The following is a 111,670-nucleotide window of genomic DNA, read 5'->3' on the forward strand; positions in this document are numbered from 1 at the left end:
AGATGTGTATAAGAGACAGGGATTCGTCCATCCCGGCCGCGGTCGCGGCGTCGGCGAACTCGCCGGGCGTGCTCGTGGTGGGGTCGGGCACGTCCAGTGCCGTCGTCATCTCGACCCAGGCCTCGTAGACGGCGTTCTCGGCGTCGCCCTCGTGGTCGTCGATGCGGTCGACCGCGCGGGCCGCCGCGGCGCCCACTGCCTCGCGGTCGGGCGCGTCGGGCTCGGGCGGCGGCGAAGGGTCGACGGACGCGTCGACGCTGGCGCTAGCGTAGTAGATCAGCCCCAGCGCGGCCAGCAGCGCGAACCCGACGACGCCGAACGTCACCAGGGTGGGCAGGTCGCGCTCGTTGTCCGCCGCGCTCTCGTCGACGCTGCCCCTGTCACCGCCACCGCCGAGCGGGTCACCGGTCACGTTCGGGAGGTCACCGCCGGGCGACGGGGCGTCGATCGTCCCGGACAGTAGGAAGTACACTCCCAGGAGCCCGACGAACAACACGACCGCGGCGGCGATCCCGAGCGCCCGGTCGTACCCCATCAGCAGCGCCCCCGGGATCGCCAGTACGATAGCCGCCGCGACCAGAATCGCCACCCAGTCGCCGGGGAGTCCCGGCGCGTCGGGCGCGCTCTCGTTGGTCGGCGTCTGCTGGCCCAGCGGCTCGTCGCTGACCCCGACCGACTCGCCCTCGCCCGCCCCCCGCTGGTTGCTCGACGTGGCCGAGAGCGTCGACGCCGTCAGCGCCAGCGCGACGACACATACCACCACCACCACGGCCGCGGCCGCTCGGTCTGCCATGGCCTGACCAAACAGTCAGGAGGAACTTAAGACTCCCGTCACGTCGGCCGACCGACGACAATCGACCACTCTGGTCCGGGTGCCGTCGGTCACGTCCGATCGGCGGAGCTGTCGTCCGCCGAGCTGTCGTCCGCGGAGTCGTCGTCCACGGAGTCGTCGTCCGCCGAGTGGGCCGGGTTCCCGTGACCGCCGCCGCCGGGCGTCTCGACCGTGACGGTCGTCCCGGCCGCCACCTCTCGGGTGACCTTCGCCGGGACGCGTTCGCCGTCGATCCGATTGATCCCCGGCTGGCCGTCCGCGCCGCCCGCGATCCCCCGGGGGGCGTGTCGGCGGCGTTCGGTCAGCAATGAGACGGTCGCGTCGGCCTCGACTCGTACTGTTCGAACCAGTCCGTCGCCGCCCCGATATCGGCCGTCGCCGCCGCTGCCCTCGCGGAGGGCGTAGCGCTCGACTCGCAGCGGGTAGGCCGCTTCGAGCGCCTCGACGGGCGTGTTCAGCGTGTTCGTCATGCCGACCTGGACGCCCGAGAGCCCGTCGCTCCCCGGGTTCGCGCCGGCGCCGCCGCCGACGGTCTCGTAGTAGGCGAACTCGGCGTCGCCGACGACGAGGTTGTTCATCGTCCCCTGCCCGCCCGCGGGGACCCGGTCGGGCGCCGCCTCGGCCAGCGCCGCGAAGACGACGTCGGTCACCCGCTGGCTCGTCTCCACGTTCCCCCCGACGACCGCCGCCGGCGGCTCGGGATTCAACAGCGACCGCTCGGGCGCGCTGACACTGACGGACTCGTAACACCCCTGATTCGGCGGTATCTCGGGGTCGGTAATACATCTGATCACGAAGTATACGGCACTCTTGGCGACGGTCAGCGGGGCGTTGACGTTGCCGGCGACCTGGTCGGCGGTGCCGGCGAAGTCCACGTCGACGGTCGCACCGTCGACGGTGACCGAGACCTCGATCGGGATGTCCTCGTCGGTGACGCCGTCGCCCTCCAGCGCATCGGCCGCGCGGTAGGTCCCGTCGGGCAACTCGCGGAGTTCGGCCGCGACGCGCTGGCGGGAGTAGTCGATCACGGCCTCGAACGCCGCGAGCAGGCGGTCGCCGTGTGCGTCGAGCAGGTCACCGATGCGTTCCTCGGCGCGGTCGTTGGCGGCGATCTGCGCCCGCAGGTCCGCCCGGCGCTCGTCGGGGTTGCGGACGTTCGCGAGGACAAGCGACTCGATCTCGTCGTCGATCTCCCCGCCCGCGACGAGCCTGACCGGCGGGATGCGCAACCCTTCCTGGTGGATGTCGCGGGCGCCCGCCGGCATGCTCCCCGGCGCCATCCCACCCACGTCGGCGTGGTGCGCCCGCGAGACTGCGTAGCCGAGGATATCCGGGTCGTCGGGGTCGTCCCCGTCGGCAGCGGTCGAGTCGGTGTCGGGCGCGACCGGCGAGACCAGCGTCACGTCAGGCAGGTGTGTCCCCCCTTCGAAGGGGTCGTTCAGCGCGAACACGTCGCCCGGTTCGGGGTCGCGGTCGAGCACCGCGTCGACGGCCTCGGGCATCGCGCCCAGATGGACCGGGATGTGTTCGGCCTGGGCGACCAGCCGCCCGTCGGCGTCGAAGACCGCCGTCGAGCAGTCGCGCCGCTCGGTGATGTTCGGCGAGTAGGCGCCGCGGATGAGCACCTGTCCCATCTCTTCTGCGACGCTTTCGAGTTGGTTTCGCAGGATTTCGAGTTCGACCGGGTCTAAGTCGTGTTCGTGGTCGTCATGGCTCATTTGTCGTCCCCTCCGCTGCTGTCGTTCGAGTCGCTGGCGTGTCCAGTCGTGATGGAGGTACCGCGACCGAGTCGCGCTGAAAGCCCCCGCCGCGAGTGCTCCCGCGGTCGCCGGCGCTGTACGCGCCGGCTTCCAGCGAGGTCTTCGACCTCGCCCGGCTCGCTGCGTGCTTCCCTCGCTCCCTGCGGTCGCTCTCTCATCCCTCGCACGGGTACGTCGCGCGCACGAGAGCGCGCGACAGCGCGCGCCGGTCGGTTGATCGGTAGGATTTCGATGCCGTTCATTCCTCACCGGCCTCCAGCACGAGCGTCCCCTGTGCGTCGGCGCGGGCGGTCCACTGGGGTGGGACGACGACGGTGCTCTCGCCGCCGGCGAAGACCGCGGGACCGTCCACGGACACGCCGACCGGGACGCGGGCGCGGTCGTACACCGGCGCGCGGTAGAAGCCCGACTCGAAGAAGACGTCCCGTTTGCCGAGCAGCGGGTCGCCCTCGGGGTCGTAGGACAGGTCGGGCGGGTCGCCCGGGACCGTGGCGGTCGCTCGACAGGTGACCAGGTCCACGGGTTCGTCCATGCGGTAGCCGCGGGCGCGCTCGTGTTCGTCGTGGAAGCGCTCGCGGACGGTGTCGGGATCGAACGGGGCGGGCGCGTCGACCGCGAGTTCGAAGCTCTGGCCGGCGTAGCGACACTCGACCTCGCGCTCGACGGTCGCGACCTCCGGGTCGCCGGTCTCGGCGAGCGTCTCCTCGGCCAGTTCGTCGAACACCGATTCGACCGCCCCGGCGTCCGCGTCGGCGAGGCCCGCGCGATACGTCCGAGTCGCGTCGTGGCGCTCGTCGGCGGCCAGCAGGCCCAGCGCCGAGAGGACGCCGTTGCCCGGCGGGACGAGGACGGTCTCGACCCCCAGGCGGTCGGCCAGCGTGGCGGCGTGCATCGGGCCGGCGCCGCCGAAGGCCGCGAGGGCGAACTCGCGGGGGTCGTGGCCCCGCTCGACGGTCACGCCGCGGATGGCCCGCGCCATCGTCGCGTTGGCCACCCGGTAGACCCCCTGTGCGGCGTCGATGACGGTGTCCAGTCCCGCCTCGTCGGCCAGGTCTTCCATCACCGCCTCGGCGCGGTCGGCGTCGAGTTCGAGCCCTTCCCCGAGCGTCGTGTCGGCGCCGAGATACCCCAGCACGACCGCCGCGTCGGTCACGGTGGGCACCGTGCCGCCCTTCCCGTAACAGGCCGGGCCGGGGTCGGCGCCCGCGGATTCCGGCCCCACCCGAAGCGCACCCCCCTCGTCGACCCGGGCGATCGAGCCGCCGCCCGCGCCGACGGTGTGGACGTCGACCATCGGGACGCCGACGGGGTGGCCCCCGATCTCGGCGTCGGTCGTCCGCTCGGCGCTTCCCTCGCGAACGAGGCTCACGTCCGAAGAGGTGCCGCCCATGTCGAAGGTGACGAGGCCGGCGTGGTCGGACCGCTCGAAGCGCGCCGCCCCGACGACGCCCGCCGCCGGCCCCGACAGCAGCGTCGTGACCGCGCGTTCGCGAACGGTCGCGGCGTCGGCGATGCCCCCGTTGGACTGCATGACTCGCACCGGCGGCAGGCCCATATCCGCCGCCCGCTCGGTCAGTCGCCCGAGATAGTCGTCCACGACCGGCGTGACGTAGGCGTCGGCGACCGTCGTCGCCGTCCGCTCGTACTCGCGGAACGCCGCCAGCACCTCGTGGCTGACCGACACCGGAACTCCCAGTTCCTCCCGGAGGGTCTCGGCCGCCCGGCGCTCGTTGTCTGGATGGGCGTACGCGTGCAGGAACGAGACGGCAACGCTCTCGCAATTTCCGTCGAGGATGTCTGCGATTCCGCGGACCTCGTCACGGTCGACTGTGGTCTCGATCCCCTCGGTGGTGGCGCGCTCGGTCACTTCGAACCGGCGCTCGGCCGGGACGAGCGGGTCGGGCTTGCGCGCCGAGCGGTCGTACAGGTCCGGGCGGTCCTGACGGCCGATCGCGAGGGCATCGGCGAACCCCTCGGTCGTGACGAGCGCCGTCTCGGCACCCGAGCCTTCGAGGACGGCGTTGACCGCGGCGGTGGTGGCGTGGCGGAACCCGACGACCGCGTTCGGGTCGATGCCGGCGGCCTCGCAGGCCGTCTCGATCCCGGCGAGGACCCCGCGGGACTGGTCGTCGGTCGTCGGGACCTTCGCGGTCGTCAGGTCGCCGTCGACCACCAGCGCCACGTCGGTGAAAGTGCCGCCCACGTCGACGCCCAGGCGAGCATCGGCGGCGTCGCTGGCGTCGGCGTCGCGGGCGGCGGCGTCGGCTGCGTCCATACCCACCCCAGCGGCGGCGCGCCGATAAGCCTGCCCCGTCGGTGCGGGCCGTGGACGCGCGTCCAGCGCCGCCGGTATCGAGCCGGCGGCCCGCGGATGAGCCGTGCGTAGGTTTTTGCGGGTCGACTCCTCAGTAGAGGGCGTGCATCGACGTACCGTCGTCGTCGCGCTGCTGGTCGTCCTCGCCGGCTGCAACGCGTTCGCCGGCGGGAACGACACGGACCGCTCGGAGACGGCGACGCTGACGCCCGTCGAGGTCCCGACCGCCGAGTCGCTTCGGACGGCCACGCCGACGGCGACGGAGTGTCTCGCCCCGCGGGTCGCCGCCGACGACCGGACGCCCGCTCCGACCCCGACGACGCCGGTCACGCTCGCGACGACCGACGGGACCGTCACCGGCGGCGACATCGTCGCCGGCCACGGGGCGGCGCTGGACAACCACAGTTTCTCCCTCCGGATGGACGGGACGCGGGTACGGGCGATGCCGGGCGCCAGCGCGTTCACCTACGAGGGGGTCACGCTGGGCTTCCGGTCGGTCCGCGTGTACGCCGTCGCCGGGACGATATACCGGCTCCGACAGGTCGAGGACGGCGTCGCCGTCGCCCGACAGCCCTACGACTCCGACTCGCCCGGGTCGGCCTGGTACCGCGACGCCCTGACCGGCGAGAACTGGCTCGACGAGCGGATCGGCGACTACAATTACACGCAGGTGGGCACGCGCACCTGGAACGGCACCGAGGTACGCGTCTTCGAGGAGGCCCGCGACATCGAGGTCCTCGTCGGCTCGGGCGAGGCGCTGCGCGTCGAGTCGACGGTGCTGGTCGACCGCCGCGGCATCGTCCGCCACGTCCGGCAGGTCCGGACGCTCAAGCGCGACACCATCGACGGCATCGTCAACACCACCGAAGTCGAGACGTTCACCGTCGGCGAAGTCGGCACCGTCACCGTCAGCCGGCCCGACGCGTTCTGCGTCCCCGGCTCCGAAGCCGTCACCATCTCGACCCCAAGAACGAACGCGACCGCCGCCGGCACCGAATCCGCTCGGTCGACGACCGGCGCCGCCACTACCGGGCCGCCGACCGCGGCCGACACCGCCGCGTCGTCGACGACCGGCTAGTGCCCACGCGCCGCTCACTTCTCGACGGGCTCGGTCGCCCCTTCCTCGGGTGGCGGTGACGAAACGGGCGGGTCGACGACGGTCGTCTCGGGGATCGGCGCTTCGGACTCCGGAGTCCTGGTCAGGAGGCGCTGGAGGAGCGTCTCGTCGTCGGGGTCGGGCTTGTCGACCACCTCGTAGTCGACGCGGACGCCGCCGTCCTCGGCCGCGGTGAGCCGGAAGTAGTTGAGCCGATACGACGCGTAGTACACCGGTGGCAGGAGGCCGACGACCGGGTCGACGCGATGCAGGCGTTTGAGCCACGTGCCGGTGTTGATCACCAGCCGCTCGTCCACGTCGGTCGTCGACGGCCGGTGGGTGTGGCCGTAGACGTAGACGGCGACGGCGGGGTCGGTCCGGAAGATCTCCCTGGCGCGGTCGAGGTACTTCTCGACGGGGTCTTCGCCGTCGCTCTCGCGGACGAGCCCGAACCGCCGGAGCGTCTTGCGCACGTCCCTGAAGAAGACGTACAGCGGAACGGCGATCACGCCCAGCAGACCGACGAGTACCAGATTCACCGCGAGGACGATGTCGACCAGATACCCCACCGGACCGAACAGCGCGAGAGCGTCCTGGACGACTTCCATGGGGAGCGACCAGATCCCGGTCGCGTCGAGGGCGACGATCCCGACGTACCACAGCGCCGTGTTGAACAGCAGCAGGAAGGGGACGACCGCGAATCGCAGCCAGGCGCTCATCTCGCGGTAGAAGTAGTTCGAGAGGAGCCAGTCGGGGATCTGGGTCGTCGGCGTCACCGCCTGGATGTCCCTGAGCCAGTTGTACTTCCCGCGACCCGAGAGCCGCCCCGCACGGCTCGTGATCTGGCGATTCACGAAGTACCCCGGCGGGTTCGCGTACGGGTTCCCGAAGTCGGGGATCCGGTTGTTCGGGTCCTGTTGCATCCCGTGTTCGACGTGGACGACGTGGTCGCCGACCGCGCGCGTGATCGAGACCGACTGGTCGAGCGTGACGTTGTACTCGGCGAGCCGGTCGACGTACTCGTCGTGGGCCGCGAGTTCGTAGTCGTGGTTGCCCGGGATGAGCGTGATCGGGACCCGCTCGCCGGTCGCCCGCAACTGCGCGAACAGCTCCGGGTAGTCGGCCACCAGCGCGTCGAACTTCGCCGGCCCCTCCACCTCGGTGAACTCCCAGAGCCCGAAGGCGTCGCCGTTTATCAGCAGCTCTGCGTCCTCGTCGCCCCGCTCCAGATCACGGAGGAACCCGATCAGCTCCTCGCGGAAGTCGACGTGTCGCAACTGCTCGTCGCCGCCGATGTGGAGGTCGCTAACGAGGTAGTACGTGTCGGTCACTCGCGACCCCTCCGCCACCCGACCGCCGGCTCGATGCCGACCGCGGGCAGGCCGTTCGGCCGCCCCAGCGGGGCGTTCGACCGCCGTCGCGCCGGCGCGCTCGTCCGACGACGGACCGCCGCGAGGCTCGCCGGCGGTGCGCAAAGCCGTCCCATCTCGTTTCCGGGAGAGGGTCGGGCGCGACAAGTCGATTGTTCCCAGTTGGAACCGGGTCTGTGGCCACCCTCGCAGGGCTGATCGGGTAAGCCGACCGTTTCTCGGTAGTCGTATGCAACTCTCCAGAACGTAGTTCAAACGAGCAACAATGCCACCACAGTATCACGAATACGGTTATGGCCAGCGGTGGCATACGTGCTAGCGAGTAACAATGAGCACAGACACGTCCTCGGTCGTCTCGGCCGACACACAGCGGAGCCGGCGCTACCTGATGGGCGCCGGTCTCCTGATCACCCTCCTCGGACTGCTCGCGGTCGCCGCGCCGTTGGTCACCGGCGTCACGGTCTCGGTCCTGCTCGGGGCGTTGCTCGTCGTCGGTGCGCTCGGGCACGCCGTCAACGCCTTCTCCGCCGGCGGGGTGGCCGGGACGGTCTGGCAGGTCGCGCTCGCGATGCTCTACGCCGTCGCCGGGATCTCCTTGCTGGCCAACCCCGTACTCGGCCTGACGACGGTGACGATCCTGCTCATCGTCTACTTCGCCGCGGAGGGCGTCGTCGAAGTCGCGATGGGCGTCGCGACGCGGGCCGACCCCAACTGGCCCTGGTACGTCGTCAGCGGTACGATCTCGCTGGGACTGGCCGTCCTGCTGTGGGCGGGCTTCCCGGGGACGGCCGCGTGGGCGGTCGGACTCCTGACCGGAGTCCATCTGCTGTCGACCGGCCTCCTGCTGGTGTACGTCGGGTACACCGACCGACGGAGCGGCGTCGCGGGCGGCGAGGCGATGGGCGAGCCCGGAAGCGGCTGACCGGCCTCGAACCCACCAGCCCGTTCGGTCGGGCCCGATTTTCGGTCGATTCGCTCCCGGTCACGCGGTCACACCGATGGGAGCGCGCCCGTACACGGAGGCGTCTACGGGATCGTCGGAGCAGCGACCCGTGACGAAAGCGCGACTTATCGGGGCGGTCCGTCGGAGTACTCGGAGTTCGCGGCCGTTTCTCGCCGGTGGCGCGTCCATAACTATGTGACAAGGACCCACACGGCCGGACGCATGAGTTCACTTGTCGTGCTGGCGTTCGACACCAAAGACGGTGCAGAACAGATGCGTGAGAAGATGTACGACTTCCAGCGTCGGGAGCTGATCACGCTCGAAGACGCCGCAGTGGTCGTCCGCAAGCAGAACGGCCGCGCGAAGGTCAAACAGGCCCACAGCCTCGTGGGCGCGGGCGCGCTCGGTGGCGCCTTCTGGGGGATGCTGATCGGGCTCCTCTTTTTCGCCCCGTGGCTCGGATTGCTCGCGGGCGCGGCGGGCTGAGCGGTCTCCGGGAAGCTCGGGGATATCGGCATCGACGACTCGTTTATCGAGGAGGTCAGCGAGACGGTCGAGCCGGGCCACTCGGCGCTGTTCCTCCTCACCCGTGACGCCCAGCTGGACCGCATCGCCGAGGAGACCGGGGACGTGGAGTTCGAGATCATCGAGACCAACCTCTCGCCCGACGACGAGACGCAACTGCGCGAGACCTTCGCCGCCGAGGAGGTCGCGGGGTAAGGCACCCCGCCGCGGCGCGACCGGTCGCGCCACCGACTCTTCGGAGCGGAGCGCACCCGAACGGCCGGTAGCCGTCGCTCGCCGGGGCCGCACTCGGTCCACCGTTCGCGATCGAACTGTGTGGGTACCCTCTCTATTGTGCGAGTGAACGTAACTCGCGTATCGGCTCCGTCTCTGCCATGACACAGCTACGCCCGGTCGTCGGCACCCCCGACGAGTACGACCTGAACGACTCGAACCACGTCCCGTGGGTCCTCGGGACCCACCTCCACCCCGGGGTCGGGCCGCTCGACCGCACGCCGCCCGGGTCGCGCGTCTGCATGATCGAAGCTCACGGGTTCGCCCGCCGCAAGCCATACCACCACCACAAGCTCACGCTCGTCTTCGCCGCGATGCGTCAGTTCCGGGACGAACTTCGCGAGGCGGGCTACGAGGTCGAGTACGTGCAGGCCGAGACGTTCGGCGAGGGGCTCGCGACGTACTTCGACCGGTACCCCGACGACACGCTCGTCGCCATGCGCTCGCCGAGCCACCGCAGCGGCGACCGCTTCGCCGACCTCGTCGACGACGCCGGCGGCGACCTCGAACTCGTCGGGAACGAACTGTTCTGCTCCACGCGGGCGGCCTTCGACGAGTGGGCCGACGGCGAGACCGACGCGTTCCGCCACGAGCGGTTCTACCGGTGGATGCGCCGCGAGAGCGCCGTTCTGCTTCGCGAGGACGGCACGCCCGTCGGCGGCGAGTGGAACTTGGACGAGTCGAACCGGGAGTTCCCGCCCGACGAGTGGGCGTCGCCCCCGGTCTACGAACCCGCGACCGACGACCTGACCGCCGAGGTGAGCGAGTGGGTCGCCGAGGAGTTCGACACCTGGGGGTCGACGGAGGACTTCGCGTGGCCGGTCACCCGCGAGGACGCGCTGGCCGCCCTCGACCACTTCGTCGCCGAGCGGTTGCCCGAGTTCGGTCCCTACCAGGACGCGATGCGCGCCGACGACCCCGCGATGGCCCACGCCCTGCTCTCGCCCGCGGTCAACCTCGGCCTGCTCCACCCCTGGGAGGCGGTCACCGCGATCGAGGACGCCTACGAGTCCCGCGAGGACCTGCCGCTCAACTCCGCCGAAGGGGCCGTCCGCCAGTTCCTCGGCTGGCGGGAGTTCATGCGCCACGTCTACCGCCACGCGATGCCCGACCTGGCCGAGGCGAGCCAGCTCGGTGCCGAGCGACCGCTGCCCGACCTCTTCTGGAGCGGCGAGACCGACATGGCCTGCGTCGGCGGGAGCGTCGGCGACGTGTACGACCGGGGCTACTCGCACCACATCCAGCGGCTGATGGTCCTCGCGAACTTCGCGACGCTGTGGGGAGTCGACCCCGCCGAACTCAACGAGTGGTTCCACGCCACCTACGTCGACGCTTACCACTGGGTGACCACGCCCAACGTCGTCGAGATGGGGTCGTACGGCAGCGGCGTCTTCGCGACCAAACCGTACGTCGCCTCGGCCAACTACGTCGACCGGATGAGCGACTACTGCAGCGACTGCGCCTACGACCCCGACCGGACCACCGGCAAGGGCGCCTGCCCGTTCAACGCGCTGTACTGGGACTTCCTCGCGCGCAACGAGGACGACCTGCGGGGCAACCACCGCATGGGCTTCCTGTACGGGCACGTCGACGACAAGCGCGACGACTGCGAGATGGACGAGGTCTACCAGCGCGTCAGCGAACTCCGGTCGATGGAACGCGAGGGCGAGCTCTGAGACGCCGTCACCCCTCGGTCGAGGCGTCCTCGTCACCGAGTCGGTCCCGGAGGAACGCGGCGAACCCGCCGACGTAGTCGCTCCCCCACAGCGCGACGAGGGCGCCGCCGACGCCGTTGAACACCATGTCGGTGACGATGTCGTCGATGCCGTAGACCACCAACGGGGCCTCGGCGGCGAGCGCGCCCGCGAGCAGCTCCGACGCGAACTCCAACAGCTCCCAGACGACGCCGGCCGCGAGGACGAAGACGACGACGAACGCCGCCCGGACCGACGGGGGCGCCGCGACCGCCTCGGAGTGGTCCTCGACGGCGCGGAAGGACGCGTACCCGACTCCGGCGATCAGCGTCGCCGAGACCGTGTGGGTGATCTCGTCGTACCACTGGAAGCGCTGGTAGAGGCCGAGAAAGCCCAGCGCGTTCAGGAAGACCGCGACCGCGATCCACAGGACCAGTCCCGGATCCATGGCGTAGTCGTACTCCCGGCGCAGCAGCGCCGGCACGAAGGTCACCACCAGCGCCGACGCGCCGTTGACGGCGACCCCCCAGTCGCCGGTCGCGGCCCCGTAGGCCGACAGCGCCACCAGCCCTGCCTGTAGGCCCCGCGTGAGCAGCCGCTCCTGACCGTCCGATAGCCCGAGCGCCTCGCCGACCGTCATGTCGACCCCGGCCGCGCCGGCTCGTTCGACGAGCGCGCGTACTCGAACCGACTCCCGTACCACAGGAACGCGACGCCCGCGGCGACGGCGACGGCCGTCGCGGCGACGAGGTCCCACTGGAGTTCCGCCTTCGACCCGAGGTAGCCGGTCCCGAGCCAGCGGTCGGCGTAGAACTGCACGACCGTCCAGACCGCTTGGGCGGCCATCGTCGTCAGCGCGACGAACGCGGCCGCGAACCGGCGGCTCAGCCCGACGCTCGTGAACGCGACGAGGTCGACGACCGCGGTGGTCGCGAACGCCGCGACCGCGAGATAGCCCGCGATCTCCGCCGGGACGCCGACCCACGGGCCGGCGACCGTGGCGACCGAGACCACCGCCAAGGGCCAGGGGACCGTCGCCGTCGGATCGCGATCGGCCACCGCCGGGGCCGCGACCGGGGCCGCCAGTGCCAGCGCGAGGAGCGACCAGGGGAGGTCACCGGCGAGCGCGCTGGCGACCGCGACGGCGCCCAGGGCGCCGACCGACACCCACGCGACCGCGGCGTTCGCTCGCCCGCCCCGACTAAGCGACCCCAACCGTTCCATGGACACCGTTGCGGACCGAGCGGCAAAAGCCGGCGGCCGGCGACTGCGCCCGAGCCGTACCCGCTGGTCCGGGACGCCCGAGCCGGGGTCGCGCGCCGAGTAGAGCCGCGGGCTCCGGTCGCCTCAGACCTGGATCTCCAGGTTCGGGACGGCGGGCAGCTCGTCGAGGAGCGTCGAGCAGTCCTGGACGAACGGGCCGGGGTCGTCGAGCGAGAGGTAGTCGAACCGCGGATGTCGGTAGGTTGAGACGGCGATGTCCCGGAGCGTCTCGGCGTAGCCCGGCCGCTCGACGTGCGGGGAGTCGAACCGAAAGAGACTCAGCGCGTGGAGGAGCTCACCTTTCAGCCAGTGACAGCCGACCCCCAGGTCGTATGCGGGGTCGATCTCGTCGGCCCGACCGGTGGCCTGCTGCCAGTAGTAGCGGGGGAAGTCCGCACCCATCGCGACGGTCGAGGCGAGGGACTGCCACATGCGCGGGTTGATCTCCGCGAGGACGAACTCCCCGGTGGTCTCGTGTCTGAGGTACTCCAGACAGGCCAGCCCGTTCCACTCGAGATGGCCGAGCAGGTCCGTCGCGACCGCCCCGAGTTCGGGGATCGAGACCGACTCGCGGTAGGCGCCCCCCGACCCGGTGTAGCGTGTGCCCCGAACCTGGCGGTGCTGGAACACGGCCAGCGGGTCGCCCGAGTCGTACAGCGCGGCGACCATGTACTCCTCGCCGCCCGGGACGAACTCCTGGACGATCGGTTCGACGCGGTGGCGCTCGCGCAGCGATTCGAGATCCGGCCGGACGCCGGTCTCGAAGTGATCGATCTGGTCGGAGGTCGCGCTCTCGCCGGGCGCCAGCGAGTCGTCGTACGTGGACGTGAGCAGGTTGTACCGGGACTTGGCGAGCAGGTCGCGCGACCAGTCCTCGACGTCGACCGGCCGCCGCGTGTCGGGGACGGGGACCCCGGCCGCCTCTGCGGCCTCGGCCAGCAACAGCCTGTCGTGGACCCGTTCGAGCGCCGCCATGTCGGGCACCGGCAGCGAGACGTGCCGCTCGAACGACGGCCGATATCGCGAGAGGACGTACGCGTCGACCTCCCGGACCGGGACGATGGTCCGGACGTCGTCGCGAGCCGCCACGTCGAGCAGGTCGTCCCGGTAGGCGAGCAGGTCCGCGTGCGGGTCGGCCGTCGCGACGACCTCGTCACAGTACTTCGAGGCGAAGGCCTGGGAGGTTGACTTCTCCGAGAGGACGACCGTGTGGATGCCGAGCGGGCCGAGCGATCGGATCGCGGCGACGGTGCTCGGGACGTTCGTGACCGGCACCGCGACCGACGGCCCGTCGGACGTGCTGCCTTCGACCATGCGAGAGAGCAAGTCTCGACGGCTCGTAGTAATCGACCCTGAAACGCCCGGTATCGGAACGCTTCGCTCCCGTAAGCTCGCAGTACCCTCCGGAACCCCGAGCGCGACGCCGACCGGCGCGGTCCCGAACCGATCGATCCGGCGGTAATCCGAGCGTATCGCTCGGCTGCACGCGTCTCGACTCCGGGGTCAGCGCCTCACCGGTTCAGCGCGACGACGAGCAGCGTCGCGGCGATCAGGAGGACGAACAGCGTGGTGACGGGCTGGCGGGTGGGTCCGATCTCAAAGAGGACGAGGCCGAAGACGGCCGTCAAGAGGCCGACGACGGCGCCGACCATCGCGTGGAGGTTCTCGGCGCGGACGGTGTCGGCTTCCGCCCCCAGTTGTCGACCCAGCGAGACGGCGTTGGTCCCGGTGTCCCAGGCGACGACCGACGTGACCGTCCCGAACAAAACCGCGGCCGCGGGCGCCTCCGACAGCGCCGCGGCGGCGACCCCGAGGAAGGCCACTAGCCCGCCCGCGTCGACGGCGCGGTGGTTCGCCCTGTGGACGCCCGCGAGCAACGCGACCGTCCCGAGCGCCGCAACGGCCGCGCCGGTCCCCCCGCCCGTCAGCGCCATCGCCGCCGCCGTCGCGCCCGCGACTCCCGAGACGACCAGGGAGTGACGGCCCGGTCGGCGCGTGATCTCCGTCCCGCTCACGGCGACCGCCTCCCGGGTCGCGCCGCCGTCGCGCCGCTCATCCGGACCACCGCCTGCCCGCGCGTTCGAGCGCCTCGGCCAGCCGCTCGTCGCCGTCCCAGTCGACGACGCGCACGTCGCTGCCCCGCAGGTCGTTCAACCGGTTCGACCGGTCGACGGCCGCCAGCCGCCGCCCCGGCGTGTCACCCATCGTCGGGTCCGGGCTGAGGACGGTGACGGCGTGGCCCCGCACGTGCAGCGAGCGGGCGATCACCGTACTGGTGTCGTCGGGCATCGGCGAGACGAACACCACCTGCGCGTCGTCGTCGAGCCGCTGGGCCAGCCGGCGCAGCTGGAGGCGGACGTACACCCGCCCGTCCGGCGGCAGCGGCGACAGCGCCGAGTGGGTCGACAGCAGCTCCCGGGCGCGGGCGCGGTGGGTGGGTCCCGCGCCGGGCGACAGCCAGACGGTCTCGGCCGCGAAGGCCGCGATCCCGACGCGGTCGCCCGTGTCGAGCAGCGAGTTGAACACGCGCCGGGCGGCGTCGATGCCGCGGTCGACGGCGTGGGGACCGTCGTCGCCGGCCTGGAGGTACGCCCCGGGGCGCAGGTCGAGGACGACCACGACCGTCGCCATGCGCTCCTCGCGGAACTCCATCGTCGTCAGCGTCCGGTCGCGGGCGAACGTGTTCCAGTCGATCCGCGAGAGGGAGTCGCCGTGCTGGTACTCCCGCAGCGACGCGAACTCCGTCCCCTCGCCAGACGAGTCCGTCGAGACGCGGCCGGTGTAGGGCGACGTGAGCCCGCGCAGCGGGACCGTCTCGGTCGCGTCGACCGGCGCCAGACAGGTGATCGCCGCCGGCTCGGTCCCGACATCGAGTTCGCGCTCGCGACTCCCGCTGGCGTTGCGAGCGATCACGGTCAGCCCCTCGAACCGGTAGGCGCCCCGCCGCGCGAGGACGGTGTAGGAGAAGGTCATCCGCGCGCCCGGACGGAGCGCGGTCGCCGCCCGCGCCGGCCCGTCGGTGACCGCCAGCGCCTCGGGCACCTGCTCGACGACCCGCAGGTCCGCCAGCGCCGCCTCGCCGACGTTCTCGACGACGACCGTCACCTCGACCGTGTCGCCCGGCTCCGGCTCTTCCTCGGAGAGGCGCCGCTCGACGGTCAGTTCGGGCTCGGGCGCCTCCGTCGTGTTCGCGTACGCGAGGTAGCCGACGCCGACCACCGCCGCGAGCATGAGCGGCCGCGAGCGCACTATCGCCCCCAGCCCCGCCGAACCGAAGACGAGCGTCGCGAACCCCACCCAGTGGTTGGTCGACCGGAGCCGCGACGACCGAACCGTCGCCGTCGCGGGCCCTGCCGTTTCGGTCCCGTCCGCCGGCGCGTCCGCTGCGTCCGCGTCGCTGGCCACCGCCGCCCCGGCCGCCTCGCCGTCCCGCCCGCTCGCTCCCGCCGACGGCGATCCGGTCCCGTCACCGGGCCCGACCGACGGCTCGTCGACCGCTTCGGCCTCGTCGACCACCGCTCGCCCGCCGTCCGGTCGCTCGGGATCCCGGCCCCGCCGACCCGAGCGGTCGGCCTCCGACTCCCCGGGGTCGTCGTCACTCATCGTCGGCCTCCGACCGGTCGTCGGCCGCTCGCCGGCCTTCGGCTCCCCCTGGCTCGTCGGTCTCCAGCAGGCGCTCGACGGCGTCGATCGCCCGGACCGCCCGGCGCTTGAACGGCGACTCGCGGTTGAACAGCTCCCGGAGGCGGTCGGTCGTCGGCGCCTGGGGCACCCGGCCGGTGAGGAAGGCCGCCGCGAACGGGTCGTCGGTCCAGGTCCCCTCGTCGAGCGCCCGCTCGGCGGCCTCCGCCGAGCCGCGCTCGCGGCGCCGGATCGTCTCGGTGGCCACCCGGCTGATCTCGTCGCGGATGCGGTGGCGCTCGCCCTCGTTGAACCGCGTCAGCTGCAGCCGACCGAGCCGCCGGTCCAGGTCGTCGCCCGGCGTCGGCAGGTCGACCGCCAGCTCGGCGTCCGGCGTCTCCGCGTACTCGAGTTCGGTGTGGCGCCGGCGCTGGACCTGCGCCAGCGCCCCCAGGAGGAGGACCAGCCCGACGATCAGGACGAACGACTCGCCGGTCGGCAGCGGCGTCGTGATCCCCGGGACGGCGAGCGCGGCGAGTCCGACGACGCCCAGGAGCACCCCCAGCGTCGCCGTGACGCTCCGGCTCATCGGTCGCCCGCCTCCCCGTCGTCGACCCCCGCCTCGCCTCGCGACCCTTCGGCGTCCGCGTCGGCGTAGGTCGCCTCGATCCGTCGCAGCGTCTCGACGGCCGCCCGCTCGCGCTCGGCCGTCGGCTCCTCGCCGCCGTAGCGCACTTCCTCGAAGACGTCGGTGAGCCGAGCCACGTCCGCCGGGTCCATCCCCGCGGCCGTCGCCGCGGCCGCGAACTCCGCAGGCGTGCTCGACTCGGGTCGGTCGACCGCGAGATGGTCGGTCATCGCCGCCCACGCCCGGTAGACCTCGTTCTCGAACGCGTCGGTCTCTTCGATGCGGTCGGCCGCTCGCCCCGCCGCCGCGCCGACCGCTCGCATATCCGCGGGCGGCTCGGGTTCGGGGTCGTCCTCGTCGCCGCCGGCCTCGTGTTCTTCGCGCTGGTCGTGGTTGCCGGTCAGCACGAGCGCCGCGACGGCGACCAGCGTGGCGACGACGAGTACGAGCAGTGCGGTCGTCGAAAACGAGGGCGGCGCGACGGTGGCCTCACCGCCGAACAGTCCGCCGCCCTCCTGTGCGGGCCGACCGCTGTCGCCGAGTGAGAGCAGTCCCCGGTCCGTCCTGCAGGTCGTAAAGAGGAGATAGAGGAAGAAGCCGGGGTAGCCGACGACGAAGACGGCGGCCAGCCCCGTCGCCGCGTCGTCGAGCCAGCGGCCGGCCGAGAACACGCCGACGATCCCGAACAACAGCAACAGCTGGACGAGCGGCTGTTTGAGCCACGGCTGACAGAACTGGAACGGCGAGCCCCGTTCGAAGTCGAGGTCGAACAGCGAGTCCCGCTGGTTCCTGCTGTCGCCGGTCGACTCCTCGGCCGGCGTGCGGTCGCCGCCCAACTCGTCGACCGGACCGGTGTAGCCCGCGCCGGCCGACGCGCTCGGGTCCGTCGTCGAGTCGAGCGTCGCCGCCGCGAACGCGATCACCGCGACGCACAGCACTGCGAGCGCGACCGTCCGCGGACTCAGACGTGACGGATCCACACCCTCTCTAGCGGGTAGCCGCCCTTAGGGGTACCGCAGGAAACCCCGACGGGAAGCCGACACCGTCCTCAACGATTCGTCGACGGCTTGGGCGGCATGTGTCGCTTGTGTCGCGTCGTCGCGCACCACTCCTTGAGGCGGGGCACGACCGAGCGGTCGATCCCGAGGCGGTCGGCCACGTCCCGCGGGTCTCGCCCCTCGTCGACGTGGAGTCGGAGCGCCCGGTCGACCGTCTCGGCGTCGACGTCGAGCCGGTCCGCGTCGGTCGAGCCGTGGGGCGGCGCGCGCTCGGCCTCTTCGAGCATGTCGACGGGTAGGTCCATCGCCCCGGCGAGCGCGCGCACCTCCGTCCCGTAGAGGTCGCCGAACAGGAAACAGTCGACGCCCGTCTCGCCGTACTTCGTCGCCGACCCGAGCAGCCGGGCCGTCCGGTCGACCGGCCCCACGACCAGCGCCTCCCGGCGGTTGGCGAAGTAGTAGGTCGTCGCCGTTCGGAAGCGCTCGAGGGCGTTGTCCGTCGCCACCAAGTCGTCGGCCGGACCACCGGCGTCGCCGACCGTCTCCTGGAAGGCCGCGATGACCGGCTGTAGCTGCAGTCGCCGATGGTCGACTCCCAGCATCTCCGCGACCGTCCCCGCGGTCCGCGAAGTCGCCTCGTCGGTCAGTCCCGCCGGCATCGTGAGCGCGAGCACGTCCTCCGCCCCCACCGCGTCGACGGCCAGCGCCGCCGCCGTCGCGGTGGCGACCCCGCCGTCCAGCGGGACGACCAGCCCCTCGGCGTCGGCGTCGCTCACCAGATCGACCAGAAACTCCGGCAACAGCTCCTGGAGCCGTCTGAGCGCGACAGTCGTCGTCGCCAGCCCGGTCTCGTCGCGGGGCAAGTCCAGCACACGGGGGTGCCTGGCCGCATCACTCACGGCGTACCACCGCCCCGGGCCGTCGGTTCGCGTCGTCGGCGTGGCGTCGTTCGGTCACATCAGATCCGCACGACCGACCGCCCTTAGCGGTTATCTACATACCTATTATGGAACCCCCGCAGCCATGATACACCTAATACAGATATCGCGGCGGCGGCGGCGGGCGTGAGCGGCCGGTTCCGATAGGCGGCAGTCGGGTCGGGCGGTGGCGTGTGCCGGCCGCGCAGTTTTACCGGCCGGGCATCTAGACGGTTCGTCCGAGTCACACGATGAGCGAGCCATCGACGACGCACCCCGCCGGCGAGCTTCGCGACCTTCTCGGGGAGAGCGAATCGGTCACTATCCTCTGTCACAACAACCCCGACCCCGACTGCCTGGCGAGCGCGCTCGCGCTCGGACGGATCGCCGCGGCCGCCGGCGTCGACGAGTGGCAGATCGCCTACAGCGGGGAGATATCCCACCAGCAGAACCGCGCGTTCGTCACCCTGCTCGACATCGACCTCGAGCGGTTCGACCCCGCCACCGCCCGCGACCGACCCGATGGGGAGCTCCTCGCGTTCGTCGACCACTCGATCCCCGGCCGCAACAACCGGGTCCCCGAGGAGACTCCCGTCGACATCGTCGTCGACCACCACCCGGCCGAGGCGGTCGACGCCCGGTTCGTCGACCACCGCGAGGCGGTCGGCGCGACGGCAACCATCTTCACCGAGTACGTTCGCGACCTCGACGCCGACCTCGACGCCGACCTCGCGACCGCGCTCCTGTTCGCGATCCGCCGGGAGACTCTGGAGTTTCTCCGCGGGACGACCCGCGCCGAGTACGAGGCCGCCGGCTACCTCCACGAACGGACCGACACCGACCTGCTCCGCCAACTGGCCACCCCGTCCGTGACCGGCGCCACGCTCGACGCCATCGCCACCGCCATCGATAACCGCCGCACCCGCGGCTCCGTACTCATCTCGCACGTCGGCCGGACCACCGAGCGCGACGCCCTCCCGCAGGCCGCCGACTACCTCCAGACCCTGGAAGGCGTCGAGACCGCCATCGTCTTCGGCATCGTCGGCCGGTCGATCCACCTCAGCGGGCGGACCACCGACCCCCGCATCCACCTCGGCGACGCGCTCGACGACGCCTTCGCCGACGTGGGCACCGCCGGCGGCCACCAGGACATGGCCGGCGGCGAGGTCCCGCTGGGCGTGTTCGCCGACTACACCGCCGACGACGAGCATCTGCTCGCCATGGTCGAAGCGGTCGTCAGCGACCGCCTCGTCTCCGAGCTACGGCTCTCGGAGGACTCCTCGGGGTGATCGGGTACCGTCGAACGCGAGTACCTCGGGCTCGACTTGGGCCCGGCATCGTCCGTATCGGTGTGCAACGGGTTCGACTAGAACCGAACGGTGTCGACGGTTCGACCGTCCCTGGGCTCGTCCATATCGAGGGTAGCGGTTCACGGCCAGACGGCTGTCAGTACGTCGCCGTGTACTCCCCGTAAGTGATGTACCGATACTCGCCTTCTCCACTACCCACGAGCCGTAGTCCGACGACGCCGCCGCCGGCGTCGGTCGGCCGCTCGACGCTGTCGTACCGCAGGTTGATGTAGTACGGTCGCATTGGCGTGGTGACGGTAAACGACCGACCCCCATTCCAGTCGATCTCGACGGTTCCCAAGGCGGTTTCGTTGCGGACAGTTTCGTTTTGAGTGAGAAACAGGACTTTGACGCCGTTGAGAACCACCGGATTCGCGTTCCCCTCCAACGTGAACTGAACGGTCGTCGAGTGCCCGTCGTCGGTCTGGACACTGTCTGTGACTTCCGGGGCGACTGTCCACCGCTTCGAATCGTTCCCGATCTCGTGGCAACCGGCGGTCAAGACGAAGAGAACGACGAAATACAGCAAGTATCGGCTCATTTTCGGCGCGTTAGCCTCCCCTCACCGTCGCGATATTATTGAATTCGATCGTCGTTAGCTCTTCAAGCCTGAACGCGATGTAGTTCCCGTCCATTGGTCTGGACTCAAGATCGTCAACCCACCTACGCGTCATCACACTCCAGCCTGGGTCGTTGTACCCTGAGATTCCGAAGTATTCAAAACTCTGGTCAATTCCGTTTCTCTGGGCACTCCTGTATATCCCGCTGAACGGATTGAGCCCCTTCCTATCGTCTGCTCTGCCCGCCCCGAGGCTATGACCAATTTCGTGTGTGATGCTCTTCTGGAGATGTTCGAGCGTTGGCGAAGCGCCGTCAATATGGTCATCTGTGAGGATTAGTACCATAAATCCGAACCCACTCACGCCACCGGGGAAGGTCGAGCCGTCGGTCGAGGCGATCCCTTCCCTACCATCGAAATCTTTCATGTATGCTTCTGGGTCCTCACCAACACAGGAGTGACGAACATGTAAGCCCCCGGCCGGTTGTCGTGGTGTTCAACTTGAGTCTCGTCGGTCACATACCGCACACGTCTTTTGATTCCGATCACGAAATATACTCACCCGTCTGTCCTCAACTGCACAATCTTCGTGTCCGATGGCTAACCTCTTCGCCCTCACTACGAGCGCTAAAACAGTCGGGACGAAGGTCCTGACGCCGACAGCCGCCTCCCACCAATTTCAACGACCACTCGACTGTACCCTGACCGTCTCGCGGTGGAACTCCGGGAAATCCTGTTTCGAAGTGATCAACCGTGACTGGTAATTTGGCTGGCCGTCGAACGTACCATCCTTGTGGTAGTAAAGAGGATTTATTCCCGGGCGAGACCAAAATTCGGGCGAATCGATGATCACGTATTCTGGTGCGCTGTCGACTCGCAGTGAGATGTTCACGCCGCTATTCGCCTCCCCGACACTCCGTCGCTCTACGAGCGTTTCGTCGTCTGAATAGATGTAGACCGAGATATTACCGATCGACGCTCCGGAGGACGGGTTGGAAATGATCGCGCCGCGAGCCTGAAATTCGGATTCTGTCATCTCGAACTGGCCGTCGAACTCGATGTCTGTGTCGGGTCCCGGTGGGGTCGTGGTAGCTGTTTCCGGCCCTGGTGAGATCGCAACAGAAAACACGACGAGATAGACACCGGTTGCGACGACTGCCGTCAGGCAACCGATCAGCAAGTACCGAAGCGGAATGTCTAGATCTATTGTCATGGTCGTCTGATGCTCAGAAGTTCCTCTAGAGTATACACGTAGTAGCCAACGCCGTCAGATTCAAAAACTGTTCCACTTCTCCAACCCTTGCTCATCACTCCCCATTGAGCACCGGGACGGTTTTCCAATTTCTCACGCGTTACATCGGCGTCTTTTCCAGAATACACTTCTGAGAATGGTAGAGGACCTGGCTGGTCGTCGACCACTCCGAGATTAAATGAATGCCCCAGCTCATGTAGCTCTGTTTTTGCCGCATAGAGTTCGGTTTCTGTATTATATGGTGAGACGCTGAGACGAGCCTTCGCATTTCTATAATCAGCCTGCGCAAACTTTTGTGCGTATATCATGTGCCCGTTGAGTGGGAGCGGGGCGGGGACAACCGAAGCGTCTAAATTGTATCCTGTTGCGTCACCCGCAATATTATTTTTATTTACGACAGACAAATGAAGATCAGTATTCATATCGGGTGCGATTCCGGTAAGAGCAGCCTTCTCACTGACATTATCGTCACGGATGATATCTAGATTTATGCTATATAGGGCGAGATTTTCTTCAATTCCGTTTTCCCAGACTGTGTTATTTAATCGCTTCTCGGGCAGACCCTCCAAATAATCGGCTTCAACAGTTACATTGAGATCAGGCGAGCTACCACCAACCGGACTTGTATCCCACAGAAGTTCGCCGACATGTACGTTGGAGTGTTCAACAACGCCATCATCATCAACATCAGCACCGGCAGCAGATGATACCTCGGTCGTGTTGTGAATCTTGATTTGCTCCTGTAGGATCTCATCACCGGTGGTACCGTTCCCGGACTGGAGGTGTTCGCGATAGAGGACGAGATTCTCGGCGTGATCGATCCCACGACCGTGGTCGTAACTGACATTGTAGACGCCGATCCAGCCGTCCCAGTAGCCGTCACCATCGGAGTCAGGATTCAGCGGGCTGAGCCCGGTGTGCGGCACCGTATCGTCGATCCGGATTTCAGTTCCAGCGTCAGGAACGCCGGGGGCGGCGTAGGTTCTGACGACGCTAGTTCCCTCGATCTCTTGGCCATCGGTCAGTCCGTCGTCGTCGGTGTCGGGGTCCCAGGGGTCGGTCCCGATAGCCACTTCACGCCGATTCGAGAGGAAGGTATCTGTCCGGTTCGTGCCGTCGAGAGCCCGGAAGTCGAATCGATCGAGCGTCGAAGCCCCGTCGGCGGTGTCGTCGAACACGAAGTCGAAGTCGTCGGTCGCGTCCGAGAGTTCGATATCGTCGAACGAGTCTACGCTGGGCGGGAACGCGCCGATCCGGGACCCACCCGTTCTGTACCGTACCCAGAGGTCGCGGAGCAGTCGCTCGTGTTCACTGGTGATCCCGTAGGTCGTCGTCGCGTTCGGGTTCGTGTGCGTCCGGTTCTTCTCCGCAGCGTCGTCGAGTCCGTCCCCGTCCGTGTCCTTCAACAGCGGCGACGACTCGGCCTCGATCGACTCGTTGCTGCCGCCCGGCGCCCAGCGGTACGCCTCGCCGTTTCGTATCTCGACCGGAATCTCCCAGTCGCGGATCTCCGTCTCGTCGTTGAGTCCGTCGGAGTCCGTGTCCCGGTAATTGGGGTGGCTCTGCGGGATCAGGAACAGTCCGTCGAACTCGACGCTGCGGGTCACCGAGTCGAACTCGACCGTCGCCGTCCTGTCGATCTCGACGGGGTCGCGCACTTCCAGACCGTCTTCGGCCCCGTCGCCGTCGGTGTCCGGGTCGTCGACCTCGGTGTCTATCTCCGGGTTCTCGGACGACACGAAGAAGCCGTAGGTCTGTCGCTCCCGGAAGTCGTACATCCCGTCGTCGTCCCGGTCGCGTCTGACAGTCAGCGACAGGTCGAGCGTCGTGTTCTCCGCGTAGGCCGTGACCATGACGTTCTCGCTGTCGTAGCCGTCGGTGGGCAGTACCTCGATCGAGAGCGTCCCCGACTTCCCGTCGAACCGGCGGAGTTTACGGTCGCTCGCACCGCCCTGTCTGGACCGCGTCGGGTCGATGTCCTCGACGACGAGGTACGCCGTCGAGTTCGGGCCCGTGTTGCTACGGTCGTATTCCGCAGTGACGTTGATGCATCCTGTCGCGTTCTTGCGGGTAAGATTGAACAGTAACTCACCCCTGCTCGGACTTTCGGTCTCCGGAAGGCTCACCGGGACCTGGACCGGGTGTGAAGCCAATGACTGTGGACCGTTCCAGCCAATATCGTCCGGTGAACAGGCCACCACTGCACCCACCCGACCCGTCGATCCCATACTGGCTGCATCTCCCTACCCATATTACAAAATAGTTTCTAAAACACATGTATACAGAACACGTTCAGAAATGAATCGAAACCGGGAACATTGGGATCTCGACGACGACGAACCAAGACGGGCGTCGTCCGCCTCGGACAAAACTCACATCGTCGTGTACCGGTCCTCGGCCCAGGGGTTCGCGGTGTTCGAATACCCTCGCTTCTCCCAGTAGCCCCGCTGGGGTTCGGTGAGGAAGGTGACGCCGTCGACCCACTTGGCGCCCTTGTAGGCGTACTTGTGGGGGGTGACCACCCGCAGGGGGCCGCCGTGGTCCGACGGCAGCGGGTCGCCGTCGAGTTCGCGGACGAACAGCACCTCCCGGCGCATGCACTCCTCTAAGGGCAGGTTCGTCGTGTAGCCGTCCATCGCACCGAACATGACGTGGACGGCGTCGTCGGCGACGCCGGCGCGCTCGGCGATCTCCGGGAACGACACGCCCACGAACTCGTTGTCGAAGCGACTCCAGCCCGTCACGCAGTGGAAATCCTGGCGCTGGGTGTCGGTGGGGAGGTCGCGAAACTCCGCCCAGGAGTAGGTCAGCTCCTCGTCGACGGCGCCGCGGACGGTGAACGTCCACTCGTCGGGGTCGAAGTCGGGCGTGTCGTTCAGCGAGAGGACGGGGAACCGCTCGGTCTCGCGCTGGCCCGGCGGGAGCCGGTCGCCGTCGAACTCCTCGTGGATGTCGGTCACGTCGCGGATGCCCATAGATCCCCTTGGGCCGGACGAATGGTAAGCGACCGGACTGACAGCGCCGGGTCGGCCACCTGCGCCGGCCGGCCGACGGTTTATCGGCCAGCCACCGCTACGTTCGGCCGACCAGCGATGCCCGTCATCAGACTCGAAGCCGACTCGCCCGAGCGCACGCAGATCGGCGAGGGACTGGTGAAGTTCGCCGTCCAGGCCGGCCGCCTGGAGACCGGCCGCGAGGAGGGGCGGTACTTCCTCCGTCACGACGACGGCTGCGCCGTCGACGGCCGGCGGATCGCCCCCGGCGACCCGTTCGCCTTCGACACCGACGCCGGCGAGATACGCTGTCTCGACCACGTCGAGGAACGGACCGGACGCGAGCCCGCCGACGGCGAGTGACGACCCCGGGACCGGTCGAGCGGGCGCCGACCGCTCGGACGCACGCGCTCAGTCGACGACCGCCCGGACCGCCTCGACCACGTCGAGCGCCGGCCGAATCTCCTCGACCGACTCGACGAACACGAGGGTGCGCGGAGGTCTGACCGCTTTCGGGCGTACACGCAGGTCGGCGTCCGCGCCCGCCCGCGCCGCGACGGCCGGCGCCGCGGTGAACTCGACGCGCACGCGCGTCGGGGCGACGAACACGTCGGCGAACCGACCCGCATCGGCGCCGATGGCGTAGGCGAACGCCCCGTCGGGCGCCGGGTCGAGCCGCGTCGCTCGGTCGACGACTCGCAGGTCGCCCGCGTCAGCGGCGTCGTCGAGCGCTGCCGCGAGCCGCTCCGCGAGCGCGCGTCCCGTCGCTTCGACCATACCGAGCGCAGGGCCGCCGCCGGCAAAACTCGCTCGACGCGGGTCGCCGCGGTCGGTGACAGCGATCTATCGGCGACCGCGTGGAAAAGTCGCTGCAGAGCACCGCCGGGACCGCGACCGAGCGCCGGAGTTTCGAGAGAGCTGACGGGATCATACGGACTGTTGCAGGACAGTTCGGGATCGACCGCGGGCGGTCGTGCGGCCGAGCCGGGAAACGCGCGCAATACTCCGTTCAGTCCCCGGCTTCCGCGGGGATCGACCCGGCGTCGGTCGCCGAGGCGGTCGCGTTCGCCTCGAGCCACGCCTCTGCGTCAAGTGCCGCCATGCTACCCATGCCGGCGGCCGTGACAGCCTGCTGGTACTCGCGATCCATCACGTCGCCCGCGGCGAAGACGCCGTCGGCCGCCGTCGCGGTCGTCGCCCACGCGTCGCCGGCGGCGGCGGTCTGCACGTAGCCGCCCTCGTCGAGTTGGACCGGCGTGTCCCGCAGGAACGCGGTGTTGGGCTCGTGACCGATAGCGTAGAAGACGCCGCCGGTATCGACCGTCTCGACGGTGGCGTCCTCGCCCGCTTCACGCCGCTCCGTGGGGTGTCCGTCCGGGTGGGAGACGAGGGTCGCGCCGGTCACGCCCGCCTCCTGTGAACCGTGAATCTCGAGCAGTTCCGTGTTCCACCGGAACTCGACGTCGTCGTGTTCGCGCGCACGGTCGGCCATGATCTCGGAGGCCCGAAGCTCTTCGCGGCGGTGGAGGACCGTCACGGAGTCAGCGAACTTCGCGAGGAACAGCGCCTCCTCCATCGCGCTGTCGCCGCCCCCGACGACCAGCACGTCGTCGCCCCTGTGGAAGGCGCCGTCGCAGGTGGCACACGTCGACAGGCCGTAGCCCATCAGCTCGTCCTCGCCGTCGGCACCGACCCAGCGGGCGCTGGCGCCCGTCGCGACGACGAGCGCGCGGGTCCGCAGCGTTGCACCCGTCGACAGGGCGAGCTCCGTGGGCTGGCCCTCCAGGTCGGCCGATTCGATGCTCCCGTGGCGGAACGACGCGCCGAAGCGCTCGGCCTGCTCGCGGCCCCGCTGGACGAGGTCCATGCCGCCGACGCCCTCGGGGAAGCCGAGGTAGTTCTCGACGTCGGTCGTGAGCGTCAGCTGCCCGCCGGGCTCGTCGCCCTCGAGGACGAGGGGGTCGAGGTCCGCGCGCGCCGCGTAGACGGCCGCCGAGAGCCCGGCGACGCCGGACCCGGCGATCACCACGTCCCTGATCGCCTCGCTCATCTATTCGGTGTACCTCCCGATCAGCGCCCGGAGCTGGTCTTCGCCCTGGACGCCAACGATCTCCTCGACCTGCTCGCCGTCGGCGAACAACACGAGCGTCGGGACGCCGCGGACGCCGTAGGCGCCGGCGAGCTGCTGGTTCGCATCGACGTCGACCTTCGCGACGGCCGCCCCGGTCTCGGCCGCGAGCGTCTCGACGACCGGTTCGAGCATCTTGCAGGGACCACACCAGTCGGCGTAGAAGTCCGCGAGGACCACGTCGTTGGCCGCGACGAACTCGTCCAGCTCGGTCTGCCCGTCGATCTGACGGGGCGAATCGGGCGTGGCAGCGTCCGCTTCGGAAGCTGATTCGACTGTCATCACCCATCTGTACGCACCGTCAGTAGTTAAGAGTTTTGGGCAGAATATACAATACCATTCAGCGAGGGTGCCGACCGCCACCGAATTCGAGGGCGAGTCCGTCGACTCGGCGGTTTCAGGGCCGTACGACGGTCTACAGCGGCCACGTGCGACTGGGGAGCCGACATGACGCTGGACGGCAAAGAGAGGCGGAGAAGCGGCGAGAGGGGAACGCGGACCGTCGAGCGGGTCAGCTCTCGACCGACTCGGCGGCGACCTCGGTCCGGTCGTACTTCGTCTCGAACTCCTGGATGAGCTGTCCCATCTTGGCGTACCAGTCGTTGAGCATGCGCTGCATGTCGTCGGCGATCTGCTCGGGGTCGGTCGGTTTGTAGACGTGGTAGTAGCCGCCCTGGTCGTAGTTGACCTGCTCTTTCTGGATGAACCCCGCCTGGAGCAGCCGCTGAACGGCGCGGTAGGCGGTCGAGCGCTCGCGGTCGACCGCTTCGGCGACCTCGTCGACGGTGAGCGGTTCGTCGGTGCCGACCAGCGCCTGAAAGACGTCCCTGTCGAGCTGCTTGAGTCCGTGGAAACACTCCAGAAGCCCCTCACACTCCATGTCCTGTTGCAGTTGTTCCGACATCGAATCTGGCATCGTTATCACTCGAACGTATGAAATACGCGGTTATAAGATTTGTGCATAGAATGCACAATTGCATCCACGAGTCGGGAGCGCCCGAAGGGACAGAAACCGTCGTCAGTCGGCGGTGGTGGTCGTGTAACCGGTCTCCGCCCGGAGGGCCCGGACGGAACTGACCACGACCGCGCCGGACACCAGCGCGGCGGCGCCGATGATGACGACCAGCGAGACGGTCTGGAGGACGGGGATATCCGCGAACTCCCCGACCTTGCGGATCGCGACGGCGAGCGCGCCGAGCAGGAGCATCACGCCGAAGTACACCTTGATCTCGTCTTCGTCGACCAGGTCGGTCGCCGCGGCGCCCAGTCGCGCCCCGAGGGCGCTCCCGGCCAGCAGCGGGACGACGATCGACAGGTCGACCGCGCCGTCGATCGCGTAGAGGAAGCTCCCGATACCGCCCGAGAAGACGATCTCGAAGAGGTCGGTCCCGACGGCCACCGGGACCGGAACGCCGATGAGATAGAACAGCGCGGGCATGCGGATGAACCCCCCACCGACGCCGAGGAATCCGGACAGCAGCCCCGTTGCGAACGCCACCGCGAGGATCAGCCACAGCGACACGGAGATGCCGCCGCGGAGGCTCATCATCGGGGGTACCCGGTAGGACTGGATCGTCTTCGCGATGTCGGGGATGTCCTCGCCGTCGGTCTCGTCTTCGCTCTCGGCGTCGTGACTGATGCCACCGCCGCCCCCCCGCATCGCGGTGTACGTGATGAACACGCCGATGCCGCCCAGCAGGGCGACGTAGATGACGCTGACGACGGTGTCGGCCAGCCCGATCTCCTGCAGCCAGTGCAGCCCGATCTTCCCGACCTCGATCCCCGCGGTCGTCCCGGCGATCATGAGGACGCCGAGTTTGTAGTCGACCTGGCCCAGGTCGCGGTGTTTGAGCGTCGCGATCACCGACGTGGCGAACACGAACGCCAGCCCCGAGGCGACGGCCACGTCCGTCTCGTAGCCCATCACCATCAGCGCGGGCGTGACGAGGAACGACCCGCCCATCCCGAAGAACCCGAAGAGGAGGCCGATCAGCACCCCGAAGCCGGCGAACAGCGCGAGCAACGTGACTGCGACGCCGAACACCTCCATCACGAATCACCCCGCAGCGCCGCGACGAGCCGCGGCCCGACCAGGCGTTCGAGATAGCCGTACCCGACGTACAGGACGATCGCCTCCATCAGTACGACGCCGATCACGAGCGCACCACCGCTGAGGCCGGTCGCGCTCTCAAGCCCGAACATTCGTCGACACCTCGATCGATATTGCGTGGTTCATGGATTTCTGCTCACGTCCCGGTAATCGACTACTGCATTTAATGGTTTTGGGATCACAATACAATATTACTGCAACGGATGGCATCGATACCCCACCCGAATATCTCCGTACGTTATGGAGATATTCGCCGGAGATCGGGGGGCTCGAACGGCGGTCGAGACGGTGCATATCTCGCTCGCGCGCGGATGAATGCGGATCGCTCCCGTCGAATTCGTCGACGGGTTCCGAACGGTCAAATCTCGGCGGGCCGACTCGACACCGCGCCGAACGGGGTGCGTCCCGCCACCCTATATTGTTCCAACAAAACAATATTATACGAGTAGCACTTCGGTCCGGTCATGAGAGCGATCTACGCGACGGACCTCTCGGCGGCGAGCGAAGCGGCCATCGAGAACGAGACCTGTCTGGAGTGTCTCGAACGGATCGGCGTCGAGACGATCCACCTGGTGACGGTCGTCCCGTCGAACGTCCATCCCGGGATGCCCGGGATGGACCTGGAAGGGCGCCGCGAGCGCGCGCTCGACCGGTACCGGGGCGTGATGGAGGCGGCGGGCTTCGGCGTCGAAACGCACGTCGTCCGCGGGACGCCTTACCGGCGCATCAACGGGATCGCGGAGACGGTTCGCGCCGACCTGACGATCGTCGGCTCGCGCGGACAGAGCCCGCTCGCCAATCGCGTCATCGGCTCGACCGCCCGGAACCTCGCGCGGACGACCGTCGTCCCCCTCCTCGTCAACCGCGTCGAGCGCGAGGACGAGCGGCCCGAGGTGCTCCGCGAACACCTGTTCCAGCGAGTGCTCTACGCCACGGACTTCTCCGAGAACGCCGAACGTGCGTTCGACGCGTTCTCGTATCTCCGCCACGCGACCCAAGAGGCGACGCTCGTCCACGTCGAGTCACCGAAAGACCAGAGCGAGACCGACCCCGAGGAGCGCCTCGCCGAGCTTGCCGAGACACTGGACGGCTGGGACATCGAGACGGCGATCGAGGTCCGGCAGGGCGACCCCGCCGAAGAGGTCCTCGACGTCGAGGCCGACGTGGTCCCGACCACCACGCTCGTGGGGTCGCGCGGGCAGAGTCGGATCCGGCGACTGATGCTCGGGAGCGTCTCCGAGGACCTGGTCGCCCGAGCGAGGGGGAACGTCTACCTCGTTCCCCCGCCCCGCACGGCCTGAGGAGCCGACGGTCTCCGCTGACCGACGAACCACCACGGCCCGTCACTACGGCGCGATTTTCAGGAGCGCGTAGTCGGGAGACGCCGTCGGTTCACACCGGTAGCACGGCGATCGCGCCGAAGCCGAGCGCGAACGCGAGCGCGAACGACCCGGCCCAGGCGCCGACCGTCACGAGGATCTTGCGCGCGCTGACCGCGTCGCTGCCGCCGACGGCGGCGCCGCTGCCGATGATCGCGCTGACCACGATCTCGTTGAACGAGACCGGGACGCCCAGCAACACGGCGAGTTGGGCGATCAGAAACGAGGGGACGAGCGCGGCGATCGAGCGCCGGGGGCCCAGCGAGGAGTAATCCCGCGCCAGCGACTTGATCATCCGCGGCGCGCCGGTCCACGAACCGACGAGGATCCCGAGGCCACCGCCGACGAGGGCGGCCATCACCGGGACCATCGTCACCGAGTCGAGCAGCGGGAGCAGCGGCCCCACCGCGAGGCCGACCTGACTCCCGCCCGCGGAGAAGGCGACGAGCGAGCCCAGCGCGAGCAACACGCGGCGGAGCCCGCCGGTCGTGTCCCGACGGATGTCCCACCAGACGACGACACCCACCGAGAGCGCGACGGCTCCCGAGACCGTGACCGGACCCACCATCGGGAACTCGGTCGCTCGGCGGGCGGCACCGACGAACGACCCCGCTGTCGTCCCGGCACCGAGGTAGGCGAACTCGACGTTCGCCAGAACCGCGCCGACGAGGGCGGCCAGCACCGGGACGCTGTAGCGTTCGGGCACGTCCGCCCGAGGGAGAACGCTCGCGATCCCGTAGGCCAATCCGCCGCCGACGATTGGCGTCAGCAGCCAGACCCCGCCGATCTGCAGGTACTTCGACGGGACGGGCGAGCCCCCGAGCGCCAGCCCGACGCCCACGACCGAGCCGGTGACGGTGAACGCCGTCGCGATCGGGTACCCGGTACGGATCCCGACCGCCATCAGCCCCGCGCCGATCGCGAGGACGACGATGACGCCCGTCACCGGGAGAGAGATCCCGCCGACGAGACCCCGGCCGACCGCCTCGGAGACGTTCGCGCCCTGGACGACCGCGCCGGCGAACCCGAATATCCCGACGATAAACGCCGCTCGCATCGTCGAGATCGCGTTGGCGCCGACCGCGGGAGCGAAGGGGGTCGCGCCACTGGAACCGGCGCCGATCACCCACGCCATGAAGAGGCTCGCCAGTCCGGCGACCAGGAAGAGCCCGAGAACTGATGGGTCCATGAGCGAAGCGTGAAGTGGGTCTCAGTCCGCTCTCGACGGTGCGGGCGCGGCGTCGGCCGCGCGACTCCGCCAGTACCCCTGGATGTACGCGCCGAGGAACATCCCGGCGAGCGCCCAGAGGATGGTCAGGTTGCCGGTCCCGAGGCTGGCGTAGGCGGCGCCCGGGCAGATGCCCGACAGCCCCCAGCCGACGCCGAAGATCGCGCCGCCGATCAATACGTTGCGGTCGAACGACTTCAGTCGGCGCTCGAAGCCGTCGCCCGTCAGGGGCGCGCGGTCGAGCAGCCGCGGCGCGAGGAAGAAGGTTAGCCCGGAGACGACGGCGCCGCCGAACATCACGAACAGCAGCCCGAAGTCCTCGAACTGGAGGAAGTTCAGGACGACCTCCGGCCGGGCCATGTGGCTGAACCCGAGGCCGAACCCGAAGATCAGGCCGCCCACGAGCACCAGCGCCACGAACAGGGGATGGCGATCGTCGCTCACGTGTCGCGCCCTCCGGTCGCTCCCGTTCGCGCGGTTCGAGACGCTCGCGTCTCGCTCATGGAGCCACCCCCAGCGCGGAGACGACCTGGGCGGTCCCGATCGCCACCGTCAGGAACGTCAGGACGCCGACGATCGACGTCTTCGACGCGGATCCGACGCCGCAGACGCCGTGGCCCGAGGTACAGCCCTTGCCGACGCGGGTCCCGATGCCAACGAGGACACCGCCGACCAGCAGCCGCCAGGGCTGGACGTCCGTCGACCAGAACGTGATCCCGGCGACCTCGTACAGGCTCCCGGTGGTCCCCGGCTGGTAGAGCGAACTCGACACCAGTCCGGACTGGACGGTGGCCGCGAACGCCAGCCCGCCCAGGACGATTCCCAGCGTGAACACGACTCGCCAGTCCCGCGAGGCGACGTACCGCTGGAACCGGGACTGTCCGGAGACGTACGACAGCGTCGACTCCAGGAACGTGCTGGCGCCGGCGCTGATGCCCGTCCCCAGGTAGATCACGACGGTTCCGAGCCCGACGAGCAGGCCGCCGACGGCGTAGCGACTGACGCCGTTGGGGAACAGGTCGGCGGCCGCCTGGAGCGCGACTGGATCAGCTACCATGGGCTAGTTCAGTCACCCGCGAGCGACCCCTGGCTCGCGGCGCAGTTGTTCGGGCCCAACTCGAGCGTGAACGCCTCCTCGTCGTCGACGGCGTTCTGGCCGAGGTTCGTCGCGATGATCTCCTCGTAGTTGGCCGGCCGGGGCGGCATGTCCGAGAGGATCAGCTCGACGAACTCGTTCTCGTCCATCGTGAGCGCGTCCATCTCCGCGACGAGGTCGCCGATCGGCGCCGTGTAGGTGCCGTCGGCGGCCGGCTCCGCGACGTCGCTGAAGTGCGCGCCGCCGACCAGCGTGTCGTCGGGCAGCGTCAGGACGCGTTCCCGCAGGGACTCGTAGAGCATCCGCGCGGCGCCAGGCGCGCCCTCGTCGCCCTCTTCGAGGTCGGGGCGAGCGACGCTCTCGACGAACAGCCCGTCGCCGGTCGCGAGCAGGCCGCCGTCGATCAGGTACGAGGTCATGCCCGTCGTGTGGCCGGGCGTGTGGACGGTCTCGACCGTGGCGTCGCCGACCTGGAAGGTGTCGCCGTCGGCGGCGGTCGTCAGTTCCTCGGCGTAGGTGACGCCGCGGTCGACGGCGGCCTCGGGGAGGACGCCCTCGACGCCCTCGTCGTCGAGGTCACGAACCCCCGAGATGTGGTCGGCGTGGATGTGGGTGTCCAGCGCGTATCTCAGGTCGACGCCGAGGTCGTCGGCGTCGGCGAGGTAGCGGTCGGTGAACGCGCGCAGCGGGTCGACGACCGCGGCTTCGCCGTCGTCGTAGAGGAGATAGCCCAGACAGCCCGAGGAGGGGCGCTGGTACTGCAGGAGCGTCCCCGCACCGCTGTAGCCCTCGACCTCGACGGTCTCGTAGATGCTGGCCCAGCCGTTCATACCGTCTTCGAGGTGGTCCACGTCGTAGCCGCGCTCGGCGAGCGTCCCCGCGACGTACTCGCTGGCGCCGCCCTTCGCACAGAGGACGGTCACTTCGCGGTCGTCGGGGATCTCCGCGAGCACGTCCTCGTCGATGTCCTCGTCGAGGAACTCGAAGTACGGGACGTTGATCGACGTGACGTTCTCGCCGTCGATGCGCCACTCCTCGTAGTCCGAGGCCATCCGCGCGTCGAGCAGCGTCACGTCCTCGCCCGCGTCGATGCTATCTTTCAGCGTCTCCGGGGCGACCGTCTCCACGTCGGCGTCCGGAGTCGGGAAGTCTTCTGCGTTCATGTCGTGCATCCCCTCCTACTGGATTGACGTACTAAAGAGTTTGCATAGAAACCCACTAACCATGCAATACATTGGGTGGCGAGAGACAGCACGGTGTCGAAAATCACCGCAAATACGCGCTTTCGGCCGAATTATCACCGTCGGCCGCCGCCCCAGTTGTTTGAGTACTGTGCAAGAACCAATATTCTTTTAACCACGCGGCTGATATTGTGCGTTAGCTCCAAGACAGACCAACGGAGCGGACACAACAATGAGTGCTGAATACGACATCGCGGAGACGCTCGACGTGAAAGGCGCATCGTGCCCGATGCCGGTCGTCAAGACCAAATCGGCCATCGACGACCTCGCCGCCGAGGCGGTCCTTGAGGTACTCGCGACCGACTCGGGGAGCATGAGCGACATCGACGGCTGGGCCGACGGCACGGCGGGCGTCGAGTTGCTCGCACAGGAGGAGGACGGCGACGTGTACAGACACTACGTGCGCAAGACGGAGTGAAAATGAGCACGGACACTTCAGACACGCCGGCCGACGACGCCCCCGACGCGGCCGAGGGTGACGCCCCCACGCGCGCGGAACTGGCCGCGCGCGTCGCGGAACTCGAAGAATCGCTCGCCGAGGCGACCGAAGGGGACGACGGCAAGAAGATGTCGATCATCGCGACGAAGGGGACGCTCGACATGGCGTACCCACCGCTGATCCTCGCCAGTACCGCCGCCGCGTTCGGCTACGAGGTGACGGTCTTCCACACGTTCTGGGGCCTGGACATCCTCCACGAGGAGCGGTCGAAGAACCTCAAGCTGAGCTCCGTCGGCAACCCCAACATGCCCGTGCCCAACGCTGTCGCCGCCCTCCCCGGGATGGACCGAGTGACGACGAAGATGATGGAGCGGCGGATCGACGACAACGACACCGCCACCATCGAGGAACTCCTCGAGACGAGCCTCGACATGGGCGTGGAGTTCCAGGCCTGTCAGATGACCATCGATCTGATGGACTACGACGAGGCCGACTTCTACGACGGCGTCACCACCGGCGTCGGCGCGGCGACCGCGCTGCAAGACATGGTCGACGCCGACATCCAGCTGCTGGTCTGATCGATGTCGGACGACGATATCGTCGACCCCGACGCCCTCGCCGACCTGCTCGAATCGGCCCCGGCCACCGACGCAGCGCCCCTCGAAGTTCGGTTCCCTTACCGCGGCCACACCGTCGTGGCCCGTCGAAGCGGCGACGTGTCAGTGGAGTAGACCGCTTTCGTTCTCTTTCGGCCATCGGCTGGCCTCGACGGATCGACGGGACGCGAGCGCCGCCCGAGCGAGCCGCTCTGTCGGACTGATTCTATCGGACCAGCCGATGCTGTCAGGGAAGCCGTTGCTGTCGGCCGAGCAGCCTCGAAAACGGGATCAGCGAGACGATTCCGTTCGACCGTTCGGGAGTCGGTCCGGCATCACTCGGACTGTGCCCGCCCGATCGCCCGTGCGACCGCGAGCAGGTAGCCCAGCCCGTGTTGAACCTCCGGGTCGCGGGTGGCTTTGACCAGCCCGACAGGCCCGACCCGCTCGGGCGGATCGCGTTCGGCCGCGCTCACGCTCTCGATCATCGTCTCGACGCCGTCGCGGGCGTCGTCGTCGGCGGCGGTCTGTGCCACGTCCCCGAGCGCGGCGCCGGTCCCGGCGAGCGACCGGACCATCTCGTCGTCGAGCGCCGCGGTCAGCAGCGACACCACTTCGGCGATCTCCAGCAGTTCGTCCAGCGTCCCGCCCCGCTGGAGCGCGACGAGGGAGTCGAGGGCCTCGCGCAGCTCCGCGCCGTTGTCGCCGACCGTCTCGGCCAGCCCGACGGTCTCGTCGGTGGCGAGCCCGTCGGCGGACTCGGCGAGCGTCGCCCCCGTCCCGGCCAGCTCCCGCACCATCTCGTCGTCGAGGGCGCTCTCGCCCAGCGCGAGCACGTCCAACAGCTCGGTGACCGCGTCGAGCCGCCGGACCAGGTCCGCGACCGCCTCGGGGTTCTCCTCGATGGCCGCCGCGAGTTCCCCGTCGGCCGCTGGGACGTTCTCGGACATGCTCAGAGCAGCCCCCGCGCGGTGAGCCAGTAGGACTCGTTGTAGGCCAGTTTCGACCAGTGGAGCTTCTCCGAGGGCGGCGCCGGCGACGGCGGGTGCTCGTAGTCGAACTCGACGAACGACGCCGCGTCCATCCCCGTCTCGATGAAACACAGCGTCTTGCCGTCGTAGGTCGCCGTGGCCGGCCGGCCCCGGACCTCGCTGGCGATCCGCTGGCCGACGACCCCGGCCTGGTAGTGAGCGACGCTCCCGGCCTTCGGGACGCCCGTCGCGGCCGCGTCGCCGAGCGCGTACACGTCCTCGGCGGCCTCGGCCTCGAGCGTGTGCTTGTCGACGTCGACCCAGCCGTCGTCGCCCAGCCCCGCCTCCGCGATCAGGTCGATGCCCCGATGTGGCGGGATGGCCACGAGCAGGTCGTAGTCCAGGTCGGTCCCCTCCATCGAGGTGACCGTCCCGGCGTCGGGGTCGACCGACTCGGCGTTGAACAACGTCTCCACACCGATGTCGCGCCCGTCCATCAGCGGCCGCGCCCACTCGGCGATGTGGGGGTTGCCGTGGACGCGCTGGATCGGGTAGGTGTAGGTGATGTCGACGTCCTCGCGGAGCCCGCGCTCGCGCAGCCAGTCGTCGGCCATGAACACGAACTCCAGCGGCGCCGCCGGGCACATGTGCGGCGTCCCGACGACGCTCAACACGACGTGACCCTCGGTGAACGAGAGCAGTTCCTCCCGGAGCGCCTCGGCGCCCGGCTCGCTGTAGTAGTTGTGACCGCCCGCCGCGAGTCCGGGGACCTCCTCCGGTGCGAGCGTCGACCCGGTCGCGAGCACGAGGTGGTCGTAGTCGACCGGGTCCGGCGCCTCGTGGTACCGGACCTGCTTGGCCTCGGTGTCGATGTCGGTCACGCGGTCGACCCGGACGGCGACCCGGTCGTCGACCAGCTCTCGCAGTCGTCGACGGCCGTCCTCGGGTTCGCGCTGGCCGAAAGGGACGTACAGCCACACCGGCTTGTAAACGTGGTCGGGCCCGTCGTTGACCAGCGTCACGGCGACCTCACCCGCGTCTATCTCCGCGCTCAACCGGTCGGCGAGGTCGTTGGCGAGGACCGCTCCACCGGTTCCCCCGCCGACGACGATGATCTGTTCGGTCATGCTTTCTCCACGTAGAACGCGTGGTGGTCGTCGCCCTCCTCGGTCGCGACCAGGTCGTTGTCGGTCTCCTCGACCCACTCGGGTACGTCCGTCAGCGACCGTTCGTTGTCGCTCAGCAGGCGCACGACGGCGCCGGACTCCGCGCTCCGGACCGCACCGATCAGGTCCATCAGCGGCCCCGGGCACGCCGAGCCGCGCGCGTCGACGGTCGTCGCAGGCTCGATATCTGTCTCGCTCATTGGTACGTGTGTACCTCCGCGCCCGACGCCATTAGTATTGTGCTTCCATTCCAAGATTATGAAAAAGCAGTCGGGGACACCACTCGGACATTGCGCCCGTGGTCAGAACGCGCTCGGGCCTACGTGGTGTCGACGCCGACGAGTTTGTACGGGAGACAGACGTTTGCTAGCGCGGTTCCGACCAGCACTGCACCGACGAGGAGCGCCAGCCCGCCGACCACCGGCGCGAGGCTCGATACCCCGGCGAGCAGGTCGTCGCCGGAGCGACGAACAGACAGCAGCGGCTGAGGAGGCCACCGATACCGAGGACCGACCACCGCCTGCCGGTCCGACCGTCCGCCCTCGCGTCCGACGACATCTACTCGGTCGTTGATGCGCCCGGTGAGTCTTTCCCAGCGGGGCGTCGCCGCTCGGCACGCGTAGGCGTGCCATCGCGCCGGCCGCCGCACGAGGGACCCAACGGGCGTGCGCTGCCGGTGATCGACATCGCCCGGTCGATCTGTGGCGGTCGGACCCGAAAGGGATTTGTCTGAACGGTCCAATACTCCACAGGAATGACGCTCCCGATCGACCCCGCCGAGATCGACCCCGACGACTTCGGGGAGGCACAGACGACGCTGGAGATGGACCACGAGGAAGCCGTCGAACACGTCCGCGAGGTGTTCACCGACGCCGGGTTCGGCGTTCCCGTGGAGTTCTCACCGTCGGAGATGCTCAACGAGAAGGTCGACGCCGACCGGGACCCCTACTACGTGCTGGGCGCCTGCAACCCGGGAATAGCCGACAGGGCGCTGGACGCGACCGGCGGCAAGCTCGGTGCGCTGATGCCCTGTAACGTCGTCGTCTGGGAGGAAGACCCCGACGTCCAGCGCGTCTACCACGTCTCGATCATGCGCATCGCGCGACTGCTCGGGACGGTCGCCGACGAGGAGGCGATGGACGAGATCGTCGCCGAAACCGGCGAACTCGTCGACGAGGCCTTCGAGAACCTCGGCTGAACGCACCCGCCACCGCCGTCCGGTTCGTCGCTCGGCGTCTCCCCGCCGACGCGACGGTCAGCCCGACGACCACCGTCGGACGCGACCGGCGGGCCGCCCCTATCCGCCGGCTTCGAACAGTTGCCGATCGTGAAGTCGTACATACATTTATATCTGTCTCTTATACACATCTCTGATGNGTCGGACGCGACCGGCGGGCCGCCCCTATCCGCCGGCTTCGAACAGTTGCCGATCGTGAAGTCGTACATACATTTATATAGGGGCGGCGTGCGACAGTCGATGTACGATGCGTCCCCGAAACGCCCTCCCCTCCACTAGCCCCAGCCCTGGCCGTCTGCGCCGGACGCTCCGTCGCGCCGGCGCCGCGGCCCGAACGCTCCGACCGAGATCCCTCCGCGAGGCGGCCGACGCGACCGCGTACGTCGGCCTCGTCGCCGCCGTCGTCGTCGCCGGCTACCTCCAGGGCGGTATGACCGTCGTCGTCGCGGTCCCGACCGTCCTCGGACTCGGGCTCGGCAGTATCGTCGTCGTCCAGGCGGTGATGGCCTGTTTCACCGTCTCCGGCATGTTCGGCTGCTCGGCGCTCGCGCTGTTCGGCCAGCGCGCCGTCGAGACCACCGACCGCCGCCCCGCGACCGGCCCGACCGTCACCGCCGTCGTCCCCGTCCACCGCGACGCCGAAGTCCTCGACCGCAGCGTCGAGAGCCTGCTCGACGGTCACTACGAGGACCTGCGCGTGGTCGTCGTCGCCGAACCCGACGACGGAGCCTCCATCGAACGCGCGCGCGAGTACGCCGCCCGCGAGGAGCGCGTCGAAGTGCTGGTCAACACCCGCTACCCCGGCAGCAAGGCCGGCGCCGTCAACTACGCCGCCGAGGTGACCGACTCGGAACACCTCGCCGTCTTCGACGCCGACGAACGGGTCGACCCGCGGTTCGTCTCCTCGGCCGTCGCCCGCCTCGACGACTGCGACGTGGTCCAGGGTCGGACCGTCCCCGAACCGGACGGCCTCGTCGAGACGGTCGCCTACTACGAGTCCGTCGTACTCGGTGACCTGAGCCAGCGGCTGCTCACGCTGGTCACCGACTTCACGATGGCCGCCAGCCGCACCGTCGTCATGCGCCGGTCGGCCTTCGAGGCCGTCGACGGCTACGACCCTGAGATGCTCACCGAGGACTACGCCTTCGCCTTCGACTGCTACGAGGCCGATCTGGACGTGGTCGAGCTGCTCTCGCAGACCTCGACCATCGAGGGCGCCCACAGCGTCGCCGACTGGTGGGGCCAGCGCAAGCGTTGGATGACCGGCTACGCCCAGACCCTCCACGACCTCCTGACCGAGTGTCGCTCGCCCCGGAACTACCGGACGCTGCTCGCCCCGCTGCTCTGTGCCGGCTCGGTGTTCGGCAACGTCTTCATGCTCTCGCTGGTCTCCAAGGCCGCCGTCCTCGTCGTCAGCGGCGCGGCGACCTGGCTCGCGCTCCCCGTCGCGACGCTCGCCGGTGCCGCCCTGGCGCTACGGGTCAGCGACGCCCGCCGCGGCCGGGTCGGCGGCGTCGGCCTCGGCTGGCTCGCGACGCCGCTCGTCCTCCCGCTGTACAGCCTCGTCGGTATCCGCGCCGCCGTCGCCTACCTGTTCACCTGGGACGGCGAGTGGTACAGCGTCGCCAAGGGAGTCTGAGCGCCCCCGACCGAGACGTCCGGTTAGATGTCCACCCAGTCGGCCTCGGGCCCGTGGTCCGTGATGAACTGCTTGCGTGACTCGACGGCGTCGCTCATCGCGTCGTAGGTCTCCCCGCGATACCGGACCCGATACAGCGGCGGCTGGGCGGCGCAAGGGTGAAGGAACTGATAGACGTGGACCTCGACCGCCCGCGCGAGCGGTCGGCCGCCCCTCCGGTCGAGAGGTACCTGACCCGCCGCTCGGAGCGAATCCACCGTACGACCGCTCCCGCCGAGCGGGCGGAGACCTATCCGTCGACGACCGACGGGTCGCGAAAGGTCAGGTCCGTCGCGACGGAGATGCTGTTCTCGGCGGCGCGGGCGCTCCGTTCGAGCAGGACGACGGACCGCTGGAGCGCCAGCAGCGGTTCGGGTCGCGCCGTCGCGAGGTGCTCGTTCATCGACTCGACCTCGTCGTCGACCCGCTCGAAGGCGTCGTTCGCCCGCTCGATCCCCTCGTAGTCGCGGTTCTTGACGCTGCTGATGGCGACGTCGGCCGCCTCGTCGATCGTCTCCCGGAGCGCCTCGAGCCGCTCGGTCGTCGCCTCGTCGGGCGTCCCGTCCTGCTCCTGGGCGATCGTCGCGATCTCACAGGCCGCGTCGGCCATCGAGAGGATGTCCGCGGCGATCGACCGGAACCCGATGATCGGCAGGTCCGCCTCCAGCCCGACGTCTTGGCTGAGCCGCGGGTTCTGGTAGGTCGTGAACAGGAGTCGCAGAAAGAGGAAGTAGAGCTTCTCGACCTGCGGGTATCGCTTGGAGACGACGCGGGCGGTCGAGGTATCGCCGTCGATCAGCGCGGTCACCGCGTCGTCGCGCATCGACGCCTCCGTGCGGTGGAGCCGGTCGAGGAGCGTCGGAATGTCGAAGTCGTCCGGCGCGACGGAACACCGGACCGTCACCGACTGGTCGCGCTGTTCGATCGCGCCCAGGCCCATCAACCGCCGTTCGGCCGCCAAGACGCCGTCGTGATGGGAGAGTTTCAGCGGCTCCGACCCCTCGATCCGGACGATCTGTCGCCCCAGGACATACTGACTGACGAGCGCTCGCTCCAGCGCCTCGTTCTCGAGCAGGTCCGCGTTGATCAGCGTCTCCTCCTCGTCGTTCGGTGACCGCTCCGGGCTCAACAGCAGCGACTCCCCGTTTTTCGATTCCTGAAGGATCACCTGGTCGCTCTTGTCGATGTCGTGGGCGCGGGCCCACTCGACCGGTATCGAGACGCCGAACGTCGACGACCCCAGTTTCTGTACCTTCCGTTTCATCCGCGATGGATCGTCGTTCATACCTGGCGTTCGACTGTAACGAAACCGAGATCGAATACCCACATAACGCTTCTCTAGGTATCCACTATTACCGTATTGAGACGATCCAATTTATGTATGTATTTTTCAATCCTTCAAAAATGACCGAACGGGCACCGCCGGCAGAGACGCTCCCGTCGGAGAGAGGGGCCCCCTACTCGGAGCGAGACGTGACGGATCCCGTCGGGAGGGCGGCGATGGTCCGACCGGACGCCGGCCGGCCCCTATCACGCCCGAGCGGGCCGACCGACGGGGTACAGCGAGCGGATCAGCAGCGCGAACCCAGGCGCGACGAGCAGGCCCTGGACGAGCAGGGTCGATTCGGCGTCGAGCCCGAGTGCGACAGCGCCCAGCGCACCGACCAGCGGGCCGAGCGCGACCGCGCCGAGGCCGTAACTGAGCAGCGAGAGCGAGCGCGAGGCGGTTCGACTCGCTGCACGGTATGCGAGCGAGGCGACGACACCGCCGAAGACGACGGCAACAGCCGTCACGACGAGCGTCGCGACCGTCAGCGTAGTGTTCGTTGGCATGGTTGATCACCGTCGGGGAGCGGTTCGCCGTCCGACCGTCGGGCTCGTTGCGAGCGCCGACGCCACCCGGACCGCGACCGACGCGTCCCCGGCCGTGTGCGAAGGTACCACGAGAGCGCCCTTCAATCCCTCTCGGCCTTCCTACCGGGCGAGAACGGTGGGGACGGGCCCGCCGTCGCGTCCGTCGACGAACGGCGCGTCTCGCCGTTCGACGGCACGGTCTCGCCGGAGAGAGGGGTCTCGTCGCTGCCCAACCGCTCCCAGCGGCTGGGAATCACGACACGGCTTATCCGCCCGCTGGGGCAACGTCGGTGTATGGCGACGCGAGAACTCGAATCCAAGGTGTTCGGCTGGGACGTGGAGTTCACCTACTCGGAGACGTGGATCGGTTACGCCCTGTTCGGACTGCGCCTCATCATGGGCTGGACGCTGTTTTACGCGGGGATCACGAAGGTCGTCGACCCCGAGTGGAGCGTCCGCGGGTTCCTGCTGTACGGGATCCCCGACGGCAACCCGCTGACCGGCCTGTGGACGGCGATGGGCAACGACTGGGCGTGGCTGCTGACGCCGCTGAACCAGCTCGGCCTTACCCTGGTCGGCCTCGCGCTGATCCTCGGACTGTTCGTCCGCTTCAGCGCGTTCTGGGGCGCCACCATGATGCTGTTCTACTGGATGGCCTCCTACCCCTTCGACAACGCCCTGCTCATCGACTACCACATGGTGTACGTCTTCCTCCTGTTCGGCCTCGGCGCGTTCGGCGCCGGCCGGATCCTCGGGCTCGACGCCCGTATCGAACAGCTCGATATCGTCGAACAGTACCCCCAGCTCCGGCTGTTCCTGGGATAGCCGAGCCGGTCCGATCGGTCGGTGGCGGGACGTCCCGTTTCTGACGTTCTCCGTGGTCACGAACGGCGACCGCGGCCGACGCTCGCTTTTAACTCTTGCCGTGTCCACCGCCAGCGTGGAAGCTGGCACAGACGTATTCGGGGGAGCCGCGAACACACTCGCATGGACGACGAGACCGGAGTATCCAGCGACCTGAAGGAGACGCTCCAGCGCCACCGTCGCGGCAGCGGTTCGGACGGGACGCTGGTACTGAGCGACCAGGAGGGGTACGTCGGCGACGAAATCACGCTGAAGGGCCGCAACTTCCCCGCCGACGAGGAGTACGAACTGCTGTGGAACTCGACGGAGGGCCGGTGGGGCGTCCTCGAAGGGAACGAGATCGTCGGCCCGCAGTACCAGCCCCGGACCGAGCGCATCGGGACCGTCAGGACCGACGCCGACGGCGCTTTCGACGAGGACTGGACCGTCCCGAGGGACTACGGCGGTGCCCACCGCATCCAGGTCCAGAACGGCGACGACAACGTCCTCGCGCGCGACGAGTTCTCGATCACGCCCCACTTCGAGATCGACCGCACCGAGGCGCCGCTGGGCGAGGCCTTCACGATCACCGGCTACGGGATCGGCCCGAACGTCGTCACGAACAACTACCAGGTGTCCTGGGACAACGGCAACGTCGGGTTCATGACGGGCGTGATGAACCGCGGGACCGCCACCGCGGAGATCCGGGCGGTCGGCCCGCCCGGCGAGCACGTGATCCAGGTGTGGCGCAACTACAAGGGCGTCCCCTACCTGCAGAACAACACCCAGTCGCCGTACGGCCCGGTCGCCGGCGGCCGCCAGTCCGTCTGGACCGTCGACGTGACCGAGCCCGAGGCCGACCCCCGGACCGCCTGGGTCGACCCGCTGCTCGACGAGCAGCCCATGAGCGTCCACTACCCCGAGATCGAGGCCGACAGCGAGGCCGAACTGGAGATCTCCCCGCCCTCCGGCCAGGCCGGCACCACTGCCGTCATCACCGGCCGGAACTTCCCGGCCGAGTCCGAGGTCGACCTGATCTGGTACCGCCACGAGGGCCACCGCGTCAAGGGGATCCCCATCACGCCCGAGCCTAAGCCCGACGTGCTCCCGAGCGTCGAGACCGATTCGGAGGGCTCCTTCCAGACGGAGATCGCCATCCCCCGCGCCGAGGGGTCGACCCGACCGATCACCGCCGCCGTCGACGGCCGCGAGGTGGCGGTGACGGGCTTTATGATGCAACCGTCCATCGAGACGTTCGCGCCCGTTCGCGGCCCCGTCGGCACCGAGATCGACATCGAGCTGTCGGGGATCGGCTGGACCATCTACGAGAACGCCCCCTTCTTCGTCTACGACAACACGCCGCTGGGCTACGTCTGTGGCACCGCCGGCGACGACAAGGAGGGCATCGTCCACGCCCGGATCCGCGCGGCCGGCGAGCCGGGCTGGCACTTCCTCGACATCTACCCCAGTCTCTTCGATATGCAGGAGGAGAAGCCGGTGTTCGAGGTGCGCCCGCACCTCTCGTATCTCGACAACCACCCCGTCCGGCCGCTGCCGGCCCTGCACATGGCCTTCGAGGTCACCGAGTGATGGCACTGGACCTCTCGCTGGCCTGCCACCCCTACGCCTGGACGCAACCGCTCCGGGACGGCCGCGTCGAACCCGAAGGGATCGACCTCTCGGCGGTGAACTACCCCAACCCGGTTCGGTTCTCCCGGATGGTCCGGGGCCTGGAGTTCGACGCCTGCGAGCTGTCGATGGGGACCTACCTCGCCACCCGCCGGGACACCGACCGCTTTCCGTTCACCGCGCTCCCGATCTTCCCGTTCCGGAAGTTCCGCCACGCGTACATGTACGTCCGCGAGGGCGCGGGGATCGATTCGGTCGCGGATCTGGCGGGCGCCCGCGTCGGCATCGTCAACTGGCAGACCACGACGGGCATCTGGCAGCGGGGCACCCTCGCCGACCGTCACGGCCTCGACCTCGGATCGGTCGAGTGGGTCTCGGGCGGCTCGGAGATCGTCGATATCGACGTGCCCGAGCGGTTCGACGTCGAGTACGTCGGCCACCAGGGGTCGACGATCGGCCTGCTGGAGGACATGATCGAGCGCGGCGAGATCGACGCGATCTTCCACCCCGTCGACTCGGGAGTCGCGAACGCCCGCCGGCTGTTCGACGACGCGAAGGGCGTCGAACAGACCTACTACCGCGAGACCGGGATCTTCCCGATCATGCATGCGATCGTCGTCCGCGACGACGTGCTCGACGAGCATCCGTGGGTCGTCCAGCCGCTGTACGACGCCTTCGAACGCGCCAAGGAGATCGGCCTGACGGCGCTGGAGCGGCCGCGTGAGCTCCCGCTCGTCTGGGCGGACGTGTACGCAGACGAACAGCGAGCGGTGCTGGGCGAGGACCCCTGGGCGTACGGCCTCACCGAGGACAACGTCACCGCCGTCGAGACGCTGGCTGAATACGCCCACGACCAGGGCGTCGCCGCCGAGCGCTACGACGCCGGCGAGCTGTTCGCGACCGACCACCTCGACACCGAGTACTACGCCTAGACGCTCAGGCGGGGATAGCCACGGGGCCGTGGGACTCCCACTCGACGGGATTCCCCGTCGGGCGTTTATGTCGCTCGCACCGACGCTCTCCTATGGAGTTCGAGGGAACCGAGACCGTCCCGGTCGAGCGGTCGGCGGCCTGGGATCGGATCACCGACCCGGCCGTGTTGACCGCCTGCGTCATGGGCGCCGAGGAGATCACACGGGTGACCGAGGACCGCTACGAGGGGGAGATCCGTCAGCGGATCACCGGGATCGACGTGGCGCTCGAAGGAGAAGTCCGGATCGAGGAGCGCGACCGACCCGAGTGGCTCCGGTTCACCGGCACCGGGACGGACTCGCGGACCGGGAGTCGCATGGACGCCGACGTAACGGTGACGCTGGCCGAGGAGGGCCGAGCGACCGAACTGGTCTACGACGTGGACGTGACCTTCACCGGCCGCCTCGCGACGATGGGGTCGCGAGTGCTCCGCCGACAGGTCCGCGCCAACGTCGAGACGTACTTCGAGAACCTCGTCGACCGCGTGGGGGCCCGCGCGTGACTGCCGGACGCTCCGGCGACGGCGGGGACGAACACGCCGTCGGCACGTCGGCCCCCCGCACAGACGCCCGCGAGAAAGTTCGCGGACGGGCCCGCTACGCGACCGACGTGGACCACCCGGACGCGCTCGTCGGCGGCGTCGTCCGGTCGCCGGTCCCCCACGCCACGGTCGCGGGGCTCGAATCCGCAGTGGCCGAATCGATGGCGGACGTGGCCGCCGTGATCCCGCGGTGGGACCTGCCGGGCGGGTTCGACGACCGCGTCCGTCACTACGGGGACGCCGTCGCCGCCGTCGCCGCCGAGACGCCGGACGCAGTCGACGCGGCGCTGGACGCCATCGAGTACGATCTGGACCCCCTGGAGTCGGTCCACGACCCCCGCGAGAGCGTCCGATCCGACGCTCCCGTGGTGCAGGACGACCCCGCGTTCGGCCAGCCCGACCGCCACCCTCTCCGCGTCGACAACCCCGACTACGTCCGCAACGTCGACGACTATCACGCGCTGGAACTGGGCGACCCCGAGGCAGGGTTCGCGGCCGCCGACCACGTCCACGGGGCGAGCTACCGGACGCCGCGAGTCACCCACTGCAACCTCGATCGGCACTCCGCGGTCGCCGAGTGGCACGGCGACACCCTCCGCGTGAGCGCGACGCTCGGCAACCGCGGCCACGCCGAGGAGACGCTCGAACGGCTGTTCGGCGACTGCGACGTCGAGATCGAACGCCCCCCGACCGCCGGGTCCAGCTTCGGCGGGCGGTCGCTGACGAAGCTCACCCTCGAACCGGTCGCCGCCGCGCTGGCACGGGCGACCGACCGACCCGTTCGTCTGGCGTTCGACCGCGAGACGGAGTTCTCGGCCGCCGAGTCGCGCCACGCCACCCACCTCGACCTGAAGGCGGGGGCGACCGACGACGGCCGGCTCACCGCGCTGGCGGTCGACGCCGTCGCCGATACGGGGCCGTACCCCAACGGCGTCGGCCACGTCGTCCTGAGCGCCTGTCGCGGCCGACCGCTGGACACCTACGCCGTCGACAACTACCGCTTCGAGGGGGTCTCCGCCTTCACCAACAACCCGCCCGCCGGTGAGTACCGCGGCATCGGCGTCACGCAGATCACCTGGGCGCTGGAATCGCACCTCGACGAACTCGCCCGCCGAGCGGGGTTCGACCCCGTGGACTTCCGCCGGCGCAACTGGGTCGCCGCGGGCGACGACCGGCCCCACGCCGACGCCCCGGTGAGCAGTTGCGGCCTCCGCGAGTGTCTCGACCGCGGGCGGGGGCGGTTCGACGAGCTGCGGACGGGCCCGGACGACGACGCCGGCGACACCGTCTACGGCCGGGGCGTCGCCGCGGGCGGGCAGATCACGACGCCCGCCGCCGGGAAGAACGACGATTACGCCGAGGCGCGGCTGACCCTCGCACCCGACGGCTCGCTGGCTGTCCGCACGGGCGCGATCGACGTGGGCCAGGGCGCGGCGACGGCGCTCGCCCAGATCGCCGCCGAAGCGACCGGCCTCGCCCTCGACCGCGTGACCGTCGAGGGGTACGACCCCGACGACGGCGTCGACGACAAGTACGGCTCGATCGCCAACCGGACGACGTACCTGATCGGCGCGGCGATCCGCGACGGCGCCGACGAGCTCGGCGAACGGCTGCGCGCCCGCGCGGCCGACTGCCTCGACGCGCCCGCGGAGGAACTGACGGTCCGCGACGGTCGGGTTGAGACGCCCGACGAAACCGGCGGCGCGGTCGGCGCGCTCGTCAACGACGCCGTCGTCGCGACCGGTCGCGCGGAGACCGACACGGCGCCGCTTTCCTACGGCGTCCACTTCGCCGAGGTCGCCGTCGACACCGGGACCGGCGCGGTCGACGTGACCGCCTACGTCGGCGCCCAGGACGTGGGCTACGCGATCAACCCGACGCTCGTCGAGGGACAGATCGAGGGCGCCGTCCAGCACGGGGTCGAGTTCGCGCTCACCTCGGAGATGCGACTGGAGGGGGGCGTCCCGACGAACGCGACCCTCGCCGAGTACCCCGCGAGTTCGCCCGCCGAGATGCCCGACCGCCTGGCCTGCGAGATAATCGAGTCCGCGGAGGAGTCGGGCCCGTACGGCGCGAAAGGCGTCGGGACGCCGTCGATCACGCCCGTCGCGCCGGCGATAACCAACGCGGTCCGGGACGCCGTCGGCGAGCGCTTCACCGCGGCGCCCGTCCGCGACGAGGACGTGTTGTTCGCACTCGGCGGCGGTGCGGACGGTGACGGAGGTGTCGCCGGTGACTGAGCGGGCTACCGACGCGACCGGTCGCTCGGACGCCGACTACCACCGACCGGAGACGGTCGAAGCCGCGTGTCGGCGACTCCGGGACGCCGACGGCCGCGCCCGAGTGGTCGCCGGTGGGCAGACACTGATGCCGCTGGTTCGGCAGGGACTGGTCGACACCGACGCGTTCGTCGACGTGAGCGCGATCCCGGCGCTGTCGGGCGTCGCACGCGAGGACGGCCGCGCGACGGTCGGCGCGACGACGACCTACGCCGAGTTGGCCGCCCACGAGTTGAGCGACCGCGTCGCCGCGCTGGGCGAGGCGTGCGCCGTCGTCGCCGACCGGCAGGTCCGGAGCCTCGGGACCGTCGGCGGCGCCGTCGCGCACGGCGACCCGACGTTCGACCTGCTCGCGCCGTTGCGGGCGCTCGACGCCGAGGTGCGACTGGCGGCCCCGGACGGCCGCCGCCGCGTCCCGCTCGATTCGTTCCTCGTCGGCCATCTCCGAACGGACCGTCGCGAGGACGAACTCGTGACCGGCGTGACGGTCGAGCGCCCCGAGCCCGGGCGGTCGGGGTCGGCCTACGAGCGCCACGCCGCCGTCGAGTCGGGGCGGGCGACCGCCGGCGTCGCCGCGCGGGTAGCCCTCGCCGACGGTGCGTTCGAGACGGTCCGGGTCGCCTGCTCGGCGGTCGCGGACACGCCCGCCCGCGCGCACGCGGTGGAAGACAAGTCAGTCGGCGAGGCGGCCACCGCCGACGTCGTCGCGGCCGCGAGCGAACGGGTGTCCGAGGACATCGACCCGATCGACGACGAGGCGGGGTCGGCAACGTACAAACGGCGGCTGGCCGCGACGCTCACCGAGCGGAGCCTGCTGGCCGCCGTCCGCCGGGCGGGGGGATCGCCGTGAAGGTCTCCTTCGAACTCGACGGCGAGGCGCTGACCGTCGAGACGCCCCCCGAACGGTCGCTGCGCGAGTTGCTCCGCGAGGACTGCGACGCCCGGAGCGTCAAGGCCGGCTGCGACGGCGGTCGCTGTGGCGCCTGTACCGTCCTGCTCGACGGCGTCGCGGTGAAGGCCTGTCTGGTCATGGCCGCGAAGGTCGACGGCCGCTCGGTCACCACCGTCGAAGGGATCGCCGACGGGAGCCTCGGTCGCGAGGTGCAGGACGCCTTCGAGGACCATGGCGCCCTGCAGTGTGGCTACTGCACGCCGGGGGTCGTGCTGTCGGCGCTCGCCTATCTCGACGACGACCCCGACGCCGACCGCGAGTCCCTCCGGGCGGCGCTGTCTGGCAACGTCTGTCGCTGCACCGGCTACGAGAAGATCCTCGACGCCGTCGAAGCGGTCGCCGAGCGACGTACCGAAGGGGCGTGAGGGAGCGTTCGGCCGCTTAAGCGTTTGGTCGAGTCCCGACGAACGGGGATTTCGACCGCGCTTACGGCCGCGACGCGAGACGGGTCCGGTATGGCACTCGATCTCTCGATCGCCTGCTGGACCCGCGACCTGACGCGGTCGCTGCTGACCGGCGCGGTCGAACCGGACGGTGTCGACGCGACCGTCATGGCCGAGTACCCGCCGCGGCGCCACCGCCGCTTCTTCGAGCGCGGGGACTTCGACGTGTGCGAGGTGTCGCTGGCGTCGTACCTCTCCTCCCGGGAGCGCCCCGAGGAGTACCCCTTCACCGCGATCCCGGTCTTCCCGTGCAAGAAGTTCCCCCAGTCCTTTTGCTACCGGCGGACCGACGCCGGGATCGACGACCCGTCGGACCTGGCCGGCGAACGGGTAGGCGTCCAGTCCTGGCAGACGACCCGCGACGTGTGGATGCGCGGTATCGCCCGCGAGCGCTACGGGCTCGACCTCTCGGCGGTGACCTGGTACCGGCGCAAGGAGGACGACGTGCCCGTCTCGATCCCAGACCGCTTCGACATCCGGACGGTGCCGGGCGAGCAGGGCGGCGAGGCGATGGTCGACCCCGACGACCTGCGAGCGATGTTCTTCGACGGCGACCTGGTCGCCGCCATGGAGCCGGCCAACGCCATGTTCCACAGCGTCGTCGAGTCCGACGACGCCGCGCTGATGTTCGACGACCCCGTCGAGACCGAACGCGAGTACTACCGCGACACAGGGATCCACCCGATCATGCACACCGTCGCCGTCCGCGACGAACTCCTCGACGAACACCCCTGGCTCGCCGTCTCGCTGTTCGACGCCTTCCGCGAGGCCCGCGACGACGCGCTGGAAGCCAACCTGAGCCCCAGCACCCACACGACCAACACCTGGGGGCACCTGCACCTCGTCGAACAGGACCGGATCCTCGGCGAGGACGCCTGGGAGTACGGCCTGACCGACCGCACCGTCCCCGAACTGGAGAAGTTCCAGACGTACGCCGACCACCAGGGACTGATCCCCGAACCCTACGACCTCGACGAGTTGTTCGTCGACTGTTCGGTCGCGCGCACCTGAAAGGAGGGGTCGCGAATCGTCGCGGCGCTCCGGGACGGGCGAGTCCGACAGAACGCGGCCGACCGGGTTCGACGCCGGTCAGGACTCGGCCTCGTAAACCTGCATGGCCTTGGGCTGGAACTGGAGGTTGATCTCGTCGCCGCGGTCGAACTGCCGATAGCTGTCGGTGTGGACGACCAGCGTCGCGTCGGTCTCGTCGATCTGAACCGTCAGCTCGTAGCGGTCGCCGATGATCCCCTCGGCGACGACCGTCCCCGACAGCTCGATGCGCCCGTCGACCCCGTCGGCGAACTGGCCGATCTCGACGTCGTCCGGCCGGAGGAAACACGCCACCTCGTCGGTCTCGCCGCCGTTTTCCACGTAGTCGACGTTGCCGAGCGGGAAGTCGACGAACGGCGTCCGGACGACCCGCTCGCCGTCGCCGTCCCGTTCGGTCGTCCCGGTGAAGCGGTTGCGGACGCCGACGAACTGCCGGGTGAAGGGCGATTCGGGTCGCCGGTACAGCGACTCGGGGTCGCCGCGCTCGACGACCCGCCCGTCGTTCATCACGAGTACCCGGTCGGCCAGGTAGAAGGCCTCCTGCTGGTCGTGAGTCACGTACAGCACGCTGAGCCCGAGTTCGTGTTGGAGCCGCTGGAGCTCGTAGCGCATGTGCTTGCGGAGCTCCTTGTCGAGGTTGCTCAGCGGCTCGTCGAGCAACAGCAGTCCGGGGTCGTGGACGATGGCCCGGGCGAGCGCGGTCCGCTGTTTCTGGCCGCCGCTGAGATCGGTCGCCGGCGACCCGGCGAGGTCGCCGATCTCCATCAACTCGAGCACGTCCGCGACCCGCTCGTCGTACTCGTCGCTCGGCACGCTCGTCGCGTGTTTCAGCGGGAAGACGACGTTCTCGTAGACGGTCTTGTGCGGCCAGATCGCGTAGTTCTGGTAGACCATCCCCAGGTCCCGTCGCTCGGGCGGCAGCGACCTGGTCCCGTCGAAGACGGGCTCGCCGTTGATGGCGATCTCGCCGCCGTCGGGGGTCTCGACGCCGGCGACGCACCGGAGGACGGTCGTCTTGCCGCAGCCGCTGGGCCCCAGCAGCGCGACGATCTCGTCGGCCCCGACCGTCACGTCGACTCCCGAGAGGTGGAACTCGCTGCCGAACCCCTTCTCCAGGTCCCGTACCGTCAGCCGCGTGTCGGTGTCCATAGCTGTGGTCGTGTCCCCGGCGGGCCGCCGGCTCCGCCTCGACGGCCCACCGCTCGTCTCGGTTCGAGCTACCGCGCCCACGCATTAACCCCTACCGCGGATTTCTACGCCGTGGGAACTGCGGGTCGGGACGCTCCCGACCGACGCGGTGGGGTCGACGGCGCCGGGCGCGAGCGTCACCGTCAGTGCTGACCGAGTTCGTAGAAGGTGATCCCGCAGACCCGCATCGCGAGCACGAAGAGGACGGTCAGGCCGATAAAGACGGTCGAGATGGCGGCGACGAGCGACAGCGCCGGCTCGTACATGTACAGCTGGAACAGCTCGACGGGGATCACCACCGTGTCCGAGGAGTAGGTCATCCACGGGATCGACAGCAGCTGGAACACGTGGACGGCCAGGAAGAACCAGAGGACGACCGCCGTGTTGCGGAACAGCGGGAGGAAGACCGCCCGCAGCTGGCCGAGCCAGGAGGCGCCGGCGACCCGCGCGGCCTCCTCCAGCACCGAGTGGATCTGGACGACGTTCCCGACCGCGATGCGCGAGGAGACGGGGAAGAAGACGATGACCGAGCCGATGGCGATGATTGCGAGCGTCCCGTAGAGCGTGATCCCGGGGAGCTTGCCGACCCAGAGGCTCAGGAAGATGAGCCCGGCACCGGTGATGATCCCGGGCACCGCCAGTGGCGTGAGCGTCAGGAAGTCCACCGCGCCGCGAAAGCGCCCGTCGGTCCGCTCGGTGTAGTAGGCCGCCCCGACGACGAGGGCCGTCCCCAGCGTCGCCGCACCGACCGCGACCAAGACGCTGTTGGCGAACGCCTCGCGAAGCCCGGAACTCGTGACCGCCGTGACGTAGTGCTCGACCGAGAGCCCCGAGAGCCGGACGTGGCCCGTCCACGTCGAGTGGATCGACGTGAGCGCCATCGCGAGGATCGGAAGGATCCACACCAGGCCGACGACGCCCCACAGCCCGCCCGCGAGCGGCCACCGCCACCGCCCCAGGTCCCAGGTCCGCCGGCGACCGGACTGCCCGGTCAGCGTCATGAACTCCCGTTTGCGGCTCGTCACCCGCCGGTAGTAGTAGACGAGGACGCCCGTCGCGAGCAGCAGGCTACACGACAGCGCGGCGGCCTCGCCGTAGGCCGGCGGGAACCGCGAGTTGATCGCCGAGCCGATCACCGTCGAGTACACGTCGAACCCGTGGCGCGAGCCCAGCACCGAGACGATGGCGAACTCCCCCATGCCGTAGAGGAAGATCGTGATCACCGCCGAGAGCAGCGCCGGCTTGACCAGCGGAAGCGTGACCGACCGCAGCGTCTGGGTGACGCTCGCACCGTGGATCCGGCTCACCTCCTCGAACGACGCGTCCATGTCCTGCAGCGCGGGCACCGTCAGGAGATACGCCGTCGAGACGACGTTGACGCCCGCGACGAACGCGACTCCCCACGGGGTGAACAGACCGACCGAGAGCGACCCCAGACCGAGCGCGTCGGCGATAGCGACCGAGACGAGCCCGTTCTGTGGCCCGTAGGCGGTGATGTACATGATCCCGAAGACGTACCCCGGGATCGCCTGGCCGGACAGCAAGACCAGCTCCAGCCCGCCCTTCGTCGGGAGGTTCGTCCGCACGAACAGCCAGGCCAGCGTCAGCCCGAGCGCGATACCGGTGACCGTCATCCCAACCGCGACGACGAGGGTGTTGGCCAGCAGCGCCGGTACGTCGAAAAAGCCCTCGCTGTACACCGCGACGAAGTGGTCGAGCGTGAACGACCCGCCGATCTCGCCGGGATACCCCGACCAGACGCTCGTCCACAGGAGGAAGACCAGCGGCACCAGCGTCAGGACGGCGACGCCCGCGACGATCGTCCCGAGGACGAGTCGTTTGGCCGAGAATCGGCGGTCGACGAGGCCGCCGACGCCGCTCCTGAACGCGGCGGCCACCTCGTCGCGGACGCTCATCGCTCGCCTCCGCGCGCGTTCGGGGGGTCGGTGCTATCCATGGATATCGGTGAACGTGAGGTCGTCGTCGAACCGTGGTGGGTCGGTCGGACCGGGCCGGCCGTCGGCGGGACCGGAATCGAGGGACTCCAGCCCTCGGCTACGGCTTGAACATCCCGGTGTCGACGGCTTTCTGTCCGAGCGTGGAGTAGTCCGCGGACTCCCAGAACCCGATCGGGAACAGGTTCGCGTTCAGCCGCCGCTTCGTGTAGGGGTCGACGTCGATACCGGAGAGGTCCAGGTCCGTCCGAACGGGCACCTGGTCGGTCACGTCGGTCAGGATGCGGCGCTGGACCGGCTTCTCCAGCATCGCGCTGACGAAGTAGCGGGCGGCCCAGGGATGGGGGGCGTTCCGGTTGATGCTCAGGCCGCCCTCGGTGGCGTTGCGCTTGGCGGGGTCGGTAAAGATGCCCTCGACGGCAAGGTCGTCGTTCTTGACGAACGGCGCGGCCGCCCACGGCCAGTTGTACAGCATCATCGCGGCGTTGCCCTTCCCGACTTCGCGCATCCCCGCCGAGTGGGAGTTGACCCCGACCACTTCGAACCGGTCCATCAGGCTCCGGATCCACTCCATCTCGCCCATGTCCGTCTGGGCGGCGTGATAGCGGGTGATCCAGCCGATCATCCCGGAGCTGACGTAGCCCGAGAAGGCGACTTCGAGCCCCTCGTACTGGTCGTCGAACAGGTCGTTGTACGTCTCCGGGTAGTCCAGCCCCTGCTCGTCGAATATCTGCGTACTCACCGGGAGGACGACGCCGGCGCCACCGTTGAACCCCGACACCAGGAACGGGAGGGTCCGCTTCTCGGGCAGGGCGTCGGCGAACCAGAAGTTCTCGTCGATGCCCCACTCGAACCACTCCTTCGCGTAGGCGGTCCCGTCCTCCCGGCCTTTCTGTTTGATCCGGTCGCGGAGGTTCGACGCGACGCTGACCACGTCGGCCTTGTCCTCGCCGGCCTGGCGCTCCTGGAGGAGCCGCTGGGAGACGGCCGCGCCGTCGCTGGCGAACACCGTCGCCTCGATGCTCGTCCCGAACTCGTCGTTGATCACGTCGACGAGGTCGTACCACTGCTGGGAGTCGCCCGTCCCCGCGTAGATGGTCACCTCGGCCCCGTCGTCGACGTAGTCGGCGAGTCCCTCGGTCGTCCACGGCGGCTCGGGCTCGCCGGTCGTGGTCGGAACCGCGCTGGTCGTCGACCCATCGCCGTCACTCGTCGCCCCGTCCCCGCCGCTCGTCGATCCGCCGCCGGCGTCGGGCGTCGAGGTCGCCGGCGGTCCGGACCCCAGACACCCCACGAGCGACGCCGCCGAGACCGCCGCACCCGTCGCGAGAAACGCCCGTCGCGAGGGGAGCCCGGTCCGACGCCGTCGGTCGTCGCGCTCGTCTCGTTCCCGCCCGGCGTCGGCTGAACGCTGTTCCGTCATACACGTCCAGCTACCCCGCGTTCGGATAAACGGATACCGCAGATTGTTATTCGATGGGAAGACGTCGGTCGGAGAACGGACGCGACGGGCCGGCGACGGCGCGATACCGCGGTCGCGACCCCGGTCAGTCGCCGCCCTCGACGACCTCGGTGAGGTTCCCGAAGTAGGAGTCGATGTCCCGTTCGACGATCGGGCGCAGCACCGACGGGTTGAGCGTGGCGGCGCCCCCGGTGTAGGTCACTTCGGCGGTGTAGGCCAGCTTCGACTCGTACCGGTCGCCGTCCTGGATCTCCATCGCGGCGAGCACGTCGAACTCGCTGCCGGTCGTCGAGTCGAACGCCGTCGCGCTCGTGACGACGTGGTCGGGCGGGTCCATCTCGACGAACTCGGCCTCGCCCGACAGCGAGACGGTGAGCCGGCTCACCCCTCGCGTGATCTCGACCGAGTAGCGCCGCTCGGACTGCCGCTCTATCGACTCGGCGCCCGGCACGCACTCCGTGAGCGTCTCCGGGTCCGAGAGGTGGCCCCACAGCTCGCCGGGCTCGGCGTCGACGTAGACGGCGTCGGCGAACTCCAGCCGCTCGCCGCCGGCGTCCTCGCCCGGGTCGTCGCTGTCGTCGCCGGTCGGTTCCTCGGCCGGTCGCGTGTCGTCTGAGTGGCTCATTGGTGGAAAGCGGCGAGCGGTGGGCGGTCGCTACACCTCGATGATCGTGAACTGGTTCGACGCGATCCCGACGTTGTAGAAGTTCGCCTCCCCGTCGGTGACGACCACCTCGTAGCCGTAACTGCCGGGGTCGAGCGAGTCGGTCTCCAGCGTGCCGGTCCACTGGGCGGTCGTCTCCTCGCCGCTCTCCTGCCAGGACAGCTCGACGGAGTCGAAGGCGCCGTCGGCCGACTCCACCGTGACGGAGTCGAGCGCGTCGCCGCCGACCAGCTCGCCGCTCGACCCGTCGTAGATGCCGACCGAGAACGTCACGTCCATCTCGCCGCTGAACTGCCGTTCCGGAGCGCAGCCGCCGACGAAGCCGCCGGCCGACTCGACGGGCGACCCGTTCCAGAACGTCTCGGTCGTGACGACGTAGTTGGTCGGGTTCGAGTACTCGATGACCTCGATGGCGTCCTCGAGGATGCCCACGGCCCGGAAGTTCGCGTCGCCGTCGGTGACCTCCACCGTGTACGCGTACGTCCCCGTCGAGATGTCGCTCGGTAGCTCCCAGGAGCCGCCCCACTCCTCGGCGGGGTTCTCCTCGTCGTCGCCGGCCCAGCCCAGTTCGACTTCCGGCCCGCCGTCGACGTTGACGACGACGCTGTCGAGGTCCTCGTCGGTGAGCTGCTCGCCCGTCTCGGGGTCGTAGATGCCGACGTAGAACACCGCCAGCATGCCGGGGACGAACCGCCGCGTCGCCGAACACGCCGAGGCGAACGCCGCGCCCTCCGGGACTTCGCCGGTCCCGGTCTCGGCGGTCACGACGTAGTTCTCCGGCTGGGGTTCGGGCGTCGCCGTCGGCGTGTCCGTCGGCGTCGCGGTGTCCGTGTCCTGGGCCGGCTCGGCGGTGTCGGTGTCGGTGTCGCCGCCGGGACAGCCGGCGAGCGCGACGGTCGCCCAGCTGGCCGCGCCGCCCGCGAGCACGCGCCTGCGGGTCGACCCGCCGTCGCCGTCGTCGCCGTCGTCCGGGCCGGCGAGCGATTCTTCCTCGGTCGAGTAGCTGCTGTCGCGGCTCATGTACACGCATAACTCCACGAGGTGTCGACAAAACCCTCCTCGTAGTTCTAACTCTCTGGGAGACACGCCGGCCGTTTTAGCGTAAACTCCCCGAAGATGCTAGCGAGATGGCTGAAGACACCTCCGGCGCCGACCGTGACGGTCGCGCGGGCGAACAGGACGAACCGCCAGCCGAGGGCGAGCGGTCCGACTCGGCGGCCGACGGGCGAGTGACGAGACGGCGACTCATGGCGGCGGGCGCGGCGACCTGGGCCACGGCGAGTGTCTCCGGCTGTCAGTACATCACCGACCCCGGGACCGGCGACGACGACACCGACACGCCGACGGTCACCACCGAGACCACCACCACCGACGACCCCGTCGGCCCGGCGACGCCGACGCCCGACGCCGGCGAGGGGACCGACGACCCCGACGGGACCGACGACCCCGACGCGACCCCCGACGAGGAAACCCCGACACCCACCGCCACGCCGACGCCGACGCCGCCGCCGACGACCACCTCCTGTGCCAGCCTCGGCCGGTTCGCCGCCGGGATGGAGGTCGGGCTCCACGTCGCCCTCTACGACCCCGAGACGGGCGACCCGCTGGGTGACGACGCCGTCGACGCCGTGCGAGTCGAGTTCCCCGACGCCGACTACGGCCCGCTCGAGTTGAACTGGCAGGGCGACCACGAGGCGTACTCGGCCGACACCTGGGGGTCGAAGATCGCCACCGACGAAGACACCGAACGGGGGACCTACCGCTACGAAGTCAGCGTCGAGGCCGACGACGAGACGGTCGAGACGAAAGTCGCCGACCAGTTCACCATCGTGTAGATCGCCCGTCCGTCGCGACCGCTTTCCGAGTCCGATCCGCGGTCCGCCCGTCGGACCGCCGCCCGAACCACCCGACCGCGCCGCTACGTCTCGATCTCGATCCGCCGACCGGGCGGACTATCGTTTCGGTCGACCGGGAGTTCGACGTCGAGGACGCCCTCCCGGTAGGTCGCGGTGATGCCGTCGGCGTCCACCGCCCGCGGGACGTTCACCTCGTGGTCGAAGACCCGCGAGCTCCCGGGGCCGCCGGACCGGCGCGCCGAGACCGTCAGTCGGTGGTGGACCCACGCGACCTCGATCTCCTCGGGGTCGAACCTCGGCAGGTCGACGAAGACCCGATAGATCCCGTCGTCGCGGTACAGTTCGACGTCGTGGTCGGGGTGGTGTGTCATCGGAGTCGCCCTGTTTGGTGGTACCTCCCACCGGCCTACTTACGTTTTGGTAGTTACAGCTCGGTGAGAACGGCAGCCGGTCGACCGGACCGACACCGCCGGTCCCGTGGAGTAGGCTTTTGCGCGCTCGCGACGTAGTTTCAGCCAACGTGACGGGCAACGGGACACGGCCGGAGACGAGCGGAACGGACCGCCAGGGGTACGCGGTCGACGGCGCGGACGCGCGGGCGACACTCGACGCCGTCGCGAGCGCGACCGCGGCCGGCGTCCTCGTCGTCGACGACGGCCGGGTCTCGTTCGCGAACGCGAACGTCGAGCGATACCTCGGGCGCGAACCGGGCGAGCTGACGGGCGATACCGTCGAGACGGTCCTCCCCGACCGTGCGACCGAAGCGGTCGCGGCGGTCGCCGACGGCGGCGCCGAGCGGACGGTCGCGTGGCGCGCGTCGGACGCGGGAGCCTCCGCGGACGGGGCTTCCGGCGCGGTCGACGGCGGTATCGCCGCGACGGTCAGCCCGGCCGACGGCGGCCGGGTCGCCGTGACACTCACGCGGGGCGAGCGCGACCGGGAGCCGCCGTCCGACGACGGCGTCGCACGGGTCGCGCTCGACGCGGACGGACAGATCGCGGGCTGGAGCGACGGCGCGGCGGCACTGACGGGGTGGTCGACCGTCGAGGCCGTCGGCGCGGACCTCTCGCTTCTGTACCCCGACGACGGCGAGGCCGACCCGGAGGAGACGCTCGCCAGCGCGCGGACCGACGGACCGACCGAGACGGAGGGGTGGCGACTGCGCCGCGACGGGAGCGACTTCTGGGCGAGCGTCTCGGTCACCCCTCGGCGGGACACCGACGGCGGTATCGCCGGGTTCGACCTGCGGCTGCGCGACCGGACCGACCGCAAGCGGCTGGCCGACGAGCGCGAGCTGCTGGCGACGGTCAACCACGCGATCGCCGACGCCGACGGCTTCCGCGAGGGCGTCGAAACCACCCTCGAAGCGGTCTGTGCGCGCACGCAGTGGGCCTACGGCGAGGCGTGGGTGCCCGACGCCGGCGGCGACGCCCTCGAACACCTCGTCGGCCACGCCGAGTCCGAACGGCTGGAACCGTTCCTGCGGGCCAGCCGCGACGTGACGTTCGACGCCGCAGAGGGGCTCCCCGGCCGCGTCTGGGCGAGCGAGTCCGCCGAGTGGATCCCGGACGCCTCGGCGGTCCCCGAATCGACGTTCCGCCGGACGGACACCGCCGAGTCCGTCGGCCTCCAGGCGGCGCTGGGGGTCCCGATCCGGACCGACGACGGCGTCGTGGCCGTGTTGACCTTCTTCCTGCGGGAACGGCGGGCCGCCGACGAGGAACTGGTCGAGGCCGTCACCGACGTGACCGCCGACCTCGGCGCGCTGATGGCTCGCAAGCGGGCCGAGGAGGACCTGCGTACCTTCCGGAAGGCCGTCGAGCAGGCGGGCCACTCGGTGTACGTCACCGACACCGACGCCACGATCGAGTACGTCAACCCCACCTTCGAGCGGGTCACCGGCTACGGCGCCGCGGAGGCGGTCGGGGCCGACCCCTCGATCCTCAACTCCGGCGAGCACGACGACGCATTCTTCGCCGACCTCTGGACGACGATCACCGACGGCGAGGTGTGGACCGGCGAGGTGCGCAACCGTCGCAAGTCCGGCGAGCCCTACGTCGTCAACCAGACGATCGCGCCGATCGTCGACGGCTCGGGGGAGATCGAGCGGTTCGTCGCCGTCAACGACGAGATCACCGACCAGAAGCGCCGCGAACGGGAGCTGCGCAGCCAGCGCAACTCCCTGCGCCGGATCAAACAGATCATCGAGAGCCTGCGCCCGATCAACCGCGCACTCGCTCGCGCCGACACCCGCGAGGCCGTCGACCGCGGTGTCTGCGAGGGACTGGCCGCCTCGGAGGCGTACCTCGCGGCGTGGGTCGGCGACTACAACGCGGCGGCCGACGGGATCACGCCCCGCGAGTGGGCGGGTGTCGACGACGCGTTCGTCGAGGAGCTCGACCTCGGGCTCGGCGACGGCGGGGCCGGGGACGCGGACGAGGAGGGACTCTACCGGCGCGCGGTCGCCGAGGGCGAGGTCCAGGCCGTTCGGGACCTCACGACGGCGCCAAGCGGCGGTCCGCGCCGCGAGCGCGCGCTGGCCCACGGCTTCCAGTCGCAGGCGGCGGTTCCCGCGGTCTACGGGGACTCCGTCCTCGGGGTGCTCACCGTCTACTCGGCGCGGCCCGACGCCTTCGACGAGTACGAGCGGGGACTGCTGGCCGAGCTCGGCGAGCGGGTCGGCCACGCCATCAACGCCGCCGAGAACCGGCAGTTGCTCCACACCGACACCGTCGTCGAACTGGAGTTCGAGGTCGGCGCCCGGGACTCCCCGACCGCGAGCGTCGCCGGCGAGCTGGGCTGTCGGCTCTCGCTGAACGGTGTCGCTCCGGCCGCGGCGGGGTACGTCGCCTACGTCGCCGTCGACGGCGCCCGACCCGAAGCGGTCGCCGAGGCGCTCGCCGACCGCGACGGAGTGGACGGGGCCCGAGTGGTCGAAGCCCACGGCGAGACGGGCGTCGTCGAGGTGACCGGCGGCGCCGACCCCGTGGCCGCGCTGGTCGAACACGGGGCGACCGTCCGCGCCTTCGAGACGACCGGCGAGGTCGCGACGGTCCGCTGTGAGATCGCGCCCCGCTCGGACGTGGAGACGCTCATCACCGCGGTCGAGGCCGCCGGCGAGGACACCGTCTTCGCCGCCAAGCGGACCCGCGACCGCGACGTGCGGACCGTCGAATTGACCCGGACCGCCGTCGAGGAACGACTGACCGACCGCCAGCGCGAGGCGCTCGCGCTCGCCTACCACGCCGGCTTCTTCGCCTCCCCCCGCCACTCCACCGGCGAGGAACTCGCCGACGTGCTCGACATCGCCTCGCCGACCTTCTACCGACACGTCCGCGAGGGTACCCGGAAGGTCCTCGAACTCCTCGTCGACGCCGAGGACGCCCCGCCCGCGAACGTAACTCGTTCCGAACGCTAGTTGACTAGCGTTTCGCGATCGGTTCCGGAATCGATTCACTAGTCAGCTAGTTCCTTCGGCTATGCTCCCCGCCGGTGAAGGGCTAGATACAGATGTCAGAGGGTAGAGACCGGGCGTTTCTGGACGCGGTGGGCGACGAGGACTGCAAGACGATCCTCGACGCCGTCCGTACGGAGGCCAAGACCATCCCGGAGCTGTCCGAGGAGTGTAACATCCCGCTGTCGACGGCCTACCGGAAGGTCAACCGGCTCCAGGAAGCGGAGCTCGTCGCGGAGAAAAACCGGCTCCCGGAGGACTGCCGGCCCAAGAACGTCTACGAGCTGCGCTTCGACGGCGCCGTGGTGACGATGGGCGAGGAGGGGTTCACCGTCGAGTTCGGCGGCGAGTCGTCCGAACCGACCGCCTACGATCGGATCGCCGACCTGCCGCGGTCGGCGGTCGGGAGCGACTGACCGGGGCGATGGCGCGGTTCAGCGTCGACTGTGAGACGTGCTCGTTCACCGCCGAAGCGCCCTCGGTCGCGGCGGCGCTGTCCGAGGAACGCGCCCACAGACGCGACCAGGGCGTCGAACACCGCGTGACCATCGAGCGGCGTCCGCGCGCCCGGGACCGGCCGCTCGCGAGCGACCACCCGTGAAACGCGACCGTCGGTGAACCACGACCACCGAGAATCACGACTGCCCAACCGAAACCGTCACCACCGGACCACACACGGCAATGACCGACCACTGGTACTGTCTCGACTGCGATCGGCGCATCGATCCGGACGACCGTTCCCGTCACGCCGCCGCGGACCACCGACTGCGGGGCGTCCCCGTGTCGATCCGCCCGTCCGCGACGGCCATCCGACGGGCCGACGACGGCGAGACCGCGAGACGGGCCGACCACGGTGAGACCGCGATCCGACCGGTCCGACCCACGGAGTCGCGACTCGCTCGTCGTCCCGGGGACTGACTCGCGGGACCGACGAGCGGGCGGCCGCACGCTTGCGCGCGAGCAGCCGGCTCAGTCCTCGGCGCCGTCGGCCGGCGTCGCCAGGAGGTCGGCCTCGTAGGCTGCGATCGCCTGGACCACCTTGTCGGCGTCGTCGTCGGCCACGTCGAACGCCGCCAGCGTCGCCTCCAGGATGTCGATCGCCCGCCGGATGTGGGCCTCGGTGAACGGGACGTGGAGGTGGGCCTCCCGGACCGGCGCCGCGTCGTACGTCTCCGGTCCGCCCGCGGCCTCACAGAGGAAGTCCGCCTGCGTCCGCCGCAGCATCTCCAGGTCCGAGTCCTCGAAGAACGGCCCCAGCTCGTCGTCGTCGAGCAGTCGGTCGTAGAACTCGTCGACGACCGCCTCGATCCCCTCGCGCCCGCCGAGCCGGTCGTACAGCGTCGCTCCGGTCATGGGCGTACGACCGCGGCCGAGGGGTTTGGGTCTACCGCTCGTTCCCACGCTGTGGGGATCGCCGCGTCGCCGGCCGAGGACGGGCGAACCGCCACCGGCGTCACGAGACGGAGTCGAGCGCGCCGCCGAGGATGTCCGCACAGCGGTTCCAGTACTCGGGCGTGTGGCCGGCGTTGTGGGGCGTAACGTGGCAGTTCCCCAGCGACCACAGCGGGCTGTCGGGGGGGAGCGGCTCGGGGTCGGTCACGTCGAGCGCCGCGCCGCGGATCTGATTCGTCCGTAGCGCGTCGACGAGCGCGTCGGTGTCCACGACTTCGCCCCGGGCGACGTTGACGAGCGTCGCGTCGGTCGGGAGCGTGCGGAACACCTGCTCGTCGACGAGCCGTTCGGTCAGGTCGGTGAGCGGACAGGCCAGGACCAGGTGGTCGGTCTCGGCGAACGCCGCCTGAAGGGCCTCCGCATCGAAGCCGACGACCTCGTCGGCCGGCCCGCCCTTCGACGGCGTGTACCGGACGCCGATCGTGTGCACGTCGAACGCCTGCAGGCGGTCGACGACCGTCTCGCCGATGGGGCCCTGGCCGACGACCGTCGCCGTCGACCCTTTCAGCTCGCCCGCCTGGTAGTGGCGCCACTCCGCGCGGCGCTCCTGGCGCCACCCCCTGTCGAGGCGACGGACGAACGTCAGCAGACAGCCGAGCACCTGCTCGGCGATGTTCGGGCCGTGGACGCCGGAGGCGTTCTCGACGGCGACGCCGTGGTCGTCCAGCGCCTCCAGCGGGAGGTGGCCGGTCCCGGCGAACGTGCAGACGAACAGGTCGAGTCGCTCGGCCGCCGCGAGCAGGTCCGTGGAGATCTCGTAGCCCGTCGCGACCCGCGCCTCGGTGATCAGCCGCCGCTCCTCGGCCGGCGTCTCCGCGTGGGCCACGTCGAACTCGGGGAACCGCTCGCGCAGCGTCTCGGCGTACTCGGCCGCCGAGAGCCCGTGGATCTTGTGAGGCAGGACGAGGATGTCCGTCATCACTCGCCCTCCGCGATCGATACCGCGATCTCCTGGGCGCCCTCCCGCAGCGTCAGCTCCTCCAGCTCACGCAGTTCCTCGCGCGACGCGTCCAGCGTCGCGACGTGGTTGCCCGCCAGCTCACCGGCCGGGCTCTTGAAACAGGTCGGGCCACAGGCGAGGAGGATCTCCTGCTCGTTGCGGTAGCCGGGATAGAGGAGCACGTCACCCCGCGAGGGGTAGACCGTGTGGTTCTCCCGCGGCAGCTCCGGGAGGTCGATCTCGTCGATCTCGACCCACGTCGCGTGGCCGCTCCAGCGAACGTGGAGCAGCTCCGAGCGCAGCGGGAGGAACTCCCGCATCGCCGCGACCGACTCCGGTGCGTCCGATTCGAGGATCGATGCCGTGTACGTCCGTTCGTTTATTTCGAACAGTAGCTCGCTCATGATGGTATCGTCCGTAATCCGCCGATCGTCTCCGCTCGATGGTCGTCTCGCACCGTCTCCGCTCCGCGCGTCGTCCGCGACTCGCCGGTCGCGGTGTTCGTGGTGCAGTTCCTGCGACGCCGCTGGCCGTCGGGCGCGGGCGCCGGGGCTCACGCGTCGGTCGCTCCGGCGAGGTCGGCGAGCGCCGTCGCGAGCACTCGCGTCGCGAGTGTGCAATCGCGCCAGTCGGTGTGTTCCAGCGGGCTGTGGGAGTGGCCGCCCCGGGAACGGGCAAAGAGGAGCCCCGCGTCGGTCGCGTCGGCGACCTCCATGGTGTCGTGGCCAGCCCCGGAGTGCAGCGACCGCGCCGCCACGTCGACCCGTCGCGTCGCGTCCCGCAACGCGCCGCGGACCCGGTCGGCCATCGGCCGCGGCGGGATGTCGTAGGGCCGCTCGTACGCGACGGCGACCCCGCGGTCCTCGCGCAGGTCCGAGAGCGTCGCTTCGAGGGTGTCGACGAGCCGCTCGATCGACGCCGGGTCGACGTCGCGGATGTCGACCGACAGCTCCGCGCGACCAGGAACGACGTTGGTCGCGCCCGGTTCGACCGACAGCGACCCGACCGTCGCGACGGCCGACTCGCTGTCGGTGGTCGCGATCTCCGTCGCGGCCGCTTCGAGGGCGAGAACGAGCTCGCTGGCCGCCGCGAGCGCGTCCGTCCGGTCGACCATCGGCGTGGTGCCCGCGTGGTCGGCCTCGCCCTCGATGGTGACTCGACACCGGGTGGTCCCGGTGATCGAGTCGACCACGCCGACCGGGCAGCCGGCCCGTTCGAGCGTCCCACTCTGCTCGACGTGGAGTTCGAGCCAGGCGTCCCACTCGCTCGCGTCGAAGCGCTCGTCGCCGCGGAAGCCGATGTCGTCGAGCGCGGCTTCGAGCGTGACCTCGCCGTCGGAGAGCGCGAGCGCGTCGTCGACCGCCCGGTTGCCGGCGGCGACCGACGACCCGAGGACCCCGTCCGCGAAGCGAGTCCCCTCCTCGCCAGTGAACGAGACCACCTCGACCGGCCGCGCTACGGCGAGGTCGCTCGCCGCGATGGCGCGCACGCTCTCCAGGGCGGCGTAGACGCCCAGCGGCCCGTCGAAGATGCCGCCCTCGGGGACCGAATCCAGGTGACTGCCCGCGGCGACCGGCGCCGCGTCCGGGTCGCACGTCGGCGGCGCCCACCGGCCGGCGATGTTGCCGACCGCGTCGACGCGCACTTCCAGCCCGGCCGCGACCATCCGGTCGACGAGGTACGAGCGCGCCCGAGCGTTGGCCTGCGTCCCCGGGAGGACGGTTCGACCGATGCCGTCCTCGCAGTCGATCGCGCCGAACTGCGCCGTGCGTTCGACGTCCGACCGGAGCGCGTCCCCGTCGACTGGGATCTCCGACGTCACGCCGGGCCCCCTCGTGGCCCCCACTCGGGGACCTCGCGGTGGAGGTACCCACCGTGTCCGGGCTCGGCGACGACCTCGCCGTCGGCCGCGACCCGCTCGCCGCGGACCCAGGTCGCCTCGACTCGGCCCGTGACCTCGCGGCCGTCGTACACCGAGTAGTCGGCCCGCGAGGCGTTGTCGGCGGCGTCGATCCGGTGGGTGGCCGTCGGGTCGAAGACGACGAAGTCGGCGTCGGCGCCGACTTCGAGCCGGCCCTTCCGGGGCAGGCCGAACGTCTCGGCGGGGGTCCGACACATGAGCCGGACGAGCGCCGACAGCGACCAGCCCCGCTCGACGACCGCCTCGTCGTGCATCACCGGGAGGCTCGTCTGGAGGCTGTTGACGCCGAACGGGCAGTCCCACCACTCGTCGACGGCCTTCTCGGCCGCCGTCGAGGCGACGTGGTCAGTCCCGACGGTGCTCAGCGTGCCGTCGGCCAGCGCGTCGAACAGCGCGTCGGCGTCGGCCGCCGAGCGCAGCGGCGGCGACTGGAGCGCCCGCGCGCCCTGCTCGGCGTAGGCCGCGTCGGTCAGCGCCAGGTAGTGCGGGCACGTCTCGCCGCGGACCAGGCCCCCGTCCTCGCGGGCGTCGGCGAGTTCGGCGGCCGCCGCCGCGGAAGACGTGTGGACCCCGTAGTACTTGCAGTCGGTCTCGCGGGCGACGGTGACGGCGTCGGCCAGCGCCATCGCCTCGGCGTAGTCCGGGCGCGCCGCCGGATAGTCGGTCGGCGCACCGGCGCCGCGCTCGCGCTGGCGGTCGGTGAGCGCCTCGCAGACCGCCGCGTCCTCGGTGTGGACGAGCGCGACGAGGTCTTCCGCGGCGAGACGCCCGAAGGCCAGCCGGAGGAAGCCGTTCGACAGGCCGATGTCGTAGGCCGTGAAGAACTTCACCGACGTGACGCCCAGCTCGGCCAGCTCGGCGAACTCCTCGAACACCGAGCGGTCGTCGGCCGTCACGGTGGCGTGGAGGCCGTAGTCGACGAGGGCGTCGCTCGCTTTCGCCCGCTGGCGTGCGACGGCGTCACACAGCGAGCCCGTGTCGGTCCAGACGGGGCCGTCAGCGTGTTTCTCGCGTTCGCCCGTCCACGTCTGCCACGCGAAGTTGATCACGGACGTGACGCCGCCCAGCGCCGCGGCCGCGGTCCCGGTCTCGTAGCTGTCGATCGAGTTGAATCCGTCGAGGTGGACGTGCGGGTCCACGACGCCCGGCATGACGACCCGCCCGTCGACATCGACGGTCCGGTCGGCCGACGGGAGGTCCCGCTCGCGGCCGATCGCCGCGATGCGACCGTCGTCGACCGCCAGCCCCGCCTCGACCGTCCCGTCGGCGGTCGCGAGCGTCCCCCCGACGACCGCGAGGTCGACCGTCATCGGTCGACCCCTCCGTCGGAGGCGAGCCGCCGTGGCTCGCTCGGGAGGTCGTCGAAACCGCTCGTCCCGTCGTCGTAGGCGAGACAGCGCACGGATGCGCCGTCGACCTCGCGGGGTTCGGGGTGGTGTTGTGCGCACTGCTCCGTGGCGTGGGGACAGCGCGGGTGGAACCGACAGCCGCTGGGCACGTCCCGCGGGCTCGGGATCTCACCCTCCAGGGGCTCCTGGCGGGGCTTGTACGCCTCCTCGGCGTCGTCGGTCACGGGGATGGCCGACAGCAGCGCCCGCGTGTAGGGGTGGCTCGGCCGCTCGAAGATCCGGTCGGTCGGCCCCCGTTCCTGGATCTCGCCGAGGTACATCACGGCCGTCTCGTCGGCGAAGTTCCGGACCAGTGAGAGGTCGTGCGTGATGAACAGGTAGGTCAGTCCCAGTTCGTCCTGCAGGTCTTCGAGGAGGCCGATGATCTTCGCCTGCACGCTCACGTCGAGCGCGCTCGTCGGCTCGTCGAGCAGCAGCAGCGTCGGCTCGACCGCGATGGCGCGGGCGATGTTCACCCGCTGTTTCTGCCCGCCGCTCAGTTCGTGCGGGTACTTGGCGAGGTACTCGTCGTTCAGCCCCACCCGGTCGAGCAGTTCGCTCACGCGATTGGCCCGCTGGCCTTTCGGCACGTCCGCCGCCTGTAGCGGCACCGAGAGCGACTTGCGGATCGTGCGTCGCGGGTTCAGACAGGACGTGGGGTCCTGGAACACCATCTGCACTTCCGAGCGGAGCCGGCGCAGCTGCTTGCGCGTCTGGGGCGTCACGTCCTCGCCCTGAAACCGGATCCGCCCGCCGGTCGGCTCGTGGATCCCGATGACGGTCTTCGCGATGGTCGACTTGCCGCTGCCGGACTCGCCGATGAGCCCGAGCGTCTCGCCGCGGCCGATCTCGAAGGAGACCCCGTCGACCGCCCGCACGGGCGGTTCGCCGCCGAACCAGCCGCCACCGCCGAAGTGTTTCTCCAGGTCCTCGACGGCGAGCACGGGAGCCGTCATCGCTCTCCCCCTTCGCCGACCGTCCCGCCGTCCGTCTCGGCCCGGTCGGTCGTCCCGCCGTCCGCCGCCGCGTCGGTCGGATCGACCGCCGTGTTCAGCCGTCGCTTCGTCTCACCGAGCGTCGGCTCCGGGCCGGGATCGCCGGATGCGAACCGGACACACTCGACGCCGCGGGCGTCGCCGAACGACTCGAACGCCGGGCGCTCGGTTCGACAGGCCTCGTCGGCGTAGGGACAGCGCGGGTGGAACCGACACCCCTCGGGCGGGTCGGTGTACTCGGGGACCGACCCGTCGATCCCGTCGGCCATCGTCCCGCCCGACAGCTGCGGGATCGAGGCGATGAGCCCCTGGGTGTAGGGGTGTTTCGGGTCCTCGAAGATCTCCTCTGTGGTGCCCGTCTCGACGATGCGTCCGCCGTACATGATGTACACTCGGTCGCTCAGCTGCCGTGCGACGCCGAGGTTGTGGGTGATCATCAGGATGCTCATGTCCCGGTCCTCGATGAGTTCCGAGAGCAGCGCGAGGATCTGGTCGTGGACGGTCACGTCCAGCGCCGTCCCGGGCTCGTCGGCGATGAGCAGATCCGGCTCGTTGAGCAGCGCCTGTGCGACCAGCGCCCGCTGGCACATGCCGCCGGACAGCTCCGACGGGTAGCTGTCCATCACCGACTCCGGGTCGGGCATCTGCACCTCCCGGAGCATATCGAGGACGCGCTCACGGGCGTCGGCCCGGTCCGACCGGGAGTAGCGCCGCCGCAGGTACTCGACGACACCGGCCGAGCCCTCGCCGCCGAACTGCAGGGTGTCGACGAGCTGCTCGCCGACGGTGAACACGGGGTTCAGGCTCGACATCGGGTCCTGGAACACCATGCCCATCCGGTCGCCGTTGAGCGCGCGGCGCTCGTCGGCCGAGAGCGTCGACAGGTCCGTCCCCTCGAAGGCGACGGTCCCCGAGACGTTCGCCGGCGGCTCGTCGAGCAGGCCGGTGACCGCCTTCGTGGTGACGGACTTGCCACAGCCCGTCTCGCCGACGACGGTGACGACCTCGCCGCGACCGACCGACAGGTCGACGCCGTCGACCACGTCGGCGTAGCCGTCGAACCCCTCGAACCCGACCGACAGGTCCGACACCGAGAGGATCGGGTCCTCCGGCACCGGCTCGGTCGGGTTCACTGTTCCACCTCCACGTCGAACAGATCGCGCAGCCCGTCGCCGAGCATGTTGAACCCGAGCACGAGGACGAAGATGGCCAGGCCGGGGAAGATGCTGATCCACCACTCGCCGGGCAGGAACTCCGTCCCGCCGGCGACCATCGTTCCGAGCCCGGGCCGGGGTGGCTGGACCCCGAGCCCGATAAAGGAGAGCGAGGCGCCCGTCAGGATGACGATGCCCGCGTCGAGGGTCACTTTCACCAGGATCGGCGAGAGGCAGTTGGGGAGGATCTCCCGGAACATGACGTGGACCGGGCCGGCGCCGGCGAGCTTGGCGGCCTGGACGTACGGCTCGTCGCGCTGGCTCGCCGCGAGCCCGCGGGTGAGCCGCGCGTACCAGGTCCACCACAGCGACGCGATGGCGAACATCGCGATCTCCAGCGTCGGCTCGAACGCCGAGGCGATGGCCAGCGCCAGCACCAGCGGCGGGAGCGCGAGGAACGTGTCCGTGACCCGCATGATCGCCGCGTCGACCAGCCCGCCGACGTAGCCGGCGACGAGGCCGAGCGTCACGCCCACCGGGACGCCGATCCCCAGGATGACGCCCGCGAGTTTCAGCGAGAGCCGGTAGCCGAACAGGACCCGCGTGAACACGTCGCGACCGCTGCTGTCCGTGCCGAACGGGTGGGCGAGGCTCGGCGGCTGATAGGCGTTCGCGAAGTCCGTGTAGATGGCGGCGTGCTGGGGATACGGTGCGACCCACGGCGCGAACACCGCCAGGAAGACGACCGTCGCGACGATGGCGAGGCCGAGCAGGCTCATCGGCTGGGCGGCGAAGCGGCGATACGAGCGGTACCATAGCTCGCGCCGGGACGGCGAGACGACCCGGTCGAGCGTACTGGTCTCGGTGCTCACGCCGCATCACCTGCCAGGTCCATCCGCGGGTCGATCCGGTTCAACAGGAGGTCGACCGCGAGGTTCGTCAGCACGAACGCGAGGCCGATGGTCATCGTGACGCCGACGATGGCGTTGACGTCGCTCGTGAGCACCGACTGGACGCCGTACTTGGCCACTCCGGGCCAGGAGTAGACGATCTCGATGATGAAGGCGCCGCCGAGCAGCCACGCGTACAGCAGTCCGAGGATGGTCAGCGTCGGGATGAAGGCGTTTTTCAGCGTGTACTTGTAGGAGACGAGCCACCGCGGGAGGCCGTAGCCGTCGGTCGCCTCGATGAACTCCTTGCCCTCGACGTCGATCATGCTCGACCGAGTGATCCGGATCACCTGCCCCATCCCGCCGAACGACAGCGCCACCGCCGGCAACAGCAGGTGCGCCCAGGCGTTGAGGTGGGCGGCGAACGCGCCCGACAACAGCGTGTCGACGAGGAGAAAGCCCGTCTCCCGCGTCACGTCGGCGGCGTGTTCCCGCGCGATGCGGCCCGTGATCGGGAACAGCTGGAGGTAGTAGCCGAAGACCAGCTGCAGGGCGATCCCGATGAAGAAGCTGGGGACGCTCACCGTCGAGAAGGCGAACACGCGGGTCGCGTCGTCGATCCGTCCGCCGCGGTTGCGCGCCGCGAGGACGCCGAGCGGGATCCCGATCGCGACCATGAACACGGTCGCCAGGGAGATCAGCTCCAGCGTCGCCGGGAGCTTGGTCGCGATGTCCTGCACGACGGGGTTTTTCGTCTGGAGGCTCTGTCCGAGGTCGCCCGCGACCAGGCCGGTCATGTAGTCGACGTACTGGAGCGGGAGCGACTGGTCGAGGCCCATCTCCGCCGCCAGCCGGTCGACCTGCTCCTCGCTGGCCATCGCGCCCAGCGCCATCCGCGCCGGGTTCCCCGGGAGCACCCGGGAGATGACGAACACGAGGACGGAGAGCCCGAGGAGGCTGACCGCCATCCCCGAGAACCGCCAGAGTACGACCTTGATCCGCTTCATCCCGTGTGGTGGAGGTCGCGGAAGGTGTACTCGAAGCCCTGTGCCGGCCGGAGCGTGAGCCCCTCCACGTCGTTCTGGAACCCGATCTTCTTCACGGTGTGGTAGATGTGCATGTCGCAGTACAGCCCCGCGAGCACCGACTGCAGCTCGCGGTAGATCTCCGCCCGCGCGTCCGGATCGGGGGTCGCCCGCGCCTCCTCGATGAGCGAGTCGACCTCGTCGTTCTCGAGGTGTTCCATGCTCATCCACGTGCTCGCGGCCTCCGAGTGGAACTGGTTGTAGAACATCGAGTCGGCCGAGGGGTACGTCGGCACGTAGAACACCTGGTTCGTGTGGGGCGTGTCCTCCGGCGAGGTGGCGAGTTCGGTGATCGTCCCCCAGGTCTGAGGGTTGAGCTCCACGTCGATGCCGATCTCGGCCATGTTCTCCTGGAACAGGAGCCCGATGCGCTCCTGGAAGCCGTACGAGGAGGTGAACGTGTTCTGGATGGTGATCTCGCCCTCCGAGTAGCCGGCGTCTTCGAGCACCCGCTTGGCCCGCTCGGGGTCGTAGGAGGGTTGCATCACGTCCTCCTTGTGCGACCCCCAGGTCGGCGGGAGCGGTCCCTGGGCGCGCTGCATGTCCGGCATGATCTCGGTGACGACCTGCTCGTAGTCGAAGCCCCAGGCCATCGCCTCCCGGACGGCCGGGTCGTCGGTCGGGGGCTTCTGGGTGTTGATCTTGAAGTACAGCAGGCCGAACGTCGGGATCTTATCGACCCGGGCGTGGTCCATCTCCTCGATGGCGCTGTAGGTCCGCTCGTTCTGATACTGGCCGGTCATGTCCAGCTCGTCGGAGTTCATCAGCGACTGGACCGTCGAGTTCTCCGTGATGATCTGGACGTCGACGGTGTCGAACGAGCCCTCCGGGAACTCCTTGAAGTAGTCGTCGAACTTCGAGAAGACGATGCCCGAGCCGCGGGTGAACTCCTCGAGGGCGTAGGCGCCGGAGCCGGCGTCGTTGTCGTTGATGTACTCCTGGCCGTAGTCGCCCCGGTCGCCGTACTCGCCGTCGGCGAGGTTGTCCATCACGAGCTGCTTGTCCATGATGAACACGAGTACCATGATCGGAACGAACGGCGAGTACGGTTCGTCGAGTTCGAAGGTGACGGTCCGCTCGTCCTCGACGGTGATGTTCTCCTTGCTGAGGACGCCGGTCAGCAGCGATGCGTACCCCTGGCCGATGTCCATGAACCGCTCGACGGTGAACTTGACGTCCTCGGCGGTCAGCTCGTTGCCGCTGTGGAACGTGACGCCCTCCCGCAGCGTGAACGTGTAGGTCGTGTTGTCCTCGGAGACCGACCAGTCGCTCGCGAGGTTGGGCTGGATCGTCCCCTCGCTGTCCGGGAACACCAGCGGGTCGTAGAGGTTGACCAGCGCCATCGCCTGGACGTAGTCGGTCCCCTTCGCCGGGTCGACCGTCCCGAGCCGCTGGGTGATGTTGGCGGTGAGCGTCCGCCCCGACCCCGCGGTCCCGGTCGACGCATCGTCGCTCTGGGCGTCGGTCGAACCGCCGTATCCGCCGTCACTGTCGTCGCTGCCGTCGCCGCCACTCCCTCCGTCACCGTCGCCGGACCCGCCGTCGCCGCCACAGCCGGCGACACCCGCGGCGCCGACGGCCCCGAGCGAAGCGAGGAACCGACGCCGCGACTGCTCGGACAGCAGGTCTCGAACGTCGATCGACCCGTCCGCCGGTGACCGCTCGTCACTCATCGCCGACCACCTCGTCGCTGTCGACGAGCCCGATCGTCGCCGTTCCCCGAGTCCGCGAAGCCCACGCGCTCGCACGCACGCCATTATTTTGAAGTTGTCCAAAGTTAGCCCGAATTTGGTTTAGTTCTTCAACCATATTTCGACTATTGAGTGATATCTGGGACCCATATTAAAGAATTCCGGTGGAATAATCGAATTTGTTTGGGTGTCTGCCCGATTCCAATAAGGGTCCTAAAGGGGTCGCCCGGTCGCGGAGGCAGTCGACGGACGCGGGCAGCGAGGAGCGCGGCGGCCGTCGAGGGAGACCCCGTCGCGGGGGCGACGACCCACCGGCCCGGGACCCGCGAGACCGACCACTTCGTGAGCGCCGAGATCGGGCCGTTCGTAATACACGAACACCGCAGGTGATTCTCGGAGGCGCAGTCGACGGGGTGGCCGTGAGTTCTAGCTCCGAGTTCGTCTCTCGTCCGCGCGCACGCAAGAAACATTGTAGGGATCCGCCATCGGTCATCGGACGTCACCAGTTGGGCCGTCGACGAGAGCTGTACCGACCCGAAGGGGTCGGTCCGGTGCACGGCTGCGGAACGCTGATCCGAGACTGTCACCGCCACCCCGCGGGCCGACAGCGACCCGAGGCCGCGGAGGCTGTTCTCGCTTGTCGAACGCCGTCGCACCGACGCGGAAATCGGACGCACCACCGTTTCAGAATCAGCAGAGATAGTGACTAGACACCGCCCTACACCGCCGACTAACACCAGATCTTTCATATTTGTCGAACCATGCAGCGAAGATGTAAATTGCGCCGTTGCGAACACTGAAGACGCGCGAGCGACTACCCGCGCACATGACCGGGGACTCCGGGGGCGGCTCTCCGCGGACGCTGTCGACGGTCTCGACCGCGATGGAGGCGGTGAAGGCGATCGAGGCGACGGATGGGACGGGGGTGACAGAGCTGGCCGACCGACTCGACATCTCGAAGAGTTCGGCCCACGCCTACCTCGCCACACTCGAACAGTCGGGCTTTCTCGTCAACCGGGACGGACGCTACGAGCTCTCGCTCATGTTCTTCGTGCTCGGCGAGTACGCCCGGAACCGGAGCCTGCTAGACGAGATGATCATCAGAAAGCTCGACGAGCTGGCCGCCGAGACGGCCCACTACACCCATCTCGTTACCGAGGAGAACGGCCGCGGGATCAACCTCTACAAGGGGAAAGGCGAGGCGGCCGTCGGCGACGACTACCAGCGGGCGAAGCGACAGCAGCGCGACTACCTGCACATCACCGCCTCGGGGAAAGCGATCCTCGCGTTCCTCCCCCAGCACCGCGTCGAAGCGATCGTCGACCGTCACGGGCTCCCGCGACGGACCGCGAACACGATCACCGACCGCGAGGAACTGTTCGACCACCTCGCGACCGTCCGCGAACGGGGGTACGCCGTCAACGACGAGGAAGAGATCGAAGGCCTCCGCGCCGTCGGCGCACCGATCAGGGACCGCGACGGCGACGTCCTCGGGTCGATCAGCATCTCCGGCCCCACGAGCCTGGTCGACGGCGATACCTTCTACGAGGCGCTGCCCGAACGCGTGATGGAGACAGCCAACATCATCGAGGTGAACCGGAACATGTCCGACCGGCGTTCCGACATCGAGACGCTGATCTGAGCCGGTCGAATCCGTTCGCGACGAAGCGGGGACGGAGGCGGACTCAGTCGATGTCGGCGAGGGGGCCGAAGTCGTCGACGGGCAGCACCGAGTAGTCGACGGTGAGCGTGTCCTTCGTCGCCCGGATCTTCCCGACGAACGTCGAGATGTCTTCGAGCGACCCCTCGAGGATGAACAGTTCCATGCAGTGGTGGCCACCGACGTGACTGTGGAAGTTCGAGGCGACGAGGTTCTCGTGCTCGTGGCGGAGGTGCATCATCTTCTCCTCGACGGTCGTCGTCTCGTAGTCGAAGACCACGGTGATGACGCCCATCAGTTCGCGACCCTCCAGTTTCCTGTCCTCGAACTCGCCGAGGAGGTTCCGACTGGCCTCCCGGACCACTTCGCTCCGACCGGTGTAGCCGTGGTCGTCCGCGAACTGGTCGATCCGCTCGAGCAGTTCCTCCGGCATCGAGACGCTTACGACGCTCATATAACAACACAGCCGCCATAAATTATTAAACGTTATTACTCTGACCGGGTCCTCACGGGAACGGCTCCCGGACCCGCCCGGTCCGGAAGCAAAGATTCTTACTCGCGCCCGGCCGAGTGTAGATATCGACCCGATAGCCGTCGGGTTTTTCGACGGTTCTCGCGGCGCGTCGCCCGATTCGAAGGAAACGCATGAAAACGACACACGATTCGATCGACGAGATCCACGCGCAGATCGACGAAGAGACACCCGACGACATCGAGATTTCGAGCGTCCAGTTCGAGGGGCCGGACCTGGTCATCTACTCGCCCGACGTCGAGACGTTCGCCGAGCGCGACCGGCTCGTGCCGAAGCTGGCGAGTACGTTCAAGAAACGCATCACGGTTCGACCGACCGCCGACGCGCTCGTCCCCGAGCGCAAGGCCGAGGGGACGATCCGCGACACGATCCCGGACGACGCCGGGGTCCAGTCGCTCGACTTCGACAGTTCGACCGGCGAGGTGCTCGTCGAGGCCGAGAAGCCGGGGATGGTCATCGGCCGCCACGGCGAGACGCTCGAGGAGATCCGGGCGGCGGTCGGCTGGACGCCGGAGGTCGTCCGCACGCCCCCGATCGAGTCCTCGACCGTCTCGAACGTCCGTAACTTCCTCAAACAGGAACGGGACGAACGCCGGGACATCCTCGAAGACGTCGGCCGGCAGATCCACAGGCCGACGACGGCCGACAACCAGTGGGTCCGTATCACCACGCTGGGCTGCTGTCGCGAGGTCGGGCGGGCGGCGTTCCTCCTCTCGACGCCGGAGACCCGTGTCCTGATCGACTGCGGCGACAAGCCCGGCGCGGAGGGAGAGGTGCCGTACCTCCAGGCGCCCGAAGCGCTCGCCGCCGGCCCGGACTCCATCGACGCCGTCGTCCTCACCCACGCCCACCTCGACCACTCGGCGCTCATCCCGATCCTCTTCAAGTACGGCTACGACGGCCCTATCTACGCGACCGAGCCGACGCGAGACCTGATGGGCCTGCTCCAGCTCGACTACCTCGATGTCGCCTCGAAGGAGGGCCGGACCCCGCCGTACGACAGCTCGATGGTCCGGAAAGCGCTCAAACACACGATCCCCGTCGAGTACGGCAACGTCACTGACATCGCGCCCGACGTGAAACTGACGATGCACAACGCCGGCCACATCCTCGGGTCGGCCGTCTCGCACTTCCACGTCGGCGAAGGGTTCTACAACGTCGCCTTCTCCGGAGACATCCACTACCGCGACACCCGCCTGCTCGACGGCGCCGTCAACGACTTCCCGCGCGTCGAGACCCTGGTCCTCGAATCCACGTACGGCGGGCGCAACGACTACCAGACCGACCAGGAGGACTCCGAGCGCAAGCTCGAGACGGTGATCAACGAGGCCCACGAGAAGGGCGGGAAGATCCTGATCCCCGCGTTCGCGGTCGGGCGCTCCCAGGAGCTCATGCTCGTCCTCGAAGAGGCCATGCGCGAGGACCGGATCCCGACGATGCCGGTGTACCTCGACGGGATGATCCGCGAGGCGACGGCGATCCACGCCGCCTACCCGGACCACCTCCGGGAACGGCTCCGCCAGCGGATCCTCTACGAGGACGACAACCCGTTCCTCGCCGACCAGTTCCGGCCGGTCGACGGCGGCGACGAGATGCGACGCGACGTCGTCGACGACGAGCCTTCCATCGTGCTGACGACCTCGGGGATGATCACCGGCGGCCCGATCATGTCCTGGCTCCGGCTGCTCGGCGGCGACCCCGAGAGCACGCTCGTGTTCGTCGGCTACCAGGCCGAAGGGACGCTGGGCCGCCAGATCCAGCAGGGCCGCGACGAGATTTCGCTGAACGACACCGCCGGGCGCGGCGCCAACCGAGTCGCCCTGAACATGGATGTCCAGACGGTCGACGGCTTCTCCGGCCACGCCGACCGCCAGGGCCTGGAGAACTTCGTCCGTACGATGAACCCCCGCCCGGAGACCGTCCTCTGTGTCCACGGCGACGAGTCCTCGACCGACCACCTCTCGTCGGCGCTCTACGAGGAGTTCGGCATGCGAACCGTCGCGCCGAAGAATCTGGAGACGTTCCGGCTGGACTGACGGGGCCGACCGCCTCGGCATCGATGAGGGCTCAGCCCACGTCGTCGAAGCCCCATTCGTCGGCCCGCTCGGCGGCTTCGGCGCGGGCCTGCTCGCGGATCGCCTCGATCTTCTCGGCGTCGTCGAGGAACGCCTCGACCGCCCCCGGCTTGCGCTCGTCGGTCCCGGCGCCGTCGCCGCTCCCGGCTTCGGCGGGGCCGCCAGGCGACTCCGTCGCGCCGGCCAGCCGGTCGGGCGGCGCTGTCGCACGCGTCCGGTCGGCCAACGTCGGGTCGCCGGCCAGTCGCTCGGCGGCCATCCCGGGCGGGATCCGGAAGGTCGACCGGTCGTGGACGGCTTCGAGGTCGGCCGGCGCGAGCGCGAACAGTCGGATGCGATACGGTCCCTCGGCGGCCAGGTCCGCGAGCGCCGGCGGCCCGGCGCGGTCGGTACCGGTGTGGTAGGCGACGACCGGCACGCCCGTACGGAAGGTGACGACGCCGCGACCGCTCGCTTCGAGCAGGAGCGCGTCCTGCGGTTCGAAGACGGCGTAGCCCGTGAGCCCGCGGTCGAGCGCGTCGACGAGGACGGTTCGCGGGTCCTCGACGACCCGCGACCGGAGGAGTCGTCCCTGGGGCAACTTCATGGTGACTCGGGGAGGACCGCGCTGCGGAACCGGTCGGCGACCGCTCCCGAATCGCGGTCGCGGACCGTCAGCGTCGCCGCGGCCTCGCGGTAGGCGCGGCCGGCCTCGCTGTCGGGCGCGTGGGCGAGCAGCGGCCGGCCGTTTCGGCGGGCCGCCCGCACCCGGTCGCTGGCCGGCACCGTCGCCAGCGTCGGCCCCTCGAAGTACCGCTCGGCCTTCGGCGCGATGCGCTCGATGGCGTCCGCGTCCCTGACCTTGTTGAAGAGGATCCCCGCCGTCTCTGTCCCGTAGGAGGTGGCGTACTCCTGGACCTTCAGCCCGTCCGACAGCGCCGGGATCGTCGGTTCGAGGACGACCACGACCCGGTCGGCGAGCACGACCGGGAGGACGGCGGCACGGGAGGAGAGGGTCGCTGCCGAGTCGAGCAGGAGCACGTCGGTGTCGGCGGCCAGCGTCGCGACCACCTCGCGCAGGCGCGCCGGGTCGGCCGCCTCGAACGCCGCGAGGTTCGTCCCGCAGGGGACGACGCGCATGCCGTGGCGCTCGTAGACGGCGGCGTCGACGGACGCGCCGCCCGCGACGAGCACGTCGTGCAGCGTCGTCTCGACGTCGGCGAGGCCGGCGTGAAAGAGCAGGTTCGCCATCCCCATGTCGGCGTCGACCACCGTCACGTCGTACTCCTCGGAGAGCGCCATCCCCAGCGCGAGCGTGCTCGTGGTCTTGCCGGTCCCCCCTTTCCCGCTGGCGACCGCGAACGCCTCGACCATCACCTCGGGGTGGTTCCCCCTGGCTTAAAAACGTTCGTGTGGCCGACAGGTCCACGCCGTCCCGGCCCGGTCGCGCAGCGGCGCCACGCCCGTCGCGACCGGCCCGAGAAGTGTGACGATGTGAGTCAACACCACCGTCTTCCGTCGGCGAGACCAATCTTCAGATCCATGTTCGTCTGCGGGAGATGGGACAGCGAACGTGGAAGGTAACCCGATGAGAATTGACGGCACGACCACTACGACGGAGGAATTACTAACAGCCGTCGCCGATCCGCGGCGACGCGCAGTGCTACGCTACGTCCAGGACGCGAACGCGACGACGGTCGACGAGCTGGCGCGGGCACTAGCGGACGCGGGCGGCGTCAGTGTTCGTCTCGGGGCTGGAGTGGCTCGATGGGTCGCTCCCGGACGACGACACGGAGATCACACGCATCCTGCTGGTCGACCGGTCGACCATCCTCGTCAGTACGGTCCAGGACGATGTCGGTGGGACCGAGGAACACGCCGTCTTCGGCCGGGGCTTCGACAACGGCCTCGTCACTATCGTCCGTCGTCTGATGGCCACCGGCCTCCTCCCCGTCGACGACCCCGGCGCCGACTGATTCTCCCGACAGACGCCGTTTCACACTGTGAAAGGGAGGGACCGTCGCTTCCGGGACGTTTCATCCGACCAGGTAATTACGTCGTGTCGTTGCGATGACCCACTGGCATGACAGCAGAGACCGATCCGCACGAAGACGGGGAGCGACCGACAGCGAACCGATCGGCCGACGAGCGAACGGCGACACGCCGGACCGTCCTGCGCACGACCGGCGCGGGCGTGGCCGGCGTCGCGCTCGGCGGGTTCGCGGGCACCGCGGCGGCGAGCGACGACGGGACACCGTCGCGGCTCCACACCGACGGGAAGTGGGTCAGGGACGCCGACGGCGAGCCGGTCAGGCTCCGGGGCCTCGCGACGGCCTCGATGGGGTTCTACGCGGTCGACGGGATCCACCCGAAGATCCCCGAGGAAGTCGTCGGGTGGGCGAGCGACCCCGCCCGCGGGTGGTACCCCAACGTCGTCCGCCTGCCGGTCACCCAGTGGGACGTGGACCAACTCGGCGTCGAGGCGCTCGTTTCCGACGTGCTCCGCCCCGTCGTCGACCTGCTGGGCGAGCGGGGCACCTACGCGCTGATCGACTATCACGTCATCCACCCCTACACGGAGGCGGCGGCCGACGACGCCGACTACGACACCAGCCCGGACGAGATCGTCCGGAACTTCTGGGGGACGGTCGCGCCCGCGTTCGCCGACGACGAGCACGTGCTCTACGAGCTGTTCAACGAACCGACCTACCCGATCTTCTGGAGCGACAACGGCGAGTCCGTCGAGAGCCCCGAAGCCGAGTGGCTGCTGTGGCGCGAGACCGCCCAGCCGTGGGTGGATATGGTCCGCGAATCGGCCCCGGAGACGCCCATCGTCGTCGGCTCGCCGAGCTGGACCTCCCGGACGAACTTCGCCCCCGAGTACCCCTTCGAGGGAGAGAACCTGATCTACGCCGCCCACATCTACCCGGACAACGGCCGGCCCGAGGAGTTCGACGACACCTACGGCGCCCCCGCCGAGGACGTACCGGTCTTCGTCACCGAGTTCGGCTGGGACCCCTACAGCGACGGCCTCGACTACGGCACCAACACCGACTGGGGCCGGCCCTTCCGCGAGTGGGTCGAGGGCTACGAGAACGTGGGTTGGGCGGCCTGGTGTTTCGACGACTCGTGGGCGCCGGCGATGTTCGACTCCCCCGGCGAGGGCGGCGCCGACGAGTGGACCCTGCGCTCAGCCCCCGAGGAACACGGCGGCTTCGTCCGCCAGTGGCTCGCCGAGACCTCCGCGGAACCGATCGCACGCTTGCACCCCGGGAAAACCCAGGCTACCGCGGGCGACTGGGTCCACTTCGAGGCTCGCGACGCCTCGGGCGCGAACCGTCACGTCTCCAGGCTGGCGTGGGATCTCGGCAACGGCACCACTGGCGAGGGCTGGTGGGTCGACGCCCGGTACGACGAACCCGGTCAGTACGAGGTCGAGCTGACCGCGACGAACGACGCCGGCGAGTCGACGACTCACGGCCTGGCGATCACCGTCACCGAACAGACCGAGGCTGTCGCGACGGCCGAGCCGAGCGCGACCGAGGCGGCCGTCGACGAGACCGTCGAGTTCGAAGCCCACGACACGTCCGGCGACGGCCGCTGGGTCGACGCGCTGGCCTGGGAGTTCGGCGACGGAACGACCGCAGGGGGGTGGTGGGCGTCCCACGAATACGGCTCGACGGGGACCTACACCGTCGAACTGACCGCGACCGACAACACCGGGCAGACGACGACCGACACGGTCGAGATCGTCGTCGAGTGACGCCGAAGGCCGGATCGGTGGCCGGCGGCTACTCCCCAGCAGCCGCGGCGTCGACCCCGACGCTCGCGCGGGTGCGGTAGAGCCGCTCGGAGAGCGCCACCGAGACCAGCGCGAGCGCGACGAAGACGACGAACCCGCTGGCGTAGCCCGACTCGCCGAAGCTGTCGACGAACAGCCCCAGCACCGGCGGGACGACGAACCCGCCGAACGCGCCGAGCCCGCCGACCAGCCCCGACGCGCCGCCGACGGCCTCCGGGACGTACTTCGGGACGAGCTGGAAGACGGCGGCGTTGGCGACGCCGATCCCGACGGCCAGACAGACGGTCGCCCCCAGCGCGGTCCCGTACGTGCGCGTGACGACGAGCCCGAGCGCCGCGATGCCGACGACGACGAAGCTCCCGACCGCCGTCACCTCCCCGCCGATCCGGTCGCTGAGGTAGCCGCCGGGGACCCGCAGGACCGCCGCCGGCAGGGTGAAGGCGATGGCCGTCAGCGCGCCGGCGCCCTGGACGCCCAGCCCGTGGATCGCCGTCCAGTAGGAGGGCAGCCACACCGTCAGCGCGAGGAAGCCGCCGAAGGAGGTGAAAAACAGCGCCACCAGCCCCCAGGTCCGCGGGATCGCCGCCGCATCGCGGACCGACGCGAAGGCGTCGCCGCCCGGGAACAGCTCCTGGCCGTACGCTTCGGCCCGCTGACGGGCTTCCTCGGTATCGATCCCCTGTTCGCGCAGCTGAAACGAGGGCGGGTCGACCGCCAGGACGGCGTAAGCGACCGTCCCGAGCACCAGAAAGGCGAACCAGACCAGATAGGACGTCGTCAGCCCCAGCGCCGACAGCGCGACCGGCAACAACAGCGTGAACAGCCCCGGCGAGCTGTTGCCCAGCCCCGCGTACACCGCCAGCACCGTCCCCTGGCGGTCCTTCGGGTACCAGTAGGAGGTCTGGGTGGTCCCCACCGAGAAGACGGCGATCCCGCAGCCGCTCAGGGCGCCGCAGAGAAACACCAGCGGGTACAGCTCCATCGTCAGCCCCTCGGGGTAGGCCGTCACCAGCAGCGCCGACAGCCCCGCCATCCCGAGGATCGAGAGACTCAGGAGGACTAGAAACGGCTTGCGCGGGCCGACCTCGTCGACCCACGCGCCGAAGGGGATCCGCAGCAGCGACCCCGTCAGCTGGGGCGCACCGACGAGCAGCCCGAGCGCCAGCCCGGACAGCCCCATCGCCGACTCGAACTCCGTCGCGACCGGTCCGTACAACACCACGCCGGCGAAGCCCACGAAGAAGCCCAGCGTCGCCGACACCAGCCCGCGACGCGAACTCCCGCGTATCCGATGGACACTCATACAGGCCGAAAAATAGTACGCCCGTAATTTTGTTCCGATCGAGTTCGCAAATACTGCACAGCTCCGCCCCGTTTCGAAACGAATGGTTGTTTTTCCGGACGAATATCGATCGAAAGCGTTCGAACGTGTTCGGGTCCGCCGGCGAGGGGGTCGTGTCGCGAGTGTCGTTCCCGCGAGGGAAGAGTTGCGCGCTCGCACGCGGCCGACGGTGAACCGTCGGTCGACGACGGGTTCGAGAGCGAGCGGTCACCCGAGACCGGACCAGTGCGTTCAGCGGTCCGGGCCGAGCGGTGCCGAGCCGGCGTCGACCGCGCTCGTCGCGGTCGCCGGGCCGTCCGGCGTGGCGCCGGCCGCGCAGTGGTCGAACTCGCCGCAGAGCCAGTCGGCGACGACCGCCGCGAGTCGACGGTGGGCCGCGTCGGTCCCGATCCGCGCGGGACGGTCGCCGGACTGTCCGCCGTACCGCCCCGCCTGTGAGTGGTTCATCCCCTCGATCCGCTCGACGGTGGCGTCGGCCGGCAGGTTCCCCCGGCTGTCGGCGAACTGCTCGCGGTCGAGCACCGAATCGCGCGTCCCGACGACCGCCAGCGCGGGCGTCTCCCGGACCGGCTGGTCGCAGTAGGCACCGACGAGCAACAGCCCGTCGACGGCATCGGGGTGTCCCCCGGCGTAGCGACACGCCATCGCCCCGCCCAGCGAGTGCCCGCCGACGACCCACTGCGAGACGTTCCGTTCGCCCGCGAGCACCGCGTCGGCCCGCCCGATCGAGAACACGGCGAGGTTCACCCGCATCTTCGGGACGACGACGGTGGCGTTCGCGCGCTCGGCGATGGCCCCCGCCGTCGGGAGGTACGCATCGGGTGCCACCCGACCGCCGGGGTAGAACACCACGCCGAGCCGTTCGACCTCGGGGTCTGCGTCCGAGACGACGAAGCCGCCGTAGGCCTCGGTCACCGTCACGTTCCCGTCGGCGCGGACCGACTCGCGGACCTCCTCGGGAGCGTGGTGCGCGAAGACCCCGAAGTACGCGTAGAAGGCCAGCCCGCCAGCGAGCGCGAGGACGGTGACGACTGCGACGACCCGGATCGCGATCGCGCGCGCCGAGCGAGCGGCGATCCACGCGCGAGCGTCGTCAACGGAGGGCAGCGACATGGTCGACCCACGGCCCCCGGCCGCGTCAGTCTACCGGCCCGTCTCCTCGTCGAGCGCGTCCAGCCCGAGGCCGTCGGCGAGCGCGTCCGATCCGAGTCCCGCGACCAGGTCGGCAGCGCGGTCGTACGGTGATCGCCCCGCCGACTCACGCTCCGATCGATCGATGCCTACGTGGGAAAATATCTCGTCGACGAACGCGTCGCGGGCGGTGTCGTTCTCGAACAGTCCGTGCAGATACGTCCCCAGCACCCTGTCGGTCGCCGCGCCCGCTTCGGCGTCGGGGAACGGGTGTTCGACGGTGGCGTCGCCTTCCCCGCCGGACACGCGCGTCTCACCCATGTGGATCTCGTAGCCCGAGACCGGACCCGCGTCGCCCGCGAGCGGTCCGGTCCCGTCTATTCGCCGGGTGACCTGTTCGACCCGTTTGTCCGGCGAGAAGCGTGTCTCGACGGGTAAAATACCGATTCCTTCGAGGGTATCGATGTCGTCGGTGCTCTCGATACCGGCCGCGGTGATGCGCTCGCCGAGCATCTGATAGCCGCCACAGAGACCGACGACCGGGCCGTCGAACGCCCGGAGTCGCCTCGGGAATCCCGCCACCCGAAGCGCCCGCAGATCGTCGACGGTGTTCTTCGTGCCCGGAAGTACCACGGCGTCGGCGCCGCGGCCAGTCCCCGTGCCGACGGCCTCGGGGTCGTCGAGGTCGGCGTCGAGCGGTAGATAGGCCACGCGGACGCCGGGTTCGCGGGCCAGCGGCTCCAGGTCGGTGAAGTTCGAGATCCGGGGCAAGCGCGGGACGGCGACGGTGACCGCCCGGTCGTCGGCGACGCCGTCGTCGCTCCCACGGACCGCCCGCTCGTCCTCCGCTGGAAGGTCGACACTGTCCTCGGCGGGCAGGCCGGGGTCGTCGTGCGGCAGGACGCCCAGGACCGGAACGGCAGTCCGCTCCTCGACCTCTTCGATAGCCGGGTCGAGCAGCGACGCGTCGCCGCGGAACTTCGTGAGGACGGCGCCCGCGACCCGCTCGCGCACGTCGTCGGGGAGGAGTTCGACGGTGCCGACGAGGCTGGCGAACGCGCCCCCGCGCTCGATGTCCACCAGGAGGAGGATCTCGGCGTCGGCGAAGCGCGCTGTCTCGATATTCGCGAGGTCCCGGTCGCGCAGGTTCGGCTCGGCGATCGATCCCGCGCCCTCGGCGACGACCACGTCGTGATCGGCGGCGAGCCGTTCGTGCGCGCGTCGAGCCGTCTCCCGGGCGCGTTCCCAGTGGTCGTCGTAGTACTCGCCGGCCTCGTAGTGGGCGACTGCCTCGCCGTCGAGGACCAGTTGCGATTCGCCGTCGCCGCGCGGTTTGAGCAGGACCGGATTGTGGTCCGTGGTGGGCGAGACGCGGGCCGCGCGGGCCTGGACGTACTGGGAGACGCCGACCTCGCCGAACGCCGAGGCGTCGGTCGCGGCGTCGTCGGCGACGGCCTCGGCTTTCGGCACCGCCCGGGCGTTGTTACTCATGTTCTGGGCCTTGAACGGCGCCACGTCGACGCCCCGGTCCGCGAGCAGCCGGCACAGCCCGGCGGCGACGGTACTCTTGCCGACGTGGCTGGCCGTACCGGCGATCAGGATCGTCGACGCCATCTGGATCTATCCCGTCGGTTCGACCCCGATCGGTAAATACGGGACGGGGTCGGGCCGGGACCGGTCTGAACTGGCGTTCTACGTATCGGAAACCGGTTCGAACTCGTCGTTCCCACATTCACACGTCCCGGTGACGCCGATGGGACGCAACCCTCCGTCTTCGTGCTGCACTGGGTACGTGCTGCCGCACTCGGTGCATTTCCCGAGTGCCTGTGGCTCCCCTCCACCGTCGGGCCCCTCTTGGTTCGTTGCGTTCCCACCCATTACCGGGAGATGCGTCCGACATCGAAAAGGCAGTATCGACAGGATACGTCCCAGATGCTCAGTCCGAGCCGTTCTCCCCGCTGCGTCGGCGACGCTCGGGACAGGTGATAGAGCGGGCGGTAGCGGTGTGGCTGTGGTGCGGTGACGCGCACTGTCGTCTCGGAATCGCTTGCGATTTCGAGGGCCGTCAGAGCTTGCTCTGACGTTGGCGAGTCTCGTCTCGCGCCAACATCGTGCGAGGGATGAGCGAGTGAGCGAGTGAATCGGCTGGGGAGGCTCGTGGCCCGTTGCGGTGCCGTGCAGGGCGGTCGCGTGCTGTGCCTGGTGGACTGAACGGGCGAGGCGCGCTCGCGCCGAGGGCGTTCAGCGCTTGCTGTCCCTGGTGAGTACGGTCACTGAGGCTCGATCGCCTTCCAACGCAACTCGATTAGCACGCTCAACGAGCACACATACCGACCAGTCGAACCACTGAACTGTCGGCTGGGACCACTACCAGCAGGCCTCACATGACGGACGACCACTACGACGACATCGCCGACGACTGGAGCGACTACGCCGAGGTCCCGTGGCGCGCGCAGGTGCTTTGGCCCACGCTCGAGGAACTACTCCCGAACCTCGACGGTCAGCGAGTCCTCGACGCCGGCTGCGGCGATGGCTACCACGCGGCCGCACTGGCCGACCGCGGCGCCGACGTGATCGGCGTCGACGCCAGCGAGGGGATGGTCGACACCGCACGCGAGCGCTACGGCGACCGCGACCGCGTCGAGTTCCGCCACGGCGACCTCGCCGAGGGCCTCGACCCCATCGCCGACGACGGCGTCGACCTCGTCCTCTGCCAGCACGTCCTCTCGCACGTCACCGACCTCGAACCGGTCGCCGCCGCGTTCGCCCGCGCCCTCCGCCCCGGCGGGTCGGTCGTCTGCTCGACCCACCACCCGTTCCACGAGTACCTCGTCGTCCGCGAGGCGTCCTACCCCGACACCCGTGCCATCGACGGCCTCGACGCGCGGCCGGCCGTCGACGCCAAATCCCCCTCGCCGACCTACGGCGAGAGCGAACGCTACGACCTCTACTGGGGCGGTGCGATACCCGACGACGGGAAAGCCGACGAACGGGAACCCGCGACTTTCCACCGACGGCCGCTCGAAGCCGTCACCGGGCCGTTGTTCGACGCCGGGTTCACACTCGGTGACCTGCGCGAACCCGACCTATCGGAGCGACTCGACGATGACCTCCTGACGGAGGTGGCCGACCTCGCCGAGCGACCGCCGCGGTCGCTGTGTCTCCGCGCCGACCTGCGGTGAGCGACCCCCTGAGACTCGGGGTCCGACATCGCGACCGATCAAATAAGGGACAGACGCGCGAAGGCCCGATATGGCCCCCGAACGTCCCCCAGACGGCCTCGCGATCGAGACGACCGACCTGACGAAGCGGTTCGGCGACGTGCTCGCGGTCGACGGCCTCGACCTGTCGATCGACCAGGGCGAGGTGTACGGCTTCCTCGGGCCGAACGGCTCCGGGAAGACGACGACGATGCGGATGCTGACGACGCTCACCCGGCCCACGAGCGGGTCGGCGCACGTGATGGGCGTCGACGTGACGGACCGTCGCGAACTGATCTCGGTGGTCGGGTATCTCCCCGAGGAGCCGCCGCTGTTCGACGAACTCACCGCGCGCGAGCAACTGCGCCACGTCGCCGCCCTCCACGACCTGCCCCGCGACGAGGCCCGTGACCGCATCGACCGTTATCTCGAGCGGTTCTCGCTGGCCGGCGAGGCCGACCGCCGGCTCGAAGGCTTCTCGACGGGGATGCGCAAGAAAGTCGGACTCATCGCGACGGTGTTGCACGAGCCGCCGGTGCTCTTCCTCGACGAACCGACGAGCGGGCTCGACCCGCGGGCCGCTCGAACGGTGAAAGACCTCATCGCGGAGCTCTCGGACGGGGAGACGACCGTCTTCCTCTCGACGCACATCCTGCCGGTCGTCGACGAACTGGCCGACCGCGTCGGCGTGCTCCACCGCGGCGACCTGGTCGCGGAGGGGCCGCCCGACCGCCTCAAACAGCGCGCCGAGCGCGGCGAGGCCGGGTCGCTGGAGGACGTGTTCCTCGAAGTGACGACCGACCACGCCGAGGAGACGACCGCGACGGAAGCGAGCGCGGCGACGCCGGACACCCAGTCATGAACGTCGGCCACAGCCTCCGGCTGACCCGCATCGACGTGCGGCGGATGGTCCGCAAGCGGACCGACCCGAACAAGCGGCTCGCGTCGGTGGTCTCGGTGGGGCTGTTCGCGCTGCTGACGCTCGGGCTGACCGCCGGCGGCGTCTACGGCGGCCGGGCGCTGGGCCGTGCGCTCGCGTCGGGCTCGCTCGATTTCGCTCCGGCGGCGGCGGCCGAGGCCGCCCGCGGGTTCTTCGGCGTCATGTGGGTCATCGGCGTCGTGCTGTTCGCCGTCCGCGCAGTCGGCCAGCGCGGGACCCTCACCAACGCCGAAGGGGTCCTGACGGTCGTCCCCACCGTCGAAGCGTACGTCGGCCTCGTCGCCAGCGAGTTCGCATACCTGCTGATCTGGACGCTGCTACCGGCCGTCGGCGCCGGCGCGGGCCTCGCGCTCGGGACCGAGACGCTCTGGCCGGCCGCCGGCGTCCCGCTCGCCGTCGCGTTCGGCGGGGCGACCGCCGTCACCGCCGCGTACGCGATCGGGCTCGGCATCCGCCACGTCGTCACCCGCTTCCCGTTCGTCGCCCGCCACAAGAACGGTCTGATCGCCCTCGTCTTCGTCCTCTACATGGCCGCCATCGTCAGCGGGTCGCTCAACCAGGCCGTGGCCGCCATCTTCGAGCCGATGGCCGCCTCGCCCGTCGGCTGGTACGCCGACCTCGGCCTCCTCGGCCTGCCGAACGTGTCCGCCGACGCGACGCGAGCCGCCGGCACCGCCGTCGCCTCCGTCGCCTTCGTCGCCGTCGCCGCCGCCGCGGGCACGGCGGTCGCCAGGCGCCACTGGTTCGCCGACCCCGCCCTCGCCGGCGAGGACGAGGACGACCCCGAGCCCGCCGACACAGGTGCGTCCGGGGCGGCGGATGCGGTCACCCCGGCGACCACCGACGACGACTGGCTCGCCCGCCGACTCGAAACGGTCGTCGACCGGCCGACCGCGGCGCTGGCCGTCCTCGCCTGGCGCCGGGCCGCCCGCTCGCCGCTCAAGATGATGTACGCCGCCTACCCCCTCTTTTTCGGGACGGGCGCGTTCGTCGATATCCTCCAGACCGGCGAGATCCCGGTGTATCTGCCCTACGCGCTGCTCGTGTTCGTCGCCTGGGCCGGCGGCGTCGTCTTCACGCTCAACCCGCTGGGCGACCAGGGCTCGGTGCTCTCGACCACCATCCTGAGCGAGGTGACCGGCCGGACGTTCGTCTTCGCGCACGTGCTGGCGGGCCTGATCGTCGTCGTCCCCGTCGGGACGGTCCTCGTCGGCGCCGTCGCCGCGCTGAGCCCCGTCGGAGCAGAAAAGACGGCGATCCTCGTCGGCCTCTCGCCCGTAGCGATGGTCGTCGCCGCCGGCCTCTCGGTCGGTATCGGGACCGCATTCCCCCGCTTCGAGGCGACGAACGTCACCCGCTCGATGGAGGCCGTCGTCCCCAGCCCGTGGGCGTTCGTCCTCTTCAGCGCCCACGTCGTCCTCACCGCCGTCGCCGCCGTCTTCGTCGGCCTCCGAGGCGCGCGCGAACTCGGCGCGACGCTGATCGGCGCGCTCGGCTCGTTCGCCCTCTCGACGCAGGCGTCGCTGGCGCCGAGCACGCTCTACACGGTCAGCGCCGCCGCTCTAGTCGTCCTCCTGTTGCTCCCGGCGCTGTCCTATCGCTACGCCGTTCGCACCTTCGACCGGTACGAACTCGCGTGAGTGACGGGCGGACGGCCGCCGATCCGGCCGCCTGGGACCTGAACCGGTTCGCGCAGCTACCCGCCGACGCTCGCCACCGCCCCGCCACTCAGTACTCGGTCCCCTTCCGGGCGCTGTGGCCGGATTCGATCGGGTGGGACTCCTTGCGGACGTTGGTCACGAGATCCGCGAGGTCGGTCACGAAGTCGGGGCGCTCGTGGCCGCCGGTCAGGACGAGTTCCAGGTTCTCGGGCTTCGACTCGACCAGCTCCCGCACGTCGTCGGGGTCGACCAGCCCGCGGTTGCCCGCGTAGCAGATCTCGTCGAGGATCAGCATGTGGACGCCGTCGTCGGCGGGACCGTCGAGCGGCAGGGCCGAAGACAGGTCCGCTTTCCCGGCGGCCGCGACGATCGCTTTCGCCCGCTCGAAGCCGCCCGTCGCGCGGGCGGCGTGTTCGTCGTCGTCGGTGCCGTCGTGGAAGCGATGCCAGCCGTAGTGGCCGCTGTTCTCGTAGGAGAACCCCGGGAGCGCGGCGATGGCGTTGTACTCGCCGCGCACGTCCTCGACGGTACTGGTTCCGCCTTTCATGAACTGGAGCATGTGGACGCGGTAGCCGTGGCCGGCCGCGCGCATCCCCATCCCCATCGCCGCGGTCGTCTTCCCCTTGCCGTCGCCCCACCAGACCTGCGTCAGCCCGAACTCCTCCGGCGCCGCCGGCTCGATCGGTCGCGGTTCCAGCGGGTCGTCGCCTCGCACGTCGCCGTCGGCGGTCGCGTCGTCGCTCATATCGGTTGCGTCGCTCCCCAGGCCCGTAGCCGCTTCGACCCGGCGGGTCCGCGCTACTCGCCGACGCGCGAGACGGTCGCGCAGCCGTTCGAGACGGTGCCGTGCTCCGCCGCAGCGACCGAGTCGGGGATCGCGTCGCCCGTCCCGTCCCCGTCGGCGCGGTCGCCGCCCGCGGCACCGTACCGCCCGTCGAGACTCGCCCGGACGGCGTCGCGCACGCAGACCCGGGCGGATCGCCCCACCGGCGTCGCGCTCCCGGCGAACGCCGCGAGCTCGCCCGACGGGTCCGACCCGACGACGACCGCGTCCGATGTCGTCCCGGTAAAACCGGTCTCGGCCAGCAGCGTCGCCGTTTTTGCCTCGACGACCGTCGCCAGCAGCGTCGCGAGCGCGCCGTCGGAGAGCGCTCGCGTCGTCCCGACGAGGAGGTTCACCGTCCCGGGTCGGGGCGACTCCTCCCCCAGTGAGTCCTCCCGCTCGGTCGCCCGCTCGCCGCCCATCGGCAACGCGGCGGGGTTCGAGACGCCCGCAGTCGCCACGACTTCGACGCCGTCCAGCCGAGCGCGTCGAGCGTGTCGCAGGTCGACACCGGTGAGCATCGCGGGCCCCGCCTCGGGAAAGTCCGCCCGCTCGCGGGATTCGGCGACGTAGGCGGAGAGATCGGTCCGGGCGAACCCCTCCGTGACCGTGCAGTTGTAGGCGGCGTCGGCGGTCTCGTAACCGCCGGCAAAGCCCGTCGAGAGCCAGCGAGTGCCCGGTCGGCGCACCCGTAACACGTCCGCCGAGACCTCACTCTCGAACATCCAGCGCCCCCAGCAGCCGGTCGTGCTCGGCGGGCGTCCGGACCGCGACGCGGACGTGCGTCTCGAGGCCCGCGAACGACCGGGCGTCCCGGAGTTCGATGCCGGCCGCTCGCGCCCGCGAGAGCAACTCCTCGACCCCTTCGGCGCTCCCGCAGTCAAGCAGGACGAACGGCGCCGTCGCCGCTTCCATCGGCGGGTCGGGGTCGTACACCGAGAACCGCGGGTCGGCGTCGAAGGCGCGCCACAGCCGCTCGCGCTCGCTCGCCACGCGGTCGCGCGTCTCGGCCACGAACTCCGGGCTGTCCATGCAGTGGGCGCCCACCGCGGCGGCCGGCCAGCCGAGCCCCCAGGTGAGCGCCGCCGTCCGGATCCGCTCGCGCAGCTCGCCCGTCGCGACGGCGAAGCCCGCCCGCAACCCCGGCAGCCCGAACAGCTTCGTCAGCGAGCGCGCGACGACCACGCCCGGCTCGCCCGCCAGCGACGACCGGTCGGTGAAGCCGAGGAACGCCTCGTCGACGAGCAGCGGCGTCCCCGCGGCGCGACAGCGCTCGGCGAAGTCGGCGAGTGCCGACGGCTCGTAGGCGTCCCCGGTCGGGTTGTTCGGGTTACAGACGACCGCGAGCGCGAACTCGTGGGGGTCTCGATCCAGCGTCACGTCGTGGTCAGCGGCCACCGCCTCGCCGCCCTGCAACTCGACCTCGTGGGCGTACTCGCCGAAGCTCGGCGCGGGGACCAGCACCCGGTCGCCCGGGTCGACGGTGACCGCGACGGCCAGTCGGATGGCCGCTAGCCCGCCCGCCGTCGGGACCACATCGGCGGCGTCGCAGTCGACGTACCGGGCCGCCGCCCGCCGATACTCGGGGTAGTCTTCCGGCGGGTAGGTCCGCGAGCCGTCGAGCGCCCCTGCGTAGGTCTCGGCGACACCGTCAGGGACCTCGGGGTTGACGTTCGCGCTGAAATCGAGTACGTCGGGGTCGTCGCTGCTGCCGTGGGTCACCGCCGTCCCCGCCAGCCGCGCGACCGCCTCGGTGTCCATACCGGTGGGTCGGCGAGCGGCGACAAGAAGCTCCCGCTCCGGTCACAGTCGGAGCAACGGTTTGCTCGCACAGACGCTCGCGACGCCCGCAAGCGGCGGTTCGGATCTCTCCGCCGGCCCGTCAGTCCCAGGTGTAGCCGAAGGCCTCTGAACTCCGGTCGACGTAGCGGTTCTCCAGCACCTCGCTGACGGTGCGACCGAGTTCGTCGAGCGCTTCCTCGATGTCCGCGCGGTCGTTCCGGTCGAGCCGGTCGTCCCACGGCTGGGGGAGGTCGGTCGCGAGTTCGGGCGCGCGATACCCCACGTCGCCGGCGGTCTCGTTCCAGTAGAAGTCGAGCGCGCCGACTAGCCCCAGCTCGCGGGCGGCCTCGAACTGCTCGTCGTCGAGATACGAGTTGTCGGCCCACTCGGCGAAGCCGTCCTCCCAGGCGCCCTCGGCGAGGAACTCCGCGAGCGCCTCGCGGCGTCCCTCCTCGCCGGTTCTGGTCTCCGGTTCCTCGACGGCGTCGTAGTCGCCCGGGTCCTCGGCGGCGTCGAGTCTCGGCGGGTCGGGCACTTCAGGGTCGAATGACATACCCCACTTTCGGCGGTGAGCCCATTGAGGGTTTCCCACAGCCCGCGAGGGCTCCCGGGGCGACAAAATACTTACCGCGCCCGGGAGTGGCGACCGCCATGCCCTCCAGACGGTCGGTACTCGCGAGCGCCTCGGTCGGGCTCGCCGGCGGACTCGCGGGCTGTCCCACGTCGGAGACAGACGACGAGTCGCCGAGACCCCCCACGGCCCGAACGTCGACCCCGCCCCCGTCGACAGTCGAGTCGACCGCGACGACCCCCGATAACGGTCCACAGGCTACCGAAGAAGCCCTCGGAGATCTACCGAGAGAGTGCGTGACTGACGAGTTCGTCGGATTTACTGGCACCACACCCCGGCCCGTCCCGGGCCGTCCCGACGATCCGGGGCCGGACGCCGCGGTGGCCTACGCCCGGGCGTACGAGCGCTACTACCTCGCGTACCGGGCGATGTACGACCTCGGCCCGCAGACGCCCGACGGCAGAACCGGGCTCCCCGCCCACGACTTCCCCGACGTCCGACTGGACGAGTCGGCCGCCGAAGTACTCCGGAGCGGCGACGACCGTGCCGTCGTCAGACTGGCGTACGACCGCGTCTTCGAGGGGGAGTCCCGCGGCGACTTCACCGTCGTGTACTTCGTCTCGGCCGATCACACCGTCCGGGCGGAGACCGACGGCCGCGTCTCACCGGGTCCGGACCCGATCGACGACGGCGTCGTACAGCGGTGTTGAGTCTATAGCAACAGCCGTTCGGCGACCGCGCCGTCCTCGCGGCGGTTGACGTTGACCGCCAGTCGCGCGTCGTCGCGGACGAGCGTCCGGTCGGGGCCGTCGCCGACGACGTTGACACCCGCGGGCGCGAGTTCCTCGCCCTCGTGGACGAAGGTCGTGTCGACGCTCACGCCCAGCGCGCTCTTGAGGAAGGTCGGCGTCGCGACGGTCAGCGACCCCGACTCGTGGGCGTCGAGGACGCCGTCGACCGCCTCGGCGTCCAGCAGCGGCAGGTCCGCGGCGACCGTCAGCACCGGCCCCTCGACCCGCTCGTCGGCCAGGGCGTGTTGCAGGTCCGCGACGTACCCCTCGCCGGGCGTCTCGATGGTCGGACAGTCGACGTGCGCGGCGGTCTCGGGGGCGTGCGGGGAGACGACGGCGTACACCCGGTCGATCCGGCTATCGGCCAGCGCCGCCAGCACCCGGTCGACCATCGGCACGCCGTCGACCGGAAACAGGGGCTTCTCGCCGTCGAAGTCGAGCCGCGTGCCCTTCCCGCCGCAGATCACCAGGGCGTCCACGCGACCACCTCCCCGAGACCGACCGATTCCCAGAGACCCGCCGGCACCGCGAAGTCCGCGCGCCAGGCGACCAGTCCGGCGTGGAGCGCGGCCACTCGCGCGAGTTCGTTCGCCCCGCCGACCACGTCGCCGGTCACGCCGCCGAGCCGCTCGCGGGCCCACCACAGCAGCGCGAGGGCGACCGTCAGTGCGGTCGCAAGCCCCGCGAGGGCCGCCACCGACGGGAGCGTCAGCGCGACGGCGGGCGCGGCCAGCGCGAGCGGGGCGACGAGTCCCCGAGATCGCGTCTCCTCGGCGACCGCCGCGCCGAAGCCGTCGTGTGCCGCCGAGCCGAGCGCGACCAGCGTCGCCATCGCGACCTTCGCCGCGACCTCCGCGGCGACGACCAGCCCGACGGCCGCCGCCACCGGCAGCGCCGCGAGCCCGACGCCCGCGAGCGCCAGCCCGGCGACCACCGCGGCGAGCGCGAGCGTCCCGCCCACGCCCAGAGCGGTGTCACCCATCACCTCGCGGCGGCGCTCGGCGTCGCCGTGGACGACCGCCGCGTCGCCCAGGTCCGCGACGCCGTCGAAGTGGTTGATCCCCGTCAGCCCGACCACGGCGAGGAGATACGCGAGCCCGACCGTGACCGCAGGGACAGACGTGACGGCCCCGAACGCGACCGGAACGGCGGCAAGCCCGCCGAGCAGGTACCCCGCGACGGGCAACGTCCACGGCGCCGTCCGAAACGCATCCCACGCGCGCTCGCTCCGGCCCACGGGGAGCCGCGAGAGGAAGCCCAGCGCGCCGCGGAGTGCCACCGAGGCGTCCCTCAGACCCACGTGAGCACCCCCACACCCAGGTACGCCAGCCCGCCGGCCAGTCCCACCCGGCCGACCGCCCGTTCGGCGTCCTCGACCGTCGGCAGCGACGCGTCGGCGTTGATGTCGTACACGCCGGGTTTGACGAGTCGCACGTCGAGCGCGGCGGCGACCGTCCCCATCGGCCACCCGGAGTTCGGCGAGGGGACGCGGTCGAGCCAGCGCCGCGCGGCGACGGGCGAGCCCGGCGCCAGCGTCGCGACGGCGATCAGGACCGCGCTCGCCCGCGCTGGCGCCCACATGACCGCGTCGTCCAGCCGCGCCGGCGCCCACCCGACCGGTTTCGACCGGTAACCGAGCATCGAGTCCATCGTGTTCACCGCCTTGACCCACGCCGCCCCCGCCGCGCCGAGCGCGACCGCCGCGACTGCCGGGTCGAGGCCGGCCGGGATCGACCCCGAAGACAGTACCAGGCCGGCTGCGACCGCGAGTGCGGCGAACGCCCCCAGCGGCGCGACCAACCCGTCGGCCAGGTTCTCGGCGACGCTCTCGACGACCGCGCTCCGGGTCTCGCCGGGCGACAGCGCTGCGGCGTCTCGACCGGCGAGCGCGCGTAGCTCCGCGCGAGCGGCGTCCATGTCCGTCTCCGTCAGCGCCGTCACCTCGCGGGCGACCGAGAGCAACCGCCGGAGACTCGTCGTCAGAAACAGGGCGACGCCGCCGACGACGGCGCCAGCGAATGGCTGCCAGGCGCCGACCGCGGCCACGAGTCCACCGACGGCCAGCGCTGCCGCGATCGGAAGCGCCAGAGCCGCGAGCGCGCCGACGAGTCGCGGCCGGGTCCACGACCGGTCCAGCGGCCCGACCAGCCGGCCGAACCAGGCGACGGGGTGGGCCCGCGTCGGCGGCTCGCCGACCACCGCGTCGAGCGCGAGCGCCAGCCCGACCGCGACGGTGCTCAGCGACACCCCATCGCCTCCAGTCGCGCCGGGAGATCCGCCAGGTCGGTGTCGGGCAGGAGGACGCTACTCGCCCCGGCGTCGTCGGCGCCGCCGTCGGTCGCGGGGTCGTCGCCGACGTGAACCAGATCGGCGACCGGAGCGTCCAGCGCCCGCGCGACCGTCTCGAACGCGCGACGGTCGGGCTTGCGCCACCCGCAGTCGACGCTCGCGACGATCGCGTCGAACCGGTCGGCGTCGAGTTCCGATCGGGCGAGCGTCCGCTCGACGAGCCCGTCGACGCTACAGTTCGAGAGGATTCCGACGGGGGCGCCCTCGGCGGCCGCGGCGACGGCCGATTCGGCGCCCTCGCGAGTGTCGACCGGGCCGTCGAACGCCTCGCGAACGGCCGCCGCGACCGTCTCCGCGTCGGCGTCGACGCCGCGGCTCGCCAGTGCGTGTCGGACGTGGTCCGACAGCGCGAGTTCGGCCCCCGGTTCGACAGTGACCTGCGGCTCCCGGTAGGCCGCCGCCCAGTCGTCTGGGACCGCGACCCCGCACTGGCGGAGCTGGCGGGCGACCGCCTCGGCGGGGTCGGCGGGTCGAGCGACGGCGACGAGCGTGCCGAACAGGTCGAACGAGACTGCCACGCACCCCTCATCGAAACGCCACACCTTGAACGATACGGACTGTTCAGCGCGCTGGTGCCCCGGACGGCGAACTGCCGGGGTGACCGACTGTCGACGCCGTCGCTCGGCGAGGCGGCGGGATAAATAAAGGGGTGTGCGGGCCGATTCGGCCCCGGGTCACATGGGTCGTGGGCCGCGCGCTCGGCTTCGGGCAGGCCTGAGCTGTCGGCGAGGCGTCCGGACGGCCGCCGTCAGCGGCAGTCGCCGTCCGCGTTCACCCACTTGGCCCGTCGGATGTCGTACTTCCCACAGACCGGACAGGTGTGATACTGGATGTCGAACTGCGTCTCGCACCCGAGACACAGATACGGTAACGCCTCGGGCTTCGACAGCCCTGAAGCGCGTTTGGCCCGTTCCAAGACGCCCATCGTGACCACATCCGTACCAGGAACGCTCCCACTAAAAAGAGCGAGGATAGTTTACACCCGCCGAAAACGCTCCAGTCCGGCTCTACAGCCACTTTTGGCCGTGTTCTCGTCGACCCGGTTTCGCGGCCCGATCGACCCCGCTGGCACGCGTCGAACGAGCGGGTCGCGGGGACCGGCCGTCGCTCACTCGCCGTCGTCGCTCTCGTGGTCGTCCGCCTCGGTCACCGGGACGCGCGTCGGTCCGTCGTCGTTCTCGTGGCCGTCTCCGTGGCGGCGCTCGCCGTCGCCGCCGACCGGGAGCCGCTCGCGCATCTCGCTGGCGAGCGACTCGACGCGGTTGCGGACCGTCGAGGCCTCGTCCTCGAAGCGCTCGACGTTGCGCTCGACGGAGTGGACCCGGTCGCGCGGGATCTGTTTCATCAGGTCGTTGCCGTCGTCGTCGGTCCCGGACTTGAGCATCCAGTGGTCGCGCGCGTAGACGACCTCCTCGTTGTCGACCGTGACTTCGGTCGTGCCTTCCTCCGGGTCGTCGTAGACGATCGTCGCCTGGCCGAGTTCGATTTCGTCCATACCCGAGGTTGTGGTCCCAGGGGTTTACACCCGGCGACGCCGGACGCGGGCCCCCCGGTGGCCGCGACCGGGAACGGCGCGAGCCCCCGGCGGGACCCACCGCCCGCGAGCGCCCGCGAAGGTGCCCCATTCGATCGCCGGCCAGCGGCTTTTGCCCCCGGCGCCCCGATCGATCACGTGGCGGAGCAACTGGATCCCGAGGAGATCTTCGAACGCGCCGTCGCGGAGGGCGAGCGCCGGCTCGACCAGTCGACGCTCGAACTCGCCTCTACGAGCTTCATCGCCGGCTTCACCGTCCTGTTCGGCGTCGTCGCGCTCGGTATCGTCGAAGGGCTCGTCGAACCGACCGCCGGCCACGCCGCCCGAGTCGCCGGGGCGCTGGCCTTCGCGCCCGGGCTCGTCTTCCTCGTCGCCGGCCGGACGGAACTGTTCAACGAGAACTTCTCCGACCCCGCCGCCGCCGCGGTCGAACGCGGTACCTCCGCCGCCCCGTCGCTGCTTCGGCTGTGGACGCTCACGTTCGTCTTCAACCTCCTCGGTGGCTGCCTGCTGGCGCTCGTGTTCGCCGTCGAGGGCGCGATCCCACCGGCCGGGGCCGAGGCACTCGCGCGCTTCGCCGAGGAGACCGCGCACCGACCCGCAGGTACGTGGTTCACCCGCGGCATCGCCGGCGGCGCGCTCGTGAGCCTGCTCTCTTTTCTCGTGGTCTCCGTCCGGAGCGACGGCAGCCGACTCTGGCTCGCCTACGCCGTCGGCTTCATGCTCGCGCTCGGGCCGTTCGACCACGTCGTCGTCTCCATCCTCCACGTCGTCCTCGGGACGCTGCTCGGCGCGACGGTCGGTCCGGAACGCCTCGCCGCGATGACCGCCGTCGTCACCGCCGGCAACCTCGTCGGCGGTCTCGGCCTCGTCACCGTCACACACGTCACACAGGCGATGGGCGCCGACGGGTCCGAGGAGTGAGACGACAGGTGTCCCGGACGACCGGAGTCCATCGGCGCGCGTGTGGGAGGGGTCGGGGGTCGGTCACGCGCCGACACCGAGACACCGTCGTGGGCCGGTAAACACCGGCCTCGAGGAACTCAGGACTGACCCGTGTTAGACCTTGGCATGCGTTCTGGATACGTCGGGCGCGCTCTCGGAGACCGGTGTCGTCGCTCGACGGTCGGATGCGGTTCGGCCGAAAAGCGAGTCCGCCCTCCCCGAATTGAACGGGGGACTGCGGCGGGATAACAGGGTTGCATCGGGCCATCTGCTCGGCTTCCCCGACCGACGTCGTGGGTTCGCGGAGATGACAACCGATGACGCAAAACCTCGAACTCATCGCACCACAGAAAGCGGTAGACCTCTACCTCGCTCAACGGGAAGACGACGCTTCTGAAAGGACCGTACAGGCTCACAGATACCGCCTCAAGCACTTCGTTCGCTGGTGTGGAGAGGAAGACCTCACCAATCTCAACGATCTCACTGGCCGTAGGCTGTACGAGTATCGGCTCTGGCGGAAGGATGACGGTGACCTCAACCCTGTCTCGCTTCGGACCCAACTCTCGACACTCCGTGCCTTCGTGCGGTTCTGTGAGAGCATCGACGCCGTCGAGTCAGGTACGCACGAGGAAATCCTGCTCCCGACCCTCGATGCCAACGACGACGTCAAGGACGAGATGCTGGACGGAGAGCGGGCAGAGAAGATTCGGGAGTACCTCGAACGATTCGAGTACGCCTCTCGAAAGCACGTTCTGTTCGAGATTTTCTGGGCCACTTCGATACGGATGGGAACCCTACACTCGCTCGATCTCGAAGACTTCCGCTTGGAGGAGCAGGCGCTCGCAATCCGTCATCGTCCCGACGAGGGAACTGCACTCAAGAATGGAGAGCGGGCGGAGCGAATCATCGCCTTGCCAGAGCAGACGTGTGACGTCGTGAGCGACTGGATAGCCCACACCCGCCCTGACGTGAAGGACGACGACGGACGAGAGCCACTCGTGACGACGGAGCAAGGGCGTGTTAGTCAGAGCAACATCCGTGCCCTCGTGTACCACATCACCCGACCCTGCTACTACGGTGAGTCCTGCTGTTGTGACGAGCAGTACCCCTACTCCTACGCCAGCAAGTGCGAGCAGTCACGGAGTCCCCACTGCTTGCGGAAGGGGAGCCTCACCCATCTCTTGGAACGACGTGCCAAAGCAGGTCGTCTCTGATAGGGCAGACGTCTCGCCCGACGTTCTTGACAAGCATTACAACAAGATGACCGAGGAGGAGAAGATGGAGCAACGGCGGGAGTACCTCGACTCGATGTGACCGCCCGATTGTCATAGGATTATATGGGGGGTGAAGGGACTGGTAGACCACCCCTCTTTGAATGACAGACAACAGAAATAACACAGTGGAGTTTTAAGAGTATTTAGTGTCCGCGTTTGTCTAGAGAAAGTGCATCAAATCGCCTCTGTGTACAGAAAATCGGGTTAGAACTGGTCGCCATCTTTAAGTATGATACTAACCAATAGTAGTGTAAGGAAGTCAGAAAGGTATCGCTCGATGAGTAGCCACTTCTCCTGCTGAGGGTATCCGTATAGCGGTGGTTTGAGCAGTGGGTCTGGCAGTCACGAGACTGTTCAGCACGGCTCTTGAGCGATGAGTCTGGCTTGTGAGGTAACACAATATGCAACGAAACAGCAACGCCTCTGGCAATCAAGAGGACAGGGAATCGTCCGACGAGGACGTGGATACAGACACAGCGAAAGCCGTAACCGATGGAGGGCAACCGCTCGCCTTAGAGGAGCGACTCGACACTGGCTCGAAGTCGTGGGGTGATGTCCAGAAGGACAAGCATCAGTACGACCATCAGCCGAGTTTCCCGCCCTGCTCGACGGCTCGGACGACGCTATACGCACGAGATGCAGACGGGGATATGGAGGAGCGATACGAGGTGTTCTTCCGCCTGCAACACGGTCGTCAACACCCATACGAGCGACGGTCGAACGGTTACAGCGAGGGATGGGATGGCCAGAAGGTCCGACAGGAAGACGTCTGGAAGTTCTGCCGAGCGCACATCATCCTCTCACGAGCAGATGTCAACGGTCCCGTTAAAGAGTGGGCTGTCCAGAAGGTGATGGCCGAAGACCTGCAAGGATTCAGTCGGTACTACGAGGGTATCGATGGGGCCAGTATCGGCTTCGCTACCCTCTACAAGTACGACGATGTGGAGATGGCGAATGACTCCTATCTCGTGGAGGAAGCCGAGAAAATGCTCGGTATCGATGGCGAGAAGTTGATGGACTACGTCTGGCGAAAGTACGGGAGTGACGTGCGATGAGTCGCTTTGACTTCACCTTCCAGCAGGACAGTGAGGATAACACAGGTGGTGGTGACCGTTTCCCCAGTCGCCTGAAGGAACACGACCAGTGGCTCGTGACTCAGGACAAGAAGCCAATCGTTCCATCCGAGGGGTGGCAGAAGTCGGTGAATCAACTCGCTTTCACCGAGGCGCAGAGCAAGGCCGAACAACTCGGTGGAGCAGTGGCCTTCTGCTTCACCGAGGGCGGTCCCTTCATCGGATTCGACCTCGACGATGTGAAGGAAGGCGGTGAGTTTACGAACGAGGCACTGGGTATCGTGGAACGACTTGACTCCTACACCGAGGTATCGAGTTCGGGAACAGGGCTACACATCATCGCAGAAGGCGATCACTCGGACGACCACAAGCATCGCGGCGACTTATCGGAGGTAGGACATCTCGAAGTGTACGACGAGAGCCGGTATTTCGCCCTGACCGGAGATGTGTACGGTGGCTTCACATCGGTCGAGAGTAGGTCCACAGTGGTCCGAGAAGTGCAGGACGACCATCTCCCCGAAAGCCAGAAGTTTTCCTTCACGGGTCAGCAAAAGCCTGTGAGTGAGCAGGGGTTCGACGGAGGAAAGACGGGTGCAACTCCCGAGCAGGTACGCCGAACCATCGAGGAGTATGGTAAATGTAGGCATACAGATGTCGACCACACTCGTGTTATTCACTGGTGGAGAGGACAGAATGGGATGAAGACCTCTGCCTCCGAAGCGGATATGGCCTTCATCGAGCAACTATACTTCTGGTGTCAGGGTGACCAGCAGTTGATGGATGAGTGCTTCCGTACCTCTGGCCGGATGCGTCCGAAGTGGGACGAGGTGCATTACTCAAATGGAGACACCTATGGCGAGAGGCACATTCGAATCGCCTGTCGGAGAGGAGATGACGAGTTCGATGGGAGGTATGTACAGTAAGAGAGATCGCTCAATCCTGTGGAGACCACCCACACACACTACTGTGATATTCCGCCTGTTCTCATCGCCCAACCCTTCATATAACCCTATGACAATCGGGTGGAGTCCGGATATGTTCTTTATGAATCAACTCTACTACTGGTGCAAGAGCAACCAACAGTTGATGGACGAGTGTTTCCGAGCCTCTGGCGGGGTGCGTCCGAAGTGGGACGAGGTACACGCCTCTGACGGAGCCACGTACGGGAAGATGACCATAGAGAAGGTCTGTCGAACGAACAGCGACACCTTCGGAGGGAGGTACGTGGAGAGGGGATAGGTGTTCGAGAGGGTTTTATCCGTCACACCCCACCCGTGTTATCTCGTCGGTTATCAACCGAAGTACACGGGGTGTTTTCCATATACGGCATTTCTCGTCAAACCCACCATATAACACTATGACAATTGGAGATGCTACTTTGTGAACTCAAACAAACCGCAGGCATACTCTTGCTTTTCCAATTCTTCAGGAGAGGGAGACTTGACGAATTCTCCATCGATTACACCATCAAGCCTTTCGAGTTCTAACTCCTCAAATTGGTCCAGAACTGTATACGGTGAAAGAACCCTATGGGCATTGAATTCAACTCGCTCTTGGCCAACTGGTACAGAAAAATATAGTTTTCCGTTCTTTTGTAGGACCCTCTGAATACTATCCATAAATTTCGTATGTCCTTCTGGGTCAATTGGGTCCCCATATCTTCCCAAACCAAAGTGCTCCGCTGCGTGTAAAGATGATATTGATTCTACCGAATTATCCTCGAATTGGTCTAATTTGGTTGCGTCGTCCTGTATGAATTCCAATCCTTGTACATTGGAATCCAAGGATCTGATATCAATCACAGTCACATCCCGGAATACTAACAAATGTGATACAAATCCATCAATCTTTGACCCGATGTCATAATGTTCTTCTGGATTTTCCTTCCGAATCCTTTTTGCAGCCCACAAATCTTGGTGGAAGTAATGTCCCGATGCTGTTCCTGCACCTTGATCAATGTGTGTTAGCATCGGAGTGTAGTTGGATATGGGTATTGCCGAGTCACCCGATTTCTCTCGATATTTTCTGATATCACGATAATATCCCGGCAATCTATTCAGACTCACAACTAATTCAGGGATTGAAATCCCAAAATTCCCGAGTTTGTCAAGTTTCAGTCCGAAATATAAGCGACGTTTCCATCCCATAAGACGAAATGAACTCTCATCCGTAATTAGTCCACTGAACCGCAGAATAGCACGGTTAGGGTCCACAGGAACTTCCATACAGTGCCTATGCCGAGGTCTGGCACACTCAGTTGGAGAAGGCTTGGTCCACCAACTCGTCGGCTTCCCAGTTCTCCTCTCGTGGAATGTGCTGTATCTCGAATTGCTCGAACTCGTTAGCCAACTCCTGCACGCGGTCGCGCAGTGGACGGAGTTCTGGCTGGTTCACCCCATACTCGCCACGAACTTGCTTCACGATTACCTCGGAGTCGCCCCTCGCTTCGACCTCGGTGCATCTCTTCTCGGAGGCGACTTCCAGCCCTCGGATCAGGGCGTGATACTCGGTTCGGTTGTTGGTCGATTCTCCGATGTGGTCGTTCCCTTCCTTGGTCCAGTCATCAGTCTCTACGATGTACCCGATCGCCGAGGGACCGGGATTATCTGGTCGAGTCCCTCCGTCGAAGTGGATGACAGCAGGTGTGGTCATCTCCACCCACCACCTGTGTTATCTCGCCTGTTCATCACTCGATACGTGGTACTCTGGATTTCGGTTTGCATCACTAATTCTCCTCATATAATACTATGACAATCGGGCGGATTCCGAGACTTCCACGCAGTCATAAAAGCGCATATGCTTGATGGCATATCTCACCAATCTCCTGAGTCGGGGTGGCCTACTTCTGTGGAGCGATTTTCACGCGCTTTTAAAAAGAAAACACGCCGCCCAACACCTGTACCCTCGAATGACGGCAGTACGCGATTTCGGGCCGAAAGTTTCTAGTTTCCCCGATACGTTCGGCTATACGCGAACGCACGACGGCGGTTACCCGAGTTCGGTGACCTGTTCAACCCAAACGGGGCGAGACGGAATCGCACGATAGCGTGACTCCTCTCGGCTCCGAATCGTTCGGTGAGAAAGTCCGCCCTCCCCGTACTGGGGTATCTCCTCGCCGATGCGTCTCCGTGGTCAACTTGGTGGGGTCGAATCTCATAGGTCGAACAACCTCCGCCGCTGCTCCGCCTTCTGACGCTTGCTCCGCCGGTCGTAGTGCTTATCCAGAATGTCCTCGCTGGCGTCCATCCGGTCGGACACCAGCGACCGGTCCTCGTCGGCCAGTCGGTGCGCGGTCACCCGGCCGCTCCGCACGTCGTGGGGCGACCGCGACGATGGGCACGTACTCATCTTTGAGTAGTGGGCCGCCTCGCACTCGTCGGGGTCCCGGTCGTGCGGGCACCCCTCGCCGCGCCAGCACGGGCGAGTCACCCGATACAGCGTATCCCGGCACGCCGACACCGACACCCGGCCGTTCCGGGTCGTGACGAGCGGCGCGCGCCCATGCTCGTCGGTCACCTTGTCGCGGCGGTCCTGAATGTAGTCGTCCAGCACGTCCGCGGCGTGACCGCTGATCGCGTTCCACCGCTCGCTCTTCTCCTTATTCTTGAGCGGGGTGTCCGTCTCCGGCCGGTGGACGAAATGAATCGCCGGCCCATCGGCGCGGGGACGCTCACCCTCCAGGTCGAGATCTCCCAAGTCGAGCGCACTGAGGGCGCCCACTCGACAGCCCGTATGCCAGAGTAGCAGGACGATAATGTGGCGCCGACTCGCGTACTCGAAGCGCTCCAGATAGTCGACGATCTCGACGGCCCGGTCCGGGTCGAGCGTGCTATCACTCACGTCCGCCTCGCCGTCCATCCGGGGGAGCGGTACCTGATCGAATAGCTCCTCGGGCACGGCGTCGATATCACCGCAGAAGCGGAGGAACGCCCGGAGGGTCGCCATGTCACCGCGGAGGGTGACCGTCGCGAGTTCCTCGCCGGAGTACCCGCCTTCGCGTCGCCAGACCCGATAGGCGTACAGATCCCGACCGGACAGCTCATTCAGGTTCGCGATGCCTTCCTCGTCGCACCAAGCGACGAACGCGCGGAGTCGATACTTCTGCCCGTCGAGCGTCTGGTCCGCGGCATCGTCGCGGGCTTCGAGGTACAGGTCGACCGCCTCCGACGGAGAGAGAGGTTCGAGTTGCGCGCTCACGCCGGTCCCTCCCGTCGGTCGAGATCTCGGTCGTAGGGCCCGGCGGGCGTCAGCAGTAGAACCTCGTCGCGCTGGAGTAGGTCACCGCTCCGCTTGTCGCGCAGCTCGTCGAAGACGCCATCGACGCCTTCGACGCGGGCGCACTTCGAACACCAGAAGTGGTGATTCGTGGGCTCCCAGGAACGGTGGTTGCGGGGACAGGTAAACCGCCACCGGTCGTGACGGTCCTCGATTCGGACGGTCTTCTTTCTCTCACATTCCGACATAACCGGGTCGGACTGAATGGAGGTGACATAAAAGGGGTAATCCAGACGCGCAGACTGAAAGTAAAGCGCCCGTATCCCGCAACTAACCCATCCGCCCGGCCAGATATCGGATAACTGAGCGGCCGAACCGCCGGTGAAAGTAGTCCCTGCTCGATACCCCTCGCCACCTGGCTTAAGCCAGCGTGCATGTCTCGTCGTCATGTGTTCGCTCGTGAGAGCGACACCCCGGCCGACGGGTAGGGTCGTCGGCCACCGACTCTTTCTCGCGGGAACTACGCCCCGCCAGCCCGGTGTGCCGCTCTTGCTCCGACTGTTGGACCCACCTCACATAAATCTGGGCAACACTATGTTTCGTAACAGAATCATAATGGATACGGAACGCCATTCATCCAAAACGGTTACACAGACCGAATCGATTTGTGGACAATGCGTCCACGGGTGGACTGGATGAATCAGACTGATGACCGGATTCTGGAACTCTTAGACGAATCTGGGCTGGACCTGTCTCCATCGGTCATAGCGCATAATCTCGACTATTCCCGGTCGTGGATATCCCGCCGAATCGATAAGCTCGAAGACTCGGGGCTAGTTGAGGCAGACGGAACGTACTACCACATTTCTGAGAAGGGGCGGGACTATCTTGCCGGCGATCTTACTGCAGAAGAGATTTAGATTCTCTACAGATACACCCCAATTTGTATAAGAAAGTATCAAACATTACGAATTACACATGCAGGATAAGATACGAGAAATCATACGAGAGAACGGAGACGACCCCGACGAGAAATTAAGTAGGCGAATGGAGGAAGACGATAGGGATATAGGTCAACTCCTTGACGACGCGCGAGATTCGCCTGGTCAGCGGATCCACAGTCAAATTGAATCCCTGTTTACGACCTTAGAGATTGTCAACAAGAACCACCAGAAATTGACCCAAAGTCGTGACTGGTATCTCGAACAGGGAATGGAATTGTGGGACGAAGACAACAGAGAACAAATGGATGCTTTTCAGCGAGAATACCTTCGCCTTCTCCACAATTATTCTGCGTCAGTTCATTCCTTGATAAGACACACATATACGATATTAGATAGATATGAGGACGAAAAACCAGGGTTGAAGCAGGGATATTTCGAAGAGATTAGTGAGAGAGACTTAGGTTCCAAAGTGGATCTACTGAAACAGATACGCCACTATACGCAAAAACGAGAACTCCCACCAATCGCGTCTTCACTTCGTGCAGAAGCACGTGGAGATGGTCAGGGACACGAAACCGAGTTTAAACTCATTCTCAACAAGAGTGAAATGATGGACTGGGATGGGTGGGATTCAGACGTGCGTGATAAGCTTGAAGAATGGGACGATGAGATTGAGATTACAGAACTCGCAGAGGATTACCAACGAGAACTAAATGACTTCTTTGAATGGTTTCGAACCTTTGCGCTGCGGATGTTCTATGATGAGATATTGGATTACGTAGTAACTTTGGCTCTCTTAGAAGAGGATCGCGAAAGGGGCCAGACAGAGTAACCGGTGACCATTATATGATAGGTGACGACATCCAACCTATCTGAGCTTCCTTGAGACTTCCTCAGAAAATTCAATGGTGTAGACACCCGGAATACTCAGAGTTTCTGCAATCTCTTGTTTCTGTTCGGCGGTCAGATCTCCTCTGGAAAGGACTGACTGGATATTACCATCCATTCGCCGAGCGAAGTCGGCCGAACGCATCAACGCCGTTGTCTTGTTACAATCCCAGAACTCGGCGGCCTGCTCGATGGTGTCGGACCGGTGCGCGTGCTTGCCGTCTTCGCGGATTCGCATACCGACCGCTCGTGAACACGAGGCCAAAAAGCAGGTCTGAGCGAGTTACTGGAACCCCGATAACTCATAAAGCCCATACTGGCCCACAGCCCACAGCGCTCGAATTCTGGGTTCGGAGCCCTCCCCGGGCATCAATATGCACACGACTGGATTACCCTCGTGTGCATATCGCGTCGAACGTTTCTCTCGACGCGCAACCGGTGGGGTGTGCGTCAAGCGGGGCGTATCTGACGACCTGCTTCAAGGTACCCCGCAAGAACCTGTCGGGCGTCCGTCTCCCTGATGGACGACTGAATCATGTTCGGACAAATCGACATGGAAGACGCTATCGCAGGCACCGTTTTCGCGCTGTCGGCCGCTGTCACGGCCGGCATCGCGAGTATCACTATCCTCGGTCACGCCCTCTCGGGGAGCATCTGGACCATCGGCGGGTCCGGCACCGGCAGCGGGACCGAGATTACCATCGCGTTCGGCCTCTCGCTGCTGTCGCTGCTGGGCGCCTACGCGACGAATCGTATGGACGCCGGCGGGAAGGACATGGAGATCGATACCGACCTGAAGGCGCTCGCGAAGGGTCAGGCCACCATCGAGAGTTACGTCATGATCGGCACCATCCTGCTGGTCATCGGCTCCGGGCTCAACATCCTCGGCCTCGGCGACACCATCGCGAGCGAGCCCGCGTTCGGTATCGTCTCTCTCGGCGTCCAGGCCGCCGGCTACTACGTCATCAGCTACCTCGGGTGACCACCGATGGACCGAACCTTGGGCTATGGGCTCGTCGGGACGATCGGCGTCTCGGCGAGCACGATCGCCTCGGCCATCATCGGGGACCCGTTCCCCGTGGTCGTCCCGTCGATCGTCGCCGGCGCCGTCGTCGCCGGCCACCACCTCCGCGAGCGTCGCGCCGGCGACGGCGTCGAGCACGACCACGCCGATGACCAGGAAGAGAGCGACGACCCCCTCGGCATCGCTGACGAGATGGAAGCATGATCGGGCGCCGCGCCCGCCGGGCTCGCGAGGCGATGGGTCCGGCCGTGCTCGCGCTGTTGCTCGTCATGTCCCTGGCGACGCCGTTCGCGACGGGCCTCGCGGCGGCACAGAGCTTCGAGAAGACCGTCTCCGGGTCCCCCGAACACGTTGTTCTGGACCTTGAGCAACTGTCCGGCGAGTTTACCCTGGAAGTCGAGACCGACGACGCCCCCGGACTCTCCGGGAGCAAACTGCTGTATCGAGAGACCCACGACGCTTCGAACCGGGACGATTCGATAGCGTTCGGCAACTTCGGAGCGTACGAGAACGTCACCCTCCGAGTCTCTGGCGTCTCATCCGAGCCCGACACTGGGTCCGGAAGCGACTTCAACCAGTTTGACTGGTCGGGAGACAACCTGTTTATCCACACTGGCGGGGACCCCGGATTCTCCTGCGACCTCGACGAGCAGATCGGGGCGATCGTCGGGACGATGGGACAGACCACTGACTGTGGCTACACCTTCCCATCCTCCGAGACCATCAACACGACTGACATCGACGCTAACGAGACGAAACAAGAGATCTACCAGTCCGCGGCGACGGCAATGGACGCCGCCGACAACGACCACGCCGTCATCAGTAACCGCCTGCAAGACTCCGAGACGGTCGCCATCGCCAACCATGGCCAGCCGGCCTATCAGTGGAGTCTTGACAAAGGTGAGGGCGAGACTGCTGCCAAGGACAACGCTACCGGCGCGATTCTTGACTACGAGTCGAGAATCGAATACAACTACCTCAGCGGCTGGAATAGTCACGTCTCCCAGATGCAATACCTCTCGGCTCTCGCGGCAAACGAGACGGGAGTCCCTTCAGATTACGTATACGTCGGGACCGGAGACAAATCGGACTCTAACCACATCAACTCGACTGTCGTCGGCTACGGTACCAAATCCTATCAATTGCAGAATGGCACATCTGTCGATGTACAGACGATAACTGTTGAGTCTCACTGGGAGTACAACGGAGAACCCACCTACGTGGATACCGTAGAGATCGGCCCGTCATCTGGCACCACTGAGAGCAATCCCGACGGAGGTTCGAGCTACTGGGCCAACATCACCGGGATGGATGTTGCCCCACCGACCGATACTCAATCGACTCTCGAAGCCCTCCGATTCGAGAACTACTCTCAGAACCTTGCGGCAATCGACAGCCAGACGGCTAGTGCTGTCTCCGAGATGGAAACTGTCGTTAACGGGACTCACTCCGAGATACAGGCAGGCGAGATCAACGCTTCGGACATCGTGACCCCCGCGAGTCTGTTGGGTACCTACGGGCCGGGGTCGGAGTATTCGACGTACTCGGCGGCGCTGCTGGCCAATATCGGCATCGGGTCGCCGGAGGACTTCGAGGACACCGGCCAGATGAACATCACCTTCGAGGACAACTCGACGACTCGCGGCATCGTGATGAGTCGGAGCAATCCTCCGAGCGGCCAGTGGGAAGTCGGGACGACCTACGACCCGTCCACTATCGAAGGCTCGGAGTTCCTCGTGGAGATGGGTGAGAACCAGCAGATCCGCGAGATTGGTCAGAACTTCACCATCACGAACATCACCACCAATGACGGGGAGGTTCGAACGAACTTCACCGTCGCAGAGAGGAATTACCGGACCCACTCGGCGGACGAACTGATCGCACTCAACCAGAATCTATCTCTGCTCCGGGCGACACTCGAAGCCCGCGAAGACAATCTGAACAGCGGCGTCGGCGGCGGCGGGCTGCTCGGTGGCGGGAGTCAGGGCGTCGTGATCCTGCTCGTCGCCGGCGCCGTCTTCGTCGTGGTCCTGTCCCAGAACGGCGGCCGGAGGTAACCGACTCATGCGCTTTTCGCTGTTCATAGTGCTGGCAGTGCTCGCTTTGACGACCGTCGCGACCGGCGCCGGCGTCGCGAGCCCACAGCCCACGACCAACGGCACCGACACCCCGAACGCCACCGCGACGCCGACGGCCTCGACGACGACCGCGGCCACGATCTCCCCGACGACCACGCCGACGGCGACCCCGACCGCGGCGCCGACGCCGACCGGGACGCCCCGGCCGACCGCCGACGACGTGCTCGACGACGTGGACCCGTCGAACGCCACCCTCGACGACGTGCGGACCGTCGCCGAGTGGGTCCGCTCCGAGGGCGCCGATCGGAGCGACCGCCAGGCCGACCGCGCCCGTCGCTGGCTGTCGAACGCGACCGGCGGCGCCGGGAACATCTCGCTCCCGAACATCTCCCTCGGCGGCGACGCGACCGCGACGCCGGCGCCGACGGCGACCCCGACGCCGACGGCCGTCCCGGCGCCGGAGGGCGACAGCAACGTGACGCGCATCGACGAGAACACCGCGATCGTCGCCAGTGAGTACGTTCCGAAGAAGGGCATCGCGAAGGTTACCGTCCGCTCCGAGACGGTGCAGACGATCGTCTTCTGGGACGCCGGGTTCTTGGCCGACGGCAGCGGCGAGGGGCGCTCTCGCTCGGAATCCTTCGGTCCAGGCGAGGAGGCGACCGTCGCTATCCGTGTGACCGAGGCGAACGGGCGCGCGGCGGTCGGCATCGGAACGGAGGAGACTCCGCTGTACGGCGTCATCGTCAAGAGCGGGGGCGGCGGCCTCGACGTGCTCGACGTGCTCACCTCGATCCAGGCGCTCTTGACCGGCGTCGGCGTCGCGTTCATCTGGATGCTCATCGCCGGGTGGAACGAACTACGTGGCGAGCGGGGACGGCCGGAGGTGGCCTAATGTCGGCGAAGACAGCCCCAACCTTCGATTCCAAGTGGGATCACGCCGTCTACCTCGTCGCCGAGTTCAAGTATCTCGTCACCGGCATGGTCCTCGGCGCCATCGGCCTGTTCGCCTACTACCAGCCATCGATTCCGAGCCCGCCGGACTGGGTCGGCGCCGTGCTCGTCGCCTGGATCGTGCTCGGGCTGCCGTGCTACCTCGGGGGCGTCGCCATCGCCCGCTGGTTGCGCCGGCGCAACTGGGAGGAAGTGCATCACGTCGACGCCCGCGGGACCGGCGGCGACGACATCCAGAAGCACTACGTCCCCCCGCAGACCTGGCGGAACAAGACCGTCGACGGCCCCGACCCGTACCCCATCAACGGCGGGACCGCCTGGGCGGTCCAAGAGTACGAGTATCTCGACGATGTGGACGAACTGCGGGTAAAGGGCGTCTGGCTGGAGGGTCTGGAGGACACCCAACTGTACACGGCTCAGTCGATGATGGTCGACATGCACGGGTGGATGCTGGACCAGATCGAGCGGCTCGCCGACACCCGCGCGAAGTGGTCGCGCGGCGTCACCCAGTACGAGAAGGAGACGGTCAACGACTTCGCGGAGGCTCGCGAGCGGGGAACCACCCTGGAGCGGACCACCGCCCGCGACGTGTTCGAGGACGTGGCCGGCGACGACGACGACATCCCGAGCCTCGACGCCGAGTCGATGCCGTCGATCGACGAGTACACCGCCGGCTCCCGGGTCGAGGACGGCCAGAGCCTCAGCGACCGCGTCGACGGCGCCCGCCAGCAGCAGGAGGCTATGAGCGATGACTGACGAGAGCGACGTATACACGCCGGCACAGTACCGCGAGCACGTCGATGGGCATGGGCACAAAGACCCGGTCGCAGACCCCCACACCGCGCACGTCAGGGACCCGAAGCTCAGCCGCTATCTGTCGATTCAGCGGATGCACTACGACCCGAGCGAGGCGGACCGACCGGGTGAGATGCCCGGCCAGGCGCGCGACCTCCAAGAGCACCGGGACATCGTCGGCGTCGAGGCGACCGACGCCGGTCGGAAGGCCATGCAGAACGGCGACATGCAGACGCTCAAGCACCAGACCGGCGACCAGGGACAGCAGGCGGACATCTCCGGGCTGAAGGCGATGGGGAAGATCGACGAACTCGTCACCGGCGACGCCCCGGTCATCATCGTCCTCGGTGAGATGGGCGCCGGGAAGACGAACTTCGCGAGCCTGCTCGCGCAGCGGCGCGACGACCTCGTCGACGGCAACCACCTCGTCGCGACGAACATCGCGACGCTCCGGGAGAAAGACCCGTGGATGGACCAGTACGGGGACGCTCGCGACGGTTTCATCCCGAACTACCCGACGCTGAAAGAGTGGGTCGAACACGAGGGCGACCCGCTCCAGAACCAACAGAGCCCGAAGACCTTCATCGGCGACGAGTTTTCCGTCTCGGCCGGCGGCCAGGGCGAACAGGGCTTCGAGGTGGCGCAGAAAATGGCGCCGCTGGTGTATCTCATCCGGAAGTACGGCGGGGCGCTCATCTACATCGCGCACGGCGAGAAGTCGATTCACCCGCTGCTGTGGCGCGTCGGGACCATCGTCAAGAAGGTCACGCAGAAGAATGCAATCGTCGCAGACAGCATCAAGGGCGGCCAACTCGCCGATATCCAGTACGAACTTGAGGGCGTCCCAGAGACGGACTGGCGATACAACGACGACGAGGCGAGCGAGTGGGCATGGAACCGACCGACCGACGACGAAGGCGACGAGATGGACGAAGACCGGGTGAAGACCGTCGCCATGTGGACCATCCGCGAGTGCATGGAAAACCGGGATATG

116 protein-coding genes and 1 pseudogene (1 of these 117 cut by a window edge) are annotated in these 111,670 nt (G+C 68.4%); 46 read left to right on the forward strand and 71 right to left on the reverse strand.

Annotated features, from left to right (window positions below):
• The 3 genes from C475_RS00010 to C475_RS00020 form a co-directional block, all read right to left on the reverse strand.
• Window positions 1–793: hypothetical protein (locus C475_RS00010; RefSeq protein ID WP_006881658.1), on the reverse strand; the 793-nt coding region annotated here is incomplete at its 3' end.
• Window positions 794–882: 89 nt separating this feature from the next.
• On the reverse strand, window positions 883–2,550 hold the full coding sequence (locus tag C475_RS00015; protein WP_006881659.1) for a hydantoinase B/oxoprolinase family protein: 1,668 nt from the start codon (window positions 2,548–2,550) through the stop codon (window positions 883–885).
• A gap of 280 nt (window positions 2,551–2,830) precedes the next feature.
• The gene (locus C475_RS00020; protein ID WP_006881660.1) at window positions 2,831–4,867 is read right to left on the reverse strand and encodes a hydantoinase/oxoprolinase family protein; all 2,037 of its coding nucleotides are present in this window, start codon (window positions 4,865–4,867) and stop codon (window positions 2,831–2,833) included.
• Between the two features lie 142 nt (window positions 4,868–5,009).
• On the opposite strand from C475_RS00020, the gene C475_RS00025 reads away from it, so the two are divergent.
• Entirely contained in the window at window positions 5,010–5,984 is a 975-nt protein-coding gene (locus tag C475_RS00025; RefSeq protein ID WP_006881661.1) for a hypothetical protein, read from the forward strand.
• 14 nt (window positions 5,985–5,998) lie between these two features.
• On the opposite strand, the gene C475_RS00030 is transcribed toward C475_RS00025, so the two are convergent.
• Window positions 5,999–7,333: a metallophosphoesterase gene (locus C475_RS00030; RefSeq protein ID WP_049929802.1), complete on the reverse strand. Its 1,335-nt coding sequence runs from the start codon at window positions 7,331–7,333 to the stop codon at window positions 5,999–6,001.
• 367 nt (window positions 7,334–7,700) lie between these two features.
• On the opposite strand from C475_RS00030, the gene C475_RS00035 reads away from it, so the two are divergent.
• The 3 genes and pseudogenes from C475_RS00035 (at window position 7,701) to C475_RS00045 (ending at window position 10,789) form a co-directional block, all read left to right on the forward strand.
• On the forward strand, window positions 7,701–8,294 hold the full coding sequence (locus tag C475_RS00035; RefSeq protein ID WP_006881663.1) for an HdeD family acid-resistance protein: 594 nt from the start codon (window positions 7,701–7,703) through the stop codon (window positions 8,292–8,294).
• A gap of 243 nt (window positions 8,295–8,537) precedes the next feature.
• Window positions 8,538–9,035: pseudogene (locus tag C475_RS25280) on the forward strand (DUF1269 domain-containing protein).
• Between the two features lie 179 nt (window positions 9,036–9,214).
• Window positions 9,215–10,789: a cryptochrome/photolyase family protein gene (locus C475_RS00045; RefSeq protein ID WP_006881666.1), complete on the forward strand. Its 1,575-nt coding sequence runs from the start codon at window positions 9,215–9,217 to the stop codon at window positions 10,787–10,789.
• Window positions 10,790–10,796: 7 nt separating this feature from the next.
• Here the strand turns inward: C475_RS00045 and C475_RS00050 are convergent, their stop codons facing one another.
• The 8 genes from C475_RS00050 to nadE form a co-directional block, all read right to left on the reverse strand.
• Window positions 10,797–11,447, reverse strand: coding sequence for a hypothetical protein (locus tag C475_RS00050; RefSeq protein WP_006881667.1), 651 nt, complete (start codon window positions 11,445–11,447; stop codon window positions 10,797–10,799).
• Window positions 11,444–12,031 carry a hypothetical protein gene (locus tag C475_RS00055; protein ID WP_049929768.1) on the reverse strand — a complete coding sequence of 196 codons (588 nt, stop codon included), beginning with the start codon at window positions 12,029–12,031 and terminating at the stop codon, window positions 11,444–11,446. The genes C475_RS00050 and C475_RS00055 overlap by 4 nt, the downstream gene beginning before the upstream one ends.
• Window positions 12,032–12,154: 123 nt before the next feature.
• Complete coding sequence (locus tag C475_RS00060) at window positions 12,155–13,384, reverse strand: carboxylate--amine ligase (protein WP_006881669.1); 1,230 nt, start codon at window positions 13,382–13,384, stop codon at window positions 12,155–12,157.
• Between the two features lie 197 nt (window positions 13,385–13,581).
• Window positions 13,582–14,085 (reverse strand): DUF7519 family protein, encoded by a 504-nt coding sequence (locus C475_RS00065; protein ID WP_006881670.1) that lies wholly within the window; start codon window positions 14,083–14,085, stop codon window positions 13,582–13,584.
• A 37-nt stretch (window positions 14,086–14,122) separates the two neighbouring features.
• The gene (locus tag C475_RS00070; RefSeq protein ID WP_006881671.1) at window positions 14,123–15,673 is read right to left on the reverse strand and encodes a DUF58 domain-containing protein; all 1,551 of its coding nucleotides are present in this window, start codon (window positions 15,671–15,673) and stop codon (window positions 14,123–14,125) included.
• Entirely contained in the window at window positions 15,666–16,280 is a 615-nt protein-coding gene (locus C475_RS00075) for a DUF7269 family protein (RefSeq protein ID WP_006881672.1), read from the reverse strand. Before C475_RS00075 ends, C475_RS00070 begins: the two co-directional genes overlap by 8 nt.
• Window positions 16,277–17,299 carry a DUF4129 domain-containing protein gene (locus C475_RS00080; protein ID WP_049929770.1) on the reverse strand — a complete coding sequence of 341 codons (1,023 nt, stop codon included), beginning with the start codon at window positions 17,297–17,299 and terminating at the stop codon, window positions 16,277–16,279. Before C475_RS00080 ends, C475_RS00075 begins: the two co-directional genes overlap by 4 nt.
• 68 nt (window positions 17,300–17,367) lie before the next feature.
• Window positions 17,368–18,216, reverse strand: coding sequence for an NAD(+) synthase (nadE, locus tag C475_RS00085; protein ID WP_049929772.1), 849 nt, complete (start codon window positions 18,214–18,216; stop codon window positions 17,368–17,370).
• Between the two features lie 269 nt (window positions 18,217–18,485).
• Between nadE and C475_RS00090 the strand changes: the two genes are divergently transcribed.
• On the forward strand, window positions 18,486–19,523 hold the full coding sequence (locus C475_RS00090) for a DHH family phosphoesterase (protein ID WP_006881675.1): 1,038 nt from the start codon (window positions 18,486–18,488) through the stop codon (window positions 19,521–19,523).
• Window positions 19,524–19,680: 157 nt separating this feature from the next.
• Here the strand turns inward: C475_RS00090 and C475_RS00095 are convergent, their stop codons facing one another.
• From C475_RS00095 to C475_RS00115, 5 genes are all read right to left on the reverse strand, one after another.
• On the reverse strand, window positions 19,681–20,124 hold the full coding sequence (locus tag C475_RS00095; protein ID WP_006881676.1) for a hypothetical protein: 444 nt from the start codon (window positions 20,122–20,124) through the stop codon (window positions 19,681–19,683).
• Window positions 20,125–20,134: 10 nt separating this feature from the next.
• Window positions 20,135–20,569, reverse strand: coding sequence for a hypothetical protein (locus C475_RS00100; RefSeq protein ID WP_006881677.1), 435 nt, complete (start codon window positions 20,567–20,569; stop codon window positions 20,135–20,137).
• 252 nt (window positions 20,570–20,821) lie between these two features.
• Entirely contained in the window at window positions 20,822–21,355 is a 534-nt protein-coding gene (locus C475_RS00105; protein WP_006881678.1) for a hypothetical protein, read from the reverse strand.
• Entirely contained in the window at window positions 21,352–23,520 is a 2,169-nt protein-coding gene (locus tag C475_RS00110; RefSeq protein ID WP_006881679.1) for a hypothetical protein, read from the reverse strand. Before C475_RS00110 ends, C475_RS00105 begins: the two co-directional genes overlap by 4 nt.
• 246 nt (window positions 23,521–23,766) lie before the next feature.
• Entirely contained in the window at window positions 23,767–24,369 is a 603-nt protein-coding gene (locus tag C475_RS00115; protein WP_006881680.1) for a sulfite oxidase-like oxidoreductase, read from the reverse strand.
• Window positions 24,370–24,486: 117 nt separating this feature from the next.
• Here C475_RS00115 and C475_RS00120 point away from each other — a divergent pair, with 117 nt between their 5' ends.
• Window positions 24,487–24,750 carry a tudor domain-containing protein gene (locus C475_RS00120; protein ID WP_006881681.1) on the forward strand — a complete coding sequence of 88 codons (264 nt, stop codon included), beginning with the start codon at window positions 24,487–24,489 and terminating at the stop codon, window positions 24,748–24,750.
• 48 nt (window positions 24,751–24,798) lie between these two features.
• Here the strand turns inward: C475_RS00120 and C475_RS00125 are convergent, their stop codons facing one another.
• The 6 genes from C475_RS00125 to C475_RS24150 form a co-directional block, all read right to left on the reverse strand.
• Window positions 24,799–25,164, reverse strand: a complete 366-nt coding sequence (locus C475_RS00125; RefSeq protein WP_006881682.1) for a hypothetical protein — start codon at window positions 25,162–25,164, stop codon at window positions 24,799–24,801.
• Window positions 25,165–25,396: 232 nt separating this feature from the next.
• Window positions 25,397–26,437 (reverse strand): NAD(P)/FAD-dependent oxidoreductase, encoded by a 1,041-nt coding sequence (locus C475_RS00130; protein ID WP_006881683.1) that lies wholly within the window; start codon window positions 26,435–26,437, stop codon window positions 25,397–25,399.
• Entirely contained in the window at window positions 26,438–26,797 is a 360-nt protein-coding gene (gene trxA, locus C475_RS00135) for a thioredoxin (RefSeq protein ID WP_006881684.1), read from the reverse strand.
• A gap of 229 nt (window positions 26,798–27,026) precedes the next feature.
• A complete protein-coding gene (locus C475_RS00140) occupies window positions 27,027–27,431 on the reverse strand; it encodes a helix-turn-helix domain-containing protein (protein WP_006881685.1) in 405 nt (134 codons plus the stop codon).
• Between the two features lie 102 nt (window positions 27,432–27,533).
• Window positions 27,534–28,565 carry a sulfite exporter TauE/SafE family protein gene (locus C475_RS00145; RefSeq protein WP_006881686.1) on the reverse strand — a complete coding sequence of 344 codons (1,032 nt, stop codon included), beginning with the start codon at window positions 28,563–28,565 and terminating at the stop codon, window positions 27,534–27,536.
• On the reverse strand, window positions 28,565–28,717 hold the full coding sequence (locus C475_RS24150) for a DUF7512 family protein (protein WP_006881687.1): 153 nt from the start codon (window positions 28,715–28,717) through the stop codon (window positions 28,565–28,567). Before C475_RS24150 ends, C475_RS00145 begins: the two co-directional genes overlap by 1 nt.
• A gap of 372 nt (window positions 28,718–29,089) precedes the next feature.
• Between C475_RS24150 and C475_RS00150 the strand changes: the two genes are divergently transcribed.
• Window positions 29,090–29,926, forward strand: coding sequence for a universal stress protein (locus C475_RS00150; RefSeq protein ID WP_006881688.1), 837 nt, complete (start codon window positions 29,090–29,092; stop codon window positions 29,924–29,926).
• Between the two features lie 91 nt (window positions 29,927–30,017).
• Here C475_RS00150 and C475_RS00155 read toward each other — a convergent pair whose 3' ends face one another.
• Genes C475_RS00155 through C475_RS00170 form a run of 4 tightly spaced genes read right to left on the reverse strand, consistent with a single transcriptional unit; the run spans window position 30,018 to window position 33,491 of the window.
• Window positions 30,018–31,193, reverse strand: a complete 1,176-nt coding sequence (locus C475_RS00155) for an inorganic phosphate transporter (protein WP_006881689.1) — start codon at window positions 31,191–31,193, stop codon at window positions 30,018–30,020.
• Between the two features lie 21 nt (window positions 31,194–31,214).
• Window positions 31,215–31,676: a YeeE/YedE family protein gene (locus C475_RS00160; protein ID WP_006881690.1), complete on the reverse strand. Its 462-nt coding sequence runs from the start codon at window positions 31,674–31,676 to the stop codon at window positions 31,215–31,217.
• Window positions 31,677–31,731: 55 nt separating this feature from the next.
• A complete protein-coding gene (locus C475_RS00165; RefSeq protein WP_006881691.1) occupies window positions 31,732–32,289 on the reverse strand; it encodes a YeeE/YedE family protein in 558 nt (185 codons plus the stop codon).
• Between the two features lie 8 nt (window positions 32,290–32,297).
• On the reverse strand, window positions 32,298–33,491 hold the full coding sequence (locus tag C475_RS00170) for an MBL fold metallo-hydrolase (protein ID WP_006881692.1): 1,194 nt from the start codon (window positions 33,489–33,491) through the stop codon (window positions 32,298–32,300).
• A 250-nt stretch (window positions 33,492–33,741) separates the two neighbouring features.
• On the opposite strand from C475_RS00170, the gene C475_RS00175 reads away from it, so the two are divergent.
• Genes C475_RS00175 through C475_RS23660 form a run of 3 tightly spaced genes read left to right on the forward strand, consistent with a single transcriptional unit; the run spans window position 33,742 to window position 34,739 of the window.
• On the forward strand, window positions 33,742–33,987 hold the full coding sequence (locus C475_RS00175) for a sulfurtransferase TusA family protein (RefSeq protein ID WP_006881693.1): 246 nt from the start codon (window positions 33,742–33,744) through the stop codon (window positions 33,985–33,987).
• Between the two features lie 2 nt (window positions 33,988–33,989).
• On the forward strand, window positions 33,990–34,586 hold the full coding sequence (locus C475_RS00180) for a DsrE/DsrF/DrsH-like family protein (RefSeq protein ID WP_006881694.1): 597 nt from the start codon (window positions 33,990–33,992) through the stop codon (window positions 34,584–34,586).
• 3 nt (window positions 34,587–34,589) lie between these two features.
• Window positions 34,590–34,739: a HalOD1 output domain-containing protein gene (locus C475_RS23660; protein WP_161625149.1), complete on the forward strand. Its 150-nt coding sequence runs from the start codon at window positions 34,590–34,592 to the stop codon at window positions 34,737–34,739.
• A gap of 200 nt (window positions 34,740–34,939) precedes the next feature.
• Here C475_RS23660 and C475_RS00185 read toward each other — a convergent pair whose 3' ends face one another.
• The 4 genes from C475_RS00185 to C475_RS22890 form a co-directional block, all read right to left on the reverse strand.
• Window positions 34,940–35,554, reverse strand: a complete 615-nt coding sequence (locus tag C475_RS00185) for a DUF1641 domain-containing protein (RefSeq protein ID WP_006881695.1) — start codon at window positions 35,552–35,554, stop codon at window positions 34,940–34,942.
• A gap of 2 nt (window positions 35,555–35,556) precedes the next feature.
• Window positions 35,557–36,702 (reverse strand): NAD(P)/FAD-dependent oxidoreductase, encoded by a 1,146-nt coding sequence (locus tag C475_RS00190; protein ID WP_006881696.1) that lies wholly within the window; start codon window positions 36,700–36,702, stop codon window positions 35,557–35,559.
• Window positions 36,699–36,941 carry a sulfurtransferase TusA family protein gene (locus tag C475_RS00195; RefSeq protein WP_006881697.1) on the reverse strand — a complete coding sequence of 81 codons (243 nt, stop codon included), beginning with the start codon at window positions 36,939–36,941 and terminating at the stop codon, window positions 36,699–36,701. Before C475_RS00195 ends, C475_RS00190 begins: the two co-directional genes overlap by 4 nt.
• Before the next feature lie 119 nt (window positions 36,942–37,060).
• Window positions 37,061–37,258 carry a YgaP family membrane protein gene (locus C475_RS22890; RefSeq protein WP_204366126.1) on the reverse strand — a complete coding sequence of 66 codons (198 nt, stop codon included), beginning with the start codon at window positions 37,256–37,258 and terminating at the stop codon, window positions 37,061–37,063.
• A gap of 237 nt (window positions 37,259–37,495) precedes the next feature.
• On the opposite strand from C475_RS22890, the gene C475_RS00200 reads away from it, so the two are divergent.
• On the forward strand, window positions 37,496–37,939 hold the full coding sequence (locus C475_RS00200; protein WP_006881698.1) for a DUF302 domain-containing protein: 444 nt from the start codon (window positions 37,496–37,498) through the stop codon (window positions 37,937–37,939).
• Between the two features lie 286 nt (window positions 37,940–38,225).
• Window positions 38,226–39,617 (forward strand): glycosyltransferase, encoded by a 1,392-nt coding sequence (locus C475_RS00205; RefSeq protein ID WP_006881699.1) that lies wholly within the window; start codon window positions 38,226–38,228, stop codon window positions 39,615–39,617.
• Window positions 39,618–39,640: 23 nt separating this feature from the next.
• Here the strand turns inward: C475_RS00205 and C475_RS24155 are convergent, their stop codons facing one another.
• The 3 genes from C475_RS24155 to C475_RS00220 form a co-directional block, all read right to left on the reverse strand.
• Complete coding sequence (locus C475_RS24155) at window positions 39,641–39,874, reverse strand: hypothetical protein (RefSeq protein ID WP_006881700.1); 234 nt, start codon at window positions 39,872–39,874, stop codon at window positions 39,641–39,643.
• A 32-nt stretch (window positions 39,875–39,906) separates the two neighbouring features.
• Window positions 39,907–40,941 carry an AbrB/MazE/SpoVT family DNA-binding domain-containing protein gene (locus C475_RS00215; protein WP_006881701.1) on the reverse strand — a complete coding sequence of 345 codons (1,035 nt, stop codon included), beginning with the start codon at window positions 40,939–40,941 and terminating at the stop codon, window positions 39,907–39,909.
• 245 nt (window positions 40,942–41,186) lie between these two features.
• Window positions 41,187–41,489: a DUF7521 family protein gene (locus tag C475_RS00220; protein WP_006881702.1), complete on the reverse strand. Its 303-nt coding sequence runs from the start codon at window positions 41,487–41,489 to the stop codon at window positions 41,187–41,189.
• A 315-nt stretch (window positions 41,490–41,804) separates the two neighbouring features.
• Between C475_RS00220 and C475_RS00225 the strand changes: the two genes are divergently transcribed.
• The 8 genes from C475_RS00225 (at window position 41,805) to C475_RS00260 (ending at window position 50,180) form a co-directional block, all read left to right on the forward strand.
• The gene (locus C475_RS00225) at window positions 41,805–42,335 is read left to right on the forward strand and encodes a DoxX family protein (protein WP_049929777.1); all 531 of its coding nucleotides are present in this window, start codon (window positions 41,805–41,807) and stop codon (window positions 42,333–42,335) included.
• Between the two features lie 162 nt (window positions 42,336–42,497).
• Window positions 42,498–43,943 (forward strand): hypothetical protein, encoded by a 1,446-nt coding sequence (locus C475_RS00230; protein ID WP_006881704.1) that lies wholly within the window; start codon window positions 42,498–42,500, stop codon window positions 43,941–43,943.
• Complete coding sequence (locus tag C475_RS00235) at window positions 43,943–44,914, forward strand: substrate-binding domain-containing protein (RefSeq protein WP_006881705.1); 972 nt, start codon at window positions 43,943–43,945, stop codon at window positions 44,912–44,914. Before C475_RS00230 ends, C475_RS00235 begins: the two co-directional genes overlap by 1 nt.
• 92 nt (window positions 44,915–45,006) lie before the next feature.
• A complete protein-coding gene (locus C475_RS00240; protein ID WP_006881706.1) occupies window positions 45,007–45,456 on the forward strand; it encodes a CoxG family protein in 450 nt (149 codons plus the stop codon).
• Window positions 45,453–47,735 (forward strand): xanthine dehydrogenase family protein molybdopterin-binding subunit, encoded by a 2,283-nt coding sequence (locus C475_RS00245; protein ID WP_006881707.1) that lies wholly within the window; start codon window positions 45,453–45,455, stop codon window positions 47,733–47,735. The genes C475_RS00240 and C475_RS00245 overlap by 4 nt, the downstream gene beginning before the upstream one ends.
• On the forward strand, window positions 47,728–48,624 hold the full coding sequence (locus tag C475_RS00250) for an FAD binding domain-containing protein (protein ID WP_161625150.1): 897 nt from the start codon (window positions 47,728–47,730) through the stop codon (window positions 48,622–48,624). The genes C475_RS00245 and C475_RS00250 overlap by 8 nt, the downstream gene beginning before the upstream one ends.
• Complete coding sequence (locus C475_RS00255; protein ID WP_006881709.1) at window positions 48,621–49,091, forward strand: (2Fe-2S)-binding protein; 471 nt, start codon at window positions 48,621–48,623, stop codon at window positions 49,089–49,091. The genes C475_RS00250 and C475_RS00255 overlap by 4 nt, the downstream gene beginning before the upstream one ends.
• A gap of 90 nt (window positions 49,092–49,181) precedes the next feature.
• Window positions 49,182–50,180 carry a substrate-binding domain-containing protein gene (locus C475_RS00260; RefSeq protein ID WP_006881710.1) on the forward strand — a complete coding sequence of 333 codons (999 nt, stop codon included), beginning with the start codon at window positions 49,182–49,184 and terminating at the stop codon, window positions 50,178–50,180.
• Window positions 50,181–50,258: 78 nt separating this feature from the next.
• Here the strand turns inward: C475_RS00260 and C475_RS00265 are convergent, their stop codons facing one another.
• The 5 genes from C475_RS00265 to C475_RS00285 form a co-directional block, all read right to left on the reverse strand.
• Entirely contained in the window at window positions 50,259–51,368 is a 1,110-nt protein-coding gene (locus C475_RS00265; RefSeq protein ID WP_006881711.1) for an ABC transporter ATP-binding protein, read from the reverse strand.
• A 182-nt stretch (window positions 51,369–51,550) separates the two neighbouring features.
• Complete coding sequence (locus tag C475_RS00270; RefSeq protein WP_006881712.1) at window positions 51,551–53,323, reverse strand: ABC transporter permease; 1,773 nt, start codon at window positions 53,321–53,323, stop codon at window positions 51,551–51,553.
• A gap of 139 nt (window positions 53,324–53,462) precedes the next feature.
• Window positions 53,463–54,785: a hypothetical protein gene (locus tag C475_RS00275; protein WP_006881713.1), complete on the reverse strand. Its 1,323-nt coding sequence runs from the start codon at window positions 54,783–54,785 to the stop codon at window positions 53,463–53,465.
• 124 nt (window positions 54,786–54,909) lie between these two features.
• A complete protein-coding gene (locus C475_RS00280; RefSeq protein ID WP_006881714.1) occupies window positions 54,910–55,449 on the reverse strand; it encodes a CoxG family protein in 540 nt (179 codons plus the stop codon).
• A gap of 30 nt (window positions 55,450–55,479) precedes the next feature.
• A complete protein-coding gene (locus C475_RS00285) occupies window positions 55,480–56,508 on the reverse strand; it encodes a hypothetical protein (RefSeq protein ID WP_204366127.1) in 1,029 nt (342 codons plus the stop codon).
• A 107-nt stretch (window positions 56,509–56,615) separates the two neighbouring features.
• Here C475_RS00285 and C475_RS23665 point away from each other — a divergent pair, with 107 nt between their 5' ends.
• Complete coding sequence (locus C475_RS23665; protein WP_006881716.1) at window positions 56,616–57,323, forward strand: hypothetical protein; 708 nt, start codon at window positions 56,616–56,618, stop codon at window positions 57,321–57,323.
• Window positions 57,324–57,406: 83 nt separating this feature from the next.
• On the opposite strand, the gene C475_RS00295 is transcribed toward C475_RS23665, so the two are convergent.
• The gene (locus tag C475_RS00295) at window positions 57,407–57,715 is read right to left on the reverse strand and encodes an Hsp20/alpha crystallin family protein (RefSeq protein WP_006881717.1); all 309 of its coding nucleotides are present in this window, start codon (window positions 57,713–57,715) and stop codon (window positions 57,407–57,409) included.
• 149 nt (window positions 57,716–57,864) lie between these two features.
• Here C475_RS00295 and C475_RS00300 point away from each other — a divergent pair, with 149 nt between their 5' ends.
• From C475_RS00300 to C475_RS00310, 4 genes are all read left to right on the forward strand, one after another.
• A complete protein-coding gene (locus tag C475_RS00300; protein ID WP_006881718.1) occupies window positions 57,865–60,762 on the forward strand; it encodes a PAS domain S-box protein in 2,898 nt (965 codons plus the stop codon).
• Window positions 60,763–60,854: 92 nt separating this feature from the next.
• Complete coding sequence (locus tag C475_RS00305) at window positions 60,855–61,214, forward strand: winged helix-turn-helix domain-containing protein (protein WP_049929780.1); 360 nt, start codon at window positions 60,855–60,857, stop codon at window positions 61,212–61,214.
• Window positions 61,215–61,222: 8 nt separating this feature from the next.
• On the forward strand, window positions 61,223–61,399 hold the full coding sequence (locus tag C475_RS23670; protein ID WP_161625151.1) for a hypothetical protein: 177 nt from the start codon (window positions 61,223–61,225) through the stop codon (window positions 61,397–61,399).
• Window positions 61,400–61,479: 80 nt separating this feature from the next.
• On the forward strand, window positions 61,480–61,716 hold the full coding sequence (locus C475_RS00310) for a hypothetical protein (protein ID WP_006881720.1): 237 nt from the start codon (window positions 61,480–61,482) through the stop codon (window positions 61,714–61,716).
• 51 nt (window positions 61,717–61,767) lie between these two features.
• On the opposite strand, the gene C475_RS00315 is transcribed toward C475_RS00310, so the two are convergent.
• The 10 genes from C475_RS00315 to C475_RS00360 form a co-directional block, all read right to left on the reverse strand.
• Complete coding sequence (locus C475_RS00315) at window positions 61,768–62,151, reverse strand: truncated hemoglobin (protein WP_006881721.1); 384 nt, start codon at window positions 62,149–62,151, stop codon at window positions 61,768–61,770.
• 100 nt (window positions 62,152–62,251) lie between these two features.
• On the reverse strand, window positions 62,252–63,169 hold the full coding sequence (locus tag C475_RS00320; RefSeq protein ID WP_006881722.1) for a D-2-hydroxyacid dehydrogenase: 918 nt from the start codon (window positions 63,167–63,169) through the stop codon (window positions 62,252–62,254).
• Window positions 63,169–63,594, reverse strand: coding sequence for a DUF3830 family protein (locus C475_RS00325; protein ID WP_006881723.1), 426 nt, complete (start codon window positions 63,592–63,594; stop codon window positions 63,169–63,171). Before C475_RS00325 ends, C475_RS00320 begins: the two co-directional genes overlap by 1 nt.
• Before the next feature lie 149 nt (window positions 63,595–63,743).
• On the reverse strand, window positions 63,744–65,012 hold the full coding sequence (locus C475_RS00330) for a Zn-dependent hydrolase (protein WP_006881724.1): 1,269 nt from the start codon (window positions 65,010–65,012) through the stop codon (window positions 63,744–63,746).
• Window positions 65,009–66,421: a dihydroorotase gene (locus C475_RS00335; protein WP_006881725.1), complete on the reverse strand. Its 1,413-nt coding sequence runs from the start codon at window positions 66,419–66,421 to the stop codon at window positions 65,009–65,011. The genes C475_RS00330 and C475_RS00335 overlap by 4 nt, the downstream gene beginning before the upstream one ends.
• Complete coding sequence (locus C475_RS00340) at window positions 66,418–67,455, reverse strand: ABC transporter ATP-binding protein (protein WP_006881726.1); 1,038 nt, start codon at window positions 67,453–67,455, stop codon at window positions 66,418–66,420. The genes C475_RS00335 and C475_RS00340 overlap by 4 nt, the downstream gene beginning before the upstream one ends.
• Window positions 67,452–68,627, reverse strand: a complete 1,176-nt coding sequence (locus tag C475_RS00345) for an ABC transporter ATP-binding protein (RefSeq protein WP_006881727.1) — start codon at window positions 68,625–68,627, stop codon at window positions 67,452–67,454. The genes C475_RS00340 and C475_RS00345 overlap by 4 nt, the downstream gene beginning before the upstream one ends.
• On the reverse strand, window positions 68,624–69,520 hold the full coding sequence (locus C475_RS00350; RefSeq protein ID WP_006881728.1) for an ABC transporter permease: 897 nt from the start codon (window positions 69,518–69,520) through the stop codon (window positions 68,624–68,626). The genes C475_RS00345 and C475_RS00350 overlap by 4 nt, the downstream gene beginning before the upstream one ends.
• Entirely contained in the window at window positions 69,517–70,545 is a 1,029-nt protein-coding gene (locus C475_RS00355) for an ABC transporter permease (RefSeq protein ID WP_006881729.1), read from the reverse strand. The genes C475_RS00350 and C475_RS00355 overlap by 4 nt, the downstream gene beginning before the upstream one ends.
• Window positions 70,542–72,296: an ABC transporter substrate-binding protein gene (locus C475_RS00360; protein WP_006881730.1), complete on the reverse strand. Its 1,755-nt coding sequence runs from the start codon at window positions 72,294–72,296 to the stop codon at window positions 70,542–70,544. The genes C475_RS00355 and C475_RS00360 overlap by 4 nt, the downstream gene beginning before the upstream one ends.
• 844 nt (window positions 72,297–73,140) lie before the next feature.
• On the opposite strand from C475_RS00360, the gene C475_RS00365 reads away from it, so the two are divergent.
• Window positions 73,141–73,956 (forward strand): IclR family transcriptional regulator, encoded by an 816-nt coding sequence (locus C475_RS00365; RefSeq protein ID WP_006881731.1) that lies wholly within the window; start codon window positions 73,141–73,143, stop codon window positions 73,954–73,956.
• Window positions 73,957–73,999: 43 nt separating this feature from the next.
• Here the strand turns inward: C475_RS00365 and nikR are convergent, their stop codons facing one another.
• The gene (gene nikR / locus C475_RS00370; protein ID WP_006881732.1) at window positions 74,000–74,428 is read right to left on the reverse strand and encodes a nickel-responsive transcriptional regulator NikR; all 429 of its coding nucleotides are present in this window, start codon (window positions 74,426–74,428) and stop codon (window positions 74,000–74,002) included.
• 191 nt (window positions 74,429–74,619) lie between these two features.
• Here nikR and C475_RS00375 point away from each other — a divergent pair, with 191 nt between their 5' ends.
• Window positions 74,620–76,542, forward strand: coding sequence for a beta-CASP ribonuclease aCPSF1 (locus C475_RS00375; RefSeq protein WP_006881733.1), 1,923 nt, complete (start codon window positions 74,620–74,622; stop codon window positions 76,540–76,542).
• A gap of 31 nt (window positions 76,543–76,573) precedes the next feature.
• On the opposite strand, the gene C475_RS00380 is transcribed toward C475_RS00375, so the two are convergent.
• Together C475_RS00380 and C475_RS00385 are read right to left on the reverse strand one after the other, a co-directional pair.
• Window positions 76,574–77,167, reverse strand: a complete 594-nt coding sequence (locus tag C475_RS00380; protein ID WP_006881734.1) for a Rossmann-fold NAD(P)-binding domain-containing protein — start codon at window positions 77,165–77,167, stop codon at window positions 76,574–76,576.
• Entirely contained in the window at window positions 77,164–77,934 is a 771-nt protein-coding gene (locus C475_RS00385) for a nucleotide-binding protein (protein ID WP_006881735.1), read from the reverse strand. The genes C475_RS00380 and C475_RS00385 overlap by 4 nt, the downstream gene beginning before the upstream one ends.
• Window positions 77,935–78,299: 365 nt before the next feature.
• Here C475_RS00385 and C475_RS00390 point away from each other — a divergent pair, with 365 nt between their 5' ends.
• Both C475_RS00390 and C475_RS00395 read left to right on the forward strand, forming a co-directional pair.
• Window positions 78,300–78,536, forward strand: coding sequence for a hypothetical protein (locus C475_RS00390; RefSeq protein WP_006881736.1), 237 nt, complete (start codon window positions 78,300–78,302; stop codon window positions 78,534–78,536).
• Between the two features lie 107 nt (window positions 78,537–78,643).
• The gene (locus C475_RS00395; RefSeq protein WP_006881737.1) at window positions 78,644–80,323 is read left to right on the forward strand and encodes a cellulase family glycosylhydrolase; all 1,680 of its coding nucleotides are present in this window, start codon (window positions 78,644–78,646) and stop codon (window positions 80,321–80,323) included.
• 28 nt (window positions 80,324–80,351) lie between these two features.
• Here the strand turns inward: C475_RS00395 and C475_RS00400 are convergent, their stop codons facing one another.
• The 3 genes from C475_RS00400 to C475_RS00410 all read right to left on the reverse strand — a co-directional run bounded on the left by C475_RS00400 (window position 80,352) and on the right by C475_RS00410 (window position 84,449).
• Window positions 80,352–81,665 (reverse strand): MFS transporter, encoded by a 1,314-nt coding sequence (locus tag C475_RS00400; RefSeq protein ID WP_049929782.1) that lies wholly within the window; start codon window positions 81,663–81,665, stop codon window positions 80,352–80,354.
• Window positions 81,666–81,935: 270 nt separating this feature from the next.
• The gene (locus C475_RS00405; RefSeq protein WP_006881739.1) at window positions 81,936–82,817 is read right to left on the reverse strand and encodes an alpha/beta fold hydrolase; all 882 of its coding nucleotides are present in this window, start codon (window positions 82,815–82,817) and stop codon (window positions 81,936–81,938) included.
• Between the two features lie 30 nt (window positions 82,818–82,847).
• Window positions 82,848–84,449 carry a cobyric acid synthase gene (locus tag C475_RS00410; protein WP_006881740.1) on the reverse strand — a complete coding sequence of 534 codons (1,602 nt, stop codon included), beginning with the start codon at window positions 84,447–84,449 and terminating at the stop codon, window positions 82,848–82,850.
• 770 nt (window positions 84,450–85,219) lie between these two features.
• Here C475_RS00410 and C475_RS00415 point away from each other — a divergent pair.
• From C475_RS00415 to C475_RS00425, 3 genes are all read left to right on the forward strand, one after another.
• Entirely contained in the window at window positions 85,220–86,017 is a 798-nt protein-coding gene (locus tag C475_RS00415; RefSeq protein ID WP_006881741.1) for a class I SAM-dependent methyltransferase, read from the forward strand.
• A gap of 70 nt (window positions 86,018–86,087) precedes the next feature.
• Window positions 86,088–86,897, forward strand: coding sequence for an ABC transporter ATP-binding protein (locus C475_RS00420; protein ID WP_006881742.1), 810 nt, complete (start codon window positions 86,088–86,090; stop codon window positions 86,895–86,897).
• Complete coding sequence (locus tag C475_RS00425; RefSeq protein ID WP_006881743.1) at window positions 86,894–88,615, forward strand: hypothetical protein; 1,722 nt, start codon at window positions 86,894–86,896, stop codon at window positions 88,613–88,615. Before C475_RS00420 ends, C475_RS00425 begins: the two co-directional genes overlap by 4 nt.
• Window positions 88,616–88,703: 88 nt before the next feature.
• On the opposite strand, the gene C475_RS00430 is transcribed toward C475_RS00425, so the two are convergent.
• From C475_RS00430 to C475_RS00445, 4 genes are all read right to left on the reverse strand, one after another.
• The gene (locus C475_RS00430) at window positions 88,704–89,381 is read right to left on the reverse strand and encodes a cob(I)yrinic acid a,c-diamide adenosyltransferase (protein ID WP_006881744.1); all 678 of its coding nucleotides are present in this window, start codon (window positions 89,379–89,381) and stop codon (window positions 88,704–88,706) included.
• A 53-nt stretch (window positions 89,382–89,434) separates the two neighbouring features.
• Window positions 89,435–90,184, reverse strand: coding sequence for an adenosylcobinamide amidohydrolase (locus tag C475_RS00435; RefSeq protein WP_006881745.1), 750 nt, complete (start codon window positions 90,182–90,184; stop codon window positions 89,435–89,437).
• Window positions 90,171–91,220 carry an aminotransferase class I/II-fold pyridoxal phosphate-dependent enzyme gene (locus tag C475_RS00440; protein ID WP_006881746.1) on the reverse strand — a complete coding sequence of 350 codons (1,050 nt, stop codon included), beginning with the start codon at window positions 91,218–91,220 and terminating at the stop codon, window positions 90,171–90,173. Before C475_RS00440 ends, C475_RS00435 begins: the two co-directional genes overlap by 14 nt.
• A gap of 121 nt (window positions 91,221–91,341) precedes the next feature.
• Window positions 91,342–91,794, reverse strand: a complete 453-nt coding sequence (locus C475_RS00445) for a hypothetical protein (RefSeq protein ID WP_049929785.1) — start codon at window positions 91,792–91,794, stop codon at window positions 91,342–91,344.
• A 314-nt stretch (window positions 91,795–92,108) separates the two neighbouring features.
• On the opposite strand from C475_RS00445, the gene C475_RS00450 reads away from it, so the two are divergent.
• Window positions 92,109–92,522, forward strand: a complete 414-nt coding sequence (locus C475_RS00450; RefSeq protein ID WP_152436282.1) for a hypothetical protein — start codon at window positions 92,109–92,111, stop codon at window positions 92,520–92,522.
• A 2-nt stretch (window positions 92,523–92,524) separates the two neighbouring features.
• Here C475_RS00450 and C475_RS00455 read toward each other — a convergent pair whose 3' ends face one another.
• From C475_RS00455 to C475_RS00480, 6 genes are all read right to left on the reverse strand, one after another.
• Window positions 92,525–93,067, reverse strand: a complete 543-nt coding sequence (locus tag C475_RS00455) for an NTP transferase domain-containing protein (protein WP_193366291.1) — start codon at window positions 93,065–93,067, stop codon at window positions 92,525–92,527.
• On the reverse strand, window positions 93,067–93,903 hold the full coding sequence (gene cobS / locus C475_RS22745; protein WP_235728419.1) for an adenosylcobinamide-GDP ribazoletransferase: 837 nt from the start codon (window positions 93,901–93,903) through the stop codon (window positions 93,067–93,069). The genes C475_RS00455 and cobS overlap by 1 nt, the downstream gene beginning before the upstream one ends.
• Window positions 93,894–94,850 carry a CobD/CbiB family cobalamin biosynthesis protein gene (locus C475_RS22750; protein WP_006881751.1) on the reverse strand — a complete coding sequence of 319 codons (957 nt, stop codon included), beginning with the start codon at window positions 94,848–94,850 and terminating at the stop codon, window positions 93,894–93,896. The genes cobS and C475_RS22750 overlap by 10 nt, the downstream gene beginning before the upstream one ends.
• Window positions 94,841–95,470, reverse strand: a complete 630-nt coding sequence (locus C475_RS22755; RefSeq protein WP_006881752.1) for an HAD family hydrolase — start codon at window positions 95,468–95,470, stop codon at window positions 94,841–94,843. Before C475_RS22755 ends, C475_RS22750 begins: the two co-directional genes overlap by 10 nt.
• Before the next feature lie 230 nt (window positions 95,471–95,700).
• Window positions 95,701–95,886: a hypothetical protein gene (locus C475_RS00475; RefSeq protein WP_049929789.1), complete on the reverse strand. Its 186-nt coding sequence runs from the start codon at window positions 95,884–95,886 to the stop codon at window positions 95,701–95,703.
• A 174-nt stretch (window positions 95,887–96,060) separates the two neighbouring features.
• Complete coding sequence (locus C475_RS00480; RefSeq protein WP_006881754.1) at window positions 96,061–96,447, reverse strand: hypothetical protein; 387 nt, start codon at window positions 96,445–96,447, stop codon at window positions 96,061–96,063.
• A gap of 177 nt (window positions 96,448–96,624) precedes the next feature.
• Between C475_RS00480 and C475_RS00485 the strand changes: the two genes are divergently transcribed.
• From C475_RS00485 to C475_RS25285, 5 genes are all read left to right on the forward strand, one after another.
• Entirely contained in the window at window positions 96,625–97,410 is a 786-nt protein-coding gene (locus C475_RS00485) for a formate/nitrite transporter family protein (RefSeq protein ID WP_006881755.1), read from the forward strand.
• 338 nt (window positions 97,411–97,748) lie between these two features.
• The gene (locus tag C475_RS00490; RefSeq protein ID WP_235728420.1) at window positions 97,749–98,645 is read left to right on the forward strand and encodes a tyrosine-type recombinase/integrase; all 897 of its coding nucleotides are present in this window, start codon (window positions 97,749–97,751) and stop codon (window positions 98,643–98,645) included.
• Between the two features lie 461 nt (window positions 98,646–99,106).
• Window positions 99,107–99,760: a hypothetical protein gene (locus tag C475_RS00495; protein WP_049929790.1), complete on the forward strand. Its 654-nt coding sequence runs from the start codon at window positions 99,107–99,109 to the stop codon at window positions 99,758–99,760.
• On the forward strand, window positions 99,757–100,701 hold the full coding sequence (locus C475_RS00500; RefSeq protein WP_006881757.1) for a phage NrS-1 polymerase family protein: 945 nt from the start codon (window positions 99,757–99,759) through the stop codon (window positions 100,699–100,701). The genes C475_RS00495 and C475_RS00500 overlap by 4 nt, the downstream gene beginning before the upstream one ends.
• A 121-nt stretch (window positions 100,702–100,822) precedes the next feature.
• Window positions 100,823–101,017 (forward strand): phage NrS-1 polymerase family protein, encoded by a 195-nt coding sequence (locus C475_RS25285; protein ID WP_394295274.1) that lies wholly within the window; start codon window positions 100,823–100,825, stop codon window positions 101,015–101,017.
• A gap of 134 nt (window positions 101,018–101,151) precedes the next feature.
• Here the strand turns inward: C475_RS25285 and C475_RS22095 are convergent, their stop codons facing one another.
• The 4 genes from C475_RS22095 to C475_RS00520 form a co-directional block, all read right to left on the reverse strand.
• The gene (locus tag C475_RS22095) at window positions 101,152–101,925 is read right to left on the reverse strand and encodes a DUF268 domain-containing protein (protein WP_161625152.1); all 774 of its coding nucleotides are present in this window, start codon (window positions 101,923–101,925) and stop codon (window positions 101,152–101,154) included.
• A gap of 106 nt (window positions 101,926–102,031) precedes the next feature.
• Window positions 102,032–102,430, reverse strand: a complete 399-nt coding sequence (locus C475_RS00510) for a ribonuclease HI family protein (RefSeq protein ID WP_152436284.1) — start codon at window positions 102,428–102,430, stop codon at window positions 102,032–102,034.
• Between the two features lie 501 nt (window positions 102,431–102,931).
• The gene (locus C475_RS00515) at window positions 102,932–103,975 is read right to left on the reverse strand and encodes a tyrosine-type recombinase/integrase (protein WP_006881761.1); all 1,044 of its coding nucleotides are present in this window, start codon (window positions 103,973–103,975) and stop codon (window positions 102,932–102,934) included.
• Complete coding sequence (locus tag C475_RS00520; RefSeq protein WP_006881762.1) at window positions 103,972–104,241, reverse strand: hypothetical protein; 270 nt, start codon at window positions 104,239–104,241, stop codon at window positions 103,972–103,974. The genes C475_RS00515 and C475_RS00520 overlap by 4 nt, the downstream gene beginning before the upstream one ends.
• 426 nt (window positions 104,242–104,667) lie before the next feature.
• On the opposite strand from C475_RS00520, the gene C475_RS22100 reads away from it, so the two are divergent.
• Complete coding sequence (locus C475_RS22100; RefSeq protein WP_082223214.1) at window positions 104,668–104,913, forward strand: winged helix-turn-helix transcriptional regulator; 246 nt, start codon at window positions 104,668–104,670, stop codon at window positions 104,911–104,913.
• 58 nt (window positions 104,914–104,971) lie between these two features.
• Entirely contained in the window at window positions 104,972–105,769 is a 798-nt protein-coding gene (locus C475_RS22905) for a hypothetical protein (protein WP_152436285.1), read from the forward strand.
• Between the two features lie 36 nt (window positions 105,770–105,805).
• Here C475_RS22905 and C475_RS00530 read toward each other — a convergent pair whose 3' ends face one another.
• Window positions 105,806–106,063 carry a DUF7692 domain-containing protein gene (locus tag C475_RS00530; protein WP_049929794.1) on the reverse strand — a complete coding sequence of 86 codons (258 nt, stop codon included), beginning with the start codon at window positions 106,061–106,063 and terminating at the stop codon, window positions 105,806–105,808.
• Between the two features lie 297 nt (window positions 106,064–106,360).
• Between C475_RS00530 and C475_RS00535 the strand changes: the two genes are divergently transcribed.
• The 6 genes in view from C475_RS00535 to C475_RS00560 are tightly spaced (at most 7 nt apart) and all read left to right on the forward strand, a layout consistent with a single transcriptional unit that may run on beyond the window.
• Window positions 106,361–106,807 carry a hypothetical protein gene (locus C475_RS00535; RefSeq protein WP_049929796.1) on the forward strand — a complete coding sequence of 149 codons (447 nt, stop codon included), beginning with the start codon at window positions 106,361–106,363 and terminating at the stop codon, window positions 106,805–106,807.
• A gap of 6 nt (window positions 106,808–106,813) precedes the next feature.
• A complete protein-coding gene (locus C475_RS24160; protein WP_006881766.1) occupies window positions 106,814–107,053 on the forward strand; it encodes a hypothetical protein in 240 nt (79 codons plus the stop codon).
• Window positions 107,050–108,906, forward strand: a complete 1,857-nt coding sequence (locus tag C475_RS00545; RefSeq protein WP_006881767.1) for a hypothetical protein — start codon at window positions 107,050–107,052, stop codon at window positions 108,904–108,906. Before C475_RS24160 ends, C475_RS00545 begins: the two co-directional genes overlap by 4 nt.
• Window positions 108,907–108,913: 7 nt before the next feature.
• A complete protein-coding gene (locus C475_RS00550; protein ID WP_006881768.1) occupies window positions 108,914–109,822 on the forward strand; it encodes a hypothetical protein in 909 nt (302 codons plus the stop codon).
• Window positions 109,822–110,637, forward strand: coding sequence for a hypothetical protein (locus C475_RS00555; protein ID WP_006881769.1), 816 nt, complete (start codon window positions 109,822–109,824; stop codon window positions 110,635–110,637). Before C475_RS00550 ends, C475_RS00555 begins: the two co-directional genes overlap by 1 nt.
• Window positions 110,630–111,670 carry the 5' portion of a hypothetical protein gene (locus C475_RS00560; protein WP_049929800.1) on the forward strand. 126 nt of this gene lie beyond the right edge of the window, so the window shows 1,041 of its 1,167 coding nt (coding positions 1–1,041); the start codon lies at window positions 110,630–110,632; the stop codon falls past the right edge of the window. Before C475_RS00555 ends, C475_RS00560 begins: the two co-directional genes overlap by 8 nt.

The sequence above is a fragment of the Halosimplex carlsbadense 2-9-1 genome, from assembly GCF_000337455.1.
Taxonomy (GTDB): domain Archaea; phylum Halobacteriota; class Halobacteria; order Halobacteriales; family Haloarculaceae; genus Halosimplex; species Halosimplex carlsbadense.

Bases quoted from the DNA above. Each gene is read 5' to 3' on its own strand.
- C475_RS00015 (WP_006881659.1), bottom strand. From the start codon at position 2,550: ATGAGCCATGACGACCACGAACACGACTTAGACCCGGTCGAACTCGAA.
- C475_RS00020 (WP_006881660.1), bottom strand. From the start codon at position 4,867: ATGGACGCAGCCGACGCCGCCGCCCGCGACGCCGACGCCAGCGACGCC.
- C475_RS00035 (WP_006881663.1), top strand. From the start codon at position 7,701: ATGAGCACAGACACGTCCTCGGTCGTCTCGGCCGACACACAGCGGAGC.
- C475_RS00045 (WP_006881666.1), top strand. From the start codon at position 9,215: ATGACACAGCTACGCCCGGTCGTCGGCACCCCCGACGAGTACGACCTG.
- C475_RS00050 (WP_006881667.1), bottom strand. From the start codon at position 11,447: ATGACGGTCGGCGAGGCGCTCGGGCTATCGGACGGTCAGGAGCGGCTG.
- C475_RS00055 (WP_049929768.1), bottom strand. From the start codon at position 12,031: ATGGAACGGTTGGGGTCGCTTAGTCGGGGCGGGCGAGCGAACGCCGCG.
- C475_RS00060 (WP_006881669.1), bottom strand. From the start codon at position 13,384: ATGGTCGAAGGCAGCACGTCCGACGGGCCGTCGGTCGCGGTGCCGGTC.
- C475_RS00070 (WP_006881671.1), bottom strand. From the start codon at position 15,673: ATGAGTGACGACGACCCCGGGGAGTCGGAGGCCGACCGCTCGGGTCGG.
- C475_RS00075 (WP_006881672.1), bottom strand. From the start codon at position 16,280: ATGAGCCGGAGCGTCACGGCGACGCTGGGGGTGCTCCTGGGCGTCGTC.
- C475_RS00090 (WP_006881675.1), top strand. From the start codon at position 18,486: ATGAGCGAGCCATCGACGACGCACCCCGCCGGCGAGCTTCGCGACCTT.
- C475_RS00095 (WP_006881676.1), bottom strand. From the start codon at position 20,124: ATGAGCCGATACTTGCTGTATTTCGTCGTTCTCTTCGTCTTGACCGCC.
- C475_RS00100 (WP_006881677.1), bottom strand. From the start codon at position 20,569: ATGAAAGATTTCGATGGTAGGGAAGGGATCGCCTCGACCGACGGCTCG.
- C475_RS00105 (WP_006881678.1), bottom strand. From the start codon at position 21,355: ATGACAATAGATCTAGACATTCCGCTTCGGTACTTGCTGATCGGTTGC.
- C475_RS00115 (WP_006881680.1), bottom strand. From the start codon at position 24,369: ATGGGCATCCGCGACGTGACCGACATCCACGAGGAGTTCGACGGCGAC.
- C475_RS00120 (WP_006881681.1), top strand. From the start codon at position 24,487: ATGCCCGTCATCAGACTCGAAGCCGACTCGCCCGAGCGCACGCAGATC.
- C475_RS00125 (WP_006881682.1), bottom strand. From the start codon at position 25,164: ATGGTCGAAGCGACGGGACGCGCGCTCGCGGAGCGGCTCGCGGCAGCG.
- C475_RS00130 (WP_006881683.1), bottom strand. From the start codon at position 26,437: ATGAGCGAGGCGATCAGGGACGTGGTGATCGCCGGGTCCGGCGTCGCC.
- trxA (WP_006881684.1), bottom strand. From the start codon at position 26,797: ATGACAGTCGAATCAGCTTCCGAAGCGGACGCTGCCACGCCCGATTCG.
- C475_RS00140 (WP_006881685.1), bottom strand. From the start codon at position 27,431: ATGCCAGATTCGATGTCGGAACAACTGCAACAGGACATGGAGTGTGAG.
- C475_RS00145 (WP_006881686.1), bottom strand. From the start codon at position 28,565: ATGGAGGTGTTCGGCGTCGCAGTCACGTTGCTCGCGCTGTTCGCCGGC.
- C475_RS24150 (WP_006881687.1), bottom strand. From the start codon at position 28,717: ATGTTCGGGCTTGAGAGCGCGACCGGCCTCAGCGGTGGTGCGCTCGTG.
- C475_RS00150 (WP_006881688.1), top strand. From the start codon at position 29,090: ATGAGAGCGATCTACGCGACGGACCTCTCGGCGGCGAGCGAAGCGGCC.
- C475_RS00155 (WP_006881689.1), bottom strand. From the start codon at position 31,193: ATGGACCCATCAGTTCTCGGGCTCTTCCTGGTCGCCGGACTGGCGAGC.
- C475_RS00165 (WP_006881691.1), bottom strand. From the start codon at position 32,289: ATGGTAGCTGATCCAGTCGCGCTCCAGGCGGCCGCCGACCTGTTCCCC.
- C475_RS00170 (WP_006881692.1), bottom strand. From the start codon at position 33,491: ATGAACGCAGAAGACTTCCCGACTCCGGACGCCGACGTGGAGACGGTC.
- C475_RS00175 (WP_006881693.1), top strand. From the start codon at position 33,742: ATGAGTGCTGAATACGACATCGCGGAGACGCTCGACGTGAAAGGCGCA.
- C475_RS00180 (WP_006881694.1), top strand. From the start codon at position 33,990: ATGAGCACGGACACTTCAGACACGCCGGCCGACGACGCCCCCGACGCG.
- C475_RS23660 (WP_161625149.1), top strand. From the start codon at position 34,590: ATGTCGGACGACGATATCGTCGACCCCGACGCCCTCGCCGACCTGCTC.
- C475_RS00185 (WP_006881695.1), bottom strand. From the start codon at position 35,554: ATGTCCGAGAACGTCCCAGCGGCCGACGGGGAACTCGCGGCGGCCATC.
- C475_RS00190 (WP_006881696.1), bottom strand. From the start codon at position 36,702: ATGACCGAACAGATCATCGTCGTCGGCGGGGGAACCGGTGGAGCGGTC.
- C475_RS00195 (WP_006881697.1), bottom strand. From the start codon at position 36,941: ATGAGCGAGACAGATATCGAGCCTGCGACGACCGTCGACGCGCGCGGC.
- C475_RS00200 (WP_006881698.1), top strand. From the start codon at position 37,496: ATGACGCTCCCGATCGACCCCGCCGAGATCGACCCCGACGACTTCGGG.
- C475_RS00205 (WP_006881699.1), top strand. From the start codon at position 38,226: ATGCGTCCCCGAAACGCCCTCCCCTCCACTAGCCCCAGCCCTGGCCGT.
- C475_RS00215 (WP_006881701.1), bottom strand. From the start codon at position 40,941: ATGAACGACGATCCATCGCGGATGAAACGGAAGGTACAGAAACTGGGG.
- C475_RS00220 (WP_006881702.1), bottom strand. From the start codon at position 41,489: ATGCCAACGAACACTACGCTGACGGTCGCGACGCTCGTCGTGACGGCT.
- C475_RS00225 (WP_049929777.1), top strand. From the start codon at position 41,805: ATGGCGACGCGAGAACTCGAATCCAAGGTGTTCGGCTGGGACGTGGAG.
- C475_RS00230 (WP_006881704.1), top strand. From the start codon at position 42,498: ATGGACGACGAGACCGGAGTATCCAGCGACCTGAAGGAGACGCTCCAG.
- C475_RS00235 (WP_006881705.1), top strand. From the start codon at position 43,943: ATGGCACTGGACCTCTCGCTGGCCTGCCACCCCTACGCCTGGACGCAA.
- C475_RS00240 (WP_006881706.1), top strand. From the start codon at position 45,007: ATGGAGTTCGAGGGAACCGAGACCGTCCCGGTCGAGCGGTCGGCGGCC.
- C475_RS00260 (WP_006881710.1), top strand. From the start codon at position 49,182: ATGGCACTCGATCTCTCGATCGCCTGCTGGACCCGCGACCTGACGCGG.
- C475_RS00265 (WP_006881711.1), bottom strand. From the start codon at position 51,368: ATGGACACCGACACGCGGCTGACGGTACGGGACCTGGAGAAGGGGTTC.
- C475_RS00270 (WP_006881712.1), bottom strand. From the start codon at position 53,323: ATGAGCGTCCGCGACGAGGTGGCCGCCGCGTTCAGGAGCGGCGTCGGC.
- C475_RS00275 (WP_006881713.1), bottom strand. From the start codon at position 54,785: ATGACGGAACAGCGTTCAGCCGACGCCGGGCGGGAACGAGACGAGCGC.
- C475_RS00280 (WP_006881714.1), bottom strand. From the start codon at position 55,449: ATGAGCCACTCAGACGACACGCGACCGGCCGAGGAACCGACCGGCGAC.
- C475_RS00285 (WP_204366127.1), bottom strand. From the start codon at position 56,508: ATGAGCCGCGACAGCAGCTACTCGACCGAGGAAGAATCGCTCGCCGGC.
- C475_RS23665 (WP_006881716.1), top strand. From the start codon at position 56,616: ATGGCTGAAGACACCTCCGGCGCCGACCGTGACGGTCGCGCGGGCGAA.
- C475_RS00295 (WP_006881717.1), bottom strand. From the start codon at position 57,715: ATGACACACCACCCCGACCACGACGTCGAACTGTACCGCGACGACGGG.
- C475_RS00305 (WP_049929780.1), top strand. From the start codon at position 60,855: ATGTCAGAGGGTAGAGACCGGGCGTTTCTGGACGCGGTGGGCGACGAG.
- C475_RS23670 (WP_161625151.1), top strand. From the start codon at position 61,223: ATGGCGCGGTTCAGCGTCGACTGTGAGACGTGCTCGTTCACCGCCGAA.
- C475_RS00310 (WP_006881720.1), top strand. From the start codon at position 61,480: ATGACCGACCACTGGTACTGTCTCGACTGCGATCGGCGCATCGATCCG.
- C475_RS00315 (WP_006881721.1), bottom strand. From the start codon at position 62,151: ATGACCGGAGCGACGCTGTACGACCGGCTCGGCGGGCGCGAGGGGATC.
- C475_RS00320 (WP_006881722.1), bottom strand. From the start codon at position 63,169: ATGACGGACATCCTCGTCCTGCCTCACAAGATCCACGGGCTCTCGGCG.
- C475_RS00325 (WP_006881723.1), bottom strand. From the start codon at position 63,594: ATGAGCGAGCTACTGTTCGAAATAAACGAACGGACGTACACGGCATCG.
- C475_RS00335 (WP_006881725.1), bottom strand. From the start codon at position 66,421: ATGACGGTCGACCTCGCGGTCGTCGGGGGGACGCTCGCGACCGCCGAC.
- C475_RS00340 (WP_006881726.1), bottom strand. From the start codon at position 67,455: ATGACGGCTCCCGTGCTCGCCGTCGAGGACCTGGAGAAACACTTCGGC.
- C475_RS00355 (WP_006881729.1), bottom strand. From the start codon at position 70,545: ATGAAGCGGATCAAGGTCGTACTCTGGCGGTTCTCGGGGATGGCGGTC.
- C475_RS00360 (WP_006881730.1), bottom strand. From the start codon at position 72,296: ATGAGTGACGAGCGGTCACCGGCGGACGGGTCGATCGACGTTCGAGAC.
- C475_RS00365 (WP_006881731.1), top strand. From the start codon at position 73,141: ATGACCGGGGACTCCGGGGGCGGCTCTCCGCGGACGCTGTCGACGGTC.
- nikR (WP_006881732.1), bottom strand. From the start codon at position 74,428: ATGAGCGTCGTAAGCGTCTCGATGCCGGAGGAACTGCTCGAGCGGATC.
- C475_RS00375 (WP_006881733.1), top strand. From the start codon at position 74,620: ATGAAAACGACACACGATTCGATCGACGAGATCCACGCGCAGATCGAC.
- C475_RS00380 (WP_006881734.1), bottom strand. From the start codon at position 77,167: ATGAAGTTGCCCCAGGGACGACTCCTCCGGTCGCGGGTCGTCGAGGAC.
- C475_RS00385 (WP_006881735.1), bottom strand. From the start codon at position 77,934: ATGGTCGAGGCGTTCGCGGTCGCCAGCGGGAAAGGGGGGACCGGCAAG.
- C475_RS00395 (WP_006881737.1), top strand. From the start codon at position 78,644: ATGACAGCAGAGACCGATCCGCACGAAGACGGGGAGCGACCGACAGCG.
- C475_RS00400 (WP_049929782.1), bottom strand. From the start codon at position 81,665: ATGAGTGTCCATCGGATACGCGGGAGTTCGCGTCGCGGGCTGGTGTCG.
- C475_RS00405 (WP_006881739.1), bottom strand. From the start codon at position 82,817: ATGTCGCTGCCCTCCGTTGACGACGCTCGCGCGTGGATCGCCGCTCGC.
- C475_RS00410 (WP_006881740.1), bottom strand. From the start codon at position 84,449: ATGGCGTCGACGATCCTGATCGCCGGTACGGCCAGCCACGTCGGCAAG.
- C475_RS00415 (WP_006881741.1), top strand. From the start codon at position 85,220: ATGACGGACGACCACTACGACGACATCGCCGACGACTGGAGCGACTAC.
- C475_RS00420 (WP_006881742.1), top strand. From the start codon at position 86,088: ATGGCCCCCGAACGTCCCCCAGACGGCCTCGCGATCGAGACGACCGAC.
- C475_RS00425 (WP_006881743.1), top strand. From the start codon at position 86,894: ATGAACGTCGGCCACAGCCTCCGGCTGACCCGCATCGACGTGCGGCGG.
- C475_RS00430 (WP_006881744.1), bottom strand. From the start codon at position 89,381: ATGAGCGACGACGCGACCGCCGACGGCGACGTGCGAGGCGACGACCCG.
- C475_RS00435 (WP_006881745.1), bottom strand. From the start codon at position 90,184: ATGTTCGAGAGTGAGGTCTCGGCGGACGTGTTACGGGTGCGCCGACCG.
- C475_RS00440 (WP_006881746.1), bottom strand. From the start codon at position 91,220: ATGGACACCGAGGCGGTCGCGCGGCTGGCGGGGACGGCGGTGACCCAC.
- C475_RS00445 (WP_049929785.1), bottom strand. From the start codon at position 91,794: ATGTCATTCGACCCTGAAGTGCCCGACCCGCCGAGACTCGACGCCGCC.
- C475_RS00480 (WP_006881754.1), bottom strand. From the start codon at position 96,447: ATGGACGAAATCGAACTCGGCCAGGCGACGATCGTCTACGACGACCCG.
- C475_RS00490 (WP_235728420.1), top strand. From the start codon at position 97,749: ATGACGCAAAACCTCGAACTCATCGCACCACAGAAAGCGGTAGACCTC.
- C475_RS00495 (WP_049929790.1), top strand. From the start codon at position 99,107: ATGCAACGAAACAGCAACGCCTCTGGCAATCAAGAGGACAGGGAATCG.
- C475_RS00500 (WP_006881757.1), top strand. From the start codon at position 99,757: ATGAGTCGCTTTGACTTCACCTTCCAGCAGGACAGTGAGGATAACACA.
- C475_RS25285 (WP_394295274.1), top strand. From the start codon at position 100,823: ATGAATCAACTCTACTACTGGTGCAAGAGCAACCAACAGTTGATGGAC.
- C475_RS22095 (WP_161625152.1), bottom strand. From the start codon at position 101,925: ATGGGATGGAAACGTCGCTTATATTTCGGACTGAAACTTGACAAACTC.
- C475_RS00510 (WP_152436284.1), bottom strand. From the start codon at position 102,430: ATGACCACACCTGCTGTCATCCACTTCGACGGAGGGACTCGACCAGAT.
- C475_RS00520 (WP_006881762.1), bottom strand. From the start codon at position 104,241: ATGTCGGAATGTGAGAGAAAGAAGACCGTCCGAATCGAGGACCGTCAC.
- C475_RS22100 (WP_082223214.1), top strand. From the start codon at position 104,668: ATGCGTCCACGGGTGGACTGGATGAATCAGACTGATGACCGGATTCTG.
- C475_RS22905 (WP_152436285.1), top strand. From the start codon at position 104,972: ATGCAGGATAAGATACGAGAAATCATACGAGAGAACGGAGACGACCCC.
- C475_RS00530 (WP_049929794.1), bottom strand. From the start codon at position 106,063: ATGCGAATCCGCGAAGACGGCAAGCACGCGCACCGGTCCGACACCATC.
- C475_RS00535 (WP_049929796.1), top strand. From the start codon at position 106,361: ATGTTCGGACAAATCGACATGGAAGACGCTATCGCAGGCACCGTTTTC.
- C475_RS24160 (WP_006881766.1), top strand. From the start codon at position 106,814: ATGGACCGAACCTTGGGCTATGGGCTCGTCGGGACGATCGGCGTCTCG.
- C475_RS00545 (WP_006881767.1), top strand. From the start codon at position 107,050: ATGATCGGGCGCCGCGCCCGCCGGGCTCGCGAGGCGATGGGTCCGGCC.
- C475_RS00550 (WP_006881768.1), top strand. From the start codon at position 108,914: ATGCGCTTTTCGCTGTTCATAGTGCTGGCAGTGCTCGCTTTGACGACC.
- C475_RS00555 (WP_006881769.1), top strand. From the start codon at position 109,822: ATGTCGGCGAAGACAGCCCCAACCTTCGATTCCAAGTGGGATCACGCC.